102 protein-coding genes, 1 tRNA gene, 4 pseudogenes and 1 riboswitch (1 of these 108 running past the window's edge) are annotated in these 111,908 nt (G+C 69.1%); of the genes and pseudogenes, 42 read left to right on the top strand and 65 right to left on the bottom strand.

Translation table 11 applies throughout. The annotated features are described in order from the left end of the window. Nucleotides 1-159: 159 nt before the first annotated feature. Nucleotides 160-420 (top strand): hypothetical protein, encoded by a 261-nt coding sequence (locus ACTWQN_RS10420; protein ID WP_443203162.1) that lies wholly within the window; start codon nucleotides 160-162, stop codon nucleotides 418-420. Between the two features lie 187 nt (nucleotides 421-607). Next, nucleotides 608-2,056 carry a glycoside hydrolase family 30 protein gene (locus ACTWQN_RS10415; RefSeq protein WP_443203161.1) on the top strand — a complete coding sequence of 483 codons (1,449 nt, stop codon included), beginning with the start codon at nucleotides 608-610 and terminating at the stop codon, nucleotides 2,054-2,056. A gap of 61 nt (nucleotides 2,057-2,117) precedes the next feature. Here the strand turns inward: ACTWQN_RS10415 and ACTWQN_RS10410 are convergent, their stop codons facing one another. Continuing rightward, the gene (locus tag ACTWQN_RS10410; protein WP_443203160.1) at nucleotides 2,118-3,311 is read right to left on the bottom strand and encodes a cytochrome P450; all 1,194 of its coding nucleotides are present in this window, start codon (nucleotides 3,309-3,311) and stop codon (nucleotides 2,118-2,120) included. 243 nt (nucleotides 3,312-3,554) lie between these two features. On the opposite strand from ACTWQN_RS10410, the gene ACTWQN_RS10405 reads away from it, so the two are divergent. Next, nucleotides 3,555-5,036 (top strand): serine/threonine-protein kinase, encoded by a 1,482-nt coding sequence (locus ACTWQN_RS10405; RefSeq protein ID WP_443203159.1) that lies wholly within the window; start codon nucleotides 3,555-3,557, stop codon nucleotides 5,034-5,036. A 153-nt stretch (nucleotides 5,037-5,189) separates the two neighbouring features. Then, nucleotides 5,190-6,785, top strand: coding sequence for a FadD3 family acyl-CoA ligase (locus tag ACTWQN_RS10400; protein ID WP_443203158.1), 1,596 nt, complete (start codon nucleotides 5,190-5,192; stop codon nucleotides 6,783-6,785). A 219-nt stretch (nucleotides 6,786-7,004) separates the two neighbouring features. Here the strand turns inward: ACTWQN_RS10400 and ACTWQN_RS10395 are convergent, their stop codons facing one another. Further along, complete coding sequence (locus tag ACTWQN_RS10395; RefSeq protein ID WP_443203157.1) at nucleotides 7,005-7,862, bottom strand: metallophosphoesterase family protein; 858 nt, start codon at nucleotides 7,860-7,862, stop codon at nucleotides 7,005-7,007. Between the two features lie 190 nt (nucleotides 7,863-8,052). Here ACTWQN_RS10395 and ACTWQN_RS10390 point away from each other — a divergent pair, with 190 nt between their 5' ends. After that, nucleotides 8,053-8,640, top strand: coding sequence for a hypothetical protein (locus ACTWQN_RS10390; RefSeq protein ID WP_443203156.1), 588 nt, complete (start codon nucleotides 8,053-8,055; stop codon nucleotides 8,638-8,640). Between the two features lie 28 nt (nucleotides 8,641-8,668). Here ACTWQN_RS10390 and ACTWQN_RS10385 read toward each other — a convergent pair whose 3' ends face one another. The 3 genes from ACTWQN_RS10385 to ACTWQN_RS10375 form a co-directional block, all read right to left on the bottom strand. Then, nucleotides 8,669-9,322 (bottom strand): response regulator, encoded by a 654-nt coding sequence (locus ACTWQN_RS10385; protein WP_443203155.1) that lies wholly within the window; start codon nucleotides 9,320-9,322, stop codon nucleotides 8,669-8,671. Continuing rightward, the gene (locus ACTWQN_RS10380; RefSeq protein WP_443203154.1) at nucleotides 9,319-10,410 is read right to left on the bottom strand and encodes a sensor histidine kinase; all 1,092 of its coding nucleotides are present in this window, start codon (nucleotides 10,408-10,410) and stop codon (nucleotides 9,319-9,321) included. Before ACTWQN_RS10380 ends, ACTWQN_RS10385 begins: the two co-directional genes overlap by 4 nt. Before the next feature lie 197 nt (nucleotides 10,411-10,607). Continuing rightward, nucleotides 10,608-11,498 (bottom strand): PfkB family carbohydrate kinase, encoded by an 891-nt coding sequence (locus ACTWQN_RS10375; protein WP_443203153.1) that lies wholly within the window; start codon nucleotides 11,496-11,498, stop codon nucleotides 10,608-10,610. A 258-nt stretch (nucleotides 11,499-11,756) separates the two neighbouring features. Here ACTWQN_RS10375 and ACTWQN_RS10370 point away from each other — a divergent pair, with 258 nt between their 5' ends. Genes ACTWQN_RS10370 through ACTWQN_RS10360 form a run of 3 tightly spaced genes read left to right on the top strand, consistent with a single transcriptional unit; the run spans nucleotide 11,757 to nucleotide 14,562 of the window. Then, nucleotides 11,757-12,764, top strand: a complete 1,008-nt coding sequence (locus tag ACTWQN_RS10370) for a substrate-binding domain-containing protein (RefSeq protein ID WP_443203152.1) — start codon at nucleotides 11,757-11,759, stop codon at nucleotides 12,762-12,764. After that, nucleotides 12,761-13,753 carry an ABC transporter permease gene (locus ACTWQN_RS10365; RefSeq protein ID WP_443203151.1) on the top strand — a complete coding sequence of 331 codons (993 nt, stop codon included), beginning with the start codon at nucleotides 12,761-12,763 and terminating at the stop codon, nucleotides 13,751-13,753. Before ACTWQN_RS10370 ends, ACTWQN_RS10365 begins: the two co-directional genes overlap by 4 nt. After that, the gene (locus tag ACTWQN_RS10360; protein ID WP_443203150.1) at nucleotides 13,753-14,562 is read left to right on the top strand and encodes an ATP-binding cassette domain-containing protein; all 810 of its coding nucleotides are present in this window, start codon (nucleotides 13,753-13,755) and stop codon (nucleotides 14,560-14,562) included. Before ACTWQN_RS10365 ends, ACTWQN_RS10360 begins: the two co-directional genes overlap by 1 nt. A 17-nt stretch (nucleotides 14,563-14,579) precedes the next feature. Here ACTWQN_RS10360 and ACTWQN_RS10355 read toward each other — a convergent pair whose 3' ends face one another. Then, nucleotides 14,580-15,488 (bottom strand): LysR family transcriptional regulator, encoded by a 909-nt coding sequence (locus ACTWQN_RS10355; RefSeq protein WP_443203149.1) that lies wholly within the window; start codon nucleotides 15,486-15,488, stop codon nucleotides 14,580-14,582. 202 nt (nucleotides 15,489-15,690) lie between these two features. Between ACTWQN_RS10355 and ACTWQN_RS10350 the strand changes: the two genes are divergently transcribed. Beyond that, nucleotides 15,691-16,326 carry a flavodoxin family protein gene (locus tag ACTWQN_RS10350; protein WP_443203148.1) on the top strand — a complete coding sequence of 212 codons (636 nt, stop codon included), beginning with the start codon at nucleotides 15,691-15,693 and terminating at the stop codon, nucleotides 16,324-16,326. A 122-nt stretch (nucleotides 16,327-16,448) separates the two neighbouring features. On the opposite strand, the gene ACTWQN_RS10345 is transcribed toward ACTWQN_RS10350, so the two are convergent. The 7 genes from ACTWQN_RS10345 to ACTWQN_RS10315 all read right to left on the bottom strand — a co-directional run bounded on the left by ACTWQN_RS10345 (nucleotide 16,449) and on the right by ACTWQN_RS10315 (nucleotide 23,806). Further along, nucleotides 16,449-17,192, bottom strand: a complete 744-nt coding sequence (locus ACTWQN_RS10345; RefSeq protein WP_443203147.1) for an SDR family oxidoreductase — start codon at nucleotides 17,190-17,192, stop codon at nucleotides 16,449-16,451. 455 nt (nucleotides 17,193-17,647) lie between these two features. Beyond that, complete coding sequence (locus ACTWQN_RS10340; protein WP_443203146.1) at nucleotides 17,648-18,796, bottom strand: MsnO8 family LLM class oxidoreductase; 1,149 nt, start codon at nucleotides 18,794-18,796, stop codon at nucleotides 17,648-17,650. A gap of 25 nt (nucleotides 18,797-18,821) precedes the next feature. Beyond that, nucleotides 18,822-20,189: an NtaA/DmoA family FMN-dependent monooxygenase gene (locus tag ACTWQN_RS10335; RefSeq protein WP_443203145.1), complete on the bottom strand. Its 1,368-nt coding sequence runs from the start codon at nucleotides 20,187-20,189 to the stop codon at nucleotides 18,822-18,824. Then, entirely contained in the window at nucleotides 20,186-21,349 is a 1,164-nt protein-coding gene (locus tag ACTWQN_RS10330; RefSeq protein WP_443203144.1) for an LLM class flavin-dependent oxidoreductase, read from the bottom strand. Before ACTWQN_RS10330 ends, ACTWQN_RS10335 begins: the two co-directional genes overlap by 4 nt. A 59-nt stretch (nucleotides 21,350-21,408) precedes the next feature. Then, nucleotides 21,409-22,374 carry an ABC transporter substrate-binding protein gene (locus ACTWQN_RS10325; protein WP_443203143.1) on the bottom strand — a complete coding sequence of 322 codons (966 nt, stop codon included), beginning with the start codon at nucleotides 22,372-22,374 and terminating at the stop codon, nucleotides 21,409-21,411. Between the two features lie 259 nt (nucleotides 22,375-22,633). Continuing rightward, nucleotides 22,634-23,635 carry a selenide, water dikinase SelD gene (selD, locus tag ACTWQN_RS10320; RefSeq protein ID WP_443203142.1) on the bottom strand — a complete coding sequence of 334 codons (1,002 nt, stop codon included), beginning with the start codon at nucleotides 23,633-23,635 and terminating at the stop codon, nucleotides 22,634-22,636. Between the two features lie 77 nt (nucleotides 23,636-23,712). Next, nucleotides 23,713-23,806 (bottom strand) — tRNA-Sec (locus ACTWQN_RS10315). 309 nt (nucleotides 23,807-24,115) lie between these two features. On the opposite strand from ACTWQN_RS10315, the gene ACTWQN_RS10310 reads away from it, so the two are divergent. Continuing rightward, on the top strand, nucleotides 24,116-25,051 hold the full coding sequence (locus tag ACTWQN_RS10310) for a LysR family transcriptional regulator (RefSeq protein ID WP_443203141.1): 936 nt from the start codon (nucleotides 24,116-24,118) through the stop codon (nucleotides 25,049-25,051). Between the two features lie 22 nt (nucleotides 25,052-25,073). Here the strand turns inward: ACTWQN_RS10310 and ACTWQN_RS10305 are convergent, their stop codons facing one another. Then, nucleotides 25,074-26,447 (bottom strand): MFS transporter, encoded by a 1,374-nt coding sequence (locus ACTWQN_RS10305; RefSeq protein WP_443203140.1) that lies wholly within the window; start codon nucleotides 26,445-26,447, stop codon nucleotides 25,074-25,076. A 133-nt stretch (nucleotides 26,448-26,580) separates the two neighbouring features. Continuing rightward, nucleotides 26,581-27,114 (bottom strand): flavin reductase family protein, encoded by a 534-nt coding sequence (locus tag ACTWQN_RS10300; RefSeq protein ID WP_443203139.1) that lies wholly within the window; start codon nucleotides 27,112-27,114, stop codon nucleotides 26,581-26,583. 288 nt (nucleotides 27,115-27,402) lie between these two features. On the opposite strand from ACTWQN_RS10300, the gene ACTWQN_RS10295 reads away from it, so the two are divergent. Further along, a complete protein-coding gene (locus tag ACTWQN_RS10295; RefSeq protein ID WP_443203138.1) occupies nucleotides 27,403-28,587 on the top strand; it encodes an acyl-CoA dehydrogenase family protein in 1,185 nt (394 codons plus the stop codon). A gap of 296 nt (nucleotides 28,588-28,883) precedes the next feature. On the opposite strand, the gene ACTWQN_RS10290 is transcribed toward ACTWQN_RS10295, so the two are convergent. Further along, nucleotides 28,884-29,864 carry a sigma-70 family RNA polymerase sigma factor gene (locus ACTWQN_RS10290; RefSeq protein ID WP_443203137.1) on the bottom strand — a complete coding sequence of 327 codons (981 nt, stop codon included), beginning with the start codon at nucleotides 29,862-29,864 and terminating at the stop codon, nucleotides 28,884-28,886. Between the two features lie 276 nt (nucleotides 29,865-30,140). Between ACTWQN_RS10290 and ACTWQN_RS10285 the strand changes: the two genes are divergently transcribed. Further along, nucleotides 30,141-31,382 carry an NAD(P)/FAD-dependent oxidoreductase gene (locus ACTWQN_RS10285; RefSeq protein ID WP_443203136.1) on the top strand — a complete coding sequence of 414 codons (1,242 nt, stop codon included), beginning with the start codon at nucleotides 30,141-30,143 and terminating at the stop codon, nucleotides 31,380-31,382. 3 nt (nucleotides 31,383-31,385) lie between these two features. On the opposite strand, the gene ACTWQN_RS10280 is transcribed toward ACTWQN_RS10285, so the two are convergent. Then, nucleotides 31,386-32,348, bottom strand: coding sequence for a siderophore-interacting protein (locus ACTWQN_RS10280; RefSeq protein WP_443203135.1), 963 nt, complete (start codon nucleotides 32,346-32,348; stop codon nucleotides 31,386-31,388). Nucleotides 32,349-32,409: 61 nt separating this feature from the next. Between ACTWQN_RS10280 and ACTWQN_RS10275 the strand changes: the two genes are divergently transcribed. Beyond that, nucleotides 32,410-33,411, top strand: a complete 1,002-nt coding sequence (locus ACTWQN_RS10275) for an ABC transporter substrate-binding protein (protein WP_443203134.1) — start codon at nucleotides 32,410-32,412, stop codon at nucleotides 33,409-33,411. Between the two features lie 184 nt (nucleotides 33,412-33,595). Here ACTWQN_RS10275 and ACTWQN_RS10270 read toward each other — a convergent pair whose 3' ends face one another. Together ACTWQN_RS10270 and ACTWQN_RS10265 are read right to left on the bottom strand one after the other, a co-directional pair. Next, a complete protein-coding gene (locus tag ACTWQN_RS10270; protein WP_443203133.1) occupies nucleotides 33,596-35,239 on the bottom strand; it encodes a thiamine pyrophosphate-binding protein in 1,644 nt (547 codons plus the stop codon). Nucleotides 35,240-35,336: 97 nt separating this feature from the next. Next, entirely contained in the window at nucleotides 35,337-36,113 is a 777-nt protein-coding gene (locus ACTWQN_RS10265; protein ID WP_443203132.1) for a cyclase family protein, read from the bottom strand. A 215-nt stretch (nucleotides 36,114-36,328) separates the two neighbouring features. Between ACTWQN_RS10265 and ACTWQN_RS10260 the strand changes: the two genes are divergently transcribed. Then, nucleotides 36,329-37,126 carry a PaaX family transcriptional regulator gene (locus ACTWQN_RS10260; protein WP_443203181.1) on the top strand — a complete coding sequence of 266 codons (798 nt, stop codon included), beginning with the start codon at nucleotides 36,329-36,331 and terminating at the stop codon, nucleotides 37,124-37,126. A gap of 362 nt (nucleotides 37,127-37,488) precedes the next feature. Here the strand turns inward: ACTWQN_RS10260 and ACTWQN_RS10255 are convergent, their stop codons facing one another. Beyond that, complete coding sequence (locus ACTWQN_RS10255; RefSeq protein ID WP_443203131.1) at nucleotides 37,489-38,295, bottom strand: IclR family transcriptional regulator domain-containing protein; 807 nt, start codon at nucleotides 38,293-38,295, stop codon at nucleotides 37,489-37,491. A gap of 117 nt (nucleotides 38,296-38,412) precedes the next feature. Here ACTWQN_RS10255 and ACTWQN_RS10250 point away from each other — a divergent pair, with 117 nt between their 5' ends. Both ACTWQN_RS10250 and metE read left to right on the top strand, forming a co-directional pair. After that, entirely contained in the window at nucleotides 38,413-39,279 is an 867-nt protein-coding gene (locus ACTWQN_RS10250) for a dioxygenase family protein (protein ID WP_443203130.1), read from the top strand. An 89-nt stretch (nucleotides 39,280-39,368) separates the two neighbouring features. Continuing rightward, nucleotides 39,369-39,616: riboswitch (cobalamin riboswitch) on the top strand. A gap of 133 nt (nucleotides 39,617-39,749) precedes the next feature. Further along, nucleotides 39,750-42,038, top strand: coding sequence for a 5-methyltetrahydropteroyltriglutamate--homocysteine S-methyltransferase (metE, locus tag ACTWQN_RS10245; RefSeq protein WP_443203129.1), 2,289 nt, complete (start codon nucleotides 39,750-39,752; stop codon nucleotides 42,036-42,038). Nucleotides 42,039-42,085: 47 nt separating this feature from the next. On the opposite strand, the gene ACTWQN_RS10240 is transcribed toward metE, so the two are convergent. After that, on the bottom strand, nucleotides 42,086-42,208 hold the full coding sequence (locus ACTWQN_RS10240; RefSeq protein WP_443203128.1) for a hypothetical protein: 123 nt from the start codon (nucleotides 42,206-42,208) through the stop codon (nucleotides 42,086-42,088). Nucleotides 42,209-42,309: 101 nt separating this feature from the next. Here ACTWQN_RS10240 and ACTWQN_RS10235 point away from each other — a divergent pair, with 101 nt between their 5' ends. Beyond that, on the top strand, nucleotides 42,310-43,455 hold the full coding sequence (locus ACTWQN_RS10235; RefSeq protein ID WP_443203127.1) for a serine hydrolase domain-containing protein: 1,146 nt from the start codon (nucleotides 42,310-42,312) through the stop codon (nucleotides 43,453-43,455). A gap of 22 nt (nucleotides 43,456-43,477) precedes the next feature. Here ACTWQN_RS10235 and ACTWQN_RS10230 read toward each other — a convergent pair whose 3' ends face one another. The 4 genes from ACTWQN_RS10230 to ACTWQN_RS10215 form a co-directional block, all read right to left on the bottom strand. After that, nucleotides 43,478-44,509 (bottom strand): ABC transporter ATP-binding protein, encoded by a 1,032-nt coding sequence (locus ACTWQN_RS10230; protein WP_443203126.1) that lies wholly within the window; start codon nucleotides 44,507-44,509, stop codon nucleotides 43,478-43,480. Continuing rightward, a complete protein-coding gene (locus ACTWQN_RS10225) occupies nucleotides 44,506-46,470 on the bottom strand; it encodes a dipeptide/oligopeptide/nickel ABC transporter permease/ATP-binding protein (protein WP_443203180.1) in 1,965 nt (654 codons plus the stop codon). Before ACTWQN_RS10225 ends, ACTWQN_RS10230 begins: the two co-directional genes overlap by 4 nt. After that, nucleotides 46,470-47,423, bottom strand: coding sequence for an ABC transporter permease (locus ACTWQN_RS10220; RefSeq protein WP_443203125.1), 954 nt, complete (start codon nucleotides 47,421-47,423; stop codon nucleotides 46,470-46,472). Before ACTWQN_RS10220 ends, ACTWQN_RS10225 begins: the two co-directional genes overlap by 1 nt. Nucleotides 47,424-47,544: 121 nt before the next feature. Then, complete coding sequence (locus tag ACTWQN_RS10215; RefSeq protein ID WP_443203124.1) at nucleotides 47,545-49,155, bottom strand: ABC transporter substrate-binding protein; 1,611 nt, start codon at nucleotides 49,153-49,155, stop codon at nucleotides 47,545-47,547. A gap of 223 nt (nucleotides 49,156-49,378) precedes the next feature. Between ACTWQN_RS10215 and ACTWQN_RS10210 the strand changes: the two genes are divergently transcribed. Further along, entirely contained in the window at nucleotides 49,379-51,277 is a 1,899-nt protein-coding gene (locus ACTWQN_RS10210; protein WP_443203123.1) for an exo-alpha-sialidase, read from the top strand. Nucleotides 51,278-51,329: 52 nt separating this feature from the next. Here ACTWQN_RS10210 and ACTWQN_RS10205 read toward each other — a convergent pair whose 3' ends face one another. Beyond that, nucleotides 51,330-52,598, bottom strand: coding sequence for a sialidase family protein (locus ACTWQN_RS10205; protein WP_443203122.1), 1,269 nt, complete (start codon nucleotides 52,596-52,598; stop codon nucleotides 51,330-51,332). A 42-nt stretch (nucleotides 52,599-52,640) separates the two neighbouring features. Between ACTWQN_RS10205 and ACTWQN_RS10200 the strand changes: the two genes are divergently transcribed. Continuing rightward, entirely contained in the window at nucleotides 52,641-52,931 is a 291-nt protein-coding gene (locus ACTWQN_RS10200; RefSeq protein WP_443203121.1) for a hypothetical protein, read from the top strand. A 25-nt stretch (nucleotides 52,932-52,956) separates the two neighbouring features. Here ACTWQN_RS10200 and ACTWQN_RS10195 read toward each other — a convergent pair whose 3' ends face one another. Next, entirely contained in the window at nucleotides 52,957-53,571 is a 615-nt protein-coding gene (locus ACTWQN_RS10195; protein WP_443203120.1) for a TetR/AcrR family transcriptional regulator, read from the bottom strand. 337 nt (nucleotides 53,572-53,908) lie between these two features. On the opposite strand from ACTWQN_RS10195, the gene ACTWQN_RS10190 reads away from it, so the two are divergent. Next, nucleotides 53,909-54,328 (top strand): DUF302 domain-containing protein, encoded by a 420-nt coding sequence (locus ACTWQN_RS10190; protein ID WP_443203119.1) that lies wholly within the window; start codon nucleotides 53,909-53,911, stop codon nucleotides 54,326-54,328. Nucleotides 54,329-54,526: 198 nt separating this feature from the next. Next, nucleotides 54,527-55,990, top strand: coding sequence for an amidase family protein (locus ACTWQN_RS10185; RefSeq protein WP_443203118.1), 1,464 nt, complete (start codon nucleotides 54,527-54,529; stop codon nucleotides 55,988-55,990). 108 nt (nucleotides 55,991-56,098) lie between these two features. On the opposite strand, the gene ACTWQN_RS10180 is transcribed toward ACTWQN_RS10185, so the two are convergent. Both ACTWQN_RS10180 and ACTWQN_RS10175 read right to left on the bottom strand, forming a co-directional pair. Next, complete coding sequence (locus tag ACTWQN_RS10180) at nucleotides 56,099-56,374, bottom strand: hypothetical protein (protein ID WP_443203117.1); 276 nt, start codon at nucleotides 56,372-56,374, stop codon at nucleotides 56,099-56,101. A gap of 51 nt (nucleotides 56,375-56,425) precedes the next feature. Next, entirely contained in the window at nucleotides 56,426-56,674 is a 249-nt protein-coding gene (locus ACTWQN_RS10175) for a transposase (protein WP_443203116.1), read from the bottom strand. A 51-nt stretch (nucleotides 56,675-56,725) separates the two neighbouring features. Between ACTWQN_RS10175 and ACTWQN_RS10170 the strand changes: the two are divergent. Then, nucleotides 56,726-56,908: pseudogene (locus ACTWQN_RS10170) on the top strand (transposase); the annotation flags it as partial. A 2-nt stretch (nucleotides 56,909-56,910) separates the two neighbouring features. Here ACTWQN_RS10170 and ACTWQN_RS10165 read toward each other — a convergent pair. From ACTWQN_RS10165 to ACTWQN_RS10150, 4 genes and pseudogenes are all read right to left on the bottom strand, one after another. Further along, entirely contained in the window at nucleotides 56,911-57,510 is a 600-nt protein-coding gene (locus ACTWQN_RS10165) for a TetR/AcrR family transcriptional regulator (protein WP_443203115.1), read from the bottom strand. Nucleotides 57,511-57,545: 35 nt separating this feature from the next. Continuing rightward, nucleotides 57,546-57,779: pseudogene (locus ACTWQN_RS10160) on the bottom strand (alpha/beta fold hydrolase); the annotation flags it as partial. Nucleotides 57,780-58,213: 434 nt separating this feature from the next. After that, nucleotides 58,214-59,359, bottom strand: coding sequence for an alkaline phosphatase PhoX (locus ACTWQN_RS10155; protein ID WP_443203114.1), 1,146 nt, complete (start codon nucleotides 59,357-59,359; stop codon nucleotides 58,214-58,216). 163 nt (nucleotides 59,360-59,522) lie between these two features. Further along, on the bottom strand, nucleotides 59,523-61,328 hold the full coding sequence (locus tag ACTWQN_RS10150; RefSeq protein ID WP_443203113.1) for an ABC transporter ATP-binding protein: 1,806 nt from the start codon (nucleotides 61,326-61,328) through the stop codon (nucleotides 59,523-59,525). Nucleotides 61,329-61,411: 83 nt separating this feature from the next. On the opposite strand from ACTWQN_RS10150, the gene ACTWQN_RS10145 reads away from it, so the two are divergent. Both ACTWQN_RS10145 and ACTWQN_RS10140 read left to right on the top strand, forming a co-directional pair. Further along, nucleotides 61,412-61,882 (top strand): MarR family winged helix-turn-helix transcriptional regulator, encoded by a 471-nt coding sequence (locus ACTWQN_RS10145; protein ID WP_443203112.1) that lies wholly within the window; start codon nucleotides 61,412-61,414, stop codon nucleotides 61,880-61,882. Next, nucleotides 61,879-62,004: a hypothetical protein gene (locus ACTWQN_RS10140; protein ID WP_443203111.1), complete on the top strand. Its 126-nt coding sequence runs from the start codon at nucleotides 61,879-61,881 to the stop codon at nucleotides 62,002-62,004. The genes ACTWQN_RS10145 and ACTWQN_RS10140 overlap by 4 nt, the downstream gene beginning before the upstream one ends. A 255-nt stretch (nucleotides 62,005-62,259) precedes the next feature. Here the strand turns inward: ACTWQN_RS10140 and ACTWQN_RS10135 are convergent, their stop codons facing one another. After that, entirely contained in the window at nucleotides 62,260-62,991 is a 732-nt protein-coding gene (locus tag ACTWQN_RS10135; RefSeq protein ID WP_443203110.1) for a DUF899 family protein, read from the bottom strand. A 165-nt stretch (nucleotides 62,992-63,156) separates the two neighbouring features. On the opposite strand from ACTWQN_RS10135, the gene ACTWQN_RS10130 reads away from it, so the two are divergent. Both ACTWQN_RS10130 and ACTWQN_RS10125 read left to right on the top strand, forming a co-directional pair. Next, a complete protein-coding gene (locus ACTWQN_RS10130; RefSeq protein WP_443203109.1) occupies nucleotides 63,157-64,434 on the top strand; it encodes a M20 family metallo-hydrolase in 1,278 nt (425 codons plus the stop codon). Nucleotides 64,435-64,612: 178 nt separating this feature from the next. Then, nucleotides 64,613-65,110 carry a GNAT family N-acetyltransferase gene (locus ACTWQN_RS10125; RefSeq protein ID WP_443203108.1) on the top strand — a complete coding sequence of 166 codons (498 nt, stop codon included), beginning with the start codon at nucleotides 64,613-64,615 and terminating at the stop codon, nucleotides 65,108-65,110. Nucleotides 65,111-65,144: 34 nt separating this feature from the next. Here ACTWQN_RS10125 and ACTWQN_RS10120 read toward each other — a convergent pair whose 3' ends face one another. Further along, entirely contained in the window at nucleotides 65,145-66,581 is a 1,437-nt protein-coding gene (locus ACTWQN_RS10120) for a serine/threonine-protein kinase (RefSeq protein ID WP_443203107.1), read from the bottom strand. Here ACTWQN_RS10120 and ACTWQN_RS10115 point away from each other — a divergent pair. Further along, complete coding sequence (locus tag ACTWQN_RS10115; protein ID WP_443203179.1) at nucleotides 66,540-67,595, top strand: RNA-guided endonuclease InsQ/TnpB family protein; 1,056 nt, start codon at nucleotides 66,540-66,542, stop codon at nucleotides 67,593-67,595. The genes ACTWQN_RS10120 and ACTWQN_RS10115 overlap by 42 nt on opposite strands. Nucleotides 67,596-67,667: 72 nt before the next feature. Here ACTWQN_RS10115 and ACTWQN_RS10110 read toward each other — a convergent pair whose 3' ends face one another. Next, the gene (locus ACTWQN_RS10110; RefSeq protein ID WP_443203106.1) at nucleotides 67,668-67,895 is read right to left on the bottom strand and encodes a hypothetical protein; all 228 of its coding nucleotides are present in this window, start codon (nucleotides 67,893-67,895) and stop codon (nucleotides 67,668-67,670) included. A 116-nt stretch (nucleotides 67,896-68,011) separates the two neighbouring features. On the opposite strand from ACTWQN_RS10110, the gene ACTWQN_RS10105 reads away from it, so the two are divergent. From ACTWQN_RS10105 to ACTWQN_RS10060, 10 genes are all read left to right on the top strand, one after another. Continuing rightward, nucleotides 68,012-69,475 carry an APC family permease gene (locus ACTWQN_RS10105; RefSeq protein WP_443203105.1) on the top strand — a complete coding sequence of 488 codons (1,464 nt, stop codon included), beginning with the start codon at nucleotides 68,012-68,014 and terminating at the stop codon, nucleotides 69,473-69,475. A gap of 26 nt (nucleotides 69,476-69,501) precedes the next feature. Continuing rightward, entirely contained in the window at nucleotides 69,502-70,344 is an 843-nt protein-coding gene (locus tag ACTWQN_RS10100; RefSeq protein ID WP_443203104.1) for a mycofactocin-coupled SDR family oxidoreductase, read from the top strand. 59 nt (nucleotides 70,345-70,403) lie between these two features. After that, on the top strand, nucleotides 70,404-70,925 hold the full coding sequence (locus tag ACTWQN_RS10095; RefSeq protein ID WP_443203103.1) for an Lrp/AsnC family transcriptional regulator: 522 nt from the start codon (nucleotides 70,404-70,406) through the stop codon (nucleotides 70,923-70,925). Between the two features lie 207 nt (nucleotides 70,926-71,132). Continuing rightward, complete coding sequence (locus tag ACTWQN_RS10090) at nucleotides 71,133-73,319, top strand: hydantoinase/oxoprolinase family protein (RefSeq protein WP_443203102.1); 2,187 nt, start codon at nucleotides 71,133-71,135, stop codon at nucleotides 73,317-73,319. A gap of 33 nt (nucleotides 73,320-73,352) precedes the next feature. Next, entirely contained in the window at nucleotides 73,353-75,563 is a 2,211-nt protein-coding gene (locus tag ACTWQN_RS10085) for a hydantoinase B/oxoprolinase family protein (RefSeq protein WP_443203101.1), read from the top strand. A gap of 26 nt (nucleotides 75,564-75,589) precedes the next feature. Further along, a complete protein-coding gene (locus ACTWQN_RS10080; protein WP_443203100.1) occupies nucleotides 75,590-76,087 on the top strand; it encodes an acetone carboxylase subunit gamma in 498 nt (165 codons plus the stop codon). 82 nt (nucleotides 76,088-76,169) lie between these two features. Continuing rightward, on the top strand, nucleotides 76,170-76,670 hold the full coding sequence (locus ACTWQN_RS10075; protein WP_443203099.1) for a DUF6221 family protein: 501 nt from the start codon (nucleotides 76,170-76,172) through the stop codon (nucleotides 76,668-76,670). 80 nt (nucleotides 76,671-76,750) lie between these two features. Beyond that, entirely contained in the window at nucleotides 76,751-77,371 is a 621-nt protein-coding gene (locus tag ACTWQN_RS10070; RefSeq protein WP_443203098.1) for an L-threonylcarbamoyladenylate synthase, read from the top strand. Nucleotides 77,372-77,426: 55 nt separating this feature from the next. Next, on the top strand, nucleotides 77,427-78,068 hold the full coding sequence (locus tag ACTWQN_RS10065) for a VanZ family protein (RefSeq protein ID WP_443203097.1): 642 nt from the start codon (nucleotides 77,427-77,429) through the stop codon (nucleotides 78,066-78,068). A gap of 231 nt (nucleotides 78,069-78,299) precedes the next feature. Next, a complete protein-coding gene (locus ACTWQN_RS10060) occupies nucleotides 78,300-78,503 on the top strand; it encodes a cold-shock protein (RefSeq protein ID WP_242181476.1) in 204 nt (67 codons plus the stop codon). A gap of 175 nt (nucleotides 78,504-78,678) precedes the next feature. On the opposite strand, the gene ACTWQN_RS10055 is transcribed toward ACTWQN_RS10060, so the two are convergent. The 7 genes from ACTWQN_RS10055 to ACTWQN_RS10025 form a co-directional block, all read right to left on the bottom strand. Then, a complete protein-coding gene (locus ACTWQN_RS10055) occupies nucleotides 78,679-80,133 on the bottom strand; it encodes an MFS transporter (RefSeq protein WP_443203096.1) in 1,455 nt (484 codons plus the stop codon). Nucleotides 80,134-80,183: 50 nt separating this feature from the next. Further along, nucleotides 80,184-80,639, bottom strand: coding sequence for a MarR family winged helix-turn-helix transcriptional regulator (locus tag ACTWQN_RS10050; RefSeq protein WP_443203095.1), 456 nt, complete (start codon nucleotides 80,637-80,639; stop codon nucleotides 80,184-80,186). Between the two features lie 77 nt (nucleotides 80,640-80,716). After that, complete coding sequence (locus ACTWQN_RS10045; protein ID WP_443203094.1) at nucleotides 80,717-82,057, bottom strand: Nramp family divalent metal transporter; 1,341 nt, start codon at nucleotides 82,055-82,057, stop codon at nucleotides 80,717-80,719. A gap of 199 nt (nucleotides 82,058-82,256) precedes the next feature. Next, nucleotides 82,257-82,715 (bottom strand): Rieske (2Fe-2S) protein, encoded by a 459-nt coding sequence (locus tag ACTWQN_RS10040; protein ID WP_443203093.1) that lies wholly within the window; start codon nucleotides 82,713-82,715, stop codon nucleotides 82,257-82,259. A gap of 4 nt (nucleotides 82,716-82,719) precedes the next feature. Next, nucleotides 82,720-83,826, bottom strand: a complete 1,107-nt coding sequence (locus ACTWQN_RS10035; RefSeq protein ID WP_443203092.1) for an amidohydrolase family protein — start codon at nucleotides 83,824-83,826, stop codon at nucleotides 82,720-82,722. Between the two features lie 116 nt (nucleotides 83,827-83,942). Then, on the bottom strand, nucleotides 83,943-84,998 hold the full coding sequence (locus ACTWQN_RS10030; protein WP_443203091.1) for an amidohydrolase family protein: 1,056 nt from the start codon (nucleotides 84,996-84,998) through the stop codon (nucleotides 83,943-83,945). A gap of 407 nt (nucleotides 84,999-85,405) precedes the next feature. Beyond that, nucleotides 85,406-85,957: a heme-binding beta-barrel domain-containing protein gene (locus tag ACTWQN_RS10025; RefSeq protein ID WP_443203090.1), complete on the bottom strand. Its 552-nt coding sequence runs from the start codon at nucleotides 85,955-85,957 to the stop codon at nucleotides 85,406-85,408. A 115-nt stretch (nucleotides 85,958-86,072) separates the two neighbouring features. Here ACTWQN_RS10025 and ACTWQN_RS10020 point away from each other — a divergent pair, with 115 nt between their 5' ends. The 4 genes from ACTWQN_RS10020 to ACTWQN_RS10005 all read left to right on the top strand — a co-directional run bounded on the left by ACTWQN_RS10020 (nucleotide 86,073) and on the right by ACTWQN_RS10005 (nucleotide 88,827). Further along, a complete protein-coding gene (locus tag ACTWQN_RS10020) occupies nucleotides 86,073-86,702 on the top strand; it encodes a VOC family protein (protein WP_443203089.1) in 630 nt (209 codons plus the stop codon). 85 nt (nucleotides 86,703-86,787) lie between these two features. Next, nucleotides 86,788-87,306 (top strand): hypothetical protein, encoded by a 519-nt coding sequence (locus ACTWQN_RS10015; RefSeq protein ID WP_443203088.1) that lies wholly within the window; start codon nucleotides 86,788-86,790, stop codon nucleotides 87,304-87,306. A 192-nt stretch (nucleotides 87,307-87,498) separates the two neighbouring features. Next, a complete protein-coding gene (locus ACTWQN_RS10010; protein WP_443203087.1) occupies nucleotides 87,499-88,470 on the top strand; it encodes a magnesium transporter CorA family protein in 972 nt (323 codons plus the stop codon). Nucleotides 88,471-88,686: 216 nt separating this feature from the next. Further along, nucleotides 88,687-88,827, top strand: coding sequence for a hypothetical protein (locus ACTWQN_RS10005; protein ID WP_443203086.1), 141 nt, complete (start codon nucleotides 88,687-88,689; stop codon nucleotides 88,825-88,827). A gap of 11 nt (nucleotides 88,828-88,838) precedes the next feature. Here the strand turns inward: ACTWQN_RS10005 and ACTWQN_RS10000 are convergent, their stop codons facing one another. Next, nucleotides 88,839-89,756 (bottom strand): LysR family transcriptional regulator, encoded by a 918-nt coding sequence (locus tag ACTWQN_RS10000; protein ID WP_443203085.1) that lies wholly within the window; start codon nucleotides 89,754-89,756, stop codon nucleotides 88,839-88,841. A gap of 112 nt (nucleotides 89,757-89,868) precedes the next feature. Here ACTWQN_RS10000 and mdlC point away from each other — a divergent pair, with 112 nt between their 5' ends. Continuing rightward, a complete protein-coding gene (gene mdlC, locus ACTWQN_RS09995) occupies nucleotides 89,869-91,455 on the top strand; it encodes a benzoylformate decarboxylase (RefSeq protein ID WP_443203084.1) in 1,587 nt (528 codons plus the stop codon). Nucleotides 91,456-91,499: 44 nt separating this feature from the next. Here the strand turns inward: mdlC and ACTWQN_RS09990 are convergent, their stop codons facing one another. The 21 genes and pseudogenes from ACTWQN_RS09990 to ACTWQN_RS09890 form a co-directional block, all read right to left on the bottom strand. Beyond that, complete coding sequence (locus ACTWQN_RS09990) at nucleotides 91,500-92,849, bottom strand: MFS transporter (protein ID WP_443203083.1); 1,350 nt, start codon at nucleotides 92,847-92,849, stop codon at nucleotides 91,500-91,502. Nucleotides 92,850-92,882: 33 nt separating this feature from the next. After that, nucleotides 92,883-93,917: an NAD(P)-dependent alcohol dehydrogenase gene (locus tag ACTWQN_RS09985; protein WP_443203082.1), complete on the bottom strand. Its 1,035-nt coding sequence runs from the start codon at nucleotides 93,915-93,917 to the stop codon at nucleotides 92,883-92,885. A 22-nt stretch (nucleotides 93,918-93,939) separates the two neighbouring features. Then, the gene (locus ACTWQN_RS09980; RefSeq protein WP_443203081.1) at nucleotides 93,940-95,433 is read right to left on the bottom strand and encodes a mannitol dehydrogenase family protein; all 1,494 of its coding nucleotides are present in this window, start codon (nucleotides 95,431-95,433) and stop codon (nucleotides 93,940-93,942) included. Nucleotides 95,434-95,436: 3 nt separating this feature from the next. Further along, nucleotides 95,437-96,693 carry a D-mannonate dehydratase ManD gene (gene manD, locus ACTWQN_RS09975; RefSeq protein ID WP_443203080.1) on the bottom strand — a complete coding sequence of 419 codons (1,257 nt, stop codon included), beginning with the start codon at nucleotides 96,691-96,693 and terminating at the stop codon, nucleotides 95,437-95,439. Then, nucleotides 96,690-97,694, bottom strand: coding sequence for a 2-hydroxyacid dehydrogenase (locus ACTWQN_RS09970; RefSeq protein ID WP_443203079.1), 1,005 nt, complete (start codon nucleotides 97,692-97,694; stop codon nucleotides 96,690-96,692). Before ACTWQN_RS09970 ends, manD begins: the two co-directional genes overlap by 4 nt. A 25-nt stretch (nucleotides 97,695-97,719) precedes the next feature. Continuing rightward, nucleotides 97,720-98,712 carry a LacI family DNA-binding transcriptional regulator gene (locus ACTWQN_RS09965; RefSeq protein ID WP_443203078.1) on the bottom strand — a complete coding sequence of 331 codons (993 nt, stop codon included), beginning with the start codon at nucleotides 98,710-98,712 and terminating at the stop codon, nucleotides 97,720-97,722. A 249-nt stretch (nucleotides 98,713-98,961) separates the two neighbouring features. Further along, nucleotides 98,962-100,068 (bottom strand): aminotransferase class V-fold PLP-dependent enzyme, encoded by a 1,107-nt coding sequence (locus ACTWQN_RS09960; protein ID WP_443203077.1) that lies wholly within the window; start codon nucleotides 100,066-100,068, stop codon nucleotides 98,962-98,964. Then, on the bottom strand, nucleotides 100,065-100,922 hold the full coding sequence (locus ACTWQN_RS09955) for an acetylxylan esterase (RefSeq protein WP_443203076.1): 858 nt from the start codon (nucleotides 100,920-100,922) through the stop codon (nucleotides 100,065-100,067). Before ACTWQN_RS09955 ends, ACTWQN_RS09960 begins: the two co-directional genes overlap by 4 nt. Then, nucleotides 100,922-101,857, bottom strand: a complete 936-nt coding sequence (locus ACTWQN_RS09950) for an acetylxylan esterase (RefSeq protein WP_443203075.1) — start codon at nucleotides 101,855-101,857, stop codon at nucleotides 100,922-100,924. The genes ACTWQN_RS09955 and ACTWQN_RS09950 overlap by 1 nt, the downstream gene beginning before the upstream one ends. Before the next feature lie 18 nt (nucleotides 101,858-101,875). Continuing rightward, complete coding sequence (locus ACTWQN_RS09945; protein ID WP_443203074.1) at nucleotides 101,876-102,973, bottom strand: ABC transporter ATP-binding protein; 1,098 nt, start codon at nucleotides 102,971-102,973, stop codon at nucleotides 101,876-101,878. A 7-nt stretch (nucleotides 102,974-102,980) separates the two neighbouring features. Further along, on the bottom strand, nucleotides 102,981-103,871 hold the full coding sequence (locus tag ACTWQN_RS09940; RefSeq protein ID WP_443203073.1) for a carbohydrate ABC transporter permease: 891 nt from the start codon (nucleotides 103,869-103,871) through the stop codon (nucleotides 102,981-102,983). Then, nucleotides 103,868-104,494, bottom strand: a pseudogene (locus ACTWQN_RS09935) (carbohydrate ABC transporter permease); the annotation flags it as partial. The pseudogene ACTWQN_RS09935 and the gene ACTWQN_RS09940, both read right to left, overlap by 4 nt. Nucleotides 104,495-104,799: 305 nt before the next feature. Beyond that, complete coding sequence (locus tag ACTWQN_RS09930; RefSeq protein ID WP_443203177.1) at nucleotides 104,800-105,873, bottom strand: extracellular solute-binding protein; 1,074 nt, start codon at nucleotides 105,871-105,873, stop codon at nucleotides 104,800-104,802. After that, nucleotides 105,812-105,988, bottom strand: a pseudogene (locus ACTWQN_RS09925) (hypothetical protein); the annotation flags it as partial. The gene ACTWQN_RS09930 and the pseudogene ACTWQN_RS09925, both read right to left, overlap by 62 nt. 281 nt (nucleotides 105,989-106,269) lie before the next feature. After that, complete coding sequence (locus ACTWQN_RS09920; RefSeq protein ID WP_443203072.1) at nucleotides 106,270-107,562, bottom strand: hypothetical protein; 1,293 nt, start codon at nucleotides 107,560-107,562, stop codon at nucleotides 106,270-106,272. Nucleotides 107,563-107,673: 111 nt separating this feature from the next. Beyond that, nucleotides 107,674-107,952: a DUF6343 family protein gene (locus tag ACTWQN_RS09915; protein WP_443203071.1), complete on the bottom strand. Its 279-nt coding sequence runs from the start codon at nucleotides 107,950-107,952 to the stop codon at nucleotides 107,674-107,676. Nucleotides 107,953-108,111: 159 nt separating this feature from the next. Next, nucleotides 108,112-108,672, bottom strand: coding sequence for a winged helix-turn-helix domain-containing protein (locus tag ACTWQN_RS09910; protein ID WP_443203070.1), 561 nt, complete (start codon nucleotides 108,670-108,672; stop codon nucleotides 108,112-108,114). A 330-nt stretch (nucleotides 108,673-109,002) separates the two neighbouring features. Next, nucleotides 109,003-109,488: a DnaJ family domain-containing protein gene (locus tag ACTWQN_RS09905; RefSeq protein ID WP_443203069.1), complete on the bottom strand. Its 486-nt coding sequence runs from the start codon at nucleotides 109,486-109,488 to the stop codon at nucleotides 109,003-109,005. Nucleotides 109,489-109,558: 70 nt separating this feature from the next. Then, the gene (locus ACTWQN_RS09900) at nucleotides 109,559-110,071 is read right to left on the bottom strand and encodes a mycothiol transferase (RefSeq protein WP_443203068.1); all 513 of its coding nucleotides are present in this window, start codon (nucleotides 110,069-110,071) and stop codon (nucleotides 109,559-109,561) included. Between the two features lie 85 nt (nucleotides 110,072-110,156). Further along, nucleotides 110,157-110,999 (bottom strand): SAM-dependent methyltransferase, encoded by an 843-nt coding sequence (locus ACTWQN_RS09895; protein ID WP_443203067.1) that lies wholly within the window; start codon nucleotides 110,997-110,999, stop codon nucleotides 110,157-110,159. 120 nt (nucleotides 111,000-111,119) lie between these two features. Next, nucleotides 111,120-111,908, bottom strand: the 3' portion of a protein-coding gene (locus tag ACTWQN_RS09890; RefSeq protein ID WP_443203066.1) for a ribonuclease Z. 126 nt of this gene lie beyond the right edge of the window; only the last 789 of its 915 coding nucleotides appear in the window; its start codon lies off the right edge, out of view; its stop codon occupies nucleotides 111,120-111,122.

Raw genomic sequence — 111,908 nt, 5'->3', positions numbered from 1 at the left:
CCCCGCGGCAGCCTGGCGGCCGCCACGACCGGTGCGGACGCCGGCTGGTACCGGCGACCGGGCCTGCTGGCCGGTATCGCCCTGGTCCTGATCATCATCCTCAACATCACCTTCGGCTAACCCCCACAACACCATCTCCCTCTTGGTAAGGAGGCCCCCATGACCGACCACAACGGCACGAAACACACCGCAGGCGCCTTCGACATCCGCACCGTGATCGCACTGCTCTTCGCCATCTACGGCATCGTGCTCATCGCGGTCGGCGCCACCTCTGGCGCCGAGGCGATCGCGAAGTCCAGCGGTATCAACATAAATCTCTATTCCGGCATCGGCATGTTCGTCTTCGCCGTCGTGCTCGTTCTGTGGGCCCGGCTGCGTCCCATCTCCGTCCCCGCCGAGGACGACACGTCGGAATCCTGATCCGACGCTCGATGCGGACGCCTCGCACGGCGACCATGACCGGTGCCTGCCGGGAGAGTTCACCGAACCCCGAACGGTCGAACTCTCCCGGCCACCAGTTCACCGACGACCACGGCGATCCGGAGGGAGGAACGGAACTCTTACCAGCTCCATCCCCGAAAGAGTGGGTAAGGAAAGGATTTGATTGATGAGCCGAACATTTTCGGCCAGGAAGCGAACGGTGCTCGTCGCGGCCTCGACGGTGGTGCTGACCGCGGCCACCACCACCGGCGTGCTCGCGCAGCAGGGGCTCGCGGCGCCGACCGTCGGCGTCTGGGTGACCACCGGTGACCAGAGCAAGCTCCTGCAGCAGGAGCCGAACGTGGAATTCGGTCCGGACGACGGCTCGGAGACCACTGTGGACGTCGACGACACCGTCACCCACCAGACGATGGACGGTTTCGGCGCCTCGTTCACCGATTCCTCGGCCTGGCTGGTGGCGAACGAGCTCGACCAGGCCAGCCGCGACGATCTGATGGCCAAGCTGTTCACCCGGGACAACGGGATCGGGCTGAACATGGTCCGCCAGCCGATGGGCGCCAGCGACTTCGCGGTCAACGGCGACTACACCTACGACGACACCTGCTGCGATCTGGGCGACTTCTCCATCGCGCACGACCAGGAATACATCATCCCGGTGCTCCAGCAGGCCAAGGCGCTCAACCCCGAGCTGAAGATCATGGGCACGCCGTGGAGCCCACCGGCCTGGATGAAGACCGGTGACTCGCTGCACGGCGGCAGCCTCAAGCCGGAGAGCCAAGGTGCGTTCGCCGACTACTTCGTCAAGTACGTGCAGGCCTACGCCGCCGCGGGGCTGCCGATCGACGCGATCACCCTGCAGAACGAGCCGCACCACGAGACGGCGGGCTACCCCTCGATGCGGATGGACTCGGCGCAGCAGGCCGATGTGATCAAGAACGAGGTGGGGCCGAAGTTCGCGGAAAACGGCATCAACACCCAGATCCTGGCCTGGGACCACAACTGGAGCGAGCCGAACTATCCGATCGAGGTGCTCGACGATCCGGCCGCCAAGGACTTCGTGGCGGGCTCGGCGTTCCACTGCTACGAAGGCAACGTCGGCGCGCAGAGCGAGGTCCAGCAGGCGCACTCGGACAAGGGCCTGTGGTTCACCGAATGCTCCGGCGGTGAGTGGTCGCCGGAGTTCGCGGGCAACCTGAAGTGGCAGACCCAGAACCTGATCATCGGCACCACCCGGAACTGGGCCAAGGGCGTCACCTTCTGGAACATGGCGCTGGATCAGAACCACGGCCCGACCAACGGCGGCTGCGCAGACTGCCGCGGCGTCGTGACCGTGGACACCAACAGCGGCGCGGTGGCCTACAACGTGGAGTACTACGTGCTCGGCCACGCGAGCAAGTTCGTCCACCCCGGCGCGCAGCGCATCGAATCCAGCAGCTACGGCAACGACATCGAGTCGGTCGCGTTCAAGAACCCGGACGGTTCGATCGCGGTCGTCGCGCTCAACGCCGGTGCGCAGGAGAAGACGTTCAAGGTGCGGCACGGCGGCCAGTCGTTCCGGTACACGCTACCGGCCGGTGCGGTGGCGACGTTCACCTGGAACGCGGCGGCGAGCTGAAAACCGTCGCAGGACAAGCGAAGGCTCCGGTGGACCGGCGGTCCACCGGAGCCTTCGGCCGTTATGACTTCGGCACCGCCACGACCATGCCGCGCAGTTCGTAACCGCCGATCGCGTCGTTGAACGACACCCGCGGCGCCGCCTCCATCCGCACGTCCGGTACGGCGAACAGCTTGTTCAGGAAGATGTCGGTTTCCTGGATCGCGATGTGCGCGCCTGGGCACTTGTGCGCGCCGTCGCCGAAGGACATCCCGGCGGGGGAAGCGTCGTTCAGCGAGCGGGCGGGGCACACCGCCAGCGGCTGCTCGCCCATCGCGCGCGGATCGGTGTTGGTCGCGCTGACCTGGATGTCGATGATCTCGCCGGTCGGGACGGTGACCGTTTCCTCGTCCTCGGTGGGCAGTTCGACGGGCGCGGTGGTCCGCCGCTTGAGGTGGCCGACGACCGGCTCCAGCCGCATCAGTTCGTGCAGGATCGCCAGCCGTTCGGTCTCGTCGGCCGCGCGGTAGCGGTCGAGCAGCTCGCTGTCGGTGAACAGGTGCCATGCGGCGAGGTTGACGAACTCCCTGGTGGTGACCATGCCCGCGGCGGCGAAGGTGATGCATTCGCCGAGGATTTCGGCGGACGAGCAGCCCTCGTCGAGCAGGTGCGAGATCAGGTCGTCGCGCCGCTTCTCGCGGCGCGCGCGGACGGCGGGCCGGACGTCGTTGAAGTAGATGCCGGACCAGTTGGTGGCCTGCCGCCAGATCCAGTAGAGCCCGTTGAGGCTGGTGAAGCCGGGTTCGCCGAACTCCTCCGGGAAGAAGCGCTCCAACCGGTGCTTGAGGCCGGGGCGGCTGTCGGTCAGCCCGATCACCGCGCACGCCACCTCGATGGCCAGGTTGAAGCTCAGGTCCGAGAGCTGCGCCTGCCCGGCGCTGCGGAGCTCGGCCAGTTGCGCGTCGGCGACGCGTTCCATGACCTCGCGGTAGCTCTCGTCGACGCGACGCGGGGTGAAGTACTTGGCGGTTTGCCGACGGTGCTCGCGGTGCTCCGGCCCGTCTCGGTAGAGCACCGGACGCCGGATCTTGCCAGGCATCTTCTCAACCGTCTCGACGCCGAGTCCGGCTTGGACGGTGTCGGTGCTGCGCAGCGCGGTGCGTGCCGCGGCGTAGCCGCGGACCGTCCAGACCCCGTCGGAACCTCGGCTGACCGGGCAACCGCCCGCTGCTTCGCCGCGATCGATCTTGCGTGCGTTCGTGACGTCGGTCGACATCTGCGGACCGGTCCTTTCCACAGCCGGATGGTCGAGCATGATCCACTTCTTGTAGCAGGTCGACTACCGTCCGCGCAGCATTCTGTACCGGTTCGTAGTGGAAATTTCATCGGCGGCAACTGGCGGTCGGGTGGGTTCGGCCGGTCACGGTCGAGGGCGAAACCGCAGCTCTCAGGCCGTGCCATGTCGCCGTGAGTCACCCAATAGTATGACCGCAATGTCGGTGCTGAGGAGTTGGGCACGGTGAAGTGGCAGTTCGGCCCCTACCGGGTGGAAGGATTGATCGCGCGCGGCGGGATGGGTGAGATCCTCCGCGCGTACGACACCCGCCACGACCGCGTAGTGGCCCTCAAGCTGCTGGCCCAGCACCTGGCAGCCGACGACGAGTTCCGGGACCGGTTCAAGCGGGAGGCGCACGCCGCCGGACGGCTGCGCGAACCGCACGTCATCCCGATCCACGCCTACGGCGAGATCGACGGTCGGCTCTACCTGGACATGCGGCTCGTCGAGGGCAGCGACGTCGGCACCCTGCTGGCCGCCAGCGGCCCGATGCGCCCGGCGGACGCGGTGGCGGTGCTGGAGCAGGTCGCGCAGGCGCTGGACGCCGCGCACGAAGAGGGCCTGGTGCACCGGGACGTCAAACCGTCCAACATCCTGGTCAGCCACAGCGGATTCGCCTATCTCGTCGACTTCGGCATCGCCGCCTCGTTGCGCGCCACCGCCACGCTGACCTCCACCGGCTACGCCGTCGGCACGCTCGCCTACATGGCACCGGAGCGGTTCGACGACGGCCCGATCGACCACCGCGTGGACGTGTACTCGCTGGCCTGCGTGTTGTACCAGTGCCTGACCGGGGCCAAGCCGTTCGCCGGGGACACCGCCGCGTCGTTGATCAACGCGCACCTCAACCACCCGCCACCCGTGCCCAGCGCGGTGCGCGGCGACATCCCGCGCGAGTTCGACCAGATCGTCGCCCGGGGCATGGCGAAGGCCCCCGGCGACCGCTTCGCCAGCGCGGGCGAGTTGGCCAGGGCAGCCCGGCAGGCGTTGACCAGCGTCACCGCGGTCCCGGCCCAGTTCGCGCCGGTACCCACCGAACCCAAGCGGTCACGCGGCGCCGTCCGCTGGGGGTACCTGCTGGCCGGGGTGGGCGCGATCGCCGCGATCGCCGGAACGGTGGTCATCGTCAACGCGATGAACACGGAGCAGGGCCAGGCGATCCCGGCCGCCGACCCGTCATCGCTGGGGGCGACGAAACCGGTGCCGCCGCCCATCCCGCCACCGTCGAGCAGCGCGCCGACACCGACCCAGCCGCCGACCTCCGCGCCAGCGCCGCCACCGGTCACGAACACCGCTGCACCGAAGCCCGAACCCTCGGAACCGGCGGAGGACCCGGAAACGCCGCCAGCGACGCCGGTGCAGACCAAGTGGTGCCAGTCGATCACCTACGACAACGCCAGCCGCGGCACCGGTTGCTTCGAAGCGGTCGGTGACCACATCTTCGCGCACGACTCCAAAGCCGACGGGATGTGGATCAAGACGGTGACGCAGACCGACTACGGCCGAACGGACGAGTGCCAGGACCTCAACAGCGAGGGCGGCCCGATCGACTGCAACCTGGACCTCAGCGAAAAGGGCCGAATCCGCTTCAAGGTCGAACTGTGGGACTCGAAGACCAAGATCAGCGAAACGTCCTGGTCCCAATACGTCCCGATCAGCCAATAGCTTTCCGCGCTGCACAACAGCTTTCCGCATTGCACAGCGCGCGCGCCGTCGATGCGGCTGCCGACCTCGCATGCTCAAAGCCGATTCGGTGCTGGCCAAGTCGTCGGCGGTGGCGCTACCTTACCAAGCACTTGCTTGCTTGGAGGTGATCGCGTGTCCGAGACCGAGCCGCGCACCGTTCCCACCGCCGTCCGCGCCGCCGCGAGGCGGTTTCCGTCCAATGATGCGGTGGTCGACGGTTCGGTGCGGATCAGCTTCGCCGAGCTGCTGGCGCGAGTCCGGACCGTGGCGCGGGCCCTCATCGGCGCGGGCATCCGATCCGGCGACCGGGTCGCGCTGTGCTCGCCGAACACGCACCACTGGGTCCTCGCGGCACTCGGCGCGCTGTACGCGGGTGCCACCATCGTGCCGATCAACACCCGGTTCACCGGACCGGAGGGCCTCGACGTGCTCCGCCGCTCGCGCGCGCGGGCGCTGGTGATCGCCGGGGAATTCCTCGGAGTCGACCGGCTCGCCGGAATCCGCGCCGCAGCCCGGGAAAGCGGCCATCCGCTCGACGAACTGCACACGATCATCCGGGTACCGGTCGAAGGCGAGGTCGCGGCGGAGGACGGTGTGTGGCGCTGGGACGACCTCGATGCGCTGGCGGCCGAGGTGCCGGTGCCGGACGCCGATGCTCGGGCCGCCGCGGTCAGCCCCGACGACGTCAGCGACATCCTGTTCACCTCGGGCACCACCGGGCGCAGCAAGGCAGCGATGAGCGCGCACCGGCAGGCGATCGGGGTGGCGCGGGCCTGGGCCGAACACGGCCAGTTGACCAGCGGCGACCGATACCTGGTGATCAACCCGTTCTTCCACAGCTTCGGTTACAAGGCCGGGATGTTGGCCTGCCTGCTGCGGGGCGCGACGATCCTGCCGCAGCCGACCTTCGACGGCCGCGAGGTGCTGCGGATCGTCGAATCCGCCGGGATCACCGTGCTGCCGGGGCCACCCACGATCTACCAGACCATGCTCGACCACCCAGATCGCGCGAAGCGCGACCTGTCCAGCCTGCGGCTCGCGGTCACCGGCGCGGCGACCGTCCCGGTCGTGCTCGTCGAGCGGATGCAGCGGGAACTCAGCTTCGACACGGTGCTCACCGCGTACGGCCTGACCGAGGCCGTCGTGGCGACCATGTGCCGTCCGGACGACGACGCCGAGACCGTTGCGCACACCTGCGGCCGGGCCGCGGCGGGATTCGAAGTGCGCGTCAGCCGGGCGGACGGCACGCCGCTGCCCGCGGGCGAACCGGGCGAGGTGCAGGTGCGCGGTCCGAACGTGATGCTGGGCTACCTCGACGACGAGACCGCGACCCGGCAGGCGATCGGGGCGGACGGCTGGCTGCACACCGGCGACATCGGCACCCTCGACGCCCGCGGCTACCTGACGATCACCGACCGGCTCAAGGACATGTACATCTGCGGCGGTTTCAACGTCTACCCGGCCGAAGTCGAGCAGGTGCTCGCGCGACTGCCCGGGATCACCGAGGTGGCGGTGGTCGGCGTGCCCGACGAGCGGCTGGGGGAGGTCGGCAAGGCCTACCTCGTCGGCGCCCCTGATCTGTCCACTGAGGACGTCATGGCGCACTGCCGAGATCGGCTGGCGAACTACAAGCTGCCCCGGCACGTCGAATTCCGCGCCGAACTCCCGCACAACGCCTCCGGCAAGGTCCTCAAACGCCTGCTCCGCGAAAGCGGCACCGGACACTGACGTCGGGTCCGTCCGGACCCGAGACGGCGCCCGAGCGCCGCGCGGCGCTCGGGCCGTGGGCGGTTTCGCGCGAAATCGCCATGTCTCTACCCAACGGAACGTGGTCCGGGACGGCGCTCACAACCGGAGATCGACGGGTTCGGATTCCAGGCCAGCACGGCGAAGACGCATTCGTGCACCCGCCACAGCGGCTGGCGAAGTCGTTTTCCGCGCGCGTGTTCAGGTCTCGTCGGAGCCGTTGCTGCGCGGCAGGATTTGCCGCAGCAGGCCGCGCGGGTGGCCGCGTTTGCCCCATTCCCGCGGATAACCGATGGACACTTCCTCGAACGGGACGCCGTCGTGGTGGGTGGTCCGGGGGATGTGCAGGTGGCCGTAGACGACCGTGTCGGCGCGGAAGCGCAGGTGCCAGTCCTTGGTGCTGGTGGTGCCGCACCACTGCGCGAATTCCGGGTAGTAGAGCACGTCGGTGGGTTCGCGCACCAGCGGGTAGTGGTTGACCAGCACGGTGGGCGTGTCGTCGAGTTGCGCGAGCCGCTTCTCGGTCGTGGCGATCCGTGCCTCGCACCACGCTTGCCTGCTCGGGTAGGGGTCCGGGTGCAGCAGGACCTCGTCGCTGCACACGACGCCTTTCTCGTACGCCACCCGCAGACCTTCCTCGGTGTTCGAGGTGCCGGGCGGCAGGAAGGAGTAGTCGTAGAGCAGGAACAGCGGGGCGATCGTGACCGGCCCGCCCTCGCCGGTCCACACCGGATACGGATCCTCCGGGGTGAGCACACCGAGCCCGCGGCACACCTCGACCAAGTGGTGGTAGCGGTGCTCGCCGCGCAGCTGCACGGTGTCCCGGTTGGACGTCCACAGCTCGTGGTTGCCCGGCACCCACACGACCTTGGCGAACCGGCTGCGCAGCAGCGCCAAGGCCCATTCGACGTCGGCGACGACCTCCCCGACGTCACCGGCCACGAGCAGCCAGTCGCCCTCCGACCCCGGCCGCAAGCCCTCGACGATCGCCCGGTTCTGCGGATACGAAACGTGTAGATCGCTGGTGGCGAGCAGTCGTCCACCGGTAGCACCACTCACTAGATTGACCCTACCGTCCGCACGTGCGGCGATGCGTGAACTTCTACTTCGCGCCGTGGCGGGGGAGTACGTCCAGTTGCGTAGGCGCGGAGTCGTTCGTGGCCGGATGTGGTGATCGGCGAGTTCGGCGACCGTTGGGGCCGCGACGTCCGGATGTCCCGGCGTCGATCGGAGCCTCCGGGAGGCCATCGTGTCGAGCACGCCAGCAGCGGCCAAACGCGGCGCACGTCGCCTCTCGCCGCGTGCCTACAAACTTTGGAGCACCGTCCACCTCGTCATCGCGGTCGGATGGCTGGGCGTCACCCTGGGCAAGCTGGTGCTCGGCCTGGCCGCCGTGCTGACCGGGGCACCGCCTCGCGCGCAGAGCCTCTACCTGGCCATGGATGCGATCGACATCGTGTTCCCACCGCTGGCCATCGCCACGCTCGTCTCGGGCGTCGTGCTCTCGCTGGGCACCAAGTGGGGCCTGCTGCGGCACTACTGGGTGGTGACGAAACTGGTGCTGACCGTGGCGGTGATCGTGACCGCGGTGCAGCTCGAAGATCACTACGTGCGCCGCGCCGTGCCCAGCCTGCAGTGGCGCGATGACGGCACGTTCTTCGGTGCGCGGCCCTGGTCGGCAATCCTGCTGCTCGCCCTGCCCGCGATCCACCTGCTGATGCTGCTGGTGGCGACCGTGGTGTCGGTGTACAAGCCGTGGGGCAAGATCCGGCGGGCCAAGCCAGCGGCCCGCGTCGAGGCGCCGGTCGCTACCGTTCGCGAGCGATTGTTCCGGTGAGAACCGGAATTTCCGCTCTCGGGCCCGCTCAGTCGGCCAGGCCGGATTGGTAGGCGAACACGACGAGTTGGGCGCGGTCCCGCGCGCCCAACTTGGTCATCGCCCGGCTGACGTGGGTTCGCGCGGTTGCCGGGCTGACGACGAGCCGCTGGGCGATTTCCTCGTTGTTCAACCCCTCCGCGACCAGACCGAGCACCTCCCGCTCCCGCTCGGTCAGGGCGTGCAGCTGCGGGTGCGGTCGTCGCGATCGCGGCGCCATCGAAACGAACTCGCGGACCAGCTGCCGGGTCGCCGACGGCGCCAGCAGCGCCTCACCACCGGCCACCAGCCGGATCGCGCGGAGCAGATCGACCGGTTTGGTGTCCTTGAGCAGGAATCCGCTGGCCCCGCCGCGCAACGCGGTGAAGACGTACTCGTCGACCTCGAAGGTGGTCAGCACGATCACCTTGGTATCTGGCAGATCGGGATCGGCGGTGATCCGCCTGGTCGCCTCCAGCCCGTCGACACCGGCCATCCGCACGTCCATCAGGATCACATCGGGCCGGTGCTCGCGCGCCGCCGCCAACGCGGCCAGCCCGTCCGCGGCTTCGCCGACGCAGGTCAGGTCGTCCTCGTTGTCGATGAGGGTGCGCAATCCGATGCGGACCAGATCCTGGTCGTCGACGATCAGCACGGAGATCATGAGTCCCCTTCGATGGGCAGCCGGGCGTGCACTTCGAACCGGCCGTCTTGGGTCGGACCGGCGGTGAACTCGCCACCCAGCGCGGCGACGCGTTGCCGCATGCCGGGAATGCCGAGCCCACCGCTTTCGCCCGGCGGGCCGGTGAGCGGATTGGTGACGGTGATGACCAGGGCGTCGGTCGCGTAGTCGATGGTGACCGCGGCGCGCTTGTCTTCGCTGTGGCGCAGCACGTTGGTCAGCGACTCCTGCAGGATCCGATAACCGGTCAGGTCGACCACGGCGGGCAGGGTGCGCGGCTCGCCGGTGGTGTCCAGCTGCATCTGGACACCGGCTTCGCCCATCCGCTGCCGCAGGTCGTCGAGCCTGGCCAGGCCCGCGGCTGGGGCCTTGGGGGTGCTGCGGCGCACCACGGCCAGCGTCGCGCGCAGCTCCTCCAGCGCGTCGCTGCTGGTGCGGCTGATCGCCTCCAGCGCGACTTCCGCCTGCTCGGGTTTCTTCGGCAGCACGTGCAGCGCCACGTCCGCCTGCATCTTGATCGCGGCCAGCCCGTGTCCCACCACGTCGTGCACTTCCTGGGCGATCCGCAGCCGCTCGTCGTCGACGCGTTGGCGCACCGTTTCGGCCCTGGCCCGGGCCGCTGCCTCGCGCTGCAGCCGGATGACGATGCCCACCGCGAACGGCACCACCACCCACGCCGACCCCGGGATCACCCCGAGCAGCGCCGCGCTGTTGGTGAAGATGTGGACCAACAGCATCACCAACGCGGCCAGCGCGGTCGGCACCGAGGTGGCCGGTGGCCGGTGCCGGGCCACGGTGTAGACCGCGACCACCAACGCCAGCAGGATCGGGCCGTACGGGTAGCCGAGGACCAGGTAGGTCGAGGTGAGCCCGGCGACCGCGAGCAGCGTCAAGACCGGCTGGTAGCGCCGCAGCACCAGGACCAGACCGGCGGCGGCCACCAGCACGAGGGCTCCGACATCCGGCGGCCGGTCCGCGCCCGCCGCCCAGCGGATGACGGCCGACGTTCCGGCGAGGCAGACCAGCGTGACCAGGACGGCGAGGGCGACGTTCCCGATCAGCGCTCTCATCGCGTGCATGCTCGCAGTTTCGGCGATGGCAGCGCCGTGGAAGTCGGCCCAGGAGCGAACATCCTCCTACTCTCCTCGACGTAGCCGCCGGTGCCAACCCGGCACGGCGCCTGAAGACACCACCGCAGCACCCGGTCCACAATGGAGCGGACCTTGCCGGGTGCTGCCGGTCGTGAGTGGAGAACCGGGATTCGCACTCAGCCGCGCATGGTCGTCAACAGTTCCGGTAGGCGGTGGAGCCAGTCGCGGGGGCCGGGAGTTTCGCATTTGAGCGCGGCGACCGCTGCGGCGCGTCCGATCCTGGTCGGGACGTCGGATCCGGGTTGGCAGGCGAAGTAGCAGTAGGCGCCGTGGAAGACGTCGCCCGCGCCGAGGGTGTCGACCGCCTGGACGCGGGGTGGGGGCACGGTTGCGCGCTCGCCGTGGTGCCACCAGCGGATCGGCTCGCCGCCGTGCGTCGTGATCACGATCGGGACGCCCTGCTCCAACAGCGCCCGCGCGGTCGTCTCGGAGTCGGTCGTGCCCGGCACCCGGAAATCGGCCGAGGCGATGACCGCCTGGGCGCGCGGCAGCAGCACCCGCATGGTCGGCTTCCACCGTCCGGCATCGACCACCACCGGCGCTACCGCCGCATCGGTGGCCGCTTCGGCCAGCACCGGATGGTGGCCGTCGACCAGCACCACATCGGCACCGCTGAGCAGTTCGGACAACTCCGGTGCGCGCCGCACCCGCAACGCGGTGGCGTCGATTCCGACGACCGAGCGCGCCCCGGTGCTTCGGGTGACCGCGACCGAGGACACCGGGGCGTCCGCGTCCAGGTCCTGCGCCGCGTCGACGATGGTGACCGCGTGGCGCTCCAGGTCCGCGCGGATGACCGCCGCGATCGGACTGCGACCGAGTGCGGTGACCAGCACGGCCCGGCCGCCGAGCCCGGCGAAGGTGACCGCCGCGTTGGCCGCCGGTCCACCGGCCGCCACGAACTGGGCGGTCGCGGTGGTTTTCTGATCGGCCGCCGGGCGGGCTTCGACGTGGTGCACGACGTCCAAGGTGCTCAGGCCGACGAACACGCCGAGCGGTGGAGCAGCCATGCCGTCAGTCTAGGCGGCGGAAATGCCGGTGCCGTTCGGACGCGGTCGGCCCTGCGAACCCCGCTGGTGGGGTGGAGAACCGGACATCGCTTCTGTCCTCAGTGGGCCCGGTCGGACGGTGCCCGAGCAGTTCGCCGCGGCCTGCCGGAAACCGTGTTGGGAAAGCCTTGTCCGCCTCCGGTGCGGTTCTTACGATGCCGGTGTTGATCGTTTCCGCGAAGGCGGTTTCGCGCGCACGCCCTCAATGTGGAGGACAGCATGTTCAAACGAGGCCTGACGATCGCGGTCACCCTGCTGGCGCTGACCGCCGCGGGGTGTTCGGCCGAACGAGAATGGGGCGGCGGTTCGGCGACGTCGAACGGTACGGCCAAGATCGGTCTGATCACCAAGACCGACACCAACCCGTACTTCGTGGACCTCCGCGCATCCGCCCAGGCCGCCGCGACCGCGAAGGGCGCCGAGTTCATCGCGCTGGCCGGGCAGTTCGACGGCGACAACGACGGCCAGGTCCGGGCGATCGAGAACTTCATGCAGCAGGGCGTGAACACCATCCTGATCACGCCGAACTCCTCGACCGGCGTGCTGGACGCCATCGCTCGCGCCCGCCAGGCCGGGATCCTGGTCATCGCCCTGGACACCGCGACCGAACCGGCCGAGGCCGTGGACGCCACCTTCGCCACCGACAACTTCGAGGCCGGTCGGCAGCAGGGCGCCTACGCCAAGGCCGCCCTCGGCGGCACTCCGCCGAAACTGCTGATGATCGACGGCACCTCGGGCGCCTCGGTCAACACGCTCCGGCACAACGGATTCCTCGCCGGACTGGGACTGCCCGAAGGCGCACCGGAAATCCTCGGCACCCAGAACGCCAACGGCGACCAGAACCTCGCCCAGCAGGGCATGGAGAACCTGTTGGCCCGCACCAGCGACATCAACGTGGTCTACACGATGAACGAACCGACCGCGCGCGGCGCCCATGCGGCGCTGCAGGCGCGCGGGCTGGCCGACTCGGTGGTGATGGCGTCCATCGACGGCGGTTGCGAAGGCGTGGCGAACGTGGCCGCCGGGCAGATCCGGGCGACCGTGATGCAGTTCCCGGACAAGATGGCCCAGCTGGGCGTCGAGGCCGCCGTGGAATACGCCAAGACGCAGCGCAAGCCCAGCGGTTTCCACGACACCGGTTCGGCGGTGATCACCGACAAGCCGATGCCCGGCGTGCCCAGTGAATCGGTGGCCTGGGGCGAGCAGAACTGCTGGGGCGAGAAGTGACGACGACGCTTCCCGAACCGGAAGTCGACGAACGGCCGGGGGTGCGCGAGTTCTTGCTGCGCGCACCCGCGGTGGGCCCGGCCCTGGCCCTGGTGGTGGCCATCGCGGTGTTCTCGGTGTTCACCGACACCTTCCTGAACCCGGACAACCTGTCGCTGGTGGTGCAGCAGTCGCTGGTGATCGGCACGCTCGCGCTCGGGCAGACGCTGATCATCCTCACCGGTGGCATCGATCTCGCCAACGCTTCGGCCGCAGTGCTGGCCACGCTGATCATGGCCAAGCTCGCGCTCGGCGCGACACCCGGTTTCGTCGCGCTGCTGTTGGGAATCGCGGTCACCGCCAGCATCGGCGCGGTGGTCGGTTCGCTGGTGACGCAGGTGCGGCTGCCACCGTTCATCGTTACGTTGGGCATGCTCACGATGCTCACCGCGGTGGCCAAGCTGTTCGCCGACGGCGAGGCGGTGCCGACCACCGACCCGCTGCTGACCTGGCTGGGCACCCGCCGCTACCTCTTCGGCGGCGTCGAGATCACCTACGGCATGACGCTGGCGCTGCTGATGTACCTCGTCGTCTGGTACGCGCTGACCAAGACCGCCTGGGGCAAGCACGTCTACGCAGTCGGCAACGCGCCGGAATCGGCCCGGCTGTCCGGCATCAAGGTCAACCGCACCCTGCTGTCGGTGTACGTCGTCGCCGGGGTGATCTTCGGTCTGGCCGCGTGGCAGGCGCTCGGCCGGGTGCCCAACGCCGACCCGAACGCCTACCAACTGGGCAACCTCGACTCGATCACCGCGGTGGTGCTCGGCGGCACGAGCCTGTTCGGCGGCCGGGGCTCGGTGCTCGGGACGATGATGGGCGCGCTGATCGTCGCGGTGCTGCGCTCCGGGCTGACCCAACTCGGCGTCGACGCGCTCTACCAGGACGTCGCCACCGGGGCGCTGGTGATCGCCGCGGTGGTGGTGGACCGGGTGGCGAGGAGGAAAAGCTGATGGTGCCAACACTTTCCGCTCGTGGTCTGGTCAAGCGCTACGACCGGGTGACCGCCATCGACGGCGCCGATTTCGAGGTCTACCCCGGCGAGGTGCTGGCCGTCGTGGGGGACAACGGGGCTGGCAAGTCGAGCCTGATCAAGGCGCTGTCCGGGGCGCTGATCCCGGAGGCGGGCGAGGTCGAAGTGGACGGCTCGCCGGTGCACTTCCGAGGTCCGCTGGACGCTCGCAAGCATGGCATCGAGACCGTCTACCAGGACCTGGCGCTGGCACCCGCGCAGGACATCGCCTCGAACTTGTTCCTGGCCAGGGAGAAACGGCATCCCGGCCTGTTGGGCCGGGTGTTCCGCAAGATCGATCAGGCGGGCATGCGGGCCGAGGCGCAGCGGGTGCTGGACGAGCTCGGCATCGCGGTGAAGTCGATAACCCAGCCGGTGGAGACGCTCTCCGGCGGGCAGCGCCAGGGCGTGGCGGTGGCGCGGGCGGCGGCGTTCGGCACCAAGGCGGTGATCATGGACGAGCCGACCGCGGCGCTCGGCGTCGCCGAGTCCGGGAAGGTGCTGGCGTTGATCGACCGGATCCGGCAGCGCGGGCTGGCGGTGGTGCTGATCAGCCACAACATGCCGCAGGTCTTCGAGATCGCGGATCGGATCCACGTGCACCGGCTCGGGCGGCGGGTCGGCCTGGTGACGCCCCGGACGCACACCATGAACCAGGTGGTGGGGTTGATAACCGGGGCGTTGCGGGTCGGGGACGACGGCGAGCTGGAGGAGGTACCCGCCGCAGTCCGGACCGGCCTGGGGGAGTAGCCGACCGCGAACGTCGGTCAGCGCGGCTCGGACCGCTGGGCGGCGGTGAGCGCGGCGAGGTAGTTGGCGACAGCTGGTCGGGTTTCGGTGCCCCGCCGGATCGTGGCGTGGATGTGCCGCCGGATCGGATCTCCGTTGGTGGCGACGGTGGTCACCGCTTCGGTAGTCGGTAGGCGCGCACCGCGCGGCACCAGGGCGACCCCCAACCCGGCTTCGACCAGCGCGGCCACCGCGGCCCAGTCGCTGGCGCGGTGCCGCACGCTGGGGCGGAAGCCAGCCGCCGCGCACGCCGAATGCAGCAGTTGGTCGCAGGCGTCGCCCGCCGAGGTGCTGATCCAGTCCTGGTCGGCCAGCATCGCCAGGTCGACCGCTGCGCGGCGCGCCGCGGGATGGTCCGCGGGGACGGCGAGGTGGCATTCGTCGGTGCCCAGCCCGATCCGGGTGCATCGCGGATCGTCGTCGGCGGACGCGGCATCGGAGGTTACCGAGACGATGACGTCCAGCTCGCCGTTGCAGAGCCGGTCGAGGCAGTCGGGCACGGTGATCTCGTGGATCCCGATGTGCAGCCGCGGATGCCGCTCGCGAACCGTTCGCGCCGCCGGGATCAGCAGGGTCGGGATCAGCGATGGGACGGCGCCGACGCACAACTGCCCCAGCTCCCCGTGCGCGGCCGCCTGCACGTCGCCGAGCGCGCGTTCCAAGTGGGCCAGCAGCGCGTAGGCGTGGTCGACCAGGACGCGGCCCGATTCGGTCAGGCGCAGGCGTCGGCCGTCTGCCTCGGTCAGCGGTGCGCCCGCTTCTTTCGTGAGCGTGGCCAGCTGCTGGGAAGCCGCGGACGGCGAGATGTGCAAGGCCGACGCGGCGGCGTGCAGCGTGCCTTGCTCGTGCAGCGCCACCAGCAGGCTCAGCCGAGTCGGGTCAATCATGCAGAAAATCTTACTGGTACCCGACGAAATGTCCCGCTTGTATTCACGATTTTCGGCGACGAGCATCATCCGGGTAAGCGGTGGCGCGTGTGGTGCAGGGCTCGTGAGCGGTCGTTGCGGTGAGAACCGCTTTTCACTCGCGAGACGTGCTGCCCGATCCGCGCGACTGCCGAGCCGGGCCAATCCAAATCGGAGGTTTTCCGTGCAGGTCCTCGCTTTGAGCTCCAGTCCGCGCAAGGACGGAAACTCCCGCATGCTCGCCGAATCAGTCCTCGAAGGAGCCGCGCGGCAGGGCCACGAGGTCGAGATCGTCGATCTCGCCGATGTGGTTTCGGCGCCGCTGCGGGATTGCCGGGTGTGCCGAACCGCGGACGGACGTTGTTCGATCAACGACGACTACGAGGCCCTGCTGCTCGGCAAGGTGCTCGTCGCCGACGCGCTGGTGCTCGCGACTCCGCTGTACTGGTACGGGATCTCCGGGCAGCTGAAGATCTTCATCGACCGCATCTTCTGCTACGAGTCGGCCGGGTTCCCGGAGTTCGAGGAGGTCAGGCTACGGCTGGTGAACAAGCGGCTGGCCGCGGTGGTGAGCTCGGAGGAGTCCTACCCCGGTTCCCTGGTGGGCGTCACGGCCCAGCTCCAGGAACTCGCCCGCTACCTCCACCACGACTTCGTAGGTGTCGTCCAGGGCATCGGCAACTCCCGCGGCGAGGTCGCGCACGACCCGACCGACCCCCTGGCCCGAGCCTTCGCCCTGGGCACCCGCCTCTTCCAAACCCCAGCAACGGACTACCGGATCGACACCCCACGCACCCCCAACGTCTGGCCAACACCCTGACCCCAACCGCCCCGCCCCGACGCACCTCCCCACCGATCGAATGCTGGGTGAAGGGCACCTTTGGCCGACTATGCCGGTCAAAGGTGCCCTTCACCCATCACCTGAACGGGGTCGAGGCTGCTTTAGCCGCGGCCGATGAAGGGCATGGCGGTGGCGGTGATGGTCAGGAATTGGACGTTGGCGGTCAGCGGCAGGCCCGCCATGTAGAGCACCGCTTCGGCCACGTGTTGGGCGTCGAAGGTCGGTTCGGGGCGCACCGAGCCGTCCGCCTGGACCGCGCCGGTGGCGATGCCCGCCGTCATCTCGGTGGCCGCGTTGCCGATGTCGATCTGCCCGCAGGCGATGCCGTAGGCCCGGCCGTCCAGCGAAATCGACTTGGTCAGGCCGGTGATGGCGTGCTTGGTGGCGGTGTAGGCGACGCTGCGCGGTCGCGGGGTGTGCGCGGATATCGAGCCGTTGTTGATGATCCGGCCGCCCTGCGGGTCTTGCTCCCGCATGATCCGGAACGCGTGGTGCGCGCACAGGAACGAGCCGGTCAGGTTGACCTGCACGGTCGCCTGCCAATCGGTGTGGGACAGTTCGCCCACCGAACCGGCAGCACCGAAACTGCCCGCGTTGTTGACCAGCAGATCCACCCGGCCCCACTCACCGCGCACCCCGTCGAACAGCGCGGCCACCGAATCGGGGTCGCCGACATCGGTCGGCGCCACGCGGGCTGCGCTGGAACCCCCGGCGGTTTCCCGCAGCGGCTCGGCCCGCCGACCCGCCAGCGCCACCCGGTAGCCCGCACCGAGCAGCGCCTGCGCGATCTCCCGCCCCACGCCCGATCCAGCACCGGTCACCACCGCGACTCCCATGTCGCTCATCAGCCCTCCCACCCGACGATTGCTCAACGCCCCATTGATACCCCACACCCAGGTTCTCCGGCGGTATTGGACTGTTGTCCTCTGCCAAAGGAGTTGAGGCACTGCCCGTGTGTTCGAGACAGCTGCCCGAGCTTTGCCACCAGAGTCGAGGCATCTTGATCAAGTCTGGTTCATACCGCCGCTCTCGCGAACCCGACCGGCCCCTCGGCGATCCCTCTTCGGGTGAGAGGTGAAGGGCACCTTTCGCCAACTTACTTGGTAAAAGGTGCCCTTCACCCACCACTCGATCGGTGTGGGTGGGCCCCGAGGAGCAGAGCTGGCGCCGTGCGGGTTCACCTGGACGGGCATGAGTGAAGGGCACCTTTGACCGGGTAAGTCGGTCAAAGGTGCCCTTCACTCCGTTCCGTCACCCAGTGGTGCAGCGGGGTGGGGTTCGGTCCAGGTTGGGTGTGGGGTCATGACGGGGTGGTTTGCCAGGCTTTGGCGAGTAGTTCGTAGGAGCGGACGCGGTCGGCGTGGTCGTGGGTGATGGTGGTGATCACGAGTTCGTCGGCGTCCGTGGCGTCGCGCAGCGTCGTCAGCTCGCGCACCACGGTCTCCGGTGTGCCGACGAATTGCGTGTCGACCCGGTCGGCGACGAGTTCCCGCGCCTGGTCGGTCCAGGTGAACCCGGCGGCTTCGGCCGGGCTGGGGAACCGGATCGCACCGTCACCGGCGCGGATGCTGTGCACCCACGGCCCGTACGGGGCGGCCAGTTCGCGGGCCTTGGCGTCGGTGTCGGCCACCACCACGTCCGCTGACACCACCACGTACGGCCGCGCCAGTTGGGCGGAGGCGGTGAACTCCTGCCGGTAGGCGTGCACGGCTTCGAGCACCGTGGATGGGCTGACGTGGTAGTTGGCCGCGAACGGCAGGCCCAGCGAACCCGCCGCGGCCGAGCTCGCCCCGGCGCTGGAGCCGAGGATCCAGACGTCGACATCGGCGCCTTCGGCTGGCACGGCCTGCACGGGTTCACCGCTGTCGGTCCGGAAATCGCCGGTGATGAACCGGAGGATGTGCTCCACCTGGGTGCGGTAGTCCAGGGTCGATTCGCCCGGTTCGCCGACGCCGAGCAGGCGCTGCTGCTCCTCGATGCGGGCCAGGAACCGCTTCGACTTGGTCAGCGCGCGGGGCTTGGCCGGGATCAGCAGCCCGTCGACCACCTTCGGTTCGGGCGCCGGACCGTCGCCGGGATCGACGAACCGGCGCGCCAGATCGCGGCTGCGCCCAGGCCCGGACCGACCCAGCCCGAGGTCGATGCGGCCGGGGTGCAGCTGCGCGATCGTGCCGAACTGCTCGGCGACCACCAGCGGCGCGTGCTGGCCCAGCAGCACGGCCGCCGAACCCACCCGGATCCGGCTGGTCGCACCGGCGATCAGCGCGATCAGCACCGCGGGTGACGCGGAGGCGACCCCCGGCGTCAGGTGGTGCTCGGCCACCCAGTACCGGCGGTAGCCGAGGTGTTCGGTGCGCTGTGCGAGGTCGATGGTGTTGCGCAGGGCGTCGGCCGAGGTCCCGCCGGACACGATGGGCGACAGGTCGAGGATCGACAGCGGAGTGGACATCAGCGCGACCTCCAAGCTGGTCTGGTCATGACGCGTTCTTCGTGCTGCGCCGGGGGTTGTGCAGTGGCGCCAGCCCGAGGTTGTCGCGCAGCGTGGAGCCGGGGTACTCGGTGCGGTGCACGCCGCGTTCCTGCAGCAGCGGTACTACGGTTTCGGCGAATTCGTCCAGGCCGCCGGGGGTCAGGTGCGGGACGAGGATGAAGCCGTCCGCGGCGTCCTCCTGCACGAACTGGTTCATCGTCTCGGCCACGGTCGCCGGGCTGCCGATGAACGACTGCCGCGCGGTGACTTCGATGATCAGTTCGCGGATGGACAGCTTCTTGGCTTCGGCCAGCTCGCGCCACTGCGCGGCGATGGCGACCGGATCGCGGTTGTTGCGGGTGCTGGCCCGGCCCTTGGTGATGGCGTCGGCTCCCACCAGCGGGTCGATCTCCGGTAGCGGTCCGTCCGGATCGTAGTCGCTGAGGTCGCGGTTCCACAGCTGTTCCAGGAACCGGATGGCGGTCTGGGGGCTGACCTGCTGGTGGCGGATGTGGTCGGCGCGTTCCTGGGCTTCGGCGTCGGTGTCGCCGAGCACGACGGAGGTGCCTGGGAACACCAGCAGTTCCTCGGGCGATCGACCGTGCCGGGCGAGCCGACCCTTGACGTCGGCGTAGAAGTCCTTGCCCGCCTGCAGGGTGGCGTGCCTGGTGAAGATCGCATCGGCGGCGGATGCGGCGAATTCCCGGCCCGCATCGGAGTCACCGGCCTGGAAGATCACCGGTCGGCCCTGCGGGCTGCGCGGCACGTTGAACCGGCCAGAGATGTCGAAGTGCGCGTCGCGGTGCTCGAAGCCGCCCGCCTGCGCATCGGTGAGGAAGGTGCCGGTGGTCTTGTCGGCGACGATCTCGTCGCCGTGCCACGAGTCGAACAGCTCCCACGCGGTGCGCAGGAACAGCCGGGCGCGTTCGTAGCGCTGGTCCTCGGGCAGGAAGCCGCCGCGCCGGAAGTTCTCCCCGGTGAACGCGTCCCACGAGGTGACCACGTTCCAGGCCGCCCGGCCGTCGGAGAGGTGGTCGAGGCTGGCGAACTGCCGCGCCACCTCGTAGGGCTCGTTGAAGGTGGAGTTGATCGTGCCCGCCAACCCCAGGCGCTCGGTGACCGCGGCCAGCCCCGCCAGCACCGTGAAGGTGTCCGGGCGGCCCACCACATCGAGGTCGTAGATCTTCCCGGCGTGCTCCCGCAGCCGCAATCCTTCGGCGAGGAACAGGAAATCGAACTTCGCGGCCTCGGCGGTGCGGGCCATGTGCTCGAAGGAGGAGAACTCGATCTGGCTCAGCGAAGCCGGATCGCTCCACACCGTGGTGTTGTTCACGCCCGGGAAGTGCGCGGCCAGGTGAACCTGCTTGGTCACTGGTGTCCTCCGGCGGTGACGGCGTAGCGGCTGGCGGGGCGAGGCAGGCCGAACCGCTCGCGCAGCGTGTGGGTTTCGTAGGCGGCGCGGAACACCTCGCGCCGCTGCAACTCCGGGACGAGGTCTCGGGTGATCGCGGTCAGGTCGTGCGGGATCGTGCCGGGGCGCAACCGGAATCCGGTGAGTCCGGCCGCGGCCCAGCCCAGCAGCCGGTCGGCGAGTTCGGCCGCGGTTCCGGTGAAGACCGGCGCATCCGGCGCGTACTCGGCGCCGTCGAGCTCGTCCAGCCGGGCCTTGCGGTCGGCCGCCTGCTCACCCAGGAACACCACGAGGTCGCCGAAGACGTGCAGCGCCTGCTCACCCCGACCGGCGTCGAGCGCTTCGGCGCGGATGCGGCCCTCGATGATGCGGGCCTGCTCCGCGTCGTGCGGGGTGGTGAACACGACGTCGGCGGCGCGCGCCGCGAACCGGTGCCCGGCGGCGTCGGTGGCCAGCGCGGTCACCAGCGGTTGGCCCTGCGGCGATCGCGGGGTGATGGACGGTCCCTTGACGTGGAACCACTTTCCGGCGAAGTCGATGTAGTGCAGCTTGTCGCGGTCGATGAACCGGCCGGTCGCGGCGTCGCGGATTTCCGCGTCGTCTTCCCAGCTGTCCCACAACCGGCGCACCACCTCGACGTAGTCGGCCGCCTCGTCGAAGAGTTCCGCCGCGTCGACCTCGCGGCGACCGAAGTGCGCGGCATCGCTGCCACGGCCCGACACCTGCGGCTGCCACCCGGCCCGGCCGGTGCTGATGTAGTCGAGGCTGGCGACGGCCTTGGAGATGTGGAACGGCTCGGTGTGGGTGATCACCGCGCTGGGCACCAGGCCGATGTGCTCGGTGCGGGGCGCGACGCGCGCGGCGATCAGCCCCGCGTCGAGTCGGCCGCGCACCTGGTCGGTCCGGTCGTCCGGGCCGTCGGCGCGGCTGGACTGCGGGCCGAGAGCGTCCTCGAACGTCACGAAGTCCAACAGCCCGCGTTCGGCTTCCCGCACCAGGTCGACCCAGTAGGCGGCGGTGAACAGTTCGGCGGGCCGAGCCTGTTGTTCCCGCCACGCGGCCGGATGCCATCCGGCGCCGTCCAGCGCCACCGCGAGGTGCAAGTTCTGTCGTGGTGCCATGTGCAGGTTCCCTCCTGCCAGCGGCGGTCACTGCGACGCCGGTGTCCACAGTGCTGGGTTCAAGCGAGCGAGCGTTCGAAGAGTGGACCGACGTTGATCTCCTGCGGCAGAAAACCGGCCCGGTGGTAGTCGGCGGACACCGTTTGCAGTGCTGCGACAACGGAATCGTCGATCGGGACGGCGTTGAACGGACTGCGGTTCTGGATCAGCTCGGAAGCCGCCAGGGCGATCCCGGTGTTGTCGGCGTAGATCTTCGCGTAGGCGTCGCGATTGGCGGTGGTCCAATCCCACGCCTGCTTGTAGCGGCCCACCAGATCGGCCAGCGCCGCGTGCTTCGCCGAATCCTCCAGCGCCTCTTCGGCTGCCACGAGGTAGGTGTGCCCGGCGCTGAGCCCTTCAGCGGTGGTGAGCACTCGGGCACCGGCCACCTGCGCGGACGCGGTGTAGGGGTCCCAGGTGGACCAAGCCGCGATCTTGCCGGTTTCGAACGCGGTGCGCGCTTCGGTCGGCTGCAGGAAGTTGAACGTCACCGCATCCGGCGTGATCCCATCGCGTTGCAGTGCCTTGAGCACGAGGTAATGGCCGATGCTGCCGCGCGTGGTCGGGCTGACGGACTTGCCGCGGAGGTCGGCGACGGTGGCCACCGGGGAGTCCGGTGGGACGAGGATCGCCGTGCCGGTGGGGATGCGTTGCAGCACCGCGATGACCTTGATGGGGGCCTTGGCGGCGAAGGCGGTCAGGGTCGGTGCGTCACCGGCGATCCCGACGTCGCAGGCACCCGCCCGGATCGCCTCCAGGAGGGGCTGCGCGGCGGGGAAATCCGACCATTGCACCTGGTACGAAGTCCCGACCAGCGCCTGCGACGCGGTGAGCTGCGATCGGTAGCCGCCGTTCTGGTCGGCGACCTGCAGGTGCGCGGGTTGCCCGGGCTGTCCGGAGGTTGCTGGCGCGCAGGCCAGCAGTGGGAGTGCGGATGCCGCGAGCAGTCCACCGCGGAGAACTTGCCTGCGGGACAACGTGGTCATGTGTTCGGTTGCTCCTGGTTCGAGAAAAATGCGCACGGAAGACCAACGGCACGGCCGGATGCGGGGAAACGATTCGGCGAACGGTGCCGGACTGCGGATGCTCAGCGCCGCGGACAGGCGGCGGCGATGACCCGGAGGAGGTCGACGTGGTCCCTGGTGACCAGCTGCACCGACTGAGCCATGCCTAGCACGCTAGAAGCGCGACCGGGAAGCGTCAACGGATCACCGCGGCTGCCCAGCATGTGGGCGCGAGCTCGGGTCAGCGCAGCGAGATGGTGGCCGCGCCCGCGGGCAGCACCCGGCCGATCACCGGTGCGCCGGGAACCTCGCCGACCACCAGCAGCCCACCCGAGGTTTGCGCGTCGGCGAGCAGCAGCAGGTCTTCGTCGGGTGCCGAGCCGGGATCGAGGTGCGGGCGGACCCAGGCCAGGTTCCGGCGGGTTCCGCCGCTGACGAATCCCGCCCGCACCGCCTCCCGCGCGCCGTCCAGGTACGGCACGGCGGCGATGTCGACCTCGGCGGCGGTCCCGGAGGCGCGCATCGTCTTGAACAGGTGGCCGAGCAGCCCGAATCCGGTGACGTCGGTCGCGCACACCGCGCCTGCCCGCAGGGCCGCCAGCGCGGCGTCGTGGTTGGACGTCGTCATCGCCTGGATCGCCTGCTCGAAGCGCTCCCCGGTGCTCTTGTGCCGGGTGTTGAGCACGCCGATGCCCAGCGGTTTGGTCAGCGACAGCGGCAGCCCGGGTTTCGCGGTGTCGTTGCGCAGCAGCCGATCCGGATCGACCAGGCCGGTCACCGCCAGCCCGTACTTGGGTTCCGGGTCGTCGACGCTGTGCCCGCCTCCGACGTGGCAGCCCGCCCGTCCGGCGGCGTCGAGGCCGCCGCGCAGCACCTCGGCGGCCAGTTCGAACGGCAGCACGTCGCGCGGCCAGCCGAGCAGGTTCACCGCGACGATCGGGATGCCGCCCATCGCGTACACATCGGACAGTGCGTTCGTGGCGGCGATGCGGCCCCAGTCGTAGGGATCATCGACCACGGGCGTGAAGAAGTCCGTGGTGACCACGATTCCCGGTCCGTCGGCGGCGCGCACCACGGCCGCGTCGTCGCCGGTGTCCAGGCCGACGAGCAGCTGCGCGTTCGGCCGCTCGACGGCAGGCGCCAGACCGCCGACGACGGATTCCAGCTCGCCCGGCGGGATCTTGCAGGCGCACCCGCCGCCGTGCGCGTACTGGGTCAGACGAATCGATTCGGACCCGGTCATCCCCGCATTACAGCACCGCCTCCGCGCTGGGGCATCGCAAGTTGCGGCGGCGCTCCGGGTGGCGCTACCGGGGGCCAGCGGAGACGGACGGGAATCGAACCCGCCGCACCGAGGTGCTCGGTGCCATCGGCTTTGAAGGCCGTGGGGGCCACCAGGCGCCCAGACGTCTCCGCTGACCACCGTAGTGCCCGGTGGGCCGGGGCACGCGGTCGTTAGCGGACGCTGCTGGGTGAGCGCCACTCCTGGGCGATTGCGCCTTTCGCCCAGCAACCGGATCGGCGTCCAGCCTGCTTTCGCACTCACGTCGGTTGAGTGGGCGATCGGTTGGTTGGGCGATCGGTTGAGTGGGCGATCGATTGAGCTGATTCCGCAGGGGAATCACGGTCGGTGCCAAGATGTCGTAGCGGAAACAAGTACGTGAACGTACCTTCACACGTGCGACCGGTCGCACCGGCGGGGAAGCCCGGAGAGGGGCAGGCAATGGAGCTACGTCATCTTCGCTATTTCGTGTCGGTCGCCGAAGAACTCCACTTCCGCCGGGCGGCGGAGAAGCTGCACATCGTGCAGCCCGCGTTGAGCAAGCAGATCACCGCGTTGGAGAACGAACTGGGCATCGAGCTGTTGAAGCGGGACCGGCGGCACGTCGCCCTGACCGAGGCGGGGGAGACCTTCCTCCAGGAAGCCGTCGAGATCCTCGCGCACACCAACGGCGCGATCCAGCGGGCGCAGGCGATCAGCCGGGGCGAGGTGGGGCGGCTGAACATCGGGTTCATCCACCCGGCACTGGCCGATCTGCTGCCCCGCTCGCTGCGCCGGTTCCGCCAGCGCTACCCCGCCGTCAAGATCACCCTGAGCGAGGCCACCAGCCGGGCCGCGATCGAGAAGGTCGCCAGCCGGAGCATGCATTTCGCCTTCACCCGGCTGCCCGTCGCCGAACGGCCCGACCTGCTGACCGAACCGGTCTCCGAGGAACCGGTCCTGCTCGTCGTGCCCTGCGGGCACCCCCTGGCGACCGCCCCCTCGGTGATGTTGGGCGATCTGGCCGACGAGGACCTGATCCTGGTCGCCAGGCAAGTCGAGCCGGAGCTGCACGACTACTACCTCACCACCTGCGTGAACGCCGGGTTCAGCCCGCGACTGGCCCAGGAGGTCAACAGCACGTCGGTGGCCATCGGCCTGGCCGCCGCCGGGCTCGGCATCACCTTCGCACCCGCGTCGGCCAGGATCACGGCGCAGCGCAACGTGGTCTACCGCGACATCACCGGCCCGGCACCGAAGCTGACCATGGGCGCCCTGTACCACTCGGGCCGCAAACCGGCGATCCTGGCGAACTTCCTGGCCCTGCGGCCCTGGGAACCCGAGGTGCCAGGGCCGCAGGGCGCGGCGGGTCAACCGCCGGAGGTCGGCTCCGGCTGACCGGCGGCGGAGGCGGGGCGCCTCAGTCCCGGGCGCCACCTGTCGCCACGGCCGTCCCCGACATCGCGCCGACGCGCTTGCCCCTGCGCCCCTCGTGCCCGTAGAACACCATGCTGGCCGCGGCCAGGAACCCGGCGATCGTGGTGGCGATGAACACCGCCGACGGGCCCGGCAGGGCGCCGCAGATGTACGGGCCGAGGATGCCGCCCAACCGGCCGACCCCGAGCATGTACCCGACGCCGGTGCTGCGGGCGTTGACGGGATAGCTCATCGCGGTCACGTTGTTCAGCGGGTAGAGCACGGCGGCGATGAAGAATCCGGTGGCGCTGACCGAGATCAGCGAGATGATCGGATCGGTGACCGTCACCAGGACCACCGCGCACAGCGAGCCGAGCACCAGCCAGACGATCATCGAGATCCGCTGCGGCAACCACTTGTCGGCGACGTACCCGCACGCGAATCCGCCGACGATGGAGCACAGTTCGAACGAGATCGCGAAGAACAGGCTGCCGCTGAAGCCGTAGCCGCGGGCCAGCATGATGTTCGGCGCCCAGGTGATGAGACCGTAGTTGTCGAACAGGACGAAGAACGAGGTCGTCCACAGGGCGAGCGTGGTGATGAGGTACTTCGGGCCCATCGGGATCAGCCAGGCACGCGGTGTTCGCTGCCCCTGTTCGCCTGCCGTCCGGATGTTGCCCCCGGCCTGGGCGTATGCGGCGGCCCGGTCCGGGCGAAGCCGGGACAGCAGGGTGATCGCCTCGCGCTTCCTGCCGCGCGCCGCGAGGTATTCCACCGATTCCGGGAACACGGCCAGGTAACCGATGCCCAGCAGCACCGAGATGCCGCCGATGTGCAGCAGAACCTGCCACCCGAGGTCCTGGGCGAGCACGATGCCGAGCACCGGCGCGATGATCCCGCCGACGGCGAATCCGGCCAGCGAGATCGTGGCGATGCGGTGCCGGAGGTTGCGCGGCAGGAATTCGTTGATGTAGGCCGCGCACAGCGGCATGATCACGCCGAGACCGACACCCGTCAGGAACCGGAGTGCGACGAAACCCGACAGCGAATCGACGAGCAATGCGGTGAGCACGCTGAATCCGCCGGAGATGATGAGCCCGGCGATGAGGGTGGGTTTGCGCCCGATCCGGTCGGCGATCACTCCCTGCCCCAGCGAGCCGACCATCACACCAATCAGCGCCGAGGACACCAGCAGTCCGCTTTCGGCTCCGCTGAGCTGCCAGGTGTGCTGGACGAAGGGAATGACGTACGGGGTGACCATCGTGTTGTACCCGTCGATGGTGATCGCGAGCAGCGCCAGCACGACCACCCACCAGTGCAGGGGTCGCATGCCGGCTTCGTCGAGTTCCTCGCGAACGTCGATCTCGGTTTGGGCCATTCGAACTCCTTTGTTGCAAAAGTCCCTTTTCGAAAAAGCGTGCCGGTGATCAGTTGGCCCGGTCGCTGTCCACGACGATCGTCCGAACTCACCTCACTAGCGCTCGCATCGTGCCCGCCACCCGGGTGCGAACCTAGTTGCGCAGCCCCGCGTCGTCGCCGGCGACGTCGCGGTACATGGTGCTGCGGAAGAACACCAGCGGCGGCCGTCGCGAATCGCAACTGGCGTGCACCACGGTGCCGATGATGATCACGTGCGTTGCTTTCGCCACCGCGTCGGACACCGTGCATTCCAGGGTGCCGACGGTGTTCGGCAGAACGGGAACTCCGGAATGCCCTCGCGACATGCCGACTTCGGACATTTTGTCCGGATCGGCGGAGGCGAACCGATGTGCCAGCCCTTCCTGATCGGCGGCGAGGATGTTGACCGCGAACCTCCCGGATCGGCGGATCGCCGACCAGGTCCGGGTCGAATTCCGCAGGCAGACGATGATCTGCGGGGGATCGAGCGTCAGCGACGAAAAGGAGTTCACCGTGGCGGCCCGGGGGCCGGTGTCGGATTCGGTCGTCACCACGGTGACCCCGGTGGCGAACTGCCCGCACACGGTGCGGAAGAAATCGGGATCGCACGATGCGCTGCCTGCCTGCGGACTGCTGAGTCCGCTCATCGGCCACCTCCGTTCCGTTCGCCGCTGATCTGCGGGCGATGGGTCCAAGACTCGGTGGCGAGCACGGATGGCGTCCAATAACCGTTGGATTTCATTGAGCACCACCGGGAATAACTGCGGGCCTGATCACCTTCGGCCATCAGTGCGCACCAACAACCATCAGCGATGACGCCGTCACACCTTGATGGCCCGGGAATCGGCAACTAATCATTGGCTGCACCACGTTGGCGAATCCAGTCGCAAGCCGAGCCACTCGCACGGCGTTCCGGGCAGGTCAGGAGAGTGTTCATGAACGAGGTTCCGTCGCGTTCCGTTGCCGGTGACCCCAGCTCGGCCATCGACCCGGACGAGATCGTCCGCACCGCGGAAGGCCTGTACGGCCTGTTCGACAAGTACGCCGCGAGCAGCGACGAGCAGGGCGTGCTCAACGATTCGGTCGTGTCCGCGCTGCACGAAGTGGGCGCGGTGAAGGCGTTCCTGCCGCGCGAACTCGGCGGACTGGAGCTGCGACCCACCGACGCGATGCGGCTGTTCCGCGCACTGGCCTATGCCGACCCGTCGGCGGGCTGGGTGGGCATGGCGCTGGCGACCGCGACGGGTCTGGCCGGTGCGTTCTTCCCCGAGGACACCGCACGCGAACTGTTCGCCGACGGTTCCCGGACGGCCATCGCCGGGCAGGGCACGAAACCCGGCCGCGCGGTGCCGGTCGACGGCGGACACCTGGTCAGCGGGGAGTGGAGCTTCGCGTCGGGCATCAAGCACGCCACCCACGTGCACACCGCCGCGATCGACGCGGAGACCGGCCAGTCGCGTTTCTTCGTGCTCCCCGTCGCGCAGGCGACCATCATCGACAACTGGGACGTGCTGGGGCTGCGCGCGACCGGAAGCCTCGACTACGTGCTGAACGAGGTGTTCGTGCCCATCGGGTACAGCTACCCGTCGCTGAGCCGGGAACCGATCACCGGCGGCGATCTGTACCGGCTGGGCATCGGGAACCTGGCCAGCATCAACCACGGTTCGTGGGCGCTCGGCGTCGGTCGGCGACTGCTCGACGAGCTCGCGGCCTTCGTCCGGCGCACCGGCCGGGGGTTGGGCGAGTCCTTCCACGGGGAGTACGCGAGCGCGGAAGCCACCTTGCGCAGCGCCGAGGCCTTCCTCTTCGACGCCTGGCGTTCCATCGAAGCCGCCCAGGACCGCGGTGATCAGCCCAGCGTCCGGGAGGAGACGCTCAACCGCCTGGCGCTGAACAACGCGACCTGGTCGATGCAGGAGGTCGCGGAGTTCGTGTACCGGTCGGCGGGTTCGGTCGCGCTGCGGTCCGGGGTGATCCAGCGGCTGTTCCGCGATGTGCACGCGGGCACCCAGCACATCAGTTCCTCGGCGACCATCCGGCAGTCCTGCGGCCGTGAACTGGCCGGTCTCGCCGACCAGGAGCGCTGGGTCCACTTCCGCCTCGTCCGCGACGAAGGCTGACCCCCATCGCGCATTCCGTCCACTATGGACCCCGTCGCCGCTGAACCACGGTGCACAGCCGGTGCGGTTCCCGTAGGAGTGAGGAGTGAAGGGCACCTTTCGCCAAGTTGCTTGGTGAAAGGTGCCCTTCACCTCGTCCTGGCACCGTTTCGGCGGTCGTAGGATGTTGGGGTGCCGTTCGCGATCAGTGTTGGTGACGCCAAGATCTACTACCAGGTGCGCGGTTCGGGTGAACCGCTGGTGCTGCTCTTGGGCTAGGCCTGGTCCGCTAAGGCTCTGTCGGACCGCGCGCTGGTTCAGGACGGATAGGTGGTGGGCAGGCCGAAGGCCGGGAACATGTCGACGTCGAAGAACGCGACCGTGTGCTTGACCGCCGCGCCTTCGAGGTCGAGCACCTGGAGGTGGAACGGCCGGAAAACGCCGTCCGGTTCGCGCATGTAGACGCCGAAGGCGACCTGGCCGTTGGCGCGGGCGGGCAGCAGCCGCATGTCGTCCGGCCCGGCCGGGCACTTCACGTCGACCAGGCGGCCGATCTGCTCGGCACCGCGCACCCAGTTGGCGTACGGCGGCATCTCCCAGACCGCATCGGCGGTGAACAGCTGCACGATGGCCGGGATGTTCTTGGCTTCGAAGGCCGTCACGTAGCGGTCCAGCAGCTGCTGCTGCTCGGCGGTCAACGGCTCGGAGGTGTCGTCCTCGGACGGTTTGACCTGGTCGAGTTGGGCGCGGGCGCGTTGCAGGATGCTGTTGACCGCGGTGGTGCTGGTGCCGAGGGTGTCGGCGACCTCGGAGGCCCGCCACTTCAGCACGTCGCGCAGGATCAGCACCGCCCGCTGTCGGGCGGGCAGGTGTTGCAGGGCGGCGATGAACGCCAGCCGGGTGCTCTCCCGCACGCCGACGATCGTCGCCGGATCGGCGTGGTCGTTGACGATCATGGAATCCGGGATGGGCTCCAGCCACGACACCTCGGGCAGTTCGACCAGTTCGTCGGCCGGGCTGTCGACCGGTCCGCCCAGTCCGGTCGGCAGCGGTCGGCGCTTCCGGTTCTCCAGCGCGGTCAAGCAGGTGGTGGTGGCGATCCGGTAGAGCCAGGTGCGCAGTGACGACCGGCCCTCGAACCGGTCGTACCCGCGCCAGGCGCGCAGGTAGGTCTCCTGCACCAGGTCTTCGGCGTCGTGCAGCGAGCCGAGCATCCGGTAGCAGTGCGCCAGCAGTTCCCGCCGGAACGGATCGGCCTGCGTGGTGAAGTCATCGGTGACCATCGTGGAGGTGGCCATGCCTACGCCCTTCCGGCTCGCGTGCCAGTGACTGCACGACTCCACTCGGCGAACGGGATCCGCCGAACGGGTCAAGCACGACAGTAGCCGAACCCACCGACAGAATTCGTCGCCTTCGGCATGCGGGACCCGACGCCAGGAGATCCCGAAATCGTGCGGCGAGCTCTGGTGATCTCACGTAGCGGACCGGTGCGTTGGTCGGCGACGCTGGTGCGGCTACGAAAGCGAGTGGGGCGGCGGGCGGATCTGGCCGCCTGGGCCTGCAAGGAGGGTGAGATGTATTCACGCGCGCTCGCACCGCGTCGTGCCGTGGTGGTCGGTGCCGGAATGGTCGGGTTGTCCACGGCGTGGTTCCTCCAGGAGCACGGCTTGGAGGTGGTGGTGCTCGACCGCAGCGGGGTCGCGGCGGGCGCGTCCTGGGGCAACGCGGGATGGCTGACGCCGTGCATGGCGGTGCCGCTGGCCGAGCCCGGGGTGCTGTCCTCTGCGGTGCGGTCGCTGGGCGATCCGAACGCGCCGCTGCACGTGCCGCTGCGGCCGGATCCGGCGGTGCTGACTTTCCTGGCGCGGTTCGCGGCCCGCTGCACCACGCGGGCGTGGCAGCGGTCGCTGGCGGCGTTGGTTCCGGTGAACAGGCTGGCGCTGGATACCTTCGACGAGCTGACCGAGGGCGGCGTCGCGGCGAGCACGCGGGGCGGCCCGATCATGGTCGGTTTCGCGGCAGCGGCGCAGAGCGCGGCGCTGCGGCACGAGCTGGACGAGGTGGCCCGCGCCGGATTCGACGTGCACTACGAGCGGGTCGACAACCCGCGCGTGCCGCAGCTGTCCGGGCAGGTCACCGATGTGTTGCGCATCGACGGCCAGCGGCACTTCGAGCCCGGCCCGTTCGTGCAGGCGCTCGCGGACGCGGTGCGCGAGCGCGGCGGGCAGATCGTCTCCGGCGCGCGGGTGCGGGCCCTGCGGCATGGACCGGGCGGGATCGCCGTCGAGACGTTCACCGGGCCGCCGCGGCGGGCCGACGTCGTGGTGGTGGCAACCGGGGCGTGGCTGTCGGAACTAGCGCGGCGGCTGGGCGTGCGCACCCAGGTGCAGGCAGGGCGCGGCTACTCGTTCAGCGTCGCCACCGAAGAACCAGCCAAGACACCGGTCTACCTACCGGCCGCGCGGGTGGCGTGCACGCCGTACCAGGGGCGGTTGCGCCTCGCCGGGACGATGGAGTTCCGCGCCCCGGACGATCCGCTGCAACCGGCCCGCATCGCCGCGATCGTGCGCTCGGTGCGACCGCTTCTGTCCGGTGTGGACTGGTCGGATCTGCGGGACGTTTGGGTGGGGCCGCGTCCGATGACCCCGGACGGACTGCCGGTGCTCGGGCCGACGAAGCTGCCGGGCGTCTACGTCGCGGGCGGGCACGGCATGTGGGGTGCCACGCTCGGTCCGATCAGCGGAAAGCTGCTCGCCGAACGGATCGTCACCGGCCGCATGCCCGCGCAGCTGCGGCCCTTCGATCCGCTGCGCTGACCGTCAGCTGCGGCCGTCGCGCCAGTAGCCCATGAACGCGACGGCTTGCTTGGGGATGCCGTAGTCGCGGACCAGCAGTTGGCGCAGGCGCTTGATCACGGTGGCCTCACCGGCCAGCCAGCCGTAGAACCGGCCGGGCGAGGCGTCGTCCTCGGGGACGTCCCACAGGATCGGGGCGTCCACGTCGACGTCGTCGAGTTCCACCGCGCCACCGCGTGAGCGGGGGTGCAGCTCGTCGAGGGCTGCCGCGACGCCTTCTTCCAGCAGTTGGCCGTGGGGTGCGGTCGCGCGGCGGGCGAACCAGCGCACCTCGACGCCGTCGGGCACGATCCAGTCCTGCCGGTCGTGTTCCTCGGGCACTTCAAGGCAGACGATGCCCCGGGCGCACGGCGGCAGGGTCTCGACGATGGAGGCGACCGCGGGCACCGCGGTCTCATCACCGGCCAGCACCAGGTGGCTGGCCGATGCCGGTGGCGCCCACTCGCAGCCCCACATCCGGCCGGTGCCCGGTCGGTCCGGGCCGAGCACGCCGATCTCGTCACCGGGGCGGGCCGACGCGGCCCAGGTGGCGGCGGGCCCGGCATGCCCGGTGGCCCCGTTCCCGTTGCCGCTGTGCCCGTTGCCTCCGTGCCCGTTGCCGCCGTGCAGCACGAAGTCGATGTCGAGTTCGGCGGGTTCGGGCCGGTAGGCGCGAACGGTGTAGGTGCGCAGCACGGGACGGATCTCCTCGGGCAGCGCCAGCCACTCCTGGTACCAGCCGGGCCCGCTCGGGAAGTCCGCGAGGGTCCGGCCGGGTTGCGCGAGCACCACCTTGATCCGCTGGTCGACGCCACCGGCGCCGAAGCCGCGCAGGCATTCGGCGGTGAAGGTGATCCGGACGAAACTGGGGCCGAGCCGCTGCACCCGCGCCACTTCGACGGGGAACATCCGGTAGACGGGCTTCTCCGCGGTCCGCGTACCTGCCATCCGTAACCTCCCGAGATCCAGTGCTAGGTTAGCCTAGCCTTACGAAAATGGGGAGGTTGGTGTGCGTCACAAGATCCGAGCCGCCGTCGCGCTGCTCGTCGCCGCCGGTGCGTTATCGGCATGCGCTTCGCCTGGTCGGGGCGACCAGGGCGGTACCGGTTGGTCCTACACCGATGATCGGGGGATCACCGTCAACGCGGCCGAGCGCCCGGAGCGGATCGTCGCGCAGGTGTCGGCGGCCGGTGCGCTCAAGGACTTCGGTGTCAACGTGGTCGGCACCTTCGGTCCGCTGGTGCGCGATGACGGCACGACCGAGCCGGAAGCGGGCAGCATCGATCCCCGGCAGGTCACCGACGTCACCGGACCCGGCTACGGCGAGGTGAACTTGGAGCGGCTGACGTCGTTGCACCCCGACTTGCTGGTCAGCGGCAAGTACGCGGAGTACCCCGGGCTCTGGCACCTGGTCGAGGACCAGGAGCAGATGGTCAAGCGGATCGTGCCGACGGTCGGCGTCCAGCAGTCCGGCATCGCGCTGCCGGATGCCATCGCCAGGTACGGGCAGTTGGCTCGCGCGCTCGGCGGCGACGTCGACTCGGCGCGGGTGAAGGCCGATGCAGACCGGTTCAACGCCGCGGCGCAGCGGTTGCGCGACATCGGGGCGCGGATGCGGGCCGAGGGCAAGTCGATCCTGGCCGTTGGTGGCACCAAGGACGAGTACTTCGTGGTGGTCCCGGCGCGCAACCCCGACCTGGACTACTACGTCAAGCAACTCGGCCTGCCGATCACCACGCCGCAGCACCCGGACGTCGCCGGTGGTGGCTACTTCGAGCGGCTGTCGTGGGAGAAGGCGAACGCCTACCCCGGTGACGTCCTGATGTGGGACGCCCGGCCCGCGTCGATGCCGCCGGAGCAGATGAAGCAGAACCCGGTGTTCGCCTCGCACCCGGCGGCCGCCGCGAACCGGTTCGTGGAGTGGGATGCGGTCGCACCGATGAGCTACGCGAGCTATGCCGGGATCATGACGAAGCTGGCCGACCAGTTGTCAGCCCAGTTGGGTTACTGAGCCGTGGGGTGGGCGATTTCGCGCGAAATCGGCGTTTCCCATGGGGTGCGGGTGACGATTTCGCGCGAAATCGCCAGGTTCGTTACCCGCACCGCCACGCACAACGAGTTCCAAGACGGGCTCTCAGAACGGGCGAAGTTCCGAAGTGGACGATCACATCGGATTGCGGTGCGGCTGACCGATATCAGTGGCCGCGGAAGGCTTCGACGAGCCACCAGGCGCCTTCGGTCGAGGTGATCTTCGCGTCGATCAGCAGGGGAGCGGTTCGCGGACCCGCCAGCCAGCCCCGAACCGGTGCGAGGTCGGCTTCGGTGCGCACCGTGATGGCGGTGCAGCCGAATCCGCGGGCGGCGGCGGCCAGATCGGTGTCCGGGAACTCGACGGTGTCCAGCCGATGGCCGTCCGGGCCGAAGTGGTGGACTTCGGCGCCGTAGGCGTGGTCGTTGTAGACCACGATCACCATCGGCAGGCCCAGTCGCACCGCGGTTTCCAGCTCGGCGATGCCCATCAACGCACCGCCGTCGCCGAGCGCGGCCACCGGCAGCCGGTCGGGGCGGGCCAGCGCCGCGCCGATGGCGGTGGCCAAGCCGAGCCCGATGGATTGGAAGGCTTGGGTGAAGCAGAAGCCGTTCTCGTCGGGCACCCGCAGGAACATGCTCGGGTAACCCATGAAGTTGCCGGAGTCCACCGCGAGCACCCGCTCGTCGGGCAGCAGCCGGTCCAGCGCGATGCTGAGCGTGCGCGGATCGATGGTGTCCGATGTGGACTGATCGGCGAATTCGACGTCGCGCCAAGAACCTTCGCGGGCGATCCGCTCCCGAACCTTCGGGTCGCGGTAACCGGCGGGGTGGGTGCCTCGGTCGGCCAGTTCGCCACGAGCCGCTTCCGCGGTCATCGCGACGTCGCCGAGCACGCCGAGGTCGACCGGGCGGTGCGCGCCGATGGCCTCGCCGTTGAGGTCGACCTGCACGAGCGCGCAGTCCGGTCCGATCAGGGTGCCGTGCCGCATGGTCCACATGTTCAGCGCCGTGCCCCAGCCGACGATGACATCCGCCGCAGAGATCAACTCGGCGGCCAGCGGGGTGGCGAACCCGCCCGAAACGTCCAGCGACCACGGGTCGTCGTGGAACAGGCCCCGCGCCACCGCCGAAGTCGCCAGCAGCGCTCCGCAGGAGTCGGCCAGCGCGCGCAGTTCGGCGGCGGCGTGCCGGGCGCCGCGACCGGCGATGAACACCGGCCGCTGGGCGGTGACCAGCCGATCGACGAGGTCTCGAACCGCAGCGGGCGACGGGGCGACCGGGCTGATCGCGGGCAGTCGCGGGGCGGGCGGTTCGCCGTCGATTTCGGCCGCCTGCACGTCCAGCGGCAGGTTCAGCACCACGGTCCGCCGACCCTCGGTGGCCAGCCGGAACGCCCGCACCGTGTCGTCGACCGCGGTGGCCGCGCTGTGCACGCGCTCGGGCCGGGCGCCCACGGCGGTGGCCAGCGCGTCCTGGTCGACCCGGAAGTTCGAGCGGATCGCGGCCGACGCCGTCTCCGCGGCCAGCACGATGAGCGGGGTGCGGCTCTTGGCGGCCTCGGTGATGCCGGTGAGCGCGTTGGTCAACCCGCAGCCCTGGTGCACCGAGAGCACCCCGACGCGGCCGCTGGTGCGCGCGTAGCCGTCGGCCATGGTCGCGGCGCCGCCTTCGTGTCGGGCCGCCACGAACTGCGCACCGGCGGCGACCAGTGCGTTGGTGACGTGGAAGTTGCCGCTGCCGACGACCCCGAATGCGCGGTCCACGCCCAATGCGGCCAGCGTGCGGCCGACGGCCTCGGCGACGTTCATGGCAATTCCTTCCGATTCGGTGCGTTCGCCCGGATCTGGCGGTGCGCTGTGCCTAGCGCACCGCCAGACCGGTGGCGCCTTCAATCCTGCTCGACCGTCAATCCTGTTCGACAAGTGCGAGGACCCTGGCCGGGCTGCCCGAGCCGCCCGCGATCGGCAGCGGCGCGGCGATGAGCAGCACGCCGGTGGGCGGCAGCAGCGCGAGGTTCTGCAACTGGGTCAGGCCGTACTTGCCAGCGCCGAGCAGCAGCGAATGGCAGGGGAAGGCCGGTTCGAAGGTCGGGGCCAGCCCGGCGTCGGTGCCGACGGTCTCCACCCCGATGCCCAGCAGCGAGGTCTCCTCGGCCAGCCAGCGCGCGCACTCCGGCGAGATGCCCGGGGTGTGGGAGCCGTTCTCGTCGGCGTTGAGGAACGCGTCCTGGTCACCGCTGCGGGCGTCCCAGCCGGTGCGCAGCAGCAACCAACCATCGGCGGGCAGCGGGCCGTGGGTCTGCTCCCAGTCGCGGATGTGGTCGATCTCCAGCAGGAAGTCGGGATCTTCGGCGACCTGCGCGGCGAAGTCCAGGACCACCGCCGGTCCGACGAGTTGGCGCGGCGGCACCGAGGAGATGTCCAGCCCGTCGCGTCCGGTGATCCAGTGCACCGGCGCGTCGAAGTGGGTGCCGGTGTGCTCGCCGGTGTGGATGTTGTTCCAGTACCAGGCGGGTCCGCGGTCGTCGAACCGGCTGATCTCCTCCAACTGGAAGCCGATGGTGTTCGCGAACGGCTCCGGCAGTTGCAGCACGGGAACTTCGGGGGTCAGGCGCGCGGTGAGGTCGATGACGCTGATGCGCCCGGACGTCAGAGCCCGCAGGAGTTCGGTGAGGACGGCCACCTTGATGCCTCCCAGATCCGGATAGCGGAAACGTGCGGATCCTACTTGGCCCTCGTGGGTCTGCCAACGCGCGGCGATTTCGGCTTCACAGCGCCAGATCCGGCGACACCAATGTGGATGTCCGGGTCGGGCGGTCCAGCCGCTGTTATCGTGCTCACGTGACGACGGACATCGTGGCGGACGACGCGGTGCTGGGCGAGCTGACCGGTCGCGGCATGCAGCCCCGGCAGCTGATCGTGACCGTCTACGGTCTGTACGCGCGGGAATCCGGCGGGTGGCTGTCGGTGGCGTCGCTGGTCCGGCTGCTGGCCGATCTCGGGGTGGACGAGCCAGCGGTCCGCTCGTCGATTTCGCGGCTGAAGCGGCGCGGCATCCTGCTGGCCGAGCGGCGCGGCGGCGCGGCCGGGTACGAATTGTCCGGTGCGGCGCTGGAGATCCTGCGGGAAGGCGACGAGCGGATCTTCCGCCGGGAGCGCGCCACGCTGGCCGACGGCTGGGTGCTGGCGGTGTTCTCGGTGCCCGAATCCGAGCGGCAGAAGCGGCACGTGCTGCGCACCCAGCTGACCCGGCTCGGCTTCGGCACCGCCGCGCCAGGCGTGTGGATCGCACCGGCGAACCTGCGGGACGCGGCGTCCAGCGTCCTGCGGCGCTACGGGCTGGACGGCTACGCCGATCTGTTCCACGCGGAGCATCTGGCTTTCGGTGAGCTGCGGACGAAGGTGTCGCAGTGGTGGGATCTCGACCAGCTGCAGGCGCTCTACGGCGAGTTCATCGGGGTGTACCGGCCGGTCGCGCAGCGGTGGCGGCGCCGCCGCGCCCCGCGCGGGCCGGAGGCCTTCGCCGACTACGTGCGGGTGCTGACCGACTGGCGACGGCTGCCCTACCTGGATCCCGGTCTGCCCGTCGAGCTGCTGCCCGAGGACTGGAACGGGACGGTGGCCGCGGAGCTGTTCTTCACCCTCAAGTCGTGGCTGGAGCAGCAGGCCCACGACCACGTCAGAGGTCGTGGGTGAGAATTCCGGTTCGCATGGGCGTTTTGATCTCTGTTCTTAAAGTGGCGTCAGCCGCTTAGCCCGCCTAGGGCACTTGCACCGCCGCGGGTTCTCAGACTCTGCCCACTGGCGTTCTCTGGGAGGCCTGCCTCGACGTGGTGTATTGGCATACATGATGTCGGGGATCCCGCAGTCGAGAAGGCGTCTGAGGGCCTGTCTTCGGACTCGTTTTGCTTCGTGGTGCGGGTGGCAGACCTGGCGATTTCGCGCGAAATCGCCACCCGCCCCGCGTGGGAGACGGCGATTTCGCGCGAAATCGTCCACCTCACCCGAGGTGGACGGCCCGACACGACCACTTCAAAAACAAGAACAAAGACAGCTGCTCAACGCGCGCTGGTGATGACCTCGATCGGGCGGGCGCGCCAGACGTCCCAGTCGGCGGCGATGGCGCTGGCGGCCTGCAGCAGCAGCGGCAGGTGGTGGTCGACCAGGGTGTCCATTGTGGTCTCCGCGGCGTGCGCGTTGACGTTCACCGCCGCGACGACCCGACCGCCGCCGTCGCGGATCGGGGCGGCGATCGAGCGGATTCCGGGCGCCAGCTGCTCATCGGTGGCGGCCCAGCCCTTGGCGCGCACGTCGCGCAGCGCCGCCGCGAACTCGGCGCGCTCGGGCTGCCACCTCGGGGTGATCCCGGACCGGCTGGGAACGCCGAGCACGCCGTCCAGTTCGGTGCTCGACAGATCGGCGAGCAGGACCTTGCCGAGCGAGGTCGGCGGCGCGGGGAAGCGGGTGCCGATCGTCACCGCCAGGGTCACCAGCTTCGGCACGGCCACCCGCGCCACGTACACGATGTCGGACCCGTCGAGCTGGGCGATCGAACACGACTCGTGCGTGCGTTCCACGAGTTGCCTGAGATGCGGCCTGCCCAATTCCCACAGGTTGCTGGTGCCGATGTAGGCCATGCCGAGTTCCAGCACCCGGGGCGTGAGGGTGAAGCCCGCGTCGGTGATGCGCACGTACCCCAGCTGTTCGAGGGTGATGAGGATCCGGCGCGCCGTGGGCCGGGCCAGGTCCGCGGCCGCGGCGACTTCGGACAACGACATCGTCGGTTGTCCTGGCCGGAAGCAGCGGAGGACGTCGAGTCCCCTGGCCAGGGCCTCGATGAACTCGGGGTTGCCGTCACGACGCATGACCGCAGGTTATCGCCTCCCGATCTCGCCGCGGCAGCGACGGCCTTGCCACGAACGGATCCGTTCGGCCAGGATGGCCGTACCACGGACGGATGTCCGCAAGGAGGAAGGTCTGCCATGGCGTTCGTCAACGAGGACAACATCACGGAGTTGGCCCTCCGGCGATGGGGCACCGCGCACTCACCGCGGCTGGCGCAGTTGATGACCGCGCTGGTGCGGCACATCCACGAATTCGCCCGCGAGGTCGAGCTCACCGACGACGAGTGGCTGGCCGCCATCGAATGGCTCACCGCCACCGGGCAGCTCAGCGACGAAAAGCGGCAGGAATTCATCCTCGCCTCCGATGTCATCGGGCTCAGCATGCTCGTCGTCCAGCTGAACAACCGCTTCTCGCCGACGGCGACCCCGGCCACCGTGCTCGGCCCGTTCCACATCGACGGCTCGCCGCCGGTGCCCTTCGGCCACGACATGTCCGATGGCCTGCCGGGCAAACCGCTGTTCATCACCGGCAAGGTCACCGACACCGGCGGAAAACCCATGCCGTCCGCGGTTCTGGACGTCTGGCAGGCCGATTCCGATGGCTACTACGAGTCCCAGATCGCCGAGATCGACGAAGCCCGGCTGCGCGCCAAGTACCAGACGCGCGAGGACGGCACGTACTGCATCCGCACCGTGGCGCCGCTGGGGTACTCGATTCCGATGGACGGCCCGGTCGGCGATCTGATCAAGAAGACCGACATCAGCCACTTCCGCCCGGCACACGTCCACTTCCTCATCGACGAGCCCGGCCACCACAAGCTGATCACCCACCTGTTCCAGGACGGCGTCGAATACCTCGACACCGACGTGGTCTTCGGCACCAAGGACGCGCTCGTGGTCGAGTTCGTCGAGCGGCCAGCGGGCCCGACACCCGACGGGGGCCAGCTCGACCAGCCCTACCTGCACGCCACCTACGACTTCGTCCTCGAACCGACCACCGACTGATCGCCGGTCGAACCACTGCCGCGAGCACCGCACCCACCCGGCTCGCAGGGCGCGTGCTGCGGGCCCTTGCCAACGGCTTGCCAGCCGGTAGTCTCCGAGGTGCTGGTGGTTCGGCTATCCACGGGATGTGACCGCGGGTGGCCGAGGCAAGAGGGAACCCGGTGCGAATCCGGGACTGCCCCGCAGCGGTGAGTGGGAACGACCGCCGTCCCCGGTCGCAGCAGACCGGGATTAGCACTGGGCACGTGTGCCTGGGAAGCGACGGCCAGTAGGAACGCCCGGCACGGACCGGGAGGAGCCCGCGAGTCCGAAGACCTGCCGCCGGTGCGCGCACCCGGTGGTGCGCGCTGATCCGAGGTCTCGCGGGAAGACCTGGCGGATGGTCAGCTCGTGGTCGCCGCGCTGGCTGGTTTCGCCTGTCTCCCGTCGGACCTCGGCGCATCTGTCGTCGAGCTCGCGAGGAGAGGGCGTTGACCAGCAAGATCGGATCTACCGTACTCGGCTACCCCCGGATCGGCCCCAACCGGGAACTCAAGCGCGCGTTGGAGAGCTACTGGTCGTCGCGCAGCAGCGCGGCGGAACTGCGCGAGGTCGCCCGTCGACTGCGCGTCGACACGTGGCGGTCGCTGCGGGACGCGGGGCTGGATTCGGTGCCCGGCAACACGTTCTCGTTCTACGACCACGTGCTGGACGCGGCGGTCACCTTCGGCGCGATCCCGGCGCGCTACACCGACCTGGGACTCAGCTCGCTGGACACCTACTTCGCCATGGCGCGCGGGGTGGAGTCCACGCCGCCGCTGGAGATGACGAAGTGGTTCGACACCAACTACCACTACCTGGTGCCCGAGATCGGTCCGGACACGCGGTTCTCGCTGGCCGACCGGACTGCGCTGGAGCAGTACCGGGAGGCGGCCGAGCACGGCGTGACCACCCGGCCGGTGCTGGTGGGTCCGCTTACGTTGCTGCTGCTGTCCAAGTCGGCGGCCGGGGCCGCCGAGTCGTTCCGGCCGCTGGACAAGCTCACCGAGCTCCTCGACGTCTACGCGGAGCTGCTGGGCGAGCTGCGCCGCGAAGGCGTGGCCTGGGTGCAGCTCGACGAACCCGCGTTCGCCGCCGACCGCTCGCCTGCCGAGCTGGCCGCGCTGCGCGCCGCCTACCGTCGCCTCGGTGACCTGCCCGAGCGCCCGAACCTGCTGGTCGCCGGTTATTTCGGTGATCTCGGCGAGGCGCTGGAAGTGCTGGCGTCCTGCCCGGTCGAGGCGCTCGGTGTCGACCTGGTGGCCGGGAGCTCCACGGCGGACGCGCTGTCACCGGTTCGCGGGCTGCGGGACAAGACGCTGGTGGCCGGGCTGGTCGATGGGCGCAACATCTGGCGCACCGATCTGGACAAGGCACTCGCGACGGCCGCCACGCTGCTGGGGGCGGCCGGTGAGCTGGCCGTGAGCACCTCCTGCTCGCTGCTGCACGTGCCCCACGACGTGGCGGCGGAGGCGAACATCGACCCGCAGGTCAAGTCGTGGCTGGCGTTCGCCGAGCAGAAGGTCCGCGAAGTCGTCGTGCTCGGCCGCGCGTTGCGCGAGGGCCGCGACGCGGTGGCCGAGGAGCTGGCCGCGGCGCGCGCCGCGGTTGCCGACCGGGCGACTGCCGATCGGGTGCACAACCATCGCGTCCGGGCCCGGCTGCAGGCGTTGCGGCCGACGGCCACGCAGCGCGAGCCGTACGCCGAAAGGCGCGCAGCCCAGCGGAAATCCCTGCGCCTGCCGCCGCTGCCGACCACGACGATCGGATCCTTCCCGCAGACCGCGGACGTTCGCAAGGCGCGTGCCGCGCTGCGCTCCGGCCGCCTCGACCGGGCCACCTACCAGCAGCGGATGCGGGACGAGATCGAGCGGGTCATCCGCCTGCAGGAAGAACTCGGACTCGACCTGCTGGTGCACGGCGAGCCCGAACGCAACGACATGGTGCAGTACTTCGCCGAAAACCTGGACGGTTTCGCCAGCACCGACAACGGTTGGGTGCAGTCCTACGGGTCGCGGTGCGTGCGCCCACCGATCCTGTTCGGCGATGTCTCCCGGCCGAAGGCGATCACGGTCGAGTGGGCGACCTTCGCCCAGCGGCTGACCGAGAAGCCGGTCAAGGGCATGCTCACCGGACCGGTCACGATCCTGGCGTGGTCGTTCGTCCGCGACGACCAGGCCCTCGCCGAAACCGCCAAGCAGGTGGCGCTGGCCATCCGGGACGAGGTGAGCGATCTGGAGACCGCTGGTATCCGGGTCATCCAGGTCGATGAACCGGCCCTGCGGGAGTTGCTGCCGTTGCGCGCGGTGCGGCACGAGCAGTACTTGGCGTGGGCGGTGGCCGCCTTCCGGCTGGCCACCTGCGGTGTCGCCGAGTCCACCCAGATCCACACCCACCTGTGCTATTCGGAGTTCGGCGAGGTGATCAACGCGATCGTGGCGCTGGACGCGGATGTGACCAGCATCGAGGCCGCCCGCTCGCGCATGGAGGTGCTCGACGACCTCAACGCGGTCGGCTTCGGACGCGATGTCGGCCCCGGTGTCTACGACATCCATTCACCGCGCGTACCGGAGCCCGCCGAGGTCGCCAACCTGCTGCGCGCCGCGCTGGAAGCCGTTCCGGCGCAGCGGTTGTGGGTCAATCCGGACTGCGGGCTGAAGACCCGCGGCTACGCCGAAGTCGAGAGGGCCTTGGCGAACATGGTCGCGGCAACCGCCGAAGTGCGCCGCTCGCTGCGCTGATCTCCGGTCGCCTGAGCGGCGGCGGTCGTTGCGGCGACCGCCGCCGCTCACGACGGGCGCATCGCGGCGTCGAGGACGGTTTCGGCCAGCGCGCGGGCTTGGCTGGCCGGTCCACCGACGCCCAGCGCCTGGGCGGACTCCTTTCGGAGCTTCCCGGCGAGCGACGCCAAATGGACGTTTTGGACGGCGGTTCTTGTTGTGGTGGAGGGAATATCCCGGGTTGCTCCTGGTTTGTTCAAACGTGAACCGGGACGAGCGACGAGGAGCTCCGATGTCGACCGAGACCAGCCCGCAGGGCACGGTGGCCGCAGGATTCGAATCCGTACGGGAGGAATTCGCTGCCGTGGCAGCGGACGAAGGCGGCGACTACGCCGCCCAACTGGTCGCCTACGTCGCGGGCCAGCGCGTCGTCGACCTCTGGGTCGGCCCGGAGATCGGCGGGGACTCGCTGACCGGCGTGTTCTCGTCCAGCAAGGGCGCGGCCTACCTGGTGGCGGCGCTGTTGGTGCAGGACGGGGTGCTCGACCTGGACCGGCAGGTGAGCCACTACTGGCCGGAGTTCGCCGCCGAGGGCAAGCAGGACATCCTGCTGCGCGAGCTGCTGTCCCACCGCGCCGGATTGGTCGGCGCCGACAGCGGGTTCTCGCTGGAGGAAATCGCCGACGACCGCGTCATCGCCGCGCGGCTGGCCGCGCAGCGCCCGTACTGGCGGCCGGGCACCGCGTTCGGGTACCACGCGCTGGTCATCGGAGCGCTCGTCGGCGAGGTGGTCTGGCGCACGACCGGCAAGACGTTGCAGGAGCACTTCGAGGAACGCGTCCGCGCACCATATGACCTCGACTTCTACCTGGGCCTGCCCGAAGACCGGGAGTCGCGCTTCCTGACGACCCTGCCCATGCGGCCCACCCCCGAACAGCAAGCCGAGTTGGCCGCGGCCGCGGTCGGACCGGAAAGCCTCAGCGGCATCGCTTCGAACCGCAACTCGGACGCGCCCCCGTTGGAAGAACTGCCGAACTTCCGCGTCGTGCGGGAGAAGGGGAACGCTTCGGTCGGCGGCGTGGCCTCCGCTCGCGGCCTCGCCGGGATGTACGCGGCCGCGATCAGCGAGGTCGACGGCAGGCCGCCGCTGCTCAAGCCGGACACGGTTGCCGCGTTCGCGCAGATCCACTCGGTCGGCTACGACCTCGTGATCCGCCAGCACAAGACGTACGGACTCGGCTTCGCCACGATCGCGGACACCTACCCCGTCCTCGGCCAGGCCACCTTCGGCCACGGCGGTGCCGCCGGTTCGCAGGCATTCGCCGACCCGCGCAGCGGCCTCTCCTACGGCTACAACCGACGCCGCTTCGGCTTCCCCGGCCTCCCGGCCGTGCAGACCGAGCGCCTGGTCAAGGCCCTGCAGGCAGTGGTGGCCTGACCGGGTCTGCCGGAAACCGGTCTCATCGCGCGGTGAGACCGGTTTCGGACAGGGCTTCGGTGGCGAGTTCCAGGTCGGTCGTGCCGGTCGAAACCGGGTGGTGGCAGCGGAAGGTGCGCCCCTCGTCGTCGGTCTGCGGACTCGGCATCGTGGCCGCGCAGACGTCGTCGGCCCGCCAGCACCTGGTGCGGAAGGGGCATCCGCTCGGTGGCCGGGTCGCCGACGGCACCGGTCCGATCAGCGGGATCGGCTCGATCGGCGACAGCAGTCCGGGGGTGGCCGAGAACAGCGCCCGCGTGTAGGGGTGGCGGGCACCGGTCACGGCGGCGGCCGGGATCTGCTCGACGGTCCGGCCGAGGTACATCGTCACCACCCGGTCGCTCATCCGCCGCACCGTCTGGATGTCGTGCGAGACGAACACCAGCGCGAGGTTCAGCTGCCGCTTCAGGTCCAGCAGCAGGTTGAGGATCTGCGAGCGGACCGAGACGTCCAGCGCGCTGGTCGGTTCGTCGGCGACGAGCAGCCGAGGCCCCAACGCCAGCGCGCGGGCGATGGCCACCCGCTGGCGTTGGCCACCGGAAACCTGTCCCGGCAGCAGGTTCGCCACGCTGGTGGGCAGGCCCACCAGGTCGAGCAGTTCGCGCACGCGTTCCGCCCGCGCCCGCCCGTTGCCGTGCGCGTGGACGTCCAGCGGGTCGCGCAGCACCTGGCGGATCGGCAGGCGCCGGTTGAGCGCTGTCGAGGGGTCCTGGAAGACCATCCCGACCTCGGCCCCGATCGCCGCCCGGCGCTGGGTGGCCGGTAGCGACCAGATGTCCTTGCCGTGGAAGGAAACCGTTCCCGAAGTCGGCTTCTGCAGGCCGACCAGCGCCTTGGCGAGGGTGGACTTGCCGCACCCGGACTCGCCGACGATGCCGACCGTTTCACCCGCCGCCACGGCCAGGTCCACGCCGGTGACCGCGTGCACCCGGTCGCCGCGGATCACCCCGCCGGAGCGCGCTCGGTGGGTGACGTGGACGTCGGTCAGCTCGACGATCGTCTCGGGAGGGGTCATAGTCGCTCCTGTGCTGCCACGCGGGTTTCCGCGCCGGTGATGTCGATGGCCGGGTGGTGGCACGCCACCGAGTGGAACCGGCCCTGCCCGGCCAGCACCGGCGCCTCCTGCTCGCAGACGGCGGTGGCCATCGGGCAGCGGTCGGCGAACCGGCAGCCCGGCGCGAAGTCGGCCGGGGCTGGCACCACACCCGGAATCTGGGTCAGTTGCGGGGCACCGGATTCCAGCGACAGCACCGCGCCGAACAGGCCGCGGGCGTAGTGGTGCGCGGGTGCCTCCACCAACGCCGCGGTGACCCCGGACTCCACGATCTGCCCGCCGTACATCACCACGATGCGGTCGGTGACGTCCGAGACGAGCGCCAGGTCGTGGGAGACCAGGATCAGCGCGAAGCCGAGTTCCGCGCGCAGCCGCAGCAGCAGCTGGATCACCTGGGCCTGCACGGTCACGTCCAGCGCCGTGGTCGGCTCGTCGGCCACGATCAGCTGCGGATCGCGCGAGAGCGCCATCGCGATCAGCACCCGCTGCCGCTGCCCGCCGGAGAGCTCGTGCGGATAGGAGGCGAGGGTTCGCGCGGGATCCAGGCCCACCAGCTCCAGCAGTTCAGCGGGCGAGCGCCGGCCACCGCGCCGGACCACCTGCTTGAGCTGGGCCTTGATGGTCATGGCCGGGTTCAGCGAGGACAGCGCGTCCTGGTAGATCATCGCCATGTCGTGGCCGAGCAGTCGGCGACGGGCCGCGCGGCCGACGGTGAGCAGGTCGGTCGCGCCGCCTTCGCGGCGGAAGAGGATTTCCCCGCCGATGCGGGCCTCTCGCGGTTGCAGGCCCATCACGGTCAACGCGGTGAGCGTCTTGCCGCAGCCGGATTCGCCGACCAGGCCGAGGACTTCGCCGGGCCGGACGTCGAAGGAGATCCCGTCCACGATGTCCACGCCGCCGTGGCGCCCGTCGAAACCGATGGCCAGGTCGCGCACCCGCAGGACCGGTTCGCCGTCGGGCAGCGGACGCGCCCGTTCGGCCAGTCGGTGTGCGGCTTCGGCCAGTCCGGGCAGCTCGGTGCGCTCCCCGGTGTTGATCCGGGCCTGCTGTTTGGTTCCCGGATCGGCCTGCCGGGTGGCCGGTGCCGCCCAGGCATCCGATACGCCTTCGGCGAGAATGTTGAGCGACAGCACGGTGATCAGGATGATCAGGCCGGGGAAGACGGTCGCCCACCAGCCGCCGAGCAGCACCATGTTCTTGCCGTCGGCGATGACGCTGCCCCAGGACGGGTCCGGCGGGCGCACACCGGCGCCGATGAACGACAGCGACGCCTCGAAGACGATCGCGTCGGCCACCATGACCGTGCAGAACACCAGGATCGGCGCCGCGCAGTTGATCGCTACGTGCCGGATGAGGATGTGCGGGGATCGTGCGCCGATGACCCTCTCCGCCGCCACGTAGTCCTCGCCGTACTGGGCGAGCACGTTGGCCCGGACGATGCGGGCGATGGGCGGTGTGTTGACGAAGGCGATCGCGAACACCAGCACCGGGATGCTGCCGCCGAAGACCGCGACGAGCACGGCGGCCAACGCGATGCCGGGGAAGGCCATGATGACGTCGAGCACCCGCATGATCGTTTCGCCGATCCAGGTGCGCGACGTGGCGGCGACGGCACCGATCGTCGCGCCCGCGAGCAGCGCCAGGCCGGTGGCGCCCAGCCCGATCAGCAGCGACCAGCGCGCCCCGTACAGCAGCCGGGTGAAGATGTCCCGGTTGGCGCTGTCCAACCCCATCCAGTGCGCCGCGCTGGGGCCGCCGGAGGCGGCTTCCTGCACGTAGGGCGAATGCGGGGCCAACAGCGGGGCGAACACCGCGGCCACGCAGACCACGGCGAGCAGGCCGACGGCGATCCAGGACACCGTGCCCAGCCGCCGGAACCCGATGCCAGGCCGGGAGAGTCGTTTCGCGAGTCCGCTGCGCATCACGCGGCGCTCCTGAGTCGAGGGTTGACCAGCAGGTAGAGGACGTCCACGGCGAGGTTCAGCACGACGAACCCGGTCGCGATGGTGAGCACCGCGCCCTGCACGACGGCCGGGTCGCCGTTGCGCACCGCGGTGATCATCAGCTGGCCCATGCCGGGCAGCGAGTAGATGGTCTCGATGACCACCGCGCCGCCGAGCAGGTAGCCGATCCGCAGGCCGAGCACGGTCAGCGGGTTGATCAGCGCGTTGCGCAGGACGTTTCGGCCGACGACCACGATCGGCGGCAGGCCGTTGCCGATCGCGGTGCGGACGTAGTCCTTGTCGAGCTCCTCCACCACCGCGGTGCGGATGATCCGGGTCAGCTGCGCGGCCACCGGCAGCGACAGCGAGATCGCGGGCAGCGTCATCGACCGCAGCCAGCCGCCGAAGGAGTCACCGGGGTTGACGTAACCGCCCGTCGGGAACCAACCGAGGTCGACCGCGAGCCACTGGATCGCCAGCAGCGCGATCCAGAACGCCGGTGCCGCCACCCCGACCAGCGAGACCACCCGGATGAGCTGATCCGGCCAGCGGTCCCGGAAGATCGCCCCGGTCACGCCGAACAGCAGCGAGAGCACGACCGCGATCAGCATCCCCAGGAAGGTCAGCTGCATGGTCAGCGGCAGCGCGGTGGCCACCTGGTCCAGCACCGGCGCCTTGGTCAGCACGCTGGTGCCCATGTCGCCCTGCGCCAGCTCGGCGACGAACCGGACGTAACGCACCGGAAGCGGGTCGAGCAGGCCGTTTTCCAGCTGGAACTGGTGGATTTGCTCCGGCGTGGGATTCGCGCCCTGGAAGTAGGCGTACTCCGGCTTGCTGTTGGAGAAGCGCATCACGATGAAGACGAACAGGACCACGCCCAGCAGCAGCGGGATCAGGATGAGGATGCGGCGCAGCAGCATCCTCGCGATCAAGACCAACGATTCCTCCAGGTTCCGACCTTGCCGTGTCTTCGAAGCGGCGCGACCCCTCGGCCCACCTGTGCGGCTGGCGCCACCGGACCACCTGCGCGAACTCCAGTCCAGGAGCAGCTTCTCAAAGCCGCTTGGCTTGCAAGAGGTTCACGCCCGGATACGCCTGCGCCTGCACACCGGTGAGCTTCTTCGGATCCCATGCGCTCACCAGTTCGTTGTGCAACACCGGGTAGAGGACGGCCTGCTCGGCGACGACGTCCAGGTACTCGTGCACGAGCTGCAGCCGTCGGGTCGCGTCCGGTTCCTGGATCGCCCGGTCCATCATCGCGAACAGCTGCGCGGCCTCCGGGCTGGAGTCCCACTTGGTGTACTTCATCCAGGTGCCGCCAGCGGTGTAGTTGTAGCGCAGGATCAGGTCCGGATCGACGCCGAACTGGTTCGGGTTCGACGCCGCCGCGACCACCTGGTAGGACTGCGACTGGTCCATCTTGGTGAACAGCGCGCTGGTGTCCTGCGGCTCCAACGTGGTCCGGACGCCGATGGCCTCCCAGGAGTTGGCGATGGTCGGCAGGCAGTCGGCGAGCCAGCTGACGTTCACCGCCATCAAGTTGATGGACAGCCCGCTCACCCCGGCCTCGGCCAGCAGCGCCCTGGCCCGGTCCGGGTTGTAGTCGTAGACCGTCTTCGCCTTGGCGTAGGCGGGGTTCTGCTCGTTGAGGAAGCTGCTGGCCGGGGTGCCGTGGCCCTTGAGCGCGACGTCGATCATCTTGCGGGTGTCGATCGCGTACAGCAGCGCCTGGCGGACCCGCTTGTCGTCGAAGGGCTGCTGCGCGGTGTTGAACATCAGGAACATGTGGTTCATGCCCTTGCCGCCTTCGACGGTCAGCCCGCTCTGGCGCAGCTGGTCGATGTTGGCGTAGGGGATGTTCTCGGCGATCTGGGCCTCCGCGCTGGCGCCGGAGATCTTCGCGACCCGAGCGGCGGCGTCCACGATGGACAGCCAATTCATCTTCTGCGCGGTCGGTTCGCGCGGGCCGTTGTAGTCGGCGAAGGCCTCGAAGCGCGAGTTGGCCTTCGGGTTGTGCTCGACCAGTTGGTACGGCCCGGACCCGACCGCCTTGCCGCCCTTGGCGGCGTCCCAGCCGCCCGGCGCGCCGAAGACGTGCTTCGGCATGATCTTCGCGATGGTCAGCCGCTGGATGCCGTCGGGGAACGGGAACTTCAGCACCAGCTCGACCGTGGTGTCATCGACCTTGCGGGCTTCGCGCAGCCAGGCGGTGAAAAACGAGTAGGCCAGGGTCTGCGGGTCGAGGGCGCGCTGGAAGCTGAACAGCACGTCGTCGACGGTGACCGGCTGGCCGTCGTGCCACTTGGCGCCCGGTCGCAGGGTGAACCGCCAGGTGGTCGCGCCTGGATCGGCGGGTAATGCGGTCGCCAGCGCGGGGTACGGGTCGCGGCTGACCGGATCGGTGTCGACCAGTCCTTCGTAGATGTGGTTGTTGGCGGCCATCGCGAACGCCGACGCGGTCATCGACGGGTCCCAGGTCTGGTCGTTGCCGTACCCGATCACGGCGGTGATCAGGCCCGTGTCGTCACCACCGGCCGAGGTGGTCGAGGCGGGACCACCGCAGGCGGAGAGGGTGGCGGAGATGCTGGCTGCCGCACCCAATGCCCCGCTGAAGCGCAGAAAGTCGCGGCGGTTGACGAAGGTCCGGGAAACGTGGGGGCGCACGGTGCCTCCTGGGGGCGGTTGAGCGAAGCCGGTCAGGACGAGAGGTGGGACGTCCTACGTCAATTCTGGGAATGCAGGCTACGGTCGGGCGTGTTCGGCGGTCAAGAACAGTTGAGCAGGACGTTTCCACGGTGTTTCGGCGCTCCGCCGAGGTGGGCCTTTTGGGCATCCCACGTCGGACGTAGTATGTCTTGCCTCGTTCACTGCTCCGGAAGGGCATGACATGGGAAAAGCGCCTGAACAGCCGCCGCGTCCAGTGGTGGCCCTGGTCTGGGGCGCGGTGCTGCTGGCCGCGCTGCTGGTGGGCCTGCCACCCGGATCCGGGATGGCCGCCGAACCGGCGGCCCCGCCGTTCGTCGACGAGCAGGTCCTGTTCAAGGAGCAGGACTTCGGCTACGCGTGCTTCCGCATCCCGGCGGTCGTCCGAACCTCGGGCGGCGTGGTGCTGGCCTTCGCGGAGGGCAGGGTCGGCGACTGCGGCGATGACGGCGACATCGACATCGTGCTGCGGCGCTCCACCGACGGCGGGCGCAGTTGGGGCCCGCAGCAAGTGGTTTCCGAAGGCAACGGTTCGACGCACGGCAACCCGGTGCCGATCGTCGACGAGCGCACCGGTCGCATCGTCGTGGTCAGCACCCACAACGGTCCCGAGCCCTGCCCCAACGGCTGCGACCGCGATCCCTACGTGCAGGTCAGCGGCGACGACGGGGCCACCTGGTCGGCGCCCCGCGAGATGGTCGAGGGCAAACGTCCGGAGTGGAACTTCTGGTACGCGACCGGTCCGGTGCACGGGATCCAGCTCGTCCGCGGCCCGCACGCCGGTCGCCTGGTCGTCGGCGCGAGCCACGAGATCAACGACGGCGTGCACCCGCACGTCTACGGCACGCACCTGCTCTACAGCGATGACAGCGGCCAGACCTGGCACATCGGCGCCTCGGCGGCCGTCGATGACGGCACGATCATCGCCCAGGAGGTGACCGTCGTCGAACTGGCCGACGGGCGGATCTACGCGCTCGCCCGGGAACGCGGCACCGATCCGGGGCACCGCGCGGTCGCGATCAGCAGCGACGGGGGAGAGACCTTCGACAAGCCGTTCCGCACCATCGACCTGGCCATGTCCGATGTGCAGGCCTCGACGCTGCGCCTGCACGCCACCGACCAGGGCGATGCGGAGAACCGGATCCTGGTGTCCGCACCGGCGCATCCGGTCGCGCGCGAGGCGATGTCGGTGCGCTCGTCCTACGACGAGGGGCGCAGTTGGCAGCCCTGGGAGCAGGGCAAGGTCTTCTGGTGGGGACCATCGGGATATTCGGACCTGGTGGCGCTCGGCGGCGGTGAGATCGCGCTGTACTACGAGGCCGGTGCCGCCACGCCGTACGAGTCGATCCGGTGGGCGCGCTTCAACGAGTCCTACCTCGCCACCCCGAACGGCACGCCGCCGGGAATCCCCGGACCGCCCGAACCGGGCCCGACGACTCCCGACAGCTCGCACCACGACAACACCGCCTACGTCCGCGGTGGCGCGGGCCTGGTGCCGGGGCGTTTCGGCAACGGGTTGGCGCTGGACGGCGCGGACGACCGGGTGGAGGTGCCGTTCAACGAGTCGATCGACCTCGGCGGTGACGATTTCACGCTGACGACGTGGTTCCGCTACTCCGACACGACCGGCTCGCACGCCCTGCTGTGGGCCTACCGAACCGGCAGCGGCACCACACCGCAGCTGTGGCTGCGCGCGGAGCCGGAGTCGAACCGGATCCGGGCGCTGATCATGGTCGACCGGTTCAACGTCAGCGTGCAGTCGACCAGCGCGTACAACGACGGGCAGTGGCACCACGCGGCCTTGCAACGCACGGCCGGGCAGCTCGTGCTGCGGATCGACGGCCAGCAGGTCGGTGCGACCGAGGTTCCGCCGGGTTCGGTCACCGAGGGCCAGGAGTTCGGCGTGCAGGGCATCCACATCGGACAACGACTCGACGGCGCCAACCGCTTCCACGGCACCATCGACGAAGTCCGCGCCTACCGGCGCGCGCTGACGCAGTCCGAACTGGAATCCATCCGCCTGAACAACGCCAAGATCAACGGCCACCTGGCCCTCTGGCTCCCGCTGGACACCACCAGGTAACGCACCGAATGCCCGGCAGTTTCAGGAAAACTGCCCGGCATCCGCGCACTCCTCAGCTGCCGAGGTCGGCCTCGTTGAAGTGGGCGTAGCGGATCGAAGCGTGGGCGTCGTTGGACTCCTGCGGTCCGGCCTCGTAGAGCAGGCCCGCCCGACCGCCGCCGAGGTTGACCAGGTCCGAGTACGCCGCCCAGGTGGCGTCGACGACCGTGCCGACCTCTTCCCACCTCGCGCCCTCGTCCGCGGAGGTGCGGATGCGGAGCGTGTGTCGGCGGTGCGCCATCTTCGGGTCGGTGTTGTACGGGCCGGAGAACAGGATCAGGTTGTTCGGATCACCCGCGGTCTTCGCGCGCAGCCGTACTACGGATCCCTGCACCACCGGGCCTTTCAGCCCCGGCACGACCGAGAACTCCTGCTTGAACGTCGCGCCCGCGTCCGTGCTGATGGCGTCGGCGCGGTTGTCGCTCGCGGTTTCCGTGCCGCTGTTGTCCTGGTTCCGCGCGGCTACGTAGATCGCACCGTCGACGGTCTCCAGCAGGTTCAGCTCCTGTGGGGTGATCTTCTTGCCCGAGCGATCATCCACCGCGCCGATCTCCCAGGTGGTCCCCGCGTCATCGCTGTAGATCAGCCCGGCGCCCTTGCGCCCGCCGTCCCCGCCGAAGGTGATGCCGACGACCATGCGGTTGCGGTGCTCACCCTGGGTCAGCTGGAGGCCGTGCCCGGGGCCGGTCGCGTACCAGGTGTTCCACTCCGCCTTCGTCAGCTGCGGCTGGGCCTGCGGCGCAGTCCACTTCGTCCCCTTCGGGTCCGCGCTGTGCTGCAGGTAGGGGGTGCGCGTGCACTTCGCGCCGGACTTGCACTCCGACCCGGGATTGTGCGTGGTCAACAGGGAAATCCGGCCAGACGCGCCGTCCATGACGGGCACCGGATTGCCCCGGGTGTCACCGGCACCGTCGCTGACGAGTTCCAAGCCGCCCCAGGTCTTGCCGTCATCGGTGGACCGCTTGAGGACCACGTCGATGTCGCCGGTGTCGGCGCAGTCCTGGCGGCGGCCCTCGGCGAAGGCCAGCAGGGTGCTGCCGTCCTGGGTGCGCACGATGGCCGGGATGCGGAAGCAGTTGTAGCCGTCTTCGCCCTTTTTGAAGATCTCGGTGCCAGCGATCCCGCTGCCGCCACCGGAGCCCTGCGCGAAGACCGGCCCGAGCGGAGGGGATTGGGAGGTGTCCGATTCGGGTGGAGTTGCGCATGCGCTGCCCAGGATCGCGACGGCAAGCGCCGCTGGAACCACTTTCGCGCTGATCCGCCACGTGTCGTGGATGTTCACAAAAGTCCTCTCTGCCGGCTCGGAAACCGTAGCGGCGCACGGATGAACAAGATCACGGCTATCCTGCCACCCGGAAAAGAAGAAAATTGCGAATTCACCTCGTTCGCATCCACCTGCGCCACCAACGGCGAGATCGAAGACCGGACGGCCTCGTCCGAAGCCACCTGTTCGGCTTCCAGCCGTGCTTCGCAAGTACCCGGGCGATTTCGCGCGAAATCGACGCTTCCGCTACCCAATTCCGATGAGGTCGGGTTGGCTGGCGAGGGACCGGAGGACTTGGTACGGGTCGACGACCTGGCGCGGTCATCTCCTGACGTCGGTCTGGCCGGCTGACGGGTGTGGTGGGTTCGTGGCGCTGTCAGGTGGGTCCTGTCGCCTGGTTGATCAGCGTTTTGGCCAGTTCTCGGGCGTCTTGGAACGGTGGTGTGTCGTTGAGCGAGGTGGACAGGGCGCGGGCGCCCTCGAACAGCACGGCGAGCTGCCGTCCCAGGGTTTCGGGCTCGTACGCGCCTGCCTCGGCAGCGGTTTTGATCAGGCGCGCGATGAACTCCCTTTTGTGGCGCTCGACCAGTGCTGCGGCTTCGGGCATCGTCCCGGCCGCTTCGACGGCGGTGTTGTGCAGTGGGCAACCGCGCACGACCTTTGCTGGTGGCGAGTCGGCCGGGCGTTCGGCGAACAGCTCCAGGAGACGCTCGCGTGCGCTGAGGTCGCTGCGCTCCAGAGCGGTCTCGGCGTGTACGGGCCCTTCCGGCTCTGACTCGACCCGTTGCACGTAGGCGCTGACCAATGCCTCCTTGCTCGGGAAGTGCTGGTAGAGCGTGCGAGTCGACACGTGCGCCACGTCTGTCAGCTTCGCGATACCGGTGGCGTGTATACCGTCGCGCGCGAACAACTCCACCGCGGCGCGCAGGATGCGCTCCCGCGCCCCGCGCCCGCCTCTGGGTGCACCGGCCATCGCCTCACTCGTTCCCATGCCGAAAGTATAGCGATCGGTTTACTTCTTACGAAGAACCTGCTAGGTTCAGGTAGAGCGATCGCTTTACCTTGTGGAGGTTTCGTGCACAACCTGAACCTCGGCCCGCCTGGCGCGTTGCGCGGCGGCCTGAATGTCCGCTCGCGCGTCGGGCCTGTGGCCGGAGAACCTGCACTTCTTCACTTACACTTGAGAAAGGAAGGAACCAGCAATGTCCACTCACAAGTTCGTCGCAGTTCCCCACGAGGTCGTCCGGTGGTCGATCGACACGGGGACGTCCTTCGAGGATTTCCAGGCTCGGTACGAAGCTGCTGTGCCGGTACTGGACCTTGATCGGATGGCGCAGCTCCGCGCCGGGCGAGCGAGCTGGGACACTGTGCTCACCGCTGCCGAGGAGAACGCACCGCACGGATTCATGCGGTTCTGGTGCACTGATGTCGGGGGGCTCATGCAGCTCGCCGGTAATCCGGGATCCTGCGCTACCTACCTGATGGGAAATCACACGATCGCCGAACGCATGTACAGGCACGACCCGGCGGTGATGCTCTATGCCCCGCTGCGAACGACGATTCATCAGGACCGGCACGGCGTCACGTGGTTCTCCATCGACCAGCCCAGCACCCGATTCGCCAGCTTCGACGTCCCGGACATCGCTGCCATCGGGCTGGAACTGGACCGCAAGGTCGCCAACCTCCTCCGGGTTTTGGATGTCCCTGTGCCGCCCGCCCTCTCCGCAGGCGCGGCGGACGTCCAGTAAGGACCGGTGCGGGCCAGCGCACATCGGCCCGGAAATCTGAGGACCGCCGGCGGATCGCGAGGGCAGCAGTGTTGCGCAGCGGGCGTCCAGTCAGGCGTTTCCATATCGTGATCGTAATGCAAAAGCGAGTGTCGGTCCGCTCCCAGAACGATGTGCTTGTCCCTTGCCCACAGTCGCTCAGAATTTGAGGGAGATATCATGCAGGACGAGGAAGCGTCCGTCGGCGCGGTGCCGGTGTCGGGGGACAATGAGCTGGCCGAACTTGGTGTAGCAGCCGCTGCCGCCGCAATTCGCAATGGCGATATTACGTCCGAGTCGTACTCGGCCGCACTTCTGCGGCGCGCGCGGAAATATTCCGATCTGAATTCCTTCATCACGATAGATGAATCCGCCGTGCTGGCCGCGGCCAGGGATGCGGACAAGGCGCGCGCCGCGGGTTCCAGGGCTCCTGTCCTCGGCGTCCCGATCGGGGTGAAGGACAGCTACGCAACGCGTGGTCTTCGCACGACGCTTGGCGTGGAAACCTTGGGAAGTTTCGTGCCGGCCGAAGACTCCGATGCTGTCGGCGCTATCAAGGATGCCGGTGGTATTGTCTTCGGCAAGAACAATCTCGTTGAAATGTCCTTCGGGCTGACCGGAAACAACAGCCGCTATGGACAGGTGAAGAACCCCTACGGCCACGACCACGTGTCGGGGGGATCTTCGAGTGGCTCCGCAGCATCTGTCGCGGCTCGGATCGTTCCTGCGGCATCGGGGGGCGACACGGTTGGCTCCATCAGGGTGCCGGCGTCACTGTGTGGTGTGGTGGGCTTCAAGCCAACCACGGGACGATGGCCGAGAGGTGGCGTCGCGCCGGTTTCGCACACGCTCGACACGACAGGCATCCTGGCGCGCAGTGTCGAAGACTGCGCGCTGATCGACCAGATCGTCACGAAGGATGTAGCCGCTCCCCCTTCTGATCGCTCCGATCTGCAGGGGGCGAAATTCGCTTATGCTCCCAGGCAGTACATGGAGTTGATCGATCCTGAGACCGAATCGCATTTCAAGAATGCGCTCCTACGCCTACGGGACGCTGGTGCCGAAGTTGTCGAAATCGACCTCGGTGAGGACTTTTCCCAGCTAGCGGATCGGTTGACGTGGAACCTCTTCTTCCGTGAGACGATGGAATCGGTTTCGGAGTTCCTCCGCCGGAACAACTTCCCGGTTTCATTCAATGAAATCTACAGCGAGCTCAAGCCCGAGCTCAAGGAGATCTGGAGTCATCTCGTCTTGCCGAGCGGGCAGGGCTATATTTCTCAGGAGACCTACGACGCGACACTGTCCGTCGATCGCCCGGAACTCCAGCGCCGGCTCGGTAAGGTATTCACGCACAGCGGGTTCGGTGCGCTGCTCTTTCCGACGACGCCCTGCCCCGCACCGATGATCGAACATCGGTTGAGGTTCACCGTCGCGGGCGAAGAGGTCGATGAGCGGTTCCTCGCGAAGAACACCGTTCCCACCAGCGGAGCAGGCTTCCCGGGCATCAGCATCCCCATCGGTCTGACCGGACACGGCCTGCCCATCGGACTTGAGATCGACGCCGCACATGGTCATGACAGGGGACTTCTCGACCTGGCACGCCGAGTGGAGTCCGTTTTCGACACTCTGCCCGCGCCCGCGTGAAGAACGCCGCGACGCCGCCTCACGCGGAGTCATCCGGGCGAACGCGACGGGTCCTGGCCACCGAGCGGAGCAGGTTCTTACGGCTGAGCGGCGGTTTGACCTACCGAGTCACTGGCTGTGGTGGGACTGCCGCTCAGCACAATCGTAAGGCGGCGCCACTGTCAGGTGATGATTGCTCGACGAGAAACTGATCAACTCAGTGGCGACGGATGACGTGGTTTCACGCGCCATCGCATCCAACATCCCTGAGATCTTCCACATCATCGGCGAGGGGTGTTCACTGTGGATGCCGCCGACGTGCTGCAGCACTGCCGCCCAGACGGTGCCGTATATGACGGGTTCGGCGACCCACCCATGGAAACGCAGTATTCCCTTGCTGCGCAAGAGAATACTGCACCATCGCTGACTGTCGATACGAACGCCCAGTCCATTTGATCACGCAACTTGGCCCAAGGCCTTCTCCCCGTTGCGCCCGCTGTGCCCGCAGCCGCGCCAACTCGTCGCGCTCAGCGTCATTGAGGGCCCCGCCCTCGTTCCGCTCTTGTTCCGTTCGGCCTTCACCCAGTTGCAAAGCGTGTACGCGCTGATCCTCCAGTCCTTCGCGACCGGCTTACCTGTTTCGGCCACGATCCTCACCGCACCCGCACGGAACTCCGGATCAAACCGGCGCCTCTTATCTCCCACGACCTAAACCATCTCTCTTGATCAGGTCTCCACGTTACGAGGGGAAGCACATTTACCGGATTCCCCCGCGAGATCTGGAAGCAGATCTGGTCCAACAACCCGCAGGAACGGTTGAACAAGGAGATCCGCCGTCGCACCGACGTCGTGGGGATCTTCCCGAACCGAGCAGCGATGCCCCGCCTTGTCGGGGCCGTGCTGGCCGAACAGACCGACGAGTGGGCCGAGGGCCACCGCGATCAGGCCTGCCGCTGCTCGAACGGGCCGTCGCTCGTCATCCCATGCGCGTCGAGGAGGATCTCCGCGGTCGCGGCGCAAAGCCCCGCGAGTTCCTCGCCGTATCCGGCCGAACGGATGACGGCCCCGTCGAAGAGCACCGTGAGCTGCTTGGCGAGTTCTTCCGGATCGGCCGCGCCACCGAGCTCGGCCAGGCGTTGAAAGCAGGTGGTGAACTCGTTCTTGAGGCGCTTGGCAACCTGGGTCGGCACGCTCTGCGGATCATGCAGTTCCGATGCCGTGCTCACGTACGGGCAGCCCACGTACGTCGCCCTGGTCGAATTTTCCTCCAGTCGCTCGAAGACCCGGAGGATGAGCGTTCTCGGCGGCTCCGCGCGCAGATCTTCGGGGAAATACAGGCGAAGGTAGCGCTGTGCGTATTCTTCCAAGCTGGCGACGAGCAGATCGTCCTTCGACGCGAAGGTCTGGTACATCGATCGTTTCGAAACGCCCGCCTTGCGGCACAGCTGGTCCACCCCGACCGCGCCGATGCCTTCTCGGTAGAAGAGCTCGGCCGCGGTCTGGAGCAAGCGGGCGCGACTGGCGTTTTCCTCGGTCGGCACGGTTTTCCTCTCCGCAGCACGGCGAATGCCGCCGGTCAGCTGAAGGCGGGCTCGGCGTCCAGGAAACGGGCGACGTGGCCGACGAACAGTTCCGGGTACTGGAACAGGCTGCCGTGCCCGGCGTCCGGGTACACGATCAGCTGCGCACCGGGAATGTGCTGCGCCAGGTGGTAGGAGTTGATGGTGGGCACCATGATGTCCCGAGTGCCGTTGACCACCAGGGTCGGCTGGCTGATCGACTGGAGATCGGCGAAGCGCCGTCCGCGTGCCGCTCGCCAGCCTCCAGGAACTGAGTAGGCGCACTGACGTGCGAAAACTCTGGCATATCACCCTCCCTGAGGCCGTCTGCTGACGTGCTTCGCGACGTTCGTCGGCGAATTTCCGGGCCGGTCGATCAAATTCAACTGCGACTTCTTCAACACTGTATCAGCAGATGGAAACAGATCGGTACCCAATGCTCTGTGATGCGAATACCACCACTACTTCGAGCCAGCAAAATTCGCAATGCGGCTGCGACGGTGGGCAGCGCCAGCCCCGTGCCCGGCACGGCAGGGGGCTGGCTGCCTCGATCCCGGAACCGGTCTTCAAGCGGCCGCACGAGACTCGGCCGCCGCGCGCACCGGCACGAGGGGGTGTGCCGTCGCGCAGACAGGACGGGCACCACGGCCCGGCTCCCGTGGCCCTTTTGCCGAGGCCTCGCGGCTCAGCTGCGGAAGGGGCCGGTTACCTCGTAGGTGATGCCGTCGCTGCTGGCGCCCGTGGTGCCGCGCTGCGAGGAGAAGTACAGGCGGTCGCCCGCCGGGTTGAACGCGACTCCGCACAGCTCCGACTCGTCCTGCCCGGTGACCCGGAGGAACGGGGCGATGACGTCGTCGGGCGTGATGACGCAGATCTCCATGTTGCCGCCGTCTTCGGCGACGTAGAGGTCCCCGACCTGGGCGCCGGTGATGTTGTCGACACCGGTCAGCGGCGGGTTGTCGGTCAGGTCGTCGTCGTAGGCGATGGCCAGGGCGTTGTTGGCCGCGTCGTAGGCCCACACCCGGTTGTCGCCCTTGGTGGTGAAGAAGCACGTGCCGTTGCGGTAGTAGGCACCCTCGCCACCGTCGAAGACCTTGGCGCCGGTGACCTGGTGGCGGGTGCGGATGGGACTGCCGTCCGGATCCGGGATGTCCACCCACGACAGCCCGCCGTCGCCCTCGACGAGCACCTGGAGGGTGCCCGCGGACATGTCGCCCCAGGTGGTGGGGGCGAAGCGGTAGAAGTTGCCGTCGGATTCGTCCTCGGTCAGGTAGACGACCTGGCGGTCCGGGTCGGCGGCAGCGGCCTCGTGCTTGAACCGCCCCATCGCATCCCGCTGGATGGCGGTCTGGTTGCCCCACGGGTCGGTTTCGAAGACGTAGCCGCGGTCGGTTTCCTCGCAGGACAACCAGGTGTTCCACGGCGTGGCACCACCGGCGCAGTTCTGGGTCGTGCCGGACAGGATGGGGTACGCGCCGGTGATGTTGGCGCCGCTGTCGAACCGAACGGCACTCACGCCGCCCGCGCCGCCGCCCAGTTCGGCGTTGGAGACGTAGATCCACCCGCTGCCATCGGCGAAGCAGACACCGCCGTCGGGCGCGCCGTGCCAGATGTGGTCGGTGCCGGAAACTGCCTGGCCGGAGCGGGCGATCACGCGGCTGGTGAAGTTCGACGGCAGCTCGATGCCGTTGGCATCGGCCGGTTGCAGCGGTCCGTAGGGGCTGGGCCCGGTCTGGGCCGGGTATGCGATGGCTTCGCGCGTCACGCTGAACCCGAAGGCTATGGCGGTGCTGCTGGCGACGGCGGCACGCAGGAAGGTGCGTCGTTCCACGGCATGCTCCTGACGATGAGAGGTGGAACCCGCTGGCCCGATGGCAGTTCAGCCAGCTGGGCACCGCGACCCTAGAAGCGCGCCCGGCATCGGATCAGTGCGAAACGGGTGAACTCTGCGCTACGAAAGAACTTCGCTGAGCCATCGGGCACCGCCGTGGTGTTCACGCGGCGGAGGCCAGTTGGTCGTCGCGGCGGAGGAGGGCCGCGTAGCGGCCGTCGGCGGCGAGGAGTTCTTCGTGCGTACCGCGTTCCACGATCCGGCCACCGTCGAGCACCACGATCTGATCGGCATCGCGGATGGTCGACAGCCGGTGCGCGATCGTGATCGTGGTCCGGCCCGCCGACAGCGCGTCGAGGGCCTGCTGCACCGCTTGTTCGGTCTGGTTGTCCAGCGCGCTGGTCGCCTCGTCGAGGATCAGGATCGGCGGGTCGCGCAGGATCGTGCGGGCGATGGCCAGCCGCTGTTTTTCCCCACCGGAGAACCGGTATCCGCGCTCGCCGACCATCGTGTCGTAGCCCTCCGGCAGGCTCGCCAGCTGCTCGTGGATCTGCGCGGCCTTCGCCGCGGCGACCAGTTCCTCGTCGGTGGCATCGGGTTTGGCGAACCGCAGGTTGTCGGCCACCGAGGCGTGCAGCAGGTAGGGCTCCTGGGGCACCACGCCGACCGCGTCGGCCAGCGTGTCGAAGTCGAGTTCGCGCACGTCGACGCCGTCGATGCGCACCGCCCCGTCGGTGACGTCGTAGAGCCGGGGCACCAGGTAGCTCAAGGTCGTCTTGCCGGATCCGGTTTCGCCCACCACCGCGAGGCTGGTGCGGGCCGGTACCGCCACGTCGATTCCGGTGAGCGTGCCGTCGGCGGTTTCGGGGGAGTAGCCGAAGGACACGTCCGCGAAGCGCACTTCGCCTTCGATCCGGGACAGCCGCACGGGGCGGCTGGGTTCCTCGATGTCCACCGTCAGGTCGAGGTACTCGAAGATGCGGCCGAACAGGGCCAGCGAGCTCTGCACGTCCACCCCGGTGGACAGCAGCGACAGCGTCGGCCGGAACAGGGCCTGCTGCAGGGTGACGAAGGCGACCAGGGTGCCCAGCGTGATCAGCGGGACGCCGAAGGTGCTGGTGACTCCGGCGGTCCAGTAGATCAGGGCGGGCAGCGCCGTCATCACGATCTGGATGGTCGACATCCGCCACCGGCCCGCCATGCTGGAACTGACTTCGAGCCGGGCCAGCGCGGCCGACTCGGCGGCGAAGGAGTCGGTCAGCGACTTCGCCCGCCCCATCGTGCGGCCCAGCAGGATTCCGCTGACGGACAGGGATTCCTGCACCTCGGCGGACATCGCGGCGAGCTGCCGCTGCCGCGTGGCGGTGATCCGCTTGCGTTCCCGGCCGACCCGGCGGCCCACCCAGACGAAGACCGGCAGCAGCGCCACCGATGCGATCGTCAGCCGCCAGTCCAGCGCGACCATCGCGGCCAGGGTGGCCACCACGGTGGTGAGGTTGGAGACCAGCGAAGTGGCGGTGGAGGTGACGGTGGCCTGCATACCGCCGATGTCGTTGGCGATGCGGGACTGGATCTCGCCAGTGCGGGTGCGGGTGAAGAACGCCAGCGACATGCGTTGCAGCCGGGCGTAGACCGCGGAGCGCAGGTCGTGCATCACGCTCTGCCCGACCTTGGTGGACAGGTAGGTCTGCGCGACGTTGAACACGCTGGTCGCGACGGCCACGCCGATCATGCCGAGCACCAGCGCACTCAGCAGGCCGAGGCGCCGCTGCGGGATGGCCACGTCGAGGAGTTCGCGGAGCAGGAACGGGGACGCCACGGAGACCAGGGACGAAACGGCGACCAGCAGCGCTACGACGAGGAGCGTGCCTCGGTGCGGGCGGAAGAGGCGCACGATGCGGCGCAGCTGCGTGGGTTGCGGGGTCAGTTGCGGCGTGGGTTGCGGCGTGGACTGTTCGGGGGACGACATAGGCGGCTCCAGCAGAGCGGATACAGAGTCACCTTCATATTTACCATAGTTCACTATTACCGTCACTCTGTTAAACTGGCCGGGTGGTAGCCGGTGATGCGGAAGAACGCCTGGGCGGGCTGTTCCTGCGGCTCGCCAAGACCGCGCACGTCCTCCAGCGACGCGGCGTCGGGGACTTCGGGTTGACGCCCGCGCAGGCCCGTGCGCTGTCCGTGCTCGGCAGGTGCGAGGCGCCGCCGCGGATGACCGAGCTGGCGGCACGGCTGCACGTGGTGCCGCGCGCGGTGACCCCGATCGTCGACGCGCTTGAGAACGCGGGTCTGCTGCGCCGCGAAGTCGACCCCGACAACCGCCGCTCCACGCTGCTGGAGCTGACCGACGACGGTCGGAAGATGTGTCGGCGGCTGATCGAGTTCCGCGCCCGCGCGGCCGGTGAGCTGTTCGCCCCGCTCACCGACGAACAGCGCAACACCCTGCTGGAACTGCTGGAAAAGGTCGACCAGGAGTCGCCCGCGCTCAGACCCGCGCACGATCACCCAACAACACCGCGGTGATCCGCTCGACCGCCTTCGTCACAGGCGAGCAGATCAGCTTGGCGCACAAGGCATTCGACCACGACGCGGCGATGCGGCTGCACGAGATGACGCGGCTGATGCTCGGCCAGTTCGGGGTGTAGTTCGGCCGCGCGCACTGAATTGGGTTTGCGACGCGGCTTATCCTTTTCCACACGGCGGCCATCCGGGTCGCCGAACGGGCTGGGCTGACCCGGCAGGAAGCACGAGCAGGCAACAAGTACGCCGTGCTGCTCGTGCAGCGATGACGGCTCTCGCCCGAACGGCGCCACTCGCACCGCCACGCGAAGCGAGCCCAGCGACAGAATCCGAAACGTCCTCGGGAGAGTTTCAGCGGCGGTTGCTGGGCCGGTGCCGTGTCAGGCGTAGCTCAGCTGTTCGTGCCAATCTTCCGGGCGACCTTCGGGGGCCAGGTCGTGCATGTTCCACAGGGGTTCGAGCGTTCCGTTGTGGCGCGGGTCCTGGCCGGGATCGCTCGGCGCGTAGAACATCTCCGAGCCCCAGAAGTGCCGGATCTCATCGCCCTCGCGCTGGAAGACGTTCAACATCGGCAGCGAATAACCCTCCTCGGTCTCCGCGAGGTAGTCGCGGTTGTAGGTGTTGCCGCCCGTTGACAGGAGCCGCAGACGTCGCCAACCGCGTTCCGTGGCGAAGGCGAGCAGACGTGGCAGCGGGGCGTTGGCGACGACGGCGAAGTTGAGCCGTTGGCCGAGGTGTTCGGCGGCTCCGTCCAACTGGTCGAGGAATGCCGTGCACGACGGGCACGGAGCCTCCTCCAACTTCAGCTCCGCCGTTGTCCCGGTTTTCGCCCCGGGGCGGTCATCGGTGGGGTACCGCGGGAACATCATGCTGTAGATCGCCAGCGAGCCCTTCCCCGGGTCGAACAGTTCGGACAGCCGCACATCCCGCGGGGCGCCGTCCGGCCCGGCGCCCTGGAAGACGTAATCCTCCGGCACCAACCCGCCTGGCGGCAGTTGTCGCCGGGCAGCGGCGACCGACTCCATCGCCCGCCGCAGCTCGACCTCTCGTTCCAGCAGCCGATCGCGGGCCGCCCGGTACTCCGGCGACTCGCCTGGAAACTCGATGCGCATGGCCCTCCTCCTCGGCAACGCGACGAACACTTGCTCTACAGGTACCGACTGGCGCCGCGGCCGAAACTCATCGGTCAGCGCCGCGTCTTTGACCTCGACGACGCCGCGACGTAGTTTTCGAACGTTTGACTGAACCCCTTGTTCGCCGACGCGGAGGCGATCTGCATGAACGTCGAACTGTTGGAACCCGATCGGGAACGGCTCTGGTCGGAGCTGCACGATCTCGCGCGGCTGAGCGAGGCGGACTCGGCCGGTTGGACGCGGCGGGTGTTCAGCGAGCCGTACCGGGCCGCGCGGGACTGGGTGCGCGGTCGGATGCGGGATGCTGGCCTCGCGGTCACCACCGATCCGGCGGGCAACATCGTGGGACGGCTACCGGGGCGGCACGGCGGCCCGCCGCTGGTCACCGGCTCGCACACCGACACCGTCGAGGGCGGTGGCCGGTTCGACGGGGTCGTCGGCGTGCTCGGCGCCATCGAAGTGGTGCGCCGGTTGCGCGAAACGGGGACCCAGCTGGACCACGACCTGCTGGTGGTCGACTTCCTCGGCGAGGAAGTCAATCCCTACAGCGGGAGTTGTCTCGGCAGCCAGGCGGCGACCGGCGTGCTCACCGCGGACACCCTGGATCGAACTGGTGTCGACGGCAAGCGGCTCGGCGACGTCGCGACGGCGTTCGGGCTCGACCCGGACGGCCTGCTCGCACCGACCTGGGCGATGCAGCGCCTGCACGGCTATCTCGAACTGCACATCGAGCAAGGGCCCACGCTGGAGCAGCGCGGGTTGGACATCGGGGTGGTCACCGCCATCGTCGGCATCGAGCGGTTCCTCGCCACCTTCATCGGGCGCGCCGACCACGCCGGAACCCGGCGGATGGGCGATCGGCGGGATGCGCTGGTGGCGGCGGCGAAAGCGGTGCTGACCGTCGAGCGCGAAGGTTGCGCGGGCCCGGACTCCGCGGTCGCCACCTGCGGTGCGCTGCGGATCGAACCCGGTGCGGAGAACGTGGTTCCGGGCCGGGCGCTGCTGGCCGCCGAGTTCCGCAGCGAGGACCAGACCTGGCTGTCCGGGGTGCGTCGCCGGGTGGTGGATGAGATCGCCCGGCACAGCGCCGAGAACGGGGTCGAGCTGCTGGTCGACTGGTCCGCGGACAACCCGGTCGTGCCGACGAATCCGTCCGTGCAGAACCTGGCCGCGGCCGCCGCCGACGAGCTCGGTGCGTCGTGGCTGGCGATGCCCAGCGGCGCCGGTCACGACGCCGCGCACCTGGCGGCGCGCTGCCCGGCGGGCATGATCTTCGTGCCGTCGCGGGACGGCCGCAGCCACTGCCCCGACGAGTGGACCGACGCCGCGCAGATCGCCACCGGCGTGCACCTGCTGGCCGCGAGCCTGGTCCGGATGGATCAACAGGCCACTGTGGACACCGAATTCGCCGGTCCCCGATGAACGGATGCGGGTCGGTGACAACGGACGCACGCTGTCGGACATACATAAGCTGGGGATCCCGCAGCCCAGGGAGCGTCTGAGGTTCCGCTACCCGCACCGCTACGAAAGCCAATCCGCGCAGCCGCTAACAGCGGTGAGTGGCTTGCAAGTGCCTGTCTTCTGGCGACACGATTAGTTGATGACCACCACGACCCGTCTCGCCCGACCCGAGGATCACACCGCCGCCCTGGACGTTTGGCGGCGCGCCAACACCGCCAGGGACAAGACGCCCGGTCCGGAACGCATCGCCCGTGTCCGGGCCAAGCTGGCTGACCCGGCCGCCCTCGTAGTCGTCGCTGAGCGCGCCGGGGAACTGGTGGGCATGACGCTAGCCGAGCCGGGCCGGGACCGAGATGGGGCGGGCGAAGTCCTGCCAGGGTTGTGTCACATCTCCATGGTCTTCGTCGGTCCCGACCACTGGGGAAACCGGATCGGACAACTCCTGCTCGACGAGGTGCGCGAGCAGGCCGTCCGCCAAGGCCACACGCTCCTGCAACTGTGGACCGGGGAGGGTAACCAGCGTGCCCTTCGCCTTTATGACCGGGCTGGTTTCCGTCCCAGCGGTCGTACCGGACTCCTGGGCAGCGGCGAGCGGATCATCCACCTCACCCGGCCGCTGCCGAAAAAACGATCTTGACACCGGTGCCGCCGCGGTGGCCCGCAGGTCCGGATTATAGGTTGCTGTCGTAGGTCTGCTGTCCGTACCAGGCCAGTGCCGCCTGCAGCTCGCGCATTTCGTGGTTGCGGCCACGCCGGGTGCCGCGCAGCGGGTAGATTCGGACTTCGTCGTGGTAGGAGGCGAAGGCGCGCTCGGCAGGGTTGGCCGTTTGGGAGCGCATCCAGACCACGAGTCCTTTCCCGCGGGCTGCCACGACCCTGGTCCGAGCGATGTCACGCCAGGCCAGCTGCGGGTGGCGGCGGCGCCGTTGCGCGACCTCGATGCCCGCAGCGCTGATCCGCAGGACGTGTCGTGGCCGCAGGGCCATGACGAGCCAGAATCCGGCCAATGCGCAGCACAACGTGGTGGCGAGAACCCCGGACAGGCGGACCGGTGGCGGGAAAGCCGGATTCCCGAGGCCGCTGACCATTATCGCGGCCGTCGCGCTCGCGCCCGACCACAGCACAGCGGGCAGTCGCGAGGTGCGGAACGTGGTCACGTCGCCGGACTCGGATGACACTTCGTGCCGGGATTTCGCCGTGTCGCCAACGATTTCGTCGCCGGTGACAGTGCTCAACCACGTCTGGTGCTGCGCGACGAGCGTCTGCACGGGTGGCGGCAACCAAAGTGTCGATCTCGCTGCCGTCGCACCGCCAGCACGTTCGAGTACCTGTGCTGTCGTCGGCCGGTCGGCGGGGTCGCGCCGCAGACACGCGGATGCCAGCTCTCGCACCGCGGGGGGAGTACCGCCTAGTTCCGGCTCGCCGTGCGCGACGCGATGCAGGAGAACCGCGGTGTCGGTGTCGCCGGTGCCGTAGGGCCCCGTACCGGTGGTCGCGAAGACGAGGACTGCGCCGAGGCCGAACACGTCACTGGCCGGACCGATCGGGTCGCCGGAAACCTGCTCGGGGGAAAGGAAACCCGGTGTGCCGACGAACTCGCCGGTGGCGGTCAAGGCGGTGTTGTGCACCGCCCGCGCGATGCCGAAGTCGATCAGGCGCGGCCCGTCTCCGCCCAGTAGCACGTTGTACGGCTTGAGATCCCGATGCACGAGTCCCGCGCGGTGGATCGCGCCGAGCGCTTCCGCCAGCCCGGCGACCAGACGCAGGGCGGCGGGTTCGGGAAGCGGGCCTTGCATCGTGACGGCGTGGTGCAAGCTCGGCCCGGCGACGTACTCGGTGGCCAGCCACGGCTGTGCGGCGTCCGGATCGGCATCGACGACCACAGCGGTCCAGAACCCGCCGACCCGGCGAGCCATCTCGACCTCCCGCCGGAACCGCGCCCGGAACCGGTCGTCGGCGACCAGCTCGGCGCGGACCACCTTCACCGCGACGAATCGGCCGCCCGGCGAACGTCCCAAGTAGACGGTCCCCATGGCACCGCGGCCCAGCCTCCGCAGCACCGCGTAATCGCCGATCCGCCGCGGATCCGCCTCGTCCAGTGCCTGCACAACCCTCCCCGGCCGGGATCGGATTTCCGCCGCGTCGTCACCGAAGCGAAGAAAACCGAAACGCGCGCGTGGCTATCCGAAGTCGCGTCAGTCGCCCTGGTGCAGGCATGCCAGGACGCACGCGCGGCATACCGAAACTGGTTCGATTCGATGTCCGGGAAACGCGCTGGACATCGCATGGGGGCACCTCGGTTCCGGTCCCGCAAAGACAACCGGCAGACGATACGGCTCACCCGCAACGGATTCAGTCTCAAACCGAACGGGCGCTTGTACGCGGCGAAGATCGGCGACCTTCGGGTTCGCTGGTCACGAGAACTCCCGTCCGTCCCGTCATCGGTCACCCTGATCAAGGACGCGTCCGGGAGGTACTTCGCGTCGTTCGTCGTGGACGTCGACGCCGAACCACTACCAGCCACCGATACGGACGTCGGTATCGACCTCGGACTCACCACGTTCGCGGTCCTCTCGAACGGCAAGGCCATCTCCGCGCCGAAGTTTCTGCGCCGCGCCGAACGCAAACTCCGCAAAGCGCAGCAAGCCCTGTCCCGCAAGACCAAGGGCAGCAACAACCGCGCCAAAGCCCGCGTCCGCGTGGCCAAAGCGCACGCCAAGGTACGCGACTCGCGTACCGACTGGGCACACAAGCAGTCCACGGCGATCATCCGTGACAACCAAGCGGTGTACGTCGAAGACCTTGCCGTGTCCGGTCTGGCACGCACGCGCCTGGCGAAATCGGTACACGATGCAGCGTGGGGAACGTTCCTGCGCATGCTCGACGGCAAGGCCCAACGGTGCGGGCGCGTCGTGCATCGCATCGACCGGTTCTATCCGTCGTCTCAAACCTGCTCCGCCTGCGGACGCGTCGACAGCAAGAAACCGTTGAACGTCCGGGAGTGGTCGTGCCCGTGCGGTGCGGTCCACGACCGCGACCACAACGCAGCTAAAAACATCCTCGCCGCCGGACGGGCGGAGAGACAAAACGCCTGCGGAGAGGCGGTCAGCCTCTCCGCCTAGCGGGGAGCACATCTCGATGAAACAGGAACCCACCGAAGCGACGCACACGCACGCGGTAGGAATCCCGGTCGTTCACGGCCGGGAGGACGTCAATGGCGTCCGCTCAACTTCCAGCCGCCGTTCGGTTTTCCCGAGCCGACCGAGGTGATCGTCGAAGGCTGTCGCGAAGGCGGCGGGCGGTACGCGGACAAGTCGCTCGGCCTGTGGGAGGTCGCCGCGCTCGATGACGTCATCGGCCGCCGCGATGCCTTGGCGTAAGCGCAGCTTGGATCCCGAATTGCCGCGCATTGCGTAGTCCAAGGCCGCCCAAACCTTGACTTTGCGTACCCGATGTTCGAGGCTCTTGCGCAACGCGTCGCGAGTTGGGACGAGGTGGACATCTCGTCAGATCCGCAGTAACTCTGGAGGAATTTCCGATGAGTTCGGCGGGAAGCCAAGGCCTCGACGAGGGCATGCAGCAGGTTCGCGGACCTGGTCGCGCGGCATCGATGGTGCGCCGGTTGACCTGGCGGGACGGGTTCATCTTCTCGTTGAACATGGTGATCGGGCTGTTCCTGACGCTCGGCTACACCATCGGCGCCATCGGCGGCTGGACCGCCATCGCCATCTGGGTAGTCGCTTGCTTGCTGGCCTGGCTGCAGAACAACCTCTTCGCCGAGATGGCCGCGATGTTCCCGAGCCGCTCCGGCGGAATCTCGGTGTACGCCTACGAAGGGTGGAAGCGGCACTTCGCCCCGTTGGGCGCGATCGCGGCGTTCGGGTACTGGATGGGCTGGTCGCTGTCGCTGTCGGTCGAAGGCGTCGTGCTCGGCAAGATGATCACCGAGGCGTTCTTCCCCGACTCGCACCTCGCGATCCGGCTGCCGATCGGCCACGAGCTCGGACTGCCCTACCTGATCGCCATCGGCGCGATCCTGGCCGCGTGGGCGCTGAACTACTTCGGCGTCAAGGTCGCCGCCGGGGTGGCCAAGGTGACCGGGACGCTGCTGGTCGCGGGGCTGCTGGTGCTGGCGATCGGCCCGTTCCTCATCGGCGGCGCGGGTTTCGACGTGCAGCGGTTGACCTTCGCCGGAACGAGCTCGCCGTTCGGGTGGAAGGAGATCGTGGTCTGGTTCTTCATCACCGCGTGGACCACCTACGGCACCGAGGTCTGCGCGAGCTTCGCAGCCGAGTACAAGGACCCGGTGCGCGACACCGCGAAGGCGCTGCGGATCTCCGGGGCGTTCATCCTCGCCCTGTACTTCATCGTGCCGTACGCCACCGTCGGAGTCGTCGGCGAGGACACCATCGCCGAGAACCCGGTGAGCTACATCGGAATCGCGTTCGACCGGATACTCGGCGACTACTCGTGGATCGGCCAGTTGCCGATCATGGCCGCGTTCGTCATCGCGATGATGACCGCGACGGCCGACGGCGGCAGATCGCTGTACGGCATCTCCAGATCCGGCGGCACGATCAGGCAGCTCGGCGTGCTGAACCGCTACGGCGTCCCCGGGCGTGCGCTGACCACCGACATGCTGATCAACATCGCGGTGCTGATCCTGCTCGGCGAACCCATCGCGATCCTGCTGGCGAGCAACCTCGGCTACCTGGCCGCGGTCACCCTGGCCGTCGGCGCGTTCGTGCTGCTGCGCCGGGACCAACCGGATCTCCCGCGACCGATTCGGCTGGCCGGGCCGTGGACGGCGATCGCCGTCGCGCTGTTCGTCGTCAACGTGTTCGCGATCGTGGTCGGCATCTCCAACCCGAGTCTCACCGGGTACGGCGGCATGACCGAGACCGTCGTCGGCATCGGCATCCTGCTGTTCGCCTGTGTGCTCTGGTACTACCGGCAGCGCGTGCAGGAGAAGTCTCGAATCGAGTGGCGCGTCCGGGATTGACCGCGAGAGCGGGGGAGTGAGGCATCATGACAGGTCGAGTTGACGGCAAGGTCGCCTTCGTCACGGGTGCGGCGCGGGGCCAGGGGCGCAGCCACGCGGTGCGGCTCGCGCAGGAAGGCGCGGACATCATCGCCGCGGATGTGTGCGCGGAAGTGGGCCGGACCACCGATTTCTACCCGCCCGCCACCGAGGCCGATCTCGCCGAGACCGTTCGCCTGGTGCGGCAGCAGGGGCGCCGGATCGTCGCCTACCGAGCTGACGTGCGCGACTACGGCGCGCTGCAAGCGGGGCTCTCCTCGGCGGTCGAGCAGTTGGGCGCGCTGGACATCGTGGTGGCCAACGCCGGGATCTTCCAGTTCGGTGCCGAGGTCCAGGACATCGCGGAGCGCGACTGGCGGGATGTGCTCGACGTCAACCTGACCGGCGTGTTCAACACGTGCAAGGCGAGCATCCCGCACGTGCTGCGCGGCGGTCGCGGCGGGAGCATCGTGATCACCTCCTCGGACGCCGGGGCCAAGGGCTTCGCGAAGTTCGGGCACTACGTCGCGTCCAAGCACGGCGTGATCGGGCTGATGCGCACGCTGGCGATGGAGTTGGCGCCGCACTCGGTGCGGGTGAACGTCGTGTCGCCCACCAACTGCGACACCGACATGATCCAGAACGAGGCGGTGTACCGGCTCTTCCGACCCGACCGGGAGAACCCGACGAAAGCCGAGTTCGCGGAGGCCTCCGGGACGCTGCTGGCGTTGCCGCAGCCGTGGGTGGAGCCGATCGACGTGTCCAACGCGGTGCTGTTCCTGGCCTCGTCGGAGGGGCGGTTCGTGACGGGGGTGAACTTCCCGGTCGACGGCGGCTCGGCGGCGCTCTGAGCGGCTGGCCCGGACCGCGTGCGCCGTCTCGCCGCGCTGGCCTGAGCTACGATCCTGGCGTGGTAAGGGAACACGACACTCCGCCGCGCAAGCCGCGCCGTCGGCTGCTGGATCCGACCGACAGCAAGATCCTCAGCCTGCTGCAGCTCAACGGTCGGGCGTCCTATCGCGAGATCGCCCGGGAACTCGGGGTTTCCGAGGGCACCGTGCGCAGTCGTGCCAACCGCATGCAGGCCGAGGGCGTGCTGACCATCGCGGCGATCGCCGATCCGGCCAAACTCGGCTACAGCGTCATGGCATTCGCCCTGTTGAACGTTCGAATTGGACGCCAGCAGGCGGTCATCGACGAACTGACCCCGTGGGACGAGATCACCTACATCTCCTCGTGCACCGGTCGCGCCGACCTCTACGTCCAGTTCGTGTGCCGCGACCACGAACACCTGTGGCAGCTCCTGCACGAGCGGTTGCCCGAGGTCGACGGCGTGACCGGTGCGGAGACCTTCCAGGAGATCAAGATGCACAAGGTGTCCTATGTGTACCCGAATTTCGCGGATACCACCCCGGCGGTCCCCGCGGAGTAACGCGGCCTCGTCCCGTCCCTGATGGCCCGTCACGCAGCCGCGTGACGGGCCGCTTCGGCTGTGCGGCTGGCCATCGGCATCGGCAACAAGGCGGCTGCGGGTTGCGCCGTGCCCGGCGTCCCACATCGAGTCCGAGGTCTTGACTATGCGTAGTTTTCCAGAGACCATCCTACGCGTTGCATAGTAAATTCCCGAATCATCTGCGCAGTGCGTAGATCCTGGGTGCTGGATCTACGCACACCTGGAGGGAAGCCTGTGAACGATTTCCGACCTCTCGTACTGGGCATCGACGCGGGCGGGACGATGACCGACACCCTCCTCGTCGACGAACACGGGCACTTCGCGGTGGGCAAGGCCTCGACGACCCCGCACAACGAGTCCGAGGGCTTCCTGGAGTCCGCCGCGGACGCCGCCGGGCAGTGGGGACTGTCCTCGCGCGAGACCTTCGAGCAGCTCGCGGTCGTGCTGTACTCCGGAACCGGGATGCTCAACTCGCTGCTGTCCCGCACCGGCCAGCGCGTCGGCCTGCTCGTCACCCGCGGCATGGAGGACGCCGTGCTCATGGGGCGGGGCCTGCAGGCCTGGGCGGGCTACTCCTATCCCGACCGGTTGCACGCCGTCACCCACGAACACCCGCAACCGCTCGTGCCCCGCGACCTAGTGCACGGGGTGACCGAACGCATCGACCAGTTCGGCACCGAAGTGGCACCGGTCTACGAGCACGAGGTGATCGGCGCCGTCGAAGACCTGCTCTCCCAAGGGGTCGAGGCGATCTGCATCTGCTGCATGTTCTCCTATGTGGACGATGCGCACGAACGGCAGATCGCCGACATCGCCAGAACCGTGCTGGCCGAGCGCGAAGTCGAGCTGCCGATCTACCTGTCCTCGGCGGTCCGGCCGGTGGTCCGAGAGCAGTCCCGGCTCAACAGCGTGGTGATCGAGGCCTACGCCGCCGACCGCAGCCGCGAGCAGCTCATCGGTGTCGAAAAGGCCTGCCAGGAACACGGTTTCCGGTACGGAGTGCAGACCGTGCTGTCCTACGGCGGACTGGCCGGGGTGCGCTACCCGAGACTGCACGAGACCATGATCTCCGGGCCGGTCGGCGGAATCCTGGGCGCGAAGTACGTCGGCGACATCATCGGTGCCGACTCCGTGGTGGTCAGCGACATGGGCGGCACGAGCTTCGACATCAGCGCCATCACCAGGGGCACCGTCCCGATCGACAACGAACCCACGCTGGCCAGGTTCAAGCTGAACCTGCCGACCATCGCGATGGACACCATCGGCGCGGGCGCGGGCACGATCATCAAGGTCGACCCGCTGACCAGGAAGGTCAGCCTCGGACCGGAAAGCGCCGGTTCGACGCCCGGTCCGGTGGCCTTCGACATGGGCGGCACCGAACCCACCGTCTGCGACTGCGACGTGGTGATGGGTCGGCTCAACCCCGATTACTTCCTCGGCGGCAAGGTGCGGCTCAACGTCGAGAAGGCCAAGCAGGTGCTCAAGGAGAAGGTCGCCGACCCGCTGGGCATCGATCTCTACGAGGCGGCTGAGGGCATGGCCAACCTGCTGGAGATGGACGCCAGGGAAGCCATCCGCCAGCTGGTCTCCGCGCGGGCCGTCGACCCCGCCGACTACGCCCTGATGGCCTACGGCGGCTCCGGCCCGCTGCACATGGCCGAGTACAGCCGGGGGCCGGGCTTCAAGAGCATCCTCACCTTCCCCTTCGCGGCGGCGTTCTCCGCCTTCGGCTGCACCACGGCGGATTACCTGCGCCGCTACAGCCGCTCGGTCCAGCTGACCCTGCCGCCCGGCGCGCCGCCGCAACACCGCGGGGCGGTCGCCGAGGAGGTCAACGCGGTCTGGCAGGCGTTGCAGGACGCGGCCCGGCGGGAAATGGCCGAGGAGGGCCACGATCCCGCGAGCGTCGAACTGCGGATGTTCGCGATGATGCGCTACACCGGGCAGCTGGAAGACGTCGAGGTGCCGCTGCAACTGCGGAAGATCGCCTCGGACGCCGATCTCGACACGATGGTCGAGGAGTTCGAGCGGCTCTACACCGCGATCAACCGGCCCGTCGCGCAGTACCGCGAAGCCGGGCACAGCATCACCGAACTCGGGCTGCTGGCGAAGGTCGACAAGATCAAACCGCAGCTGACCCGCAAACCGCTCGAAGGCGCGACCCCGCCCAGCGAAGCGGTCAAGGGCACCCGCCCCATGTACTACAACCGCCAGTGGCACGAGGCGTCGCTGTGGGAGATGGACCTGCTGCGCCCCGGCAACGAAATCGCCGGACCCGCCGTGATCGAACACCCCGCGACCACGCTCGTCATCCCGGCAGGCGACCGGGTGTGGGTCGACGAGTGGACGATCCTGCACTACGAGCACGCCTGAGCACGCACCTTCGGCGAGAACGAGGATGGCTCGATGTCCGCACCTGAGATGACCGAGAACGCGACGCGAACGTTGAAGGACCGGCTGCTGGAAAACGACCGGCTGCTGCGGGAAACCGGCAGCTACGCCGGGGTGGAGAAGCTCGCGCTGCGCGACGAGGATCCGCTGAAGTACGAGAGCCTGCACATCAAGCTCCGCTCGATGGTCGTCTCGGCGCGCGAGATGGCCCGGCGGATCTCCGCCTCACCGGGGGTGCGCGAGGTCGGCGAGAGCGTGGTCGCCCTCTACACCCCCGAAGGCGACGCGATCGCGCTGTCCACCGGCATCATGGTGCACGTCCACACCGCGAGCCGGTTCATCAAGTGGATGATCCAGAACGACTACGAGGACTCCCCGAAGATCCGGCCCGGTGACATCTTCGCCAACAACGACGCCTTCATCGGCACCGTGCAGGCCCCCGATGTCATCGACGTGATCCCGATCTTCCACGACGACGAGCTGATCGGCTGGGTGGCCGCGGTCTGCCACGAACTGGAAGTCGGCGGCATCACCCCCGGCGGCGACGTCGCACTGTCCCAGGAGCGGTTCACCGAAGGCCTGATGGTCTGCGCCGAGAAGGTCGGCGAGAACGACGAACTGCGCCGCGACTACCTGATCCGCCTCGAACGCAACCTGCGCATGCCCATCTACTGGGTGCTCGACGAGAAGGCGAAGGTCGCGGCCTGCCTGGAAGTTCGCGAACAGCTCAAGGAGCTGATCGAAGAGCTCGGCGTGGCCTACTACAAGCGGGCTACCAGGGAGTTCATCGAGGAAGGCCGCCGGGCGCAGCTCGCCCGCGTCCGGCAGCTGACGATCCCCGGCCGCTACCGGGGGCACACCTTCTTCGGGCACATCACCGAGGGCAAGCAGGGCGTGCTGCCGCTGGGCAACAAGAACTGGTTGTACGCGATCCCGCTGGAGCTGGAGATCTCCCCGGGGGGCAAGCTGCACCTCGACTTCGACGGCACGAACTCGTGGGGCTACCACTCGATGAACTGCACACCCGCCGGGATGGACGGCGGGCTGTTCGTGACGCTGACCCAGCACATGAACTTCGACGGCAAGGTCAACGACGGGGCCTGGTTGGCCACCGACATGAACCTGCCGCCGGGCACCTGGACGAATCCGCAGGTCGAGACGGCGGCCACGGCGACGTCCTGGGCGTTGCTGCTGCCCGCCTTCGGCTGCTTCCAGCGGCTGCTGGGCCGCGGCTTCCTGGGGCGCGGCTACAAGGAGGAGGTGTTCGTCGGCCAGGTGAACAGCCCGATGATCGAGATGGGCGGGCAGAGCCAGTACGGCAGCATGTTCGGCATCGCCCTGTTCGAATGCGCCGCGGCGGGCAGCGGGGCGCTGGCGATCAAGGACGGGCTGGACACCGCCTACGTGGGCTGGAACCCGGAATCCGACATGGGCAACATGGAGATCTGGGAACAGGACATGCCGATGGTCTACTTGGGACGGACCATCAGCGCGAACTCCGGCGGCTACGGCCGCTACCGGGGCGGCACCGGCTTCGAATCGCTGTGGGTGGTGAACCGGACCCCGCAGCTCATCATCGCCACCTCCGAGCACTCCAGCCGGGTGTTCGACAACGCGGGGATGTGCGGTGGCTACCCGGCTCCGACGGTGCAGCTGCACTACGCCGCGCACGACGCGGACATCGCGGGGCTGGCGGCCGAGCGCGCCCCGCTGCCGCACTCGCTGGGCACCGACCCCTACGAGACCGACGTCGAGAAACTGATCGCGGGCGAACCCAACGTGGTCGAAGGGCCGTACCTGGCCGAACCGCTGCGGGACGGCGACGTGTTCGCCCACTCCTACAACGGCGGCGGCGGTTACGGCGACCCGCTGGAACGCGATCCGGACTCGGTGGCGCGGGACGTCGCGAGCGGCTACGTGACGGCGCGGTCGGCGGAAGCGGTCTACGGCGTCGTCGTCGAGGTCGGCGCGCACAGCTGCGCCGTGCTGCCCGAGCAGACCGCGGCCAGGCGGCAGCGCATTCGCGACGAGCGGACCGCGCACGCCGTCCCGGTGCGGGACTGGATCGCGCAGCAGCGCCAGCGCGTCGTCGACCAGGACTTCGCGGTCGAGGTCCGGGAGATGTACCGGGACAGCATGACGATGTCACCCCGATTCGCCGAGGAGATGCGCGACTTCTGGTCGCTGCCCGCCGACTTCGAGTTCGCCCCGCGCCCGGGCCGCTGAGCGCCGCAGGCAGATTGGAACCGCAGATGCCGAGCTACGACAAGACCACCATCGAGGATCTGATCGACGGGACCCTGCCCTGGCCGTCGACCAGGACGATCATGAGCTCCTACAAGGACGAGGACCGCTTCGACGTCTACCGCGAAATCCTGCAGGAACGCGTCGAGTGGTCCGAAGAGATCCTCTTGCCCATCGGCGAACACCTCTACATCGTGCAGGCCGAGCACGGCCGGATCGTCAAGTGCGACTGCGGCCACGAATTCGGCGACTACCGGCAGAACTGGAAGCTGAGCGCCCTGGTGCGGGTGCGCGGCGACCGGGCGAGCATCGAGGAGATCTACCCGGGCCGCTACTCCTGCGACCCGGAGTGGATGGAGATCCGGGAGTTCATCTGCCCGGGCTGCACGACCCTGCTGGAGGTGGAAGCAGCCCCGCCGGGTTTCCCGATCGTCTTCGACTTCCTGCCGGACCTGGAAGCGTTCTACCGCGACTGGCTGCGCCGTCCGCTGCCCGAACAGCACTAGGGCGCTTTCCTCGCGGCAGCCCGGTGAAAGCTCCGCGCACCGGAGCTTTTCAAGGCCCGCGGCAGCGCGAGACCATGGCCGGGTGGTCGAGGATTTGGTGGCGTTCGTGAAGGCCAGGCTGATCGAGGACCGGCGGATCGCGGTCCAAGCGTCCTCGGGAGCGCCCCGCCCACCGGGCCAGCACGAGGACGAACGGTGGGAGTGGATCCACAGCCGCACGCGCAGGCCGATTCCGCTCGACCAGCGATCCGGCAGCCAGGCGTGGGGCAGAGCGTCCTTGCGAACCGTCAACGTGTACACGCAGATCTACACCACAGGCGGTTCGGGCCACGAATTCCGCATCAGGGACGCGGAGGTGGACATCGACGCGGCGATGCACATCGCACGGCACGATCCCGCCCGGGTGCTGGCCGATGTCGCGGCGAAGCTGCGGATCGTGGGCGAATACGAACGCGCGGTCCGCACGGCGCAAGGCCCCGACTCCGACGCTGCCGCGCAGGGCGAGGTGCGCGCGCTGGGACGAGTGCTGCGCCAGTTCGCCCACGCCTACGCAGACCACCCCGACTACCGCCCCAAGTGGTGACCGCTTTCCGGCAGCGGGGCCGCCACGCCGATGTCCACCGCGAGTCAGCCCGGTGCGGTGGCGGATCCTAAGCTCGGGGTATGGCCAAGTACTTCGACGTGCATCCGGAGAACCCGCAGCGGCGCGCGATCGGCCAGGTGGTGGACATCGTCCGCGACAACGGCCTGATCGCATACCCGACCGACTCGTGCTTCGCGCTCGGCAGCCAGCTGGGCAACCGGGACGGCATCGACCGGATCCGAGCCATCCGGCAGCTCGACGACCGGCACCACTTCACGCTGGTCTGCCAGAACTTCGCCCAGCTCGGCCAGTTCGTGCTCATCAACAACGCGGTTTTCCGCGCGATCAAGGCCTCGACGCCGGGCAGCTACACGTTCATCCTCCCGGCCACCAAAGAAGTGCCGCGCCGGTTGCTGCACCCGAAGAAGAAGACCGTCGGCGTGCGGATCCCGGACCACCTCGTGGTGCAGGCGCTGCTGGCCGAGCTCGGTGAGCCGATGCTGTCCAGCACGCTGCTGCTGCCCGGCGAGGAAGAGCCGATGACCCAGGGCTGGCAGATCAAGGACGAGCTCGACCACGTGCTGGACGCGGTGATCGATTCCGGCGACTGCGGCACCGAGCCCACCACCGTGATCGACTTCTCCGGCCCGGAGCCGGAGATCGTCCGCCGCGGCGCGGGCGACACCTCCCGATTCGAGTAGCGGTCACGAGGTCCTGGCCGTCGAGCAGCGCAGTGGTCATGACCATCTCCCGTCGGTGTCCGCGCCGATTCCACTGGAGATGTGCCGCCGAGGCAAGACCGCCACGAACCTCCACAGTGGACAATTGGAACCGGCGGCCGGTTCGAGCGTCCTACCGGAAGTGGCAGGCGTCTGGGCCGATTGGGGACACGTGCTGATCGCTGCGGCGGTCGCCCTCCCGTTGGCGGCGGTAGCGGTGTTCGCGCTGGTGCGCTGGCGCACCGCCAACGGCGTGGCGTGCCCGGTGCGCCGCTCGTTGGCCGAGGTGGGTGCCGTGGTCGCAACCTCGCCGTGGCTTTGGATGGTGCTCACGCCGAGGCCCGGTGAGCGGGGCGTGGCGCTGGTTCCGCTGCGCGATCTCGTCGACCTGCTCGATGGGCGGACGGCCACGCTGATCGTGCAGTTGGTCGGCAACTTGCTGGTGCTCGCCGCGTTCGGCGCGTTCCTGCCGATGCGCTTCGCCGCGCTCGCGCGGATGCGCCGAGTGGCCGTTGTGGCGGTCGGGATGTCGGTGACGATCGAGGTGCTGCAATACGCGCTCGACCTCGGTCGCGTCTCGTCGGTGGACGACGTGCTGGTCAACACCATCGGCGCGCTGGCCGGGGCGGCCCTTTCGCGCCGGTGGTGGGCGGTGCCGCAGGGGCGGGGGAGCGAATGACCGGTCGCCGCGACACGCCGTGCGAACCACCCCAGCGCGATCTTCGTCTGAGGTGTAGTCTCTGCGACGGTCGTATTTTCTGGGGTCGTGTTCGCGCACACTCGCAGGATGGTGATGCGGGCGTGCTGCTTTCTGGTTGTAGCTGGAGAAGTCGCCGTTCGAAATCCGCGACCGAGGTGGTCACGAAGTGTGGCGGCCTGTAGTAGTACCGGCTCCCAGAAGGAGAGACAGATGGCACAGGGAACCGTGAAGTGGTTCAACTCGGAAAAGGGCTTCGGCTTCATCGCCCCGGACGACGGCGGCCCAGACGTCTTCGTGCACTACTCGGCGATCGATGCTCGTGGCTTCCGCAGCCTCGATGAGGACCAGAAGGTGACTTACGAGGTCAGCCAGGGCCCGAAGGGCCCGCAGGCTGCCGACGTCCGCATCGTCTGAGTTCAACCCTTCCGGCCGGTACCGAGCCAGGGACCGGCCCCTGAGCACGGCGAAGACCCCGCACCCAGGTGCGGGGTCTTCGTTTTTGCCCGGCGTCTTTGGTTGGCGCTTCGCGCCAGCGCGGGAAACCCCTGCGGTGCGAGTGGCGTGCGTGGTGGGGGAGAGCCCGCCATGGCTACCGTGCTTGCGCGGTCCTGCTGCTCAGGTGGCCGCGCAGCAGGCCGAACAGCGAAGTGATGAGCAGGGCCGCGGCGATGCTGGCGACCGCCAGGCCCATCCGGTGCAGTCCGAGGTCGTTGGCGTGATCACCGATGAGCAGGGCCAGCACGGCGGCGGCCAGGTTGGCGCCGACGTACTGGGACGCCCGGTAGAGCCCGGATGCCGCGCCCATCTGGTCGGCCGGGGCGACGACGTACATCGCGCGCTGGTTGCCGATGTTGTTGAAGCCGTTGGGCAGGCCCAGCATCGCGGCGATCCCGACCAGCAGCAGGATCGGCGAATCGGCGGTCGGCAAGGTCAGCAGCAGGCCGCCGACGCACAGCGCGGCGGTTCCGGCGATCAGCGCCACGCGCGGACCGTGGTTGCGTTGCAGGAGCGTCGCCAGCAGCGTGGACAGCACACCGACGGCGGCGATCGGCAGCACCACGAGACCGGCGCCGGTCGGGCCGAGCCCCCTGGTCTCCTCCAACCACTGCGGCAGGCCGTAGAACACGCAGTAGAAGGCTGTGTAGGTCACGACCGTGCGCACGTAGGTGAACGACAGGGCGCGCCGCGCCAGCAGGCGCATGTCCAGGAACGGGTCGTGGGTGCGGATGCTCCACCACACGGTGAGCGCGGTGGCCGGTACGGCGATGGCCAGCCACCACCACGCGGGAGTCGCGGCCAGCGACAGCAGCCAGAACATGAATGCGGTGATGGCGACGGCGAACAGCAGCATGCCGACCGGGTCGACCCGCATGAGCGCCGTCAACCGGCCGCCGCTGGGGATCCGCGTCGGGGGATCGGCAGGACCCCACTTCATGATCACCGCGGCGCCGATCAGCGCCAGCGGCACGTTGATCCAGAACACCCCGGCCCAGCCGAAGCCGCCGACCAGCAGCCCGCCGAAGGTCGGGCCGAGCGCGGCGGTGACCTGCGACCAGGCGGCGAGCGCGCCGAGCGCGTTGTTCGGGCGGGCCCGCGACTCGTCGGCGGCGCGGCGGATCATCGCCACCCCGCACGGGTACTGGGCGGCGGTGCCGATGCCGATGAGGATGCGGCACACCACCAGCGTCGCGACGTTCGGGGCGAACGGCGCCGCGGCCGAGACGGCACCGACCAGGACGAGGCCGGTGAGGCTGGTGCGGCGGGCGCCGAACACGTCGGCGATGCGACCCATCGCCGGGGCGGCGACGGCGGTGGCCAGGTAGAGCGCCGAGACCAGCCAGGTCACCGAGTTGCCCGCGTCGAAGTGGCTGCGGATGCCGACCAGCGCGACCGCGATCATCGAGGAGTTCAGCGGTTGCAGGATGGTGCCGAACGCGATCGGCGTGACGAACTTGCCCGGCAGCTCCGGTGGGCGGGTGGCTGACTTCGTCAGCGGCGGCAGATCTTCAGCGTGGCTGTCTTTTTGCCGGGAAGGCTCGGGCATGGTTCGCGATATCGTCTCGATCTCAGGTGCAGGGTCCGAACAGCGGTGGCTCAGGCGTCGGCGAGCCGATCCAGCAGGCGCGCGCTGAGCACCACAAGGTCCCGCTCGACGTCGGTCAGTCCGGCCATCGCCTGCGCCAGCCACGCTTCGCGCTGCTCCCGATCGCGGGCCACCTGGCCGCGGCCTGCTTCGGTGACCTGGACGATGGCCGCCCGGCGGTCGGTCGGGTCGAGATCACGTTCGGCCAAGCCGGAGTCGATCAGGTACTGCACGATGCGAGCCATGGACTGCGGCGTTACGCGCTCGGCGGCGGCCAGCGCACTGGCGGTGGCCGGACCATCGCGTTCCAGGCGGCCGAGCACGGCCAGGCGGCCGAGGGTCAGCTCGCCGGGTTCGTGCTCGACGCGCAGCCGACGCGCCAGCCGCATCACGCCCGACCGGACTTCGGTGGCCGCCCGAGCGATCCCGTCGGTGGCTCCGCCGACAGCGGGATCGTCTTGACTCATATTTTCAGCATAGCTGTGTTTCTGGTGGTGACGAAGCTCCGGAGCCAGAACGTGAGCACCGGCACGACCGCGCACGCTCACTGGCGCGCCAGGACGATGATGCCGTCGATGGCGCCGTAGGCGGCCCACAGCCCGACGGCGCCGACCGCGCAGAGGATGATGTTCATCCACCACCGGTTGGCGTAGGCGGGGATCATGAACCGCTTGCTGGCGGTCAGCGCGATGGTCCCGATCAGGATGATCGGTGCCAGCACTCCGGTGATCGAGCTGCCCACGATGGTCAGCACGAGCACATCCGGCCGACCGGGCAGCGCGAAGGCCAGCGGGAGCACCACCATCACGCCGATCTGCAGCACGTTGAACAGCGGATCGCGGGCGCCGTCGCGGTAGCGTTCCCGGCGCCTCGGCAGCGACTCGTAGAGCCCGGTGAAGAGGATCTTCGTGTAGCCGGTGGCGTAGGACGGGAACGAGCTGAAGGCGACGAAGAACAGCCCCAGCCAGAAGATCCACGGTCCGGCCGGGCCGACCGCCACCCGCATCATCGTGGCCAAGTCGTCGATGCCGTTGATCTCCAGCCCGTAGGGGCGGACGATCTCCGCGCCGACCACCCACACCGACAGGTTCACCACGATCACCGCCAGCACCCCGGCGAGCAGGTCGACGCGCTGCAACGGCAGGAACGCCGGACCGTGCCAGCCCTTCTCCCTGGTGAACTCGGGATACATCAGGTTGCCCGCCGATCCGCCGACCGCACCGATGATCGCCGCGGCGACCAGCACGGTGGAGAACACGCCCTGATCGGCCGGGAGTTGGAAGGCCAGCCCGGCGGCCAGCGAACCGAGGTTCGGACGGGTCAGCACGGCGGCGGTGATGAAGGTGATCACCAGGACGGCCACCGTGGTCCTCGCGATGATCTCCAGCCAGGTGTAGCGGTTGTTGCGCCACAACATCAGCCCCGTCACCGCGACCGTGACCACGGTCCAGGCGAAAACACCCCAGGTCTGGCCGCCGAACCTGCCGCTGAGGTGGTACAGCGCGGTGCCGACGGCGACCGCCATGTAGGTCTGCAGGATGAAACCGGCGATGAACGACAGCACGGCGACCAGCACCGGCAGGTGCCGCCACAACCGGCCGAAACCGCTGATGATCGACTCGTCGCCCATCGCGTTGCACAGCCCGTACCTGGCGATGGCCAGGGTGAAGAACAGCCTGCTGAACAGGGCGAGCACCAGCGCCCACATCAGGGCGTAGCCGTAGTCGGCGCCGGAGACCGAGGAACTGACCAGGTCGCCCGCGCCCAGCCAGGACATGCTCACCACCAGGCCCGGCCCGATGTTGCGGAGGTAGCCGCCGAAGGTGCGCGGGGCGGTGACCGCCGGAGTTGCCAGCGGTCGGCTTTCCTGTCGTCCAGACGTCATTGCGGTTCTCCTCACCGCGCGATCGGCTCGCGGCAGGCGCAATTTCGGCGAGAAGCGCGCGTTCACCTCGGTGAGCGCCGATTCCTCGGAAATTGCGGCCAGGCGGGCAAGGGGGACACGTGATGTCGGGGATCGGCGGAGCCGAGACGGCGTCCGAGGTTCCGCCACCCGCACCGCCGCGCAGCACGAGTTCAAGGATTCACAGCGCGACGACCACGTATTCGCCGTCGAGCACGACCGGATAGGTCTCGGCCACGTACGGGCCCTTGGTCATCCCGGCCCGCACGAGGTCGTCCTCGCCGGTCATCAGGTCCGCACCGGAGCGCACGTCCACGTCGAAGCGGCCGACCCGGGTCTTGTTCGGGTCGAACCAGGACTGGCCGGAGCGGATGTCGAATTCCCATTGGTGCCAAGGACAGCGCAGGAACTCGCCGCGCCGCAGGTACTCGTACTGCCCGGGTGCGGCGGAGACCACCAGGCCGGACAGCCTGCCCAAGCACAGCGGTCCGCTCGCGTGCGGGCAGGTGTTGCGCACCGCGAAGTAGCTGCCGTCGATGTTGAACACCCCGACCGACCGCCCGTCGATGTCGACGATCCGGCGGCTGCCCGGCGGCAGTTCGGCGGTGGTGCCTACCACGAAGACTCGCCTGTCGTTCACCGCGTCACCGCCCGAACCGGTAGAACCCGTCGGCGTTGTCGTACATCAGCTGCCGGTGCAGTTCGCCGGGCAGCTTCAGCTGGAAGGCCCGGTGCGGGTTGTCGAAATCCCAGTGCGGGTAGTCGGTGGAGAACATCAGGCTGCGCGGCCCGATCTGCTCGATGAGATCCAGCAGGTGGCGGGGGTTGCCCGGCTCTTCCATCGGCTGGGTGGTGAGCCCGACTTGGTCGCGGACGTATTCCGAGGGCAGTCGCCGCAGGTGCGGCACTTCCTCGCGCATCCGGTGGAACAGGTCGTCCAGCCGCCACAGCAGCGGCGGCAGCCAGGCGAACCCGCCCTCGATCAGGGCGATCCGCAGGTCCGGGAACCGGTCGAAGACCCCTTCCATGATCAGGCTGGTCAGCTGCGCCTGGAAGGCCATCGACATCCCGGTGTGGTCCTCGATGTAGTAGGAGGGCCAGCCAGCGGCGGTGATCGGATTGACCGTGGTGGAGGCGAAGTGGATGCCCACCGGCAGCCCGCAGCGCTGCGCCGCCTCGTAGATCGGCCAGTAGCGGCGGCGGCCCAGCGGTTCCTTGGTGCGCGGGAACAGCAGGACCTGCACGAAACCGGGGTGCTCGGCGGCGCGTTCGATTTCGGCGGCGGCCAGGTCCGGAGTTTCGAAGGCGATGCTGATGGATGCGCGCAACCGGGGGTCCCGCTCCAACCAGTGCTCGACCTGCCACTCGTTGATGGCGCGGGCCAGCGCCGCCCCGTACTCCTCGTTGCGCTGCTCGGCGGCCCGGTACAGGCAGTTCAGGATCGCGAAGTCGACCTGGTACAGATCGAGCAGCTGTTCGCGCATGAAGTCCAGGTCGGAGCCCGGAACCTGCCCGGACGGCGGCCACGAGTCGATGCGCGAGCCACCCGCCGGACTCATCTTCGGGTAGCAATACCCGTTCTGGTAAGGCGAATACGTGCGGGAACCGACCAGTTCCGCGTAGCGGCGCCACTTGGCCGGTAGGTACGGGTGCAGCGCGGCGGCGGACGCCACCGTGTTGTGCACGTCGCAGTCGATCAGGCGGGTGCTGGTCGGCTCCACGACCGACGATGCCGTCAGCGGGCGAGCCATCGGAAACCTCCTCGTTGAGTTCACGATGTCTGAGAGCCGTTGCTGTCTTTTCTGTTGTTTGAAGCGGCGTAGCCGCTTAGCCCACCCTCGCAACTCGCACCGCCACGCAAAACGAGTCAAGGACAGGTTCTGAGCCCGTAGAGCGTTTCGGCGTTGCCTCTTTCGACTTTCGTGCGGTCGGCTGCGTCCAGGTGGCGCAGCAGTGAGGTTTCGGCGTCGCGGTGGTGCCAGTGCGGGTAGTCGCTGGCGTACAGCAGCATTTCGGCCGAGCCCAGTTGTTCGACCAAGCGGAGGACGGCGGCGGCCTCCGGTGGTCCGTCGAAGGGCGCGACGGTGAACCGAACGTGCTCGCGGACCACCTTCGATGGCGGGACGGTCACCCACGGAACTTCCCGGCGGGTGCCCTTCCAGTTCTTGTCCAGCCGCCACAGCAGCGACGGCAGCCAGCTCACCCCGCTTTCCAGCAGCACGACCCGCAGGCTCGGGTACTGCTGGAAAACGCCCTCGCAGACCAGGCTCATCAGCTGCGACTGCATCACGTTGGAAACGCCCGCGTAGTCTTCGATGCAGTACGACGGCCAACCTGCCGGTGACAGCGGGTTCGCGCCCGCGACACCAGGATGCACGCCCACCGGCAGCCCGGCTTCGGCGGCGGCCTCGTAGATCGGCCAGTAGTGGCGGCGCCCCAGCGGCATTTCGGAGAACGCCAGCAGCAGGACCTGGACGAAGCCCGGTTGGTCGGCCATCCGGCGGATCTCGGCGGCGGCCCGCGCGGGATTCTGCGGTGCCACCACGATCGAGGCGCGCAGCCGGGGGTCGGCGCCCAGCCATTGGTCGGCCTGCCAATCGTTGAGCCCGGCGGCCATCGCCACCGCCCAGTCCTCGTTGTGGATGGGCTGCACGGCGTAGAGGCAGTTCAGGATCGCCAGTTCCGCGGCCGAGTCGTCGAGGACCTGGGTGCGCAACACCGCGGGGTCGGAACCCGGCGGCGCGGTGCCGGTGCGCGATTCGGGTCGGGCCGACAGCGCCATGTTCGGTGGGTAGAAGTCCGGCGCGAGGCTCTGCACGCCGTGTTCGACGCAGTAATCGCGCCACCTGCTCGGCAGGTACGGGAAGAGCGCGGAGATCTCTGGCACCGCATGGTGCACGTCGCAGTCGATGAGCCCGGTCATTTGCCGTATCTCCTTCGCGGCGGAGCTTTCGGCGGCGGTCGCTGCGGCGTCGGAGGATCTTCGGCGCGGCAGCACTGGGTTCGGTCGGCTCGGACTTGCCGTCGACCGATTTCGGGACTGTGCGCTGAGCTCGGGTGGCGTCATCGATAAGAATCGTGATCGCCGTTCCCGAGCCGGGACGAGACTCAGTTAGCGTAGCAAACGGTGTCCTGCGGCGGAAGTTGCCGCATCATCGGGATCGGTCAACCCGACCACGATTCCTGCGCAGGTGCAGTGGTTTTCGGCGAAATCCAGTGTGGATCTTGTTGTACCGTCCGGCCGATCACCGAGTCAGAAAGGACGGATGTGGCGATTGACTTGATCTGTTCGAAGGAGTAGGCGAAAACCGTCTACATTGGACTTCGGGATCAGGCGAGGCGGTCCAGCCGGGCGGTGACGTGCGGTGTCATCGGCAGACCGACCATCGCGCGGCTCTCGGCGTAGTCGAGCGCGTCGGCATCGCTGAACGCGTAGCTGCGCCTCGCGGCCTCGACGTCCTTCGCGCTCGCGGTCCGCACGACGGTGTCGGTGGACAGCTCAATGCGGTGCGGACTCGCCGTGCCGTAGAACAGTTCCAGGATTCCGGTGCAGTGCGTGATCAGCAGTTCCAGGGTGCCGTCGGGCTGCGGTCGCCACCAACCGGTCTCCCACGCCGCTGGGCGAATCACCTGGCCCGCGGCGTCGAGCAGCCAGGCACGAGCCTCGTGCCGCAGGAACGGCCGTCCGTCGTGGGAGATCGTGACCTGCTGCCCGAACCGGTACGGCCCGGCGATGCTCGGGTAATCGACCTCGCCGCTGCCGCGCCACACCCCGACCAGCGCCCGCAGCGGAGCACACGCGTCGTGCAGCGGCGGCCCGCTGCGCAGGTCGGCGGTGTCGGCCGGAATGGGCAGCGGAGCGCGATCATCGGAAGTCCCCATACCGGCAGGGTAGAACCGCTGTCGGCCGACAACACCACCGGGCCCGCGCCAGCGGTTGATCTCCGCTGGTCGGGGTGCTGTGATCGGCGGTGAGCCGGACTTTCGGGAGGGCGACATGGGCACTGTTGATCCGCGTCTGGACCACCTCGTCTACGGCGTGCCCGACCTGGGCGCGGGGGTGCGGGCGGTGGCGACGCTGCTCGGCGTCGATCCGGTGCCAGGTGGTCGTCATCCCGCCCAAGGCACCAGGAACTACCTGTTGGGCCTCGGTGGCCGGGCCTACCTGGAGATCATCGGTCCGGACCCGGAAGCCACCCAGCCGCCGAGTTCCTTCGGGCTGGCCACCCTGACCGCGCCGCGCCTGGTGACCTGGGCGATCCGGGTCGCCGACATCGAAGGCGCGGTGACCGCCGCCCGAATCGCGGGTTGTGACCCCGGCGATGTGCGGCCGATGTCCCGCCGCACCCCGGAGGGCGCCCTGCTGGAGTGGCGATTGGCCAAGTCTGAGCCGCGCCCGCGCGACGGGTTGATCCCGTTCCTCATCGACTGGGCGGCGGCCCAGCACCCGGTCGAAACCGGACTTCCCGAGGTCCGGCTGCGGTCGCTGCGCGCCGAACACCCGGACCCCGACGCCGTCCGCGCCGACCTGCGGGCCGTCGGCGCGCACCTGGACCTCACCACGGCGACGACGCCCAAGCTGCTGGCCGCCATCGAAGGTCCCAGCGGTGTGGTCGAACTGAGTTGACGCCACTGCGCGTCCATTGTGGATGCGACGTCGTTCCGGGTGGGTTTCCTTGTGGACGCCACTGGTTCTGTGTTTGAGTGCTGGTGTGTATCGCGCATTTTGCTTCCAGAACCTGGCCGTGACGGTGGAAGGCATCGACTTCCTCGATCCGAACCGGGCAACCGATTCGGACGTGCGGGAGCGCGGCGTGCGCATCGAACTGCGCGGGCTGGCCGAGGTCGCCGACGCGGGATCCATCTACGCCTCGCACCCGGTGCGGTTGGGCCACGGGCTTTGCCGCTTCGACCTGCTCGAATCGCGCCCCGGTGCCGCCGACCGGATGCACTGGCACCCGATGATGACCGGCGGCGAGCCGGGGCAGCGGGTCTTCGACCACGCGCTGAGCCAGGACCCCACCGGCTGGCTCGGTGACCGGCTGCGGGACGTCGCTCCGCTGCTGCGGCGCGCCGGGCTGGACCCGGCCGAGCACGCCGACGAGGTGCGGGCGGTGGCCCGGGCGGCCGAGGAGATCGTGGCGTGCGTGGCGGCGATCCTCGGTGAAGCCCGCAAGCCGTGGCCCGAGGTGCGGCGGGACGTGCGAGGCCTCGTGCCCATCGACGCCTGAGCCGTCGTCTCGGCAGGCCGGAACCCGCGCGTTCGGATAGCTGGACGCGGGGTGGCGGCCCGGCGGCGGCATCGTCCAGCGGCGCGCATACCGGGATCGGTGCCAGCACCCCGCCGACTCCGATCGGCCTTCGGCGGATAAGCCGCCCGGTGCTGTCTCGGTTCACTTGATCGGGTTACCGTAGGCCGCGCTATGCCTCTTACTCGCCTTTACCGCAACGGAGTTCTCGAAGCCGAGAACTTCCCGGTCGACGACGTCTCCGAACACCTCGCCGACCCCGGCGCGACCGTGTGGCTGGACTTCTGCGGCCCCTCCGCCGCCGACCTGGCCGCCATCGCCGAAGAACTCGGACTGCACGAGATCGCGGTGGAAGGAGCGGTGCACCAGGACCAGCGGGCCAAGGTGGACTGCTTCGACACCCATTCGCTGCTCACCGCCTACTCCGTGCACATGGACGGCCGCTCCGGTGCGCTGTCGTCCTGCGAGGTGTCGGCCTTCATCACCGACCGCGCGCTGGTGACGGTTCGCAAGAGCGAGCGATTCGACATCCAGGCGGTGTTGCAGCGCTGGGATTCGTCGAGCGCGCTGGCCAAATCCGGCGTCGGATTCCTGGTGCACGGACTGCTGGACTACATCGTCGACGGCCACTTCGAGGCCGCGCAGATCATGGACGAGCAGATCGAGGCACTCGAAGACCTGGTCTTCGACGAGCGCCCGCAGCACGCCCGGTTGCAGCGCCGTTCGCTGCACCTGCGCAAGAGCCTGGTGCACCTGCGGCGCGCGGTGCTGCCGATGCGCGAGGTCGTCAGCACCCTGACGGGTCGCGACCTGGCGCTCGTCGACGATGCGCTGACGCCCTACTACCAGGACGTCTACGACCACGTGCTGCGGGCCTCGGAGTGGACCGAGTCGTTGCGGGACCTGATCACCACCATCCGCGAGACGCAGCTGAACCTGCAGAGCTTCCAGCTCAACACGATCATGAAGAAGGTCACCGGGTGGGCCGCGATCATCGCGGTGCCCACCGCCATCACCGGCTTCTACGGGCAGAACGTGCCCTACCCCGGTTTCCAGAGCGGGTGGGGTTTCTGGGCTTCCACGGCGGCGATCCTGCTCATCTCCGGGGCCCTCTACCTGTCGTTCCGCAAACGGGATTGGTTGTAGCCGGTCACGCTCGGCTCGCGGCGGCCTGGCGGGCTGCCCCGGTCTGGTGGTCGGTGACACTCCGTCGTGGGTTGTGAACGGGGTGGCATGGTTGGCGATTTAATCGGGCGTTATCGTCTGGGCAACGGCGCTGCCACCCGACATGTTCACCATCAGGCACAGCCTGGCCAGTCGGGGCTGGGGGGATCGAGCGCCGCGGAGAAAGGGAAATCTCCCATGGTGCGTGCTGTCGGAACGTTGGCCGTCGTTGGTGCTGGCGTGCTGGGCTTCTGGGTGGGCTACCTGCTGGACGCCAGGCGCAACCCGTCCAGCGACGAAGTAGCCGCCCGCCGCCCGAGGACTCCGGTCGCCGCCTGACCGACCCGCTGTCAGTCCGATGTGGACCATTCCGAGTCGTGGCGCAGGGTTCGCCGGATCAGGTCGCGCAGCCAGTCGATGCCCGGGGCGGGGAGAGCGCGGCGGTAGGTGTAGAGCGAGACCTCGACGGTCGGAATCTCCAACGGCAGCTCGAAGGTTCGCACGTCAGACGACCGGGTGAACAGACCCGCGACTCCGCTGGGCACCACGGCGAGGTAGCGGGTCCGCGCGAGCAGTTCCGGCAGGACGGCGAAGTGCGGCACCCGGGCCGCGACTTCGCGGCGGTGGCCGAGCCTGGTGAGTTCCTGGTCCGCGTCGGCGTGACCGGCGGCCGGGTCGACCACGATGTGTCGCTCCCGCAGGTACTCCGCCAGGGTGGGGTGTTCCCCGATGCGGGGATGGGTGCGGGCGCACAGTCCCACGTAGCGTTCCCGGAACAACCCATCGCGCCACAGGTCCGGGGCATCGATCCGGGGCGTGCAGATGACCGCGTCGACGCGGCCCTGGCGCAGGTGTTGCGCGGCGGCGGCCATGTCCAGCGGCGTGACCTCGACCGCGCAGTGCGGCGCGCTGTCCTCCAGGCGGGCCAGGACGGCCGGTAGCAGGCCGATCTCGCCCAGGTCGGTCGCGCAGATCCGGAAGGAGCGCTGCGACGTCGCCGGGTCGAACCGGCCCGTGCCAGACACGGTCTCCTCGATCACTTCGAGGGCCTGCTGGATGCGCGGGTACATCCGCTCCGCGATCTCGGTGGGGGCGAGTCCGGCTGCGGAGCGGACGAACAACTCGTCGTCGAACTGGCGGCGCAGGCGGCGCAACGCGTGGCTCACCGACGGCTGCGTGATGAACAGCGCCTCGGCGGTTCTGGTGACGCTGCGCGTCTCGTAGAGCAGCACGAACGTCTTCATCAGGTTCAGGTCCACACCGACCACCCAGCGAGGATAAACCTGGCCTATGGCGGGATCAACAACATTCATTAGGACTATGAAAGCTGCTCGCCTATGGTGGCGTCGTCACCGCCCTGCGCCCGGGAGGCGAGAACCGATGGCCGACGTACGCGAAGTGACCTACGACCTGCTGCGATCGCACGACCTGACGACGATCTTCGGCAACCCGGGCTCCAACGAACTGCCGTTCCTGGCCGGGATGCCCGCCGACTTCCGCTACATCCTCGGGCTGCACGAGGGCGCGGTGCTCGCGATGGCCGACGGCTACGCGCTGGCCCGCGGCGGATCGGCGCTGGTCAACCTGCACGCGGCGGCGGGCACCGGGAACGCGCTGGGCGCGCTGACCAACTCGGTCTACTCGCACAGCCCGCTGATCATCACCGCCGGGCAGCAGGTGCGCTCGACCATCGGCCAGGAGGTCATGCTCGCCAACGTCGAGGCGCCGACGCTGCCCAAGCCGCTGGTGAAGTGGAGCTGCGAACCGGCGTGCGCGCAGGACGTGCCGCGCTCGATCAGCCAGGCCATCCACATCGCGAACCTGCCCGCCAAGGGCCCGGTCTACGTGTCGGTGCCCTACGACGACTGGGGCCGGGAGGCGCCACCGGAGGCAGCGCACCTGCTGGCGCGCCGCACCGACGCGGCCGGATCGCTGAGCGCCGCGCAACTCGCCGACCTGGTCGGCGCGCTCGACGCCGCCGAGAACCCGGTGCTGGTGCTCGGTCCGGAAGTCGACGCCCGGTACGCCAATGACGATGCCGTGCGGCTGGCGGATCGGCTGGCCGCGCCGGTGTGGATCGCGCCGTCGGCCTCGCGCTGCCCGTTTCCCACCAGGCACCCCGGTTTCCGCGGCGTGCTGCCCGCCGCCGTGCGGGGCGTCACCGATGCGCTGGCGGGCCACGACCTGGTCCTGGTGGTCGGCGCGCCGGTGTTCCGGTACCACCAGTTCGTGCCCGGCGAGTACCTGCCCGCCGGTGCCCGGCTGATCCAACTGACCAGCGATCCCGCCGAAGCCGCGCGGGCGCCGATGGGGGAGGCACTGGTCGGCGACGTGCGGGACGCGCTGTCCCGGTTGGCCGCAGCGGTCACCGCCGGACGGCGGCCGCCGCTGCCGCCGCTGCCGGAACGCGCACCGGCGCGGACCTCGGGCGAACGCCTGCACCCGGAGGAGCTGTTCGCGGTGCTGCGCGAGAACGCGCCGGAAGATGCCGTGTACGTCAAGGAATCCACCGCGACCGCGGCCGCCTTCTGGGCGCAGATGGATCTTTCCCGGCAGGGCAGCTACTTCTTCCCAGCCTCCGGCGGTCTCGGCTTCGGACTGCCCGCCGCGGTCGGTGCCCAGCTGGCTCACGACGAACGCCAGGTGATCGGGCTCATCGGGGACGGCTCGGCGAACTACGGCATCACAGCGCTGTGGACGGCCGCGCAGTACGACATCCCGGTGATCATCGTGATCCTGAAGAACGGCACCTACGGCGCGCTGCGCTGGTTCTCGAAGGTGCTCGGCGCGACCGATGCGCCGGGCATGGACGTGCCCGGCATCGACTTCGTCCGCATCGCGGGCGGCTACGGCGTGGCGGCGACCGCGGTGCGCACCGCGGCGGAGTTCAAGAGCGCACTGGCCGCCGCGCTGCGCTCGGGCAAACCAGCCGTGATCGAAGCCGAAACCGAACTGACCGAGCCCTGACCGGGCGGGAGCCGGGTGAAGGGGACTCCCGCCCGGTTTCCGGGTCATCCGACAACAGCGGTGGCGTCTCGCGGGGTGTTCAGGTCGCGGTCCTTGGTTTCCGGGGCCAGCAGGGAGGCGACCAGGCTGATGGCCATCATCGCCATCATGTAGATCGCCACCGGGATCCACGAACCGGCGAAGGCGGTCAGCAGGGCCGCGCAGATCAGCGGGGCCACGCCGCCGCTGAACACCGCCGAGAACTCGCGGCCCAGCGTGACACCCGCGTAGCGGTAGCGGTTGCCGAACAGTTCCGGGAAGTAGCTCATCTGGACGCCGACCGCGCCCTGGCAGGCCAGGATGAAGCCCACGATGATCGCCACCGTGATGGCCACCGGCGAGCCGGTGTTCAGCGCGATGAACGTCGGGCCCGGCAGCAGCACCAGCGCCGCGACGATCATGGTGTAGGTGGGTTTGCGGCCGATCACGTCGGAGAGGGCGCCGAACACGATCGCCGCGATGCCGCCGCAGATCGAGCCGACCAGCAGCACCTTCGGCACGAACGCCGGGTCCACGCCCACCGTCGACACCAGGTACGACGCCATGAACACCTGGTAGGTGTAGGACTGCGCGTTCATCCCGAGGTTCATGAAGAACACCAGCAGCAGCGGTTTGCGGCCCTGGCGGAACGTATCGAGCACCGGCGCCTTGGGTTCCTCGTGCTGCTCCTTGAGCTCCTGGAACACCGGGCTCTCGTTGAGCTTGCGCCGGATGATCAGCGCGGCGATGGTCACCAGCAGGCTGCTGCCGAACACCAGCCGCCAGCCCCAGCTCAGCAGCGCGTCCTCCGGCAGCAGTTGCGCCAGGATCCACGCGACCGCGCCGAGCGCGGTGCCCAGTGCGGCCCCGGTCATCACCAGGGACGCCAGCCGTCCGCGTCGCCCGGTGCGGGCCGTCTCGGTGAGCAGCGTGGCGCCCCCGGCCTGTTCGGCTCCGGCGCCCATGCCCTGGAAGAACCGGCAGATCACCAGCAGCACCGGGGCGATCAGGCCGACCTGGCCGTAGGTCGGCAGCAGGCCGATCGCCAGGGTGGAACCGCCCATCAGCAGCAGGGTGGCGACCAGCACCCACTTGCGGCCCAGCCGGTCGCCGAAGCGGGAGAAGATCAGGCCGCCCAGTGGCCGCGCGGCGAAGCCGACCGCGTAGGCGCTGAAGCTGGCCAGGATGCCCGTCGCGGGCGAGACGTTCGGGAAGAACAGCTTGCTGAAGATCAGCGCCGACGCGGTGCCGTAGATGACGAAGTCGTACTGTTCGAGCGTGGTGCCGATCAGGCCCGCCCAAGCAGCCCGGCGAACCGCTTTCGGATCCGCCGGAGGAGTTGATCTGTCCACTGTGGTGCGTTCGGGGTTGGCCATGTCCATGCGTCCTTGGATGGAGTGGGGGCAGGGTCAGTGGGATCGGTCCGCGGGGCGGACGACGACCTTGAGGTGGGTGGGGTCCTGCTGCGGCGCGCGCAGCGCGTCGGCGGTCCGGTCCAACGGGAACCGGCCGGTGAGCAGGCCGGGCAGGTCGACTCGGCCGCTGGCGGCGAGGTCGATCGCGGTCGGGAAGGCGTGCGCGTAGCGGAACGCGCAGCCCAGATCGATCTCCCAGCGTTGCAGGTGGGCCAGCGGCAGGCCGTCGACCTGCGGCGACGCCTGCCCGACGACGGTCGCCCGGGTGCCGGGGCCGAGCGTCCGGATGCCCTGCCACAGCGCGGCCGGATGCCCGGAGCACTCCAGCAGCCGGTCCATTCCGGTCAGTTCCGGCGCCTGCTGGGAGGTGTTGAGCACCGCGGTGGCACCGAGTTCGGCGGCGCGCGCCAGCCGTGCGTCGTTGACGTCGGTGACCACCACCTCGGTGGCCCCGGCGGCCCGCGCGACCTGCATGGCCAGGATGCCGATCGGCCCCGCGCCGGTGACCAGCACGCGGTGTCCGAAGTGGACGTCGGCGCGCTGGACGGCCCACACCGCGACGGCCAGCGGCTCGATCAGTGAACCGACCTCCAAGCCGATGGTGCCGGGCAGCGGATGCACGGCGCGGCTCGGCGCGACGACGTGTTCGGCGAACGTGCCGTGGGTGGGTGGCGAGCCGAAGCAGGTGCCGGTCGGGCACAGGTTGTAGCGGCCCGAACGGCAGGTCGGGCACGAGCCGCAGCCGACCGCGGGCTCCACCGCGACCCGGGTGCCGGGCGCGAACGGGGCGGCGGGGCCGGTTGCGAGGACGGTCCCGGCGGACTCGTGGCCCAGCACGGTCGGTTGGCGCAGCACGTTCTGCCCGTTGCGGCCGTCGGCGAAGTAGTGCATGTCCGAACCGCAGACGCCGACGGCGTCGACTTCGACGAGCACGTCGTCCGGCCCCAACCGCGGCAGTGGAACCTCTTCGATGCGCAGGTCACCGGCGGCGTGCAGCACGGCGCCGCGGGTCGCTTCGGGAATGACCACGATTTCACATCCTTCGAGCAGGTCAGGTGGCCGGTGCCGGGTGCTGGCCGACGGCCTCGGCGGCGGCCGCGGCCGGACCGTGCGCCGCGATGATGTCGACGAACTCGGCGACCCGGCCGATGAACTCGGTGCGCGCGGCCAACTCGTCGCCGAGCAGTCCGCCGCGGAGCACCTCGGTCACGAACGCCGTGGTGGATCGGGTGGCTTCGGCCGCGGCGACCAGCGACGCCCGAAGCGGGTCAGCCATCGCAGCGGCGTGCGGCCCGGCGTCGAAGCCCTCCGGTGGCGCCAGGCAGCACAGGTAGGCGGCCACGGTGAGCGCCAAGTGCTGCGGCACCCGACCGGCGCGCAGGTGCTGCCGGGCCGGCTCCGGTATTCGCTGGGCGAGCTTGGCCGAACCATCCGATCCGACCTGCCGGGTGCGGTGGCCCAGTGCGCTGTTGCCCCACCGTTCGAACAGTTGCGAGATGTAGTCCTCGACGTCGATGTCGGCGGGGACCGCGAAGGTCGGCAGGTAGTCCTCGTGCAGCACCCGCCGCGCCGCTTCGGCGACGAGCGGCCGCCCGATGGCCGCCGAGATCGTGTCGCAACCCGACAGCGCCCCGAGGTAGGCGATCAGCGAGTGGGTGCCGTTGAGCAGTCGCAGCTTGAGCAGCTCGTAGGGCACCACGTCGCTGGTGAACCGCGCACCACCGTGTTCCCAGCGCGGTCGGCCCGCGGCGAAGCGGTCCTCCAGCACCCACATGTTGAACGGCTCGGCCGGTACCGGCACGGTGTCGCGCAGCCCGAGCCGCTCGGCGACGGCCGCCCGGTACGCGTCGGTGGTGGCCGGGACGATCCGGTCGACCATCGAATTGGGGAAGCGCACCGCTTCGGCCAGCCACGCGGTGAGTTCGTCGCGCTCGTCGGCGGGCAACGCCGCGGCGAACTCGTGCACCAGCCGCGCCGTGTGGGTCCCGTTGCCGACGAGGTTGTCGCAGCTGAGGACGGTGATCGGGGCGGCGTGCGCGCGGAGCCTGCGCTGCAACGCGCGGGTGAGCTGGCCGATCGTGGTCTTCGGCGGTTCGCCGCGCAGATCGGCCTGCACCGCCGGGTTGTCGAGGTCCAGCCCACCGGTGCGCGGCGAGTAGGTGTAGCCGTTCTCGGTGACGGTGAGCGTGACGATCGCGGTGCCCGGTGCGGCTATCGCGTCGAGCACCGCCTCGGGCCGCTCGGCCGCGACGAGTGCGCCGGTGTGCACGGCGGGGACGACGATCCGGGTGTCCTGCGGGGAGATCTCGACGACGCTGTAGCGGAAGTCCTGCTCGCGCAGGGCATCGGCGACCTGGCCCGAGCGGCTCGCCACGCCGAGGATGCCCCACGGGCCGTCGGTGTGGTCGAGCGCCGCGGCGGTGAACACGGCCTGGTGGGCTCGGTGGAAGTTGCCGAGTCCCAAGTGGACGATGCCGGTCTCGCGCAGCGCACGTCGATGCAGCAGCGCGCTGTCCGGGGTCGTGGTGGCGTTGAGGCGGTCCATGGCTCACCAATCGGTCATCGACCCGTCGCGGCGGCGCGCGACCGGCAGATATGCCTGCTCGTAGGGGAATCGGGCGGCCAGCTGCTCGTCGACCTCGATGCCGATGCCCGGTGCGTCGCCGGGGTGCAGATGCCCGTCGGTGCAGCTCCACGAGTGCCGGAACACCTCGTGCACCACGTCCGGATAGCCCATGTACTCCTGGATCGCGAAGTTCGGCGTCGACAGTCCAACGTGGACGGACGCGGCCAGCGCCACCGGCGAGACGTCCGACGGGCCGTGCGGCCCCAGCTTGACCTGCCAGAGGTCCGCGAGCGCGGCGATCCGGCGCAGGTGGCTGATCCCTCCGGCGTGCGTGACGCAGGTGCGCACGAAGTCGATCAGCTGCTCGGTGATCAGCGACTGGCATTCCCAGACGGTGTTGAACACCTCGCCGATCGCCAGCGGCACCGTGGTGTGGTTGCGGACGTGCCGCAGCACCTCCTGGTTCTCCGCCGGAGTGACGTCCTCCAGCCAGAACAGGTCCACCTCTTCCACGCGGCGACCGAGCCGAGCGGCCTGACCGGGGGTGAGCCGGTGGTGGGCGTCGTGCAGCAGCTTCAGCTCCGGGCCGACGTGCTCCCGCGCCGCGGCCAGCACACCCGGGATGTGTCGCAGGTAGGCGTCGGTGTCCCAGACCTCTTCCGTCGGCACGACGCCGCGCCCGGCGGGCTCGTACGCGGCATCGCCGCTCACGCCGTAGACGGTGCCCAGGCCGGGCACCCCGGTCTGCACCCGCACCGCCTCGAAGCCGCGTTCGCGCACCGCGTCGACGGAATCCAGCAGCGCGGGCACGTCCCGGCCCGCGGCGTGCGTGTAGGCGAGGACGCGGTCCCGGACCGCGCCGCCGAGCAGCTGGTAGACCGGCTGCCCGGTGACCTTGCCCTTGATGTCCCACAGCGCGATGTCCACCGCGCCGATGGAGGTCATGGTGACCGGACCGCGCCGCCAGTACGCGCCGCGGTAGAGGTACTGCCAGGTGTCCTCGATGCGCGCCGGGTCGCGGCCGATCAGCAGCGGTGCGACGTGATCACGCAGGTAGGACGCCACCGCCAGTTCGCGCCCGTTGAGCGTGGCGTCGCCCCACCCGACGACGCCGTCGGCGGTGGTGAGCTTGAGCGTGACGAAGTTGCGGCCCGGACTGCTGACGATGACCTCGGCGGCGGCGATGCGGTCCGCGCCCGGTCGGCCTCCACCGGGGGAGAGTTGGGGATCGTCAGTCATGCCAGCCTCCGAGATCGGTCCACCACGTTTCGCACCGGCTCGCCCGCGGCGAAGCGGCGGATGTTCGCCGCGATGTCGGCGACCCGGCGCGTGAAGGTCTGCCGGGCGATCCCCGACGAATGCGGTGTCATCAGCACGTTTTCCAGCTCGTGGAACGGGAACCGGCTCGGCGCGGCGGAATTGCCGCCGTTCGGGTACCGGTACCAGACGTCGATCGCCGCCGCGCCGATCACGCCGTCGCGCAGCGCGTGGTACAGCGCCGCCTCGTCGATCAGCGGGCCCCGCCCGACGTTGATCAGCACCGCTTCCGGGCCCATCCGGGCCAGCTCGGTGGCGCCGATCAGGCCGGTCGTCTCGGCGCTCAGTGGAGCCGACACCACCACGACGTCGGATTCCGCGAGCAGTGCGTGGAGTTCATCGTTGGTGGCCGCCCAGGAGAGGCCCGCTGTCGGATCGACCTGACCGCGGCGGGTGACCGCCACACCGCGCGCCCCGAAGACCCGCAGGCGCTGCCAGGCGGCCGCACCGATGTGGCCGAACCCGATGAAACCGACGGTGGCGTCGGCCAGCGTGCCCGGCCACGGCCGCTGGCGGTCGTAGACGGCGGAATCCCAGATTCCCCTGCGCAGCGCGGTGTCCTGCCGGAGGAAGCCGCGCCGCAGCATGATGCTCGCGGCGACGATGTGCTCGGCCATGGCGTCTTCGTGGTTGAAGGTGTTGGCGACCACCACCTCCGGCGGCAACGCGTCCACGGCGATCTTCTCGGTGCCCGCACCGGGGGCGTGCACCAGCCGCAGCCGCCCGGCCACCGCCGCCAGCTCCGGCAAAACCTGCTGGGTGATCAGGACGTCCGCCGTCGCGACGGCGGCTTCGAAGTCCGCCGGGGTGGCGTCGTGGACCCAGCGCACGTCGGCGTCCGGCGGCAACGCCGATTCCAGTTCCGCGCGCAGCGGAACGAGGTTCGCCTCGGCGACGACGACGTGCAGGCCAGGGGTTGTCATGGGGCTCCTCGGTGCAGCGGATGTTTCAGCGCGCGGGGGCTGGGCCGGTCGAGCCGCGCACCACGAGCTGGGTGGGCAGCCGGTGCTTGCGGGGCAGCCGCCGGTCACCGGCCAGCACCGGTCCGAGCAGTTCCAGGCTCAGCGAACCCGCCCTCGCCCAGGGCACCGCGATGCTGGTCAGCGACGGGCGGGACACCTCGGCCAGCGAGATGTCGTCGATGCCCACCACGCTGAGCCCGGTGGGCACCTCGATCCCCAGCGCGCGGGCGCCCTTGATGACGCCGAAGGCGACGAGGTCGTTGTGCGTGATCGCCGCGGTCGCGCCCGAGGCGACCACGCTGGCCGCCGCGGCGGTGCCACCGGCCACCGTCTCGGACTGCCAGCCGAGGACCTCCAGTTCGAGTCCGGCATCGTCGGCCAGGGTGCGGACCAGGGCGACCCGGCGGCGGTTGGACCAGGAGTGCTCCGAGCCCTGCACGTAGGCGATCCGGGTGTGGCCGAGCGCGGCGAGGTAGTCGATCGTCTGGCGCAGGCCGTCGGCGGCGTCGGCGATGATGCAGTCGGTGCCCTCGGCCTCCCGGTTGACCAGCAGGACCGGGGTCCGGCCGCACAGCTCGATGATCTCCTCGGCGTCCAGTCGGGCCGAGCACATCACGATGGCATCGGCCTTGGTGCGCAGGTGGCCGATCGCCTCGCGCTCCCGTTCCGGGGCGAAGTCGGTGTCGTGCAGCACGAGCGTCTGCCTGCCGCGCCAGACCTCGCCCTGCGCGGCCTTGACGAACGCTCCGAAGATCGGGTTGGCGATGTCCGGCACCACGATCGCGACCGTGCTGGTGCCCGGATCGGGTGCCGCATCGGTCTGCCTGCCTGCGGTGGGGTCGTAGCCGATCTCCTGTGCGACGGCCAGCACCTTGCGCAAGGTTTCCGGTCCGAGGCGGCGCGGATCGCTGAAGGCGCGGGAAGCGGTGGACAGCGCGACGTTGGCCCGCTTGGCGACATCGGTCAAGGTCGGCGCCACTCGCAGCTCCGCTTCATCGCACCCGGTACCCCCAGCCGAACGACCGGGGCGCGCCAATCCTCACCAACCTTGCACAAACTTGTCAACACCTTGCCAACGCGATCGCACCCAACCTCCGCCACGTGGGTTCACACGATGTGGGCGAGGTGAGGGGCACCCGTGACCAAGTAACTGGGTCACGGGTGCCCCTCACCCTTCACTCGAACGGAGAACGGCGCCGCCGTGCAATGGGGCGCGCTCGGAAAGCGGTCAGTGGTGGAGGAGTTCTTGTAGTGCGTGCAGGACGAGGTGATCTTCGCCGGGGGCGAGGGTTTGGGGGTTGAGGGCCAGGGCGTCGTCGGCGCGGCCGACTGCGATGCGGGGGTCTCGTTCCCACAGGGCGTCGATCAAGGCGTCCTGGGTCCAGCCGCTGGTTGGGGTCAGTCGCAGCAGCGCACGGCTGTGCGGTTGACCGGCCTCGCTGGGGTAGCCGCGGGTCACCGCCACGCCCGGGAGGTCGCGCAGCCCTTCGATCCACCGGTCGACCATTCGTTCGTACTCGGCGAGGAGGGCCGGTTCGTCCTGGTCCAGTGCGGTTTCGACGGCGGTGAGCAGCCCGAGCAGTTCTTCCTTGCCGACCTTCATGCTGCGCCCGAGCGCGTGGTTCGGGCAGCCGTGCATCCTGCACCCCTCGATGATGTCGCGGCGGCCCAGCACCAGGCCGCTGGACTGCGGACCGCGCAGCCCCTTGCCGCCGCTGACGAGCACCGCGTCCGCCCCGAGCTGCGCGGTGTAGTCCCACAGCGACGCGATCGGCGGGATCTGCGCGGCCGCGTCGACGAGCACCGGAACATCCCGGCGATGCGCGACTTCGAGCACCTCTGCCAGATCGGGTGCACCGGCCGCGTAGTGCGCGCCAGCGAACCAGAGCACGCAGGCCGTTCGGGAACCGATCGCGGCGCGCAACGACTCCGGCGTCGCGTCGAACTCCACCACGTCGGCGCCGAAGTGGCGAGCGGCGTAGTCGTAGGGATTGCGGTGCCCGCGAAAGATCGCCACCTCGGTGCGGGAGATCCCGGCCAGGTCGGGGAAGCTGTCCACCAGATCCGGGTTCGGGCCGGTCATGCAGCTGGCCACCGCGAGCGTGATCCCCGCCGCGGCCCCGCAGCTGACGTATCCCGCTTCGTTGCGGGTCAGCTCCGCGAGCCGGGCGCCCACGCGTTCGTGCAGCTCTTCCAAGTCGACGAAGTGCCCGGCGGCCTCGGTCATGGCCTCGACGGCCGATGGCGTGATCAGCGAACCGCCCAGCCGGGTCAGCGTGGCCGCCGCGTTGATCACCGGCCGGACACCCAGCTTGCGGTAGATCGCGGCGCTCAACGGACGTCTTCCAGGAAACGCGACCGGGGTTGCACGCCCAGGCAGCGGGCCAGCCAGGCGTCCAGTTCCACCGCGTCGTCGGCTTCGTCGTCGGTGCGCAGGTAGGTCTCCGGGGCGAGCGCGGTGCGCAGCGATTCGTGCCACGGCGACGAATCCGAGGTGGCCAGCAGGGTGCGGGCCTTGATCGCCGCCGCGTGCCGGGCCGGTTCGAACAGCGAAAGCGTCTCGGCGAGTGCCGCTTCGTCATCCGGGCGGTGCCGGAGGCGGTCGTTGAGTTCTTCCAGCGGGTATTCGTCGGTGCCGTGGCGACGGCGCAGCGGCTCGTGCAGCAGCGCTGCGGTCACCCGAATCGCGGCGAAGCCGGGCCGCCGAGCGGCGGTGAGCAGCGCGAGGTCGTCGCCGGAGACGCCGACGCGCTGCGGGTCGATCTCGGGGCGGTCGAACAGGAACTCGGCGGCGCGCAGGCAGTCCGCCACGATGCCGCGGTAGACGAACGTCTCCGGCGCGTCGATGCCGAGGGTGAACAGGCCCGGATAGGGCGCGGCGAACGGGCTGTCGGCGAGCCGCTGGCCGCGGTGCATCGCGGTGAACACGACGTAGCGCATCCGGTCGTGGTAGTCGGGGACGTGGTTGACGCTGCCGTGGCGCGGGGTCTCCAGCAGCGCCGGAAATGGGCCGCTGCCGGTGGGAACGCTGAGGTAGCCGAACAGCCGGTAGGAGTCGAGGCCGGTCAGCCGCACCTCGAAACCGGTGAAATCGGCCGTGGAACGGGCCGGGGTCGGGGTCAGCAACGGCCGAGCCGGAAGCCCCGACAGCTCGGCGTCGACCTGTCGCCAGTACTCGTCGAATCGCATCAGTGCGCCTCCACCGGCTTCAGAAAACCGTCGATGAATTCCCTGATCTTGGGTTCCACTAGGCGTCGGCCCGCGTCGTGTGCCGACCTTGCGTAGGTGAGCAACTGCTTGGGACCGGCCAGTTTCCGGTAGACGGCGTAGCCGGTCTCTGGCGGGCACACGTCGTCGCGCAGTCCTAAGTGGACCATTGCTGGGGAGGTCACCTGCGCCGCGAAGTTCAGGCCGTCGTAGTACGACGCCGTTTCGGCCACCAGCGGCTCGTGGTCCGGGTGGACGCGCAGGTATTCGGTGATCTCCTCGTACGGGTAGGAATGCGTCAACCGGGTCGAGGCCATGATCCCGCACAGGTACGGGGCACCGGATGCGACGCACTTGACGAGATCCGGCCGCAGCGCCGAGGCCACGATGCCCAACCCACCGCCTTGGCTGGAGCCGAACACGCCGATCCGGTCGGGATCCACCGACGGCAGCCCGGCGAGCACGTCGAGCCCGCGCAGCACATCGAGGTAGAAACCGCGGTACCCGTAGCTGAACCGGTCGATGATGTGCTGCGTGAGCAGGCCAGGATATCCGGGGTTGACCGCCGCGTTGGAGCGCAGTTTGCCGCGCGGTGCCAACCCGATCGTGACGTAGCCGCGTCGGGACCAGGACTTGAGGATCGACGGCTCGGAGATGTAGCCGGGGATGTGCGCGACCGCCGGAAGCCGGCCCGACGCGTCGGTCGGCGCGGTGTACCAGGCGGCGATGCGGACGTCCTGGTAGCTGCTGTAGTGCAGTTCGTGCACCTCGACGGCGTCGGTGGACAGGTCCGGTCGATGGGTGAGCTGGGGTCGTGCGGGTACCGCGTCGAGCAGGCGCTGCGACTGCGCCCAGAACTGGTCGAAATCCGGCGGGCGGTCCACGGCGATGTCGGCTGACTCCGGATTTCTGGTCATGTGCACACCTTCCTGGAGTTACTCGGTGGTCGGCGAGTGCAGTGCGGTGCCGTCAGCGGCGGCGAACAGGTGAATCCGATCGGGATCCAGCGCCACTGCGACGTTGCTGTCGATGCTGGTCCGAAACGGCGCGGGCACGCGGGATTTGACCAGCTCGCCGCCGAGATCGACGGTGACCAGCACGTCCGCGCCCAGCGGCTCGGCGACGAAGACCGTGCCGCCCAGCGCACCGGAGCCATCGGACAACGCGACGTCTTCCGGCCGGATGCCGAGCACCACCTCGCCATCCGGCAGCGAGTCCGCGGCGCGCGCCGCCTCCGGCGTCAGCGGCACCGTGCAGGCCTTGCCGCGGAAGCAGCGCTGTCCGTCGCGGTCCACCACCGCGCCGGTGAAGAAGTTCATCGGCGGACTGCCCATGAACGCCGCGACGAAGGTGTTCGCCGGACGCTGGTAGATCTCCTCGGGCGGCGCACATTGTTGCAGGACACCGTGGTTGAGCACGGCGATCCGGTCGGACATCGTCATGGCCTCGACCTGGTCGTGCGTGACGTAGATGAACGTGCGGTTGAGTTCGGCGTGCAGCCGCTTGAGCTCCACCCGCATGTCGCCGCGCAACTGGGCGTCCAAATTGGACAGCGGCTCGTCCAGCAGGTACGCCCCGGCGTCCCGGATGATCGCCCGGCCCAGCGCCACCCGCTGCCGCTGGCCGCCGGAGAGCTCCCGGGGCTTGCGGTCCAGCAGTTCGGCGATGTTCAACACCTCGGCGGTGCGGCGCACCCGCTGCGAGATCTCGGCCTTGGGCACCCGCATCATGCGCAGCGCGAACCCGATGTTCTGCGCCACCGTCCGGTGCGGGTACAGCGCATAGCTCTGGAAGACCATCGCGACATCGCGCTTGTTCGCCGGTAGGTGCCCCACCGGCTGGTCGTCGAAGTACACCTGGCCGCTGGTCGCCTGGTCCAACCCCGAGACCACCCGCAGCGTGGTCGATTTGCCGCACCCCGACGGGCCGACCAGCGTCAGGAACTCCCGATCCGCCACCGTGAGGTCGAGCTCGTCGACGACCACGTTGCTGCCGAACGCCTTGCGGATGCTCGCCAACCGGACCTCGGCCATCAGCACCTCATCCCTTCACCGATCCGGCGGCCATGCCGCGCACGATCAACCGCTGGAAGAACAGCGCCAGCACCAGTGGCGGCACCACGGCGACCACCCCGGCGGCGGCCATCAGCGTGAACTGGGTGTTGATGTCGGTGGCGAAGTTCGCCGCGACCACCGGCATCGTCTTGGCCGCCTCGGTGGAGGTCATGAACAGGGCGAACATGAACTCGTTCCAGGCGGTCATGAAGGAGAACACCCCGGCCGCCACCAGGCCCGGTGCGGCCACCGGCAGGAACACCGACCAGATGGTGCGCAGCCAGCCGCACCGGTCGATCCGCGCGGCGTCCTCCAATTCCCGAGGCACGGTGCGGAAGAAGTCCTTGAGCACCCAGATGGTGACCGGCAGCGAGAACGTCAGGTAGGACAGGATCAGCGCCCAGTAGGTGTCGAGCAGCCCGAGCGCGCGCATCATCAGGTAGAACGGGATGATGATCGCCACGCTGGGCACCATCCTGGTCACCAGGTAGCCGACCAGCAAGAACCGGCTGCCGGTGAACCGCAACCGGGAGAAGGCGTAGGCGGCCGGGACCGCGAGCACCAGGTTGAGCAGTGCCGTCGAAGTGGCGACCACCATGCTGTTGCCCAGCGCGTACGGGGTCTCCTTGATCGCCCGGCCGCCCACCAGCACCTCGACCTGATCCGGCTGGGTGAAGCTGGCGTAGTTGTCCAGCGTCGGATTCGGCGGAATCCAGTTCGGCGGCACGGCGATCGCGTCCACCTCGCGCATGAAGCTCATCGCCAGGATCCAGTAGAACGGCAGGAAGAGGTATGCCGCGAACGCGATCGCGGCCAGCGAGACGAAGATCTTCTTCCACCGGATCCGGTAGCGCAGCGGCGGGGAATGTGCGGTCATACCTCGAAGTTCCCCTTCCGGTAGAGCGCTGCGACGTAGCCGACCGAGATCACGAACGTGATCAGCGTGATCACCCACGCGTAGGCGCTGCCGAGACCGAAGTCGGTGTAGGTCAGCGCGGTGCGCACGCTGAGCACCGCGATGATGTTCGTGGCCTCGCCGGGTCCGCCCCCGGTGAGCACGTAGATCGTGTCGAAGGCCCGGAAGGAGTTCATCGTCTCCAGGATCAGCACGATCAGCAGCGGGTGCAGCAGCCACGGCAGGGTCACCTCGCGGAACCGCTGCACGGCCCCGGCGCGGTCCACCCGCGCCGCGTCGTAGAGATCCGACGGAATCGCCGACAACCCGGCCAGCAGCAGGATCACCGCGAACGGCAACATGTTCCACACCTGGGCGAAGGCGGCCAGCAGGAACGCGCCGACCGGCGAGGCCAGCCAGGCCTGGTAGCTGTCGATCAGGCCGAGCTCGCTGAGCAACCCGTTGAGCGCACCGGTTTTCGCGTCGAAGATGGTCCGCCACATCAGGCCGTTGACCACCCCCGGCATGGCCCACGGCAGCAGCGCCAGGCTCCGCAGCGGCCCGCGCCCGAGGAAGGACTCGTTTAACACCATCGCCAGCGACAGCGCCAGGACCACCGTCATCGACACGACGACCAGCACGAACAGCCCGGTGGTGCGCAGCGAGTTCAGGAATGCCGGGTCCTGCCACAGCGTCACGTAGTTGCCCAGCCCGATGAACTCGATGGCCTTGGGCCGCTTCAGGTTGAACTGGTGCAGGCTCACCCACAGCGAGTAGCCGATCGGATAGGCCACCATGGCGAACAGGATGACCATCGCGGGGGCGTTGAGCAGGTAGGCGCGCTTCGCGTCGGTTCCCCGCTTCCCGTCGACGCCTCGGGCCGACAGCTCGGCACTCGTCATCACGCCCCCTACGCGTACCGGTTGGCCAGCGATGCCGCCGCGCGGTCCAGTTCCGCCGCGGCTTCCCGCGGGGCGGTGCCACCGGTGAGCACCCGCTGCACGGTTCGTTGCAGTGCCGCTTCGAATTCCGCGTACCACGGCACGGACAGGATGCTGCGCGCCCGGCTGACCTCCGCGAGGTAGGCGTACGCGGTCGGGTCGGCGAACTTGCGCAGCGTGGTGTCCACTTCGGAATCCGAGCGCAACGCGTCGTAGGCGAAGCCGAGTCCACGTTGGAGGAACCAGAACTTGGCGGTGTACGGCACCCCGTGCTCGTCGAAGCCGCCCAGGTAGTTCAGCAGCCGGATGGCCTTGTCGCGGACCTCGGTTTCCCTTTTCAGGCAGTACATCCGGGCGGTGCTCGCGGTGCCTTCGGTGCGCCCGTCGAGGCTGGGCACCCCGGCCAGCAGCATCGCGCCCGCCGTGGTCGACTTCTCGGGATTGTTGTAGTTGCGCAGCGAATAGCGCGGCGCCAGGGTGAACGCGTAACGCCCGGCCATCATGGCGTTGTCCAGCGGGACCGGCAGGGTCTGGATGGACGCCGGGTCCAGGACCCGGGAGCGCTGGGTCGCGCGTTGCAGCCATTCCAGGATCGCCACGAACGCCGAACCGGAACGGCCCATCACCGGCTGCGACCTGTCGAACAGATCGGATTCGTTGGCGTGCACCAACGCCCAGATCCACATCATCGCGGTGTCGCTGAGCTGCGCGGCCAGGCCGATCGGATACTCCAGCAGACCAGCGGCTTTGATGCGCAGCGCTTGCGCTTCGAGTTCGTCGAGCGTTCGGGGCGGGGTGCTGATCCCGGCCCGGCGCAGGATGTCGGTGTTGTAGACCAGGCCTTGGGAGTCGGTGTAGTAGGGCAGCCCGTAGCGCTTGCCCTGGTAGGTCATCGCCGCCGCGACCGACGGGTTCGTCGTACATGTAGAGCACGTCCGGACCGCCCCCGCCCATGAACTCGGCGGTGAGCTTCTGGATGAACTGGGCGCTGGTGATCGGCGTGTACTCGACCGGCACGTCCGGGTTGAGCTGCATGAACCGATCGACGTTCTGCTGGACCAGCCCGGCTTCGTAGTCCCAGCCCTCGAAGCGCACCACCCCGGCCAGCGCGGCGCGCCCGCAACCGGCCAGCAGGCCCGGTGCGGCGAGCAGCGGCATCGCTTTGAGCAGGCTTCGACGGTCCATGGCAGCACCCCTCTCGATCGCCGCCTCCGGCGCGATCAATAACGAACCAGGTTCGTAATTGGTGCTTTTCTCGTGGTGCAGCGAGCATGCCCGACGACCACCGCATGGTCAACGCATCGCCGGGAAAAAACTCCGCGACTCGCAGCGAGAGCGAGTTGTCGGCTCGTTCTGGGGAATGGCGATTTCACGCGAAATCGCTCGCCCCGCCACCCAAACCAACCCGCGCGCTCTCTTGGCGGTCGGGCAAGGGAAAATCAGTGCTCGGCCAGTGCGTCGTCGAGCCGGAGGCGGTACAGCGTGGTGGGTCGTCCCTTGCGGGCGTGCTGCGCGATGCCTTCGGCGACGGCGAGCCCGGCGGCCTGCAACTTGCGGATCACCCGGCGGCCGCTGGGGTCGGTGATTCCCAGCAGTGCGGCCAATTCGCTCGGTGCGACCGGCCGTCCGTGCAGGTTTCGCTCGACGGCGACCAGCCTGGACAGCGTGGTGGGGCTCAGCCCCGCGTCGCGGGCTAGGCGCTCCAGTTCGGCTCCGTGGTCGCGGTAGGCGAATTCGGCCAGGCGCTCGTCCCGGTTCATCGGCCCGATGATCACGCCGCTGTCCTCGACGAGGTATCCGGACGGCTCGGGTTCTGCTTCCGCGCGGGCCGCGGCGCGTTCGGCGAGCGAGACGCTGGTGCGCGCCGAACCACCGATCCCGAAGCCCGCGTCGGCGCGAACGCCGAGCAGCTCCTCGGCCTGCCGCAGGACGGGCACCGCCCGCCAGCGCGCGGTGGCGCGTTCGAACAGCGCCTTGTGCGCGAAGACGACCAGGCCGCGCCGCCCGTGGTTCTCCACCCACGCCCCGGCCATGTCCGGACTGTGCAGCAGCAGGTTCGTCAGGCCGCCCCGCGCCCGCTCGACGTCGATCTCGCTGGACTGCTCGTGCACCTGGAAGATCGCGGCGGTGAACCGGAATGCGTTGGCCTGTCCGGAATGGATCCGCAGCACGAGTTCGTGCAGATCGGCGCGGACCGTGGAGGGCACCGTGCTGCTGTTGATCACCGGCACGTCGTCGCGCAACTGGTCCGCCACGTCCATGCGCATGGTGATGACCACCCCGCCGCGGCGGCGCAGCGTGCTCCGGTGGTGCTCGACGATGTCGGCGGTCCGCTGCCCGGGCGCGTAGGGCAGCGACGTCGCCTCGACGCCCAGCGCGGTGGCGACCTCGTCGACGATCTCCGGCTGGAAGGTGTCGATGCTCACCGGGGTGTCCAGCGGGTGGTCGGCGCGCAGCCGGGCGAAGGCCAGCGCCAGGTCCAGCGCGGCGGGCCGCAGGACCGCGACCACCACCGATTCCGGGAGCAGGTCGCGGGCCACCTCGAAAGGCAGCAGGCCCAGCAGGACGCCATCCATCCGGGGCTGCGCGAGCAGCTCGCGCACCCGGTCATCGATCTGCGATTGCTGGTGGTAGACGGCCCAGCGCAGGGTCACGCCCGTGACGGTGCGGGCGGCTTGCTCAAAGATGTCGAAGCGGCGCGCATGCACCACGATGCCGATCACCACACTCATGCCGCCACCCGAGTCCGGCCCGCCGATCGATGCGCACCAGCATGCGCGAACCGGTCACCCCGGTCAACGCCGCTCCACCGTGGACAAAGGCGGCCGGGGCCGGGCGTGCGGTCAGCCGGGTTCGCCACGGCGCTTGCGGTACGCCACCCAGGCGAAGTCGACGGCGGCGATCACCGCCAGCACGGCCAGCACCCAACCCAGCCACGCCAGCTCCGGGCCGTACCGGAACACCAGCACGGCCGCGACCGCGCAGAACACCAGACCGAACCCGGCCAGCCACAGCCGCAGGGTCAGCGCGCTTCGCGCGTAGGGCGCGCCGCCGAAACCGGCCATCGGGTCGTGGTAGCCCGGTAGCCCCCGCTCGTAGTCCTCGCGCTTGCGCTTCGGCATGCCCCTCGACTACCCACTTCAACCCGACTTGTCACCGACACCGCCCCAGCCAACCCGGCACCCCGCCACGCCCGGCGGCGCCGCCGATCGGGTGAGAGGTGAAGGGCACCTTCCACCAACTTGCTTGGTAGAAGGTGCCCTTCACCCCGCCGTCGGCGCTCAGGTGTCGTACGGGTCGGGTTCGATGGTTACTTCGGTGGTGCGGTCGAGGCGGTAGCCGACGCCGCGCACCGTGGTGATCAGGTCCAGGTCGGGGCCGAGCTTGCTGCGGATCCGGCGGATGTGCACGTCCACCGTGCGGGTGCTCGGGGTGCTGTTGAATTGCCAGACGGCGTTGAGCAGCGCGCCGCGCCGGTGCACCCGTCCCGGGTTCTGGCACAGGAACAGCAGCAGATCGAACTCCAGCCGGGTGAGCTCGACGGGCGTTCCGTCCGCGCGCACCACCTTGCGCGGCGCCACCAGGATTCGCAGTTCCGGTTCCACCGGGGTGGGCAGCGGTCGCAGGTGCGGTACCTCCGGTCCAGTTTGGATATCCACTTCGGACTGATTCGGCAGGTCGGCCAAATCTCGGAGTTTCTGGACGAAGTCTCGTTGCAGTGCGGGCAGTTCCTGTCGCGGGACGAGGAACCGGGCGGTCACCTCGATCACCGCGCCGTCCACCGGCCGGATGTCGGGGGAGCCCGGTCCGTTCGGTTCCCGATGAGCAGCTTCCAGCGTCATGACACAGGTCTCCGTCTCACATCGCGGTGCCGGTGCGGGATTGCCGCCGACACCGGCGCGAACAACGCGCCTCGGCGGCACGGCACCGGCGAGGCGGGGGCGCACCGGCGTGCGAGGGTTCGGGTGAGCGGGAGTGCGACGCCGGAGCAGGGGGGATCAATCGCGCGGACAAGCCGCGGACGCGACCCACAACAGGTCGATGTGCGCGCGCCGCACGAGCAGCGGTCCCGGCGTCATGGCACCGAATCAAAGCAGCGCCCGCAGGCGCCGTCAAAGCCGTTCAACAGGTGGGAAATCGCAGGGTGTTACCGGCCCCGGCGACTATGCCGGTCAGCGTCGGAAGCGGTGCCACCAACGGGACTTCTGCCGAGTCGAAGCCTCTTCCGATCGCGGTGCGGGCTGCCGCGGCGGGTTCGGCCGCTCGGCGCGCCAGCGGGCCACCACGTCGTCGACGTTCACCGGACCGACGGCCACCTGCGGTCCGGTCGGGGTGCGGAGGTACTCGACGATGCGGCGGTTGAGCTCCGCGGCCACCTCGCGCACGGCCTGCTCGGTGGTCAGCTCGCGAACGGTCTCCGGTAGCCGTTCGATCTCCTTGCGCAGTTGCAACGGGGTTGGCAGCAGCGCCTCACCGGACAAGCCCTCGCGCCGGACGTAGCCCTTGATCCACCACTGCTCTTCGACCGGTGCGCCCGCGCCGGGCAGCGGCTTGCCCGCGCCGGGCAGGTCGTCGAAGTCACCGCGCTCCTGAGCGGTGCGGATCTGCTTGTCCACCCATGATTCGAACGTCGTACCAGGTGGCTTGCGCTCGGTCATGCCGCGATTATCCGCCATACCGGACACGCGATGCCAGCGGCCGCGATCGCGCGATGTCGAGGACGGGCGGTCAGCTGCGGCGTTGCAGCAGGCCGCGGATGAAGGCCGCCTGACCGGCGTGTTGGAGGTCGTCGGCGAGCACGCTCACCAGGCGCACCCCGAGGGTGACCGGCGGGCTCCAGGAGGTGTCCACGACCACCGGGAGGTCGTCGTCGGTCACGCTGCGGACGAATTCGATCGTCTGCGCGCACACCGCGTCGTGGTAGCCGGTCAGCAGTTCGGCGGAGGCGACGCGGACCGCCGCGACCTCGTCGGAGTCGTGGCCGTAGCCGATGTCCTCGGGCGGGAAGGGCAACCCGAAGCGCCTCAGCCAGTCCTGCGCGGTCCAGACCTGCTCGATCCCGGCCACGTCGGCGACGTGGTCGTCCTGCACCCGGGTCAGGTGCCACACCAGCCAGGCGATCGAGTTGGCCTCCGAGTCGACGCGGAACGCGAGCTGATCGGCGGACAGGCCGGTGACGGCCTCGTGCACCACTTCGCGGATGCGGGTGAACGCATCGACGAGCACCTCGGCGCTGGTCATCGGGCACGCTCCTGTCGCGGGTCGGAACCGGTCTGCGTCACGGTACGGCCGCCGCTGGGATCCGGCAGCTCGTCCACAGTGGACATCATTCCGGCAGTACGCCCAATCCGGCCACGGCGCGGCTTTCCTTCGCCTGCTCGTCGGTGACCGCGCGATCCGGCCGCCACGCCGAGGTGAACACCAGCCCCGGATCGACCATCCGGTAGCCGTCGAACAACTCCGCGACCTGGTCGGGATTGCGCAGGTGCAGCGGGTGGGTGCTGGACTCGTACAGCTTGATGGCCTGCTCGACCTCGCTGGGCCAGAACTCCGCGGTGAGGCTGTGCGACAGCGCCAGGTAGCTGCCGGGTGCGCAGGCCTGCCGGTAGTGATCGACGATCCCGACCGGGTCGTCCTCGTCCGGGATGAACGGGAACACCGAGATCATCAGCACCGCCACCGGCTGGGAGAAGTCCAGCAGCCGACGCGTTTCGGCGTGCTGCAGCACCAGATCCGGATGGCGCAGATCGGCGCGGATCATGATGGCCCGGTCGTTGTCGGCCAACATCCGCTGCGATTGGGCGACCGCCACCGGCTCGTGGTCGACGTAGACGACGCGCGAGCTGGGGACCAGGTGCTGGGCGATCTCGTGCACGTTGCCGACGGTCGGAATGCCGGAACCGAGGTCGAGGAACTGGGTGATGCCCGCTTCGGTGACCAGGTAGCGCACCACGCGTTGCAGGAATGCCCGGTTCTCCCGGGCGAAGGTGCGCGTCTCGGGCAGCATGGCCAGCACTTGTTCGGCGGCCTCGCGGTCGGCGGCGAAGTTGTGCGCCCCACCCAGGTAGTAGTCGTACATGCGGGCCGGATTTGCCCGCTCGCGGTCCACCTCGGGCAGGTTCTCGAATAATTCCGCCGAGGCGGGATCCTGTCCTGGATGGCCCTGCATGCCTGATCCCTCCCGGGTGGATTCGTGATCAGCCGTAGGCTGCCCGCGTCCGGCCGCTTTGGCAAGACCGTGATCAGCACCGGTTTGCACCGCGGTTCTTTTCGCGTGGCGGTGCGGGTTCTACCGGCGGGGCGGCACCGGGACCCGCATCAGGTCCTCGGCGACGACGATCGTGCCGTCGAAGATCGCGGCGGCCTCGTCGTGGAAGCGGCGCGCGTCGGCGTAGCGCTGCGAGAAGTGCGTCAGCACCAGGCACCGCACGCCGCACTCGGCGGCGACCCGCGCCGCCTGCGAGGCGGTGAGGTGGCGGTACTCGTCGGCCAGCCGGGCGTCCTCGTCCAGGAAGGTCGACTCGATCACCAGCAGGTCGGCGCCCTCGGCGACCGCGAAAACGCCGTCGCACAGCCGAGTGTCCATCACGAACCCGAACCGCTGTCCCGGGCGCGGCTCGCTGACCTGCTCCAGCGCCACCAGGCGGCCGTCGACGCGCAGCGCCCCCTCCCGCCGCAGCCGCCCGACATCGGGGCCGCGCAGCCCGAAGCTGGCCAGCCGCTCCGGCACCATCCGCCGACCGTCGGGCTCGACCAGCTGGTAGCCGAAGGTCTCGATCCGGTGGTCCAGCCGCACCGCCGCCAGGCTGCCGAACGGCCCGGTGGCGACCGGGCCGTCCTGCCCGATCGGATGCTCTCGCAGGTCGACCACCTCGTCGAAGGCGGACGCGTAGCGCAGGTGCCGGAAGAATTCGGCGCCGGATGCCGGGTAGTGCGCGTGCACCGGCCGCCGCAGCCGGTCCAGCGAGAGCCGCTGGATGACGCCGGGCAGCCCGAGGCAGTGGTCGCCGTGGAAGTGGGTGATGCAGATCCGGTCGATGTCGTGCGCGGAGACCCGCGCGTGGATCATCTGCCGCTG

The sequence above is a fragment of the Saccharopolyspora antiqui genome (assembly GCF_052246905.1).
Classification (GTDB): Bacteria; Actinomycetota; Actinomycetes; order Mycobacteriales; family Pseudonocardiaceae; genus Saccharopolyspora.
Note: the sequence above shows the minus strand (reverse complement) of the source record. Positions and strands in the feature narration are given on the sequence as shown.

Coding starts and splice junctions, on each gene's coding strand:
- ACTWQN_RS10370 (WP_443203152.1), top strand. CDS start 11,757: ATGTTCAAACGAGGCCTGACGATCGCGGTCACCCTGCTGGCGCTGACC.
- ACTWQN_RS10130 (WP_443203109.1), top strand. CDS start 63,157: ATGAACGTCGAACTGTTGGAACCCGATCGGGAACGGCTCTGGTCGGAG.
- ACTWQN_RS09915 (WP_443203071.1), bottom strand. CDS start 107,952: ATGCCGAAGCGCAAGCGCGAGGACTACGAGCGGGGGCTACCGGGCTAC.
- ACTWQN_RS10195 (WP_443203120.1), bottom strand. CDS start 53,571: ATGGGAACGAGTGAGGCGATGGCCGGTGCACCCAGAGGCGGGCGCGGG.
- ACTWQN_RS10025 (WP_443203090.1), bottom strand. CDS start 85,957: ATGGGGACTTCCGATGATCGCGCTCCGCTGCCCATTCCGGCCGACACC.
- ACTWQN_RS10190 (WP_443203119.1), top strand. CDS start 53,909: ATGGCGCAGCTCCGCGCCGGGCGAGCGAGCTGGGACACTGTGCTCACC.
- mdlC (WP_443203084.1), top strand. CDS start 89,869: ATGGCCGACGTACGCGAAGTGACCTACGACCTGCTGCGATCGCACGAC.
- ACTWQN_RS10415 (WP_443203161.1), top strand. CDS start 608: ATGAGCCGAACATTTTCGGCCAGGAAGCGAACGGTGCTCGTCGCGGCC.
- ACTWQN_RS09950 (WP_443203075.1), bottom strand. CDS start 101,857: ATGACCAGAAATCCGGAGTCAGCCGACATCGCCGTGGACCGCCCGCCG.
- ACTWQN_RS10020 (WP_443203089.1), top strand. CDS start 86,073: ATGGGCACTGTTGATCCGCGTCTGGACCACCTCGTCTACGGCGTGCCC.
- ACTWQN_RS10210 (WP_443203123.1), top strand. CDS start 49,379: ATGGGAAAAGCGCCTGAACAGCCGCCGCGTCCAGTGGTGGCCCTGGTC.
- ACTWQN_RS10325 (WP_443203143.1), bottom strand. CDS start 22,374: ATGACCACGTTGTCCCGCAGGCAAGTTCTCCGCGGTGGACTGCTCGCG.
- ACTWQN_RS09895 (WP_443203067.1), bottom strand. CDS start 110,999: ATGCAGGGCCATCCAGGACAGGATCCCGCCTCGGCGGAATTATTCGAG.
- ACTWQN_RS10135 (WP_443203110.1), bottom strand. CDS start 62,991: ATGCGCATCGAGTTTCCAGGCGAGTCGCCGGAGTACCGGGCGGCCCGC.
- ACTWQN_RS10340 (WP_443203146.1), bottom strand. CDS start 18,796: ATGTCCACTCCGCTGTCGATCCTCGACCTGTCGCCCATCGTGTCCGGC.
- ACTWQN_RS10060 (WP_242181476.1), top strand. CDS start 78,300: ATGGCACAGGGAACCGTGAAGTGGTTCAACTCGGAAAAGGGCTTCGGC.
- ACTWQN_RS10230 (WP_443203126.1), bottom strand. CDS start 44,509: ATGACCCCTCCCGAGACGATCGTCGAGCTGACCGACGTCCACGTCACC.
- ACTWQN_RS10290 (WP_443203137.1), bottom strand. CDS start 29,864: ATGGCCACCTCCACGATGGTCACCGATGACTTCACCACGCAGGCCGAT.
- ACTWQN_RS10235 (WP_443203127.1), top strand. CDS start 42,310: ATGTCGACCGAGACCAGCCCGCAGGGCACGGTGGCCGCAGGATTCGAA.
- ACTWQN_RS10030 (WP_443203091.1), bottom strand. CDS start 84,998: ATGACCGGGCTCATCGACTGCGACGTGCACCATGCGGTGCCAGAGATC.
- ACTWQN_RS10055 (WP_443203096.1), bottom strand. CDS start 80,133: ATGCCCGAGCCTTCCCGGCAAAAAGACAGCCACGCTGAAGATCTGCCG.
- ACTWQN_RS10050 (WP_443203095.1), bottom strand. CDS start 80,639: ATGAGTCAAGACGATCCCGCTGTCGGCGGAGCCACCGACGGGATCGCT.
- ACTWQN_RS10035 (WP_443203092.1), bottom strand. CDS start 83,826: ATGGCTCGCCCGCTGACGGCATCGTCGGTCGTGGAGCCGACCAGCACC.
- ACTWQN_RS10420 (WP_443203162.1), top strand. CDS start 160: ATGACCGACCACAACGGCACGAAACACACCGCAGGCGCCTTCGACATC.
- ACTWQN_RS09905 (WP_443203069.1), bottom strand. CDS start 109,488: ATGACCGAGCGCAAGCCACCTGGTACGACGTTCGAATCATGGGTGGAC.
- manD (WP_443203080.1), bottom strand. CDS start 96,693: ATGACTGACGATCCCCAACTCTCCCCCGGTGGAGGCCGACCGGGCGCG.
- ACTWQN_RS09955 (WP_443203076.1), bottom strand. CDS start 100,922: ATGCGATTCGACGAGTACTGGCGACAGGTCGACGCCGAGCTGTCGGGG.
- ACTWQN_RS10125 (WP_443203108.1), top strand. CDS start 64,613: ATGACCACCACGACCCGTCTCGCCCGACCCGAGGATCACACCGCCGCC.
- ACTWQN_RS09990 (WP_443203083.1), bottom strand. CDS start 92,849: ATGGCCAACCCCGAACGCACCACAGTGGACAGATCAACTCCTCCGGCG.
- ACTWQN_RS10045 (WP_443203094.1), bottom strand. CDS start 82,057: ATGACGTCTGGACGACAGGAAAGCCGACCGCTGGCAACTCCGGCGGTC.
- ACTWQN_RS10250 (WP_443203130.1), top strand. CDS start 38,413: ATGGCGTTCGTCAACGAGGACAACATCACGGAGTTGGCCCTCCGGCGA.
- ACTWQN_RS10225 (WP_443203180.1), bottom strand. CDS start 46,470: ATGCGCAGCGGACTCGCGAAACGACTCTCCCGGCCTGGCATCGGGTTC.
- ACTWQN_RS09945 (WP_443203074.1), bottom strand. CDS start 102,973: ATGGCCGAGGTCCGGTTGGCGAGCATCCGCAAGGCGTTCGGCAGCAAC.
- ACTWQN_RS09980 (WP_443203081.1), bottom strand. CDS start 95,433: ATGGACCGCCTCAACGCCACCACGACCCCGGACAGCGCGCTGCTGCAT.
- ACTWQN_RS10410 (WP_443203160.1), bottom strand. CDS start 3,311: ATGTCGACCGACGTCACGAACGCACGCAAGATCGATCGCGGCGAAGCA.
- ACTWQN_RS10080 (WP_443203100.1), top strand. CDS start 75,590: ATGCCGAGCTACGACAAGACCACCATCGAGGATCTGATCGACGGGACC.
- selD (WP_443203142.1), bottom strand. CDS start 23,635: ATGACCGGGTCCGAATCGATTCGTCTGACCCAGTACGCGCACGGCGGC.
- ACTWQN_RS10355 (WP_443203149.1), bottom strand. CDS start 15,488: ATGATTGACCCGACTCGGCTGAGCCTGCTGGTGGCGCTGCACGAGCAA.
- ACTWQN_RS09900 (WP_443203068.1), bottom strand. CDS start 110,071: ATGACCAGCGCCGAGGTGCTCGTCGATGCGTTCACCCGCATCCGCGAA.
- ACTWQN_RS09940 (WP_443203073.1), bottom strand. CDS start 103,871: ATGACCGCACATTCCCCGCCGCTGCGCTACCGGATCCGGTGGAAGAAG.
- ACTWQN_RS10070 (WP_443203098.1), top strand. CDS start 76,751: ATGGCCAAGTACTTCGACGTGCATCCGGAGAACCCGCAGCGGCGCGCG.
- ACTWQN_RS10150 (WP_443203113.1), bottom strand. CDS start 61,328: ATGTCGTCCCCCGAACAGTCCACGCCGCAACCCACGCCGCAACTGACC.
- ACTWQN_RS10105 (WP_443203105.1), top strand. CDS start 68,012: ATGAGTTCGGCGGGAAGCCAAGGCCTCGACGAGGGCATGCAGCAGGTT.
- ACTWQN_RS10185 (WP_443203118.1), top strand. CDS start 54,527: ATGCAGGACGAGGAAGCGTCCGTCGGCGCGGTGCCGGTGTCGGGGGAC.
- ACTWQN_RS10260 (WP_443203181.1), top strand. CDS start 36,329: ATGCAGCCCCGGCAGCTGATCGTGACCGTCTACGGTCTGTACGCGCGG.
- ACTWQN_RS09910 (WP_443203070.1), bottom strand. CDS start 108,672: ATGACGCTGGAAGCTGCTCATCGGGAACCGAACGGACCGGGCTCCCCC.
- ACTWQN_RS10280 (WP_443203135.1), bottom strand. CDS start 32,348: ATGGCAGGTACGCGGACCGCGGAGAAGCCCGTCTACCGGATGTTCCCC.
- ACTWQN_RS09920 (WP_443203072.1), bottom strand. CDS start 107,562: ATGAGTGTGGTGATCGGCATCGTGGTGCATGCGCGCCGCTTCGACATC.
- ACTWQN_RS10270 (WP_443203133.1), bottom strand. CDS start 35,239: ATGAACGTCGCCGAGGCCGTCGGCCGCACGCTGGCCGCATTGGGCGTG.
- ACTWQN_RS10300 (WP_443203139.1), bottom strand. CDS start 27,114: ATGAGCGGACTCAGCAGTCCGCAGGCAGGCAGCGCATCGTGCGATCCC.
- ACTWQN_RS10380 (WP_443203154.1), bottom strand. CDS start 10,410: ATGAGAGCGCTGATCGGGAACGTCGCCCTCGCCGTCCTGGTCACGCTG.
- ACTWQN_RS10085 (WP_443203101.1), top strand. CDS start 73,353: ATGTCCGCACCTGAGATGACCGAGAACGCGACGCGAACGTTGAAGGAC.
- ACTWQN_RS10310 (WP_443203141.1), top strand. CDS start 24,116: ATGGAGCTACGTCATCTTCGCTATTTCGTGTCGGTCGCCGAAGAACTC.
- ACTWQN_RS10295 (WP_443203138.1), top strand. CDS start 27,403: ATGAACGAGGTTCCGTCGCGTTCCGTTGCCGGTGACCCCAGCTCGGCC.
- ACTWQN_RS10345 (WP_443203147.1), bottom strand. CDS start 17,192: ATGAGCGACATGGGAGTCGCGGTGGTGACCGGTGCTGGATCGGGCGTG.
- ACTWQN_RS10375 (WP_443203153.1), bottom strand. CDS start 11,498: ATGGCTGCTCCACCGCTCGGCGTGTTCGTCGGCCTGAGCACCTTGGAC.
- ACTWQN_RS10005 (WP_443203086.1), top strand. CDS start 88,687: ATGGTGCGTGCTGTCGGAACGTTGGCCGTCGTTGGTGCTGGCGTGCTG.
- ACTWQN_RS09970 (WP_443203079.1), bottom strand. CDS start 97,694: ATGACAACCCCTGGCCTGCACGTCGTCGTCGCCGAGGCGAACCTCGTT.
- ACTWQN_RS10285 (WP_443203136.1), top strand. CDS start 30,141: ATGTATTCACGCGCGCTCGCACCGCGTCGTGCCGTGGTGGTCGGTGCC.
- ACTWQN_RS10305 (WP_443203140.1), bottom strand. CDS start 26,447: ATGGCCCAAACCGAGATCGACGTTCGCGAGGAACTCGACGAAGCCGGC.
- ACTWQN_RS10100 (WP_443203104.1), top strand. CDS start 69,502: ATGACAGGTCGAGTTGACGGCAAGGTCGCCTTCGTCACGGGTGCGGCG.
- ACTWQN_RS10330 (WP_443203144.1), bottom strand. CDS start 21,349: ATGGCACCACGACAGAACTTGCACCTCGCGGTGGCGCTGGACGGCGCC.
- ACTWQN_RS10385 (WP_443203155.1), bottom strand. CDS start 9,322: ATGATCTCCGTGCTGATCGTCGACGACCAGGATCTGGTCCGCATCGGA.
- ACTWQN_RS10200 (WP_443203121.1), top strand. CDS start 52,641: ATGAACAAGATCACGGCTATCCTGCCACCCGGAAAAGAAGAAAATTGC.
- ACTWQN_RS10010 (WP_443203087.1), top strand. CDS start 87,499: ATGCCTCTTACTCGCCTTTACCGCAACGGAGTTCTCGAAGCCGAGAAC.
- ACTWQN_RS10360 (WP_443203150.1), top strand. CDS start 13,753: ATGGTGCCAACACTTTCCGCTCGTGGTCTGGTCAAGCGCTACGACCGG.
- ACTWQN_RS10255 (WP_443203131.1), bottom strand. CDS start 38,295: ATGCGTCGTGACGGCAACCCCGAGTTCATCGAGGCCCTGGCCAGGGGA.